Origin of the sequence: Variovorax sp. YR266 (assembly GCF_900107295.1) — a bacterium.
Lineage (GTDB): Bacteria > Pseudomonadota > Gammaproteobacteria > Burkholderiales > Burkholderiaceae_C > Variovorax.
Genome location: NZ_FNPM01000001.1, coordinates 1,015,980 through 1,129,329, shown reverse-complemented (window position 1 = coordinate 1,129,329; position 113,350 = coordinate 1,015,980). Strand labels below are relative to the sequence as shown.

106 protein-coding genes (2 of these 106 only partly in view) are annotated in these 113,350 nt (G+C 65.9%); 68 read left to right on the top strand and 38 right to left on the bottom strand.

Annotated elements, in window-relative coordinates; genetic code table 11:
* The 7 genes from BLW48_RS05240 to BLW48_RS05210 form a co-directional block, all read left to right on the top strand.
* Nucleotides 1-1,083, top strand: partial view of a cyanate transporter gene (locus BLW48_RS05240; protein ID WP_093173120.1) — the 3' portion only. 195 nt of this gene lie to the left of the window's left edge; only the last 1,083 of its 1,278 coding nucleotides appear in the window; its start codon lies off the left edge, out of view; the stop codon is at nt 1,081-1,083.
* Between the two features lie 5 nt (nt 1,084-1,088).
* Nucleotides 1,089-1,583 (top strand): nucleoside deaminase, encoded by a 495-nt coding sequence (locus BLW48_RS05235; protein ID WP_093173118.1) that lies wholly within the window; start codon nt 1,089-1,091, stop codon nt 1,581-1,583.
* Nucleotides 1,584-1,673: 90 nt separating this feature from the next.
* The gene (locus BLW48_RS05230) at nt 1,674-2,225 is read left to right on the top strand and encodes a hypothetical protein (RefSeq protein WP_093173116.1); all 552 of its coding nucleotides are present in this window, start codon (nt 1,674-1,676) and stop codon (nt 2,223-2,225) included.
* Nucleotides 2,226-2,233: 8 nt separating this feature from the next.
* Nucleotides 2,234-2,527 (top strand): hypothetical protein, encoded by a 294-nt coding sequence (locus BLW48_RS05225; protein ID WP_177142270.1) that lies wholly within the window; start codon nt 2,234-2,236, stop codon nt 2,525-2,527.
* A gap of 141 nt (nt 2,528-2,668) precedes the next feature.
* A complete protein-coding gene (locus BLW48_RS05220) occupies nt 2,669-2,923 on the top strand; it encodes a hypothetical protein (RefSeq protein WP_093173112.1) in 255 nt (84 codons plus the stop codon).
* Between the two features lie 188 nt (nt 2,924-3,111).
* Complete coding sequence (locus tag BLW48_RS05215) at nt 3,112-4,119, top strand: patatin-like phospholipase family protein (protein WP_093173110.1); 1,008 nt, start codon at nt 3,112-3,114, stop codon at nt 4,117-4,119.
* A gap of 54 nt (nt 4,120-4,173) precedes the next feature.
* On the top strand, nt 4,174-4,713 hold the full coding sequence (locus BLW48_RS05210) for a hypothetical protein (protein WP_093173108.1): 540 nt from the start codon (nt 4,174-4,176) through the stop codon (nt 4,711-4,713).
* A 22-nt stretch (nt 4,714-4,735) separates the two neighbouring features.
* Here the strand turns inward: BLW48_RS05210 and dkgB are convergent, their stop codons facing one another.
* Nucleotides 4,736-5,554, bottom strand: a complete 819-nt coding sequence (gene dkgB, locus BLW48_RS05205; RefSeq protein ID WP_093173106.1) for a 2,5-didehydrogluconate reductase DkgB — start codon at nt 5,552-5,554, stop codon at nt 4,736-4,738.
* 41 nt (nt 5,555-5,595) lie between these two features.
* Nucleotides 5,596-6,798, bottom strand: a complete 1,203-nt coding sequence (locus BLW48_RS05200; RefSeq protein WP_093173104.1) for an MFS transporter — start codon at nt 6,796-6,798, stop codon at nt 5,596-5,598.
* A 231-nt stretch (nt 6,799-7,029) separates the two neighbouring features.
* On the opposite strand from BLW48_RS05200, the gene BLW48_RS05195 reads away from it, so the two are divergent.
* The 4 genes from BLW48_RS05195 to BLW48_RS05180 all read left to right on the top strand — a co-directional run bounded on the left by BLW48_RS05195 (nt 7,030) and on the right by BLW48_RS05180 (nt 12,252).
* Entirely contained in the window at nt 7,030-10,122 is a 3,093-nt protein-coding gene (locus tag BLW48_RS05195; protein ID WP_177142269.1) for a metallophosphoesterase, read from the top strand.
* A gap of 338 nt (nt 10,123-10,460) precedes the next feature.
* Nucleotides 10,461-10,787 (top strand): hypothetical protein, encoded by a 327-nt coding sequence (locus BLW48_RS05190; RefSeq protein ID WP_093173102.1) that lies wholly within the window; start codon nt 10,461-10,463, stop codon nt 10,785-10,787.
* Between the two features lie 87 nt (nt 10,788-10,874).
* Complete coding sequence (locus BLW48_RS05185) at nt 10,875-11,810, top strand: AraC family transcriptional regulator (RefSeq protein WP_093173100.1); 936 nt, start codon at nt 10,875-10,877, stop codon at nt 11,808-11,810.
* 151 nt (nt 11,811-11,961) lie between these two features.
* Nucleotides 11,962-12,252 carry a putative quinol monooxygenase gene (locus BLW48_RS05180; RefSeq protein ID WP_093173098.1) on the top strand — a complete coding sequence of 97 codons (291 nt, stop codon included), beginning with the start codon at nt 11,962-11,964 and terminating at the stop codon, nt 12,250-12,252.
* A gap of 236 nt (nt 12,253-12,488) precedes the next feature.
* On the opposite strand, the gene BLW48_RS05175 is transcribed toward BLW48_RS05180, so the two are convergent.
* From BLW48_RS05175 to BLW48_RS05155, 5 genes are all read right to left on the bottom strand, one after another.
* Nucleotides 12,489-12,884: a hypothetical protein gene (locus BLW48_RS05175; RefSeq protein ID WP_143047723.1), complete on the bottom strand. Its 396-nt coding sequence runs from the start codon at nt 12,882-12,884 to the stop codon at nt 12,489-12,491.
* Between the two features lie 76 nt (nt 12,885-12,960).
* Entirely contained in the window at nt 12,961-13,425 is a 465-nt protein-coding gene (locus BLW48_RS05170; RefSeq protein WP_093173094.1) for a hypothetical protein, read from the bottom strand.
* Nucleotides 13,422-13,904, bottom strand: a complete 483-nt coding sequence (locus BLW48_RS05165; RefSeq protein ID WP_093173092.1) for an OmpA family protein — start codon at nt 13,902-13,904, stop codon at nt 13,422-13,424. Before BLW48_RS05165 ends, BLW48_RS05170 begins: the two co-directional genes overlap by 4 nt.
* Nucleotides 13,901-14,377 carry a hypothetical protein gene (locus tag BLW48_RS05160; protein ID WP_093173090.1) on the bottom strand — a complete coding sequence of 159 codons (477 nt, stop codon included), beginning with the start codon at nt 14,375-14,377 and terminating at the stop codon, nt 13,901-13,903. Before BLW48_RS05160 ends, BLW48_RS05165 begins: the two co-directional genes overlap by 4 nt.
* Nucleotides 14,374-15,393: a M35 family metalloendopeptidase gene (locus BLW48_RS05155; protein WP_093173088.1), complete on the bottom strand. Its 1,020-nt coding sequence runs from the start codon at nt 15,391-15,393 to the stop codon at nt 14,374-14,376. The genes BLW48_RS05160 and BLW48_RS05155 overlap by 4 nt, the downstream gene beginning before the upstream one ends.
* A 232-nt stretch (nt 15,394-15,625) precedes the next feature.
* Between BLW48_RS05155 and BLW48_RS05150 the strand changes: the two genes are divergently transcribed.
* The 4 genes from BLW48_RS05150 to BLW48_RS05135 all read left to right on the top strand — a co-directional run bounded on the left by BLW48_RS05150 (nt 15,626) and on the right by BLW48_RS05135 (nt 19,795).
* Nucleotides 15,626-16,195, top strand: coding sequence for a DUF3455 domain-containing protein (locus BLW48_RS05150; RefSeq protein WP_177142268.1), 570 nt, complete (start codon nt 15,626-15,628; stop codon nt 16,193-16,195).
* Between the two features lie 100 nt (nt 16,196-16,295).
* Entirely contained in the window at nt 16,296-16,820 is a 525-nt protein-coding gene (locus tag BLW48_RS05145) for a sigma-70 family RNA polymerase sigma factor (protein ID WP_371127539.1), read from the top strand.
* Nucleotides 16,817-17,533, top strand: a complete 717-nt coding sequence (locus BLW48_RS05140; RefSeq protein WP_093173082.1) for an anti-sigma factor — start codon at nt 16,817-16,819, stop codon at nt 17,531-17,533. The genes BLW48_RS05145 and BLW48_RS05140 overlap by 4 nt, the downstream gene beginning before the upstream one ends.
* 132 nt (nt 17,534-17,665) lie before the next feature.
* A complete protein-coding gene (locus BLW48_RS05135; protein ID WP_093173080.1) occupies nt 17,666-19,795 on the top strand; it encodes an alpha/beta hydrolase domain-containing protein in 2,130 nt (709 codons plus the stop codon).
* Here BLW48_RS05135 and BLW48_RS05130 read toward each other — a convergent pair.
* Nucleotides 19,758-20,696, bottom strand: coding sequence for a LysR family transcriptional regulator (locus BLW48_RS05130; RefSeq protein WP_093056315.1), 939 nt, complete (start codon nt 20,694-20,696; stop codon nt 19,758-19,760). The two genes, BLW48_RS05135 and BLW48_RS05130, sit on opposite strands and share 38 nt — an antisense overlap.
* A 27-nt stretch (nt 20,697-20,723) precedes the next feature.
* Nucleotides 20,724-21,923 carry an MFS transporter gene (locus tag BLW48_RS05125; RefSeq protein ID WP_093173078.1) on the bottom strand — a complete coding sequence of 400 codons (1,200 nt, stop codon included), beginning with the start codon at nt 21,921-21,923 and terminating at the stop codon, nt 20,724-20,726.
* A gap of 85 nt (nt 21,924-22,008) precedes the next feature.
* Between BLW48_RS05125 and BLW48_RS05120 the strand changes: the two genes are divergently transcribed.
* Together BLW48_RS05120 and BLW48_RS05115 are read left to right on the top strand one after the other, a co-directional pair.
* Entirely contained in the window at nt 22,009-22,638 is a 630-nt protein-coding gene (locus BLW48_RS05120) for a 2-hydroxychromene-2-carboxylate isomerase (protein WP_093173076.1), read from the top strand.
* 23 nt (nt 22,639-22,661) lie between these two features.
* The gene (locus BLW48_RS05115; RefSeq protein ID WP_093173074.1) at nt 22,662-23,003 is read left to right on the top strand and encodes a hypothetical protein; all 342 of its coding nucleotides are present in this window, start codon (nt 22,662-22,664) and stop codon (nt 23,001-23,003) included.
* Nucleotides 23,004-23,028: 25 nt separating this feature from the next.
* Here BLW48_RS05115 and BLW48_RS05110 read toward each other — a convergent pair whose 3' ends face one another.
* The gene (locus tag BLW48_RS05110; RefSeq protein ID WP_093078589.1) at nt 23,029-23,940 is read right to left on the bottom strand and encodes a LysR family transcriptional regulator; all 912 of its coding nucleotides are present in this window, start codon (nt 23,938-23,940) and stop codon (nt 23,029-23,031) included.
* A gap of 197 nt (nt 23,941-24,137) precedes the next feature.
* Between BLW48_RS05110 and BLW48_RS05105 the strand changes: the two genes are divergently transcribed.
* From BLW48_RS05105 to BLW48_RS05050, 12 genes are all read left to right on the top strand, one after another.
* Nucleotides 24,138-24,791: a hydrolase gene (locus BLW48_RS05105; protein WP_093056307.1), complete on the top strand. Its 654-nt coding sequence runs from the start codon at nt 24,138-24,140 to the stop codon at nt 24,789-24,791.
* A 26-nt stretch (nt 24,792-24,817) separates the two neighbouring features.
* Nucleotides 24,818-25,111 carry a DUF1427 family protein gene (locus BLW48_RS05100; RefSeq protein ID WP_093173276.1) on the top strand — a complete coding sequence of 98 codons (294 nt, stop codon included), beginning with the start codon at nt 24,818-24,820 and terminating at the stop codon, nt 25,109-25,111.
* Between the two features lie 95 nt (nt 25,112-25,206).
* On the top strand, nt 25,207-27,102 hold the full coding sequence (locus BLW48_RS05095) for an amidohydrolase (RefSeq protein ID WP_218137494.1): 1,896 nt from the start codon (nt 25,207-25,209) through the stop codon (nt 27,100-27,102).
* A 2-nt stretch (nt 27,103-27,104) separates the two neighbouring features.
* Entirely contained in the window at nt 27,105-27,503 is a 399-nt protein-coding gene (locus BLW48_RS05090) for a DoxX family protein (RefSeq protein WP_093056393.1), read from the top strand.
* Entirely contained in the window at nt 27,496-29,106 is a 1,611-nt protein-coding gene (locus tag BLW48_RS05085; RefSeq protein ID WP_093173069.1) for an MFS transporter, read from the top strand. Before BLW48_RS05090 ends, BLW48_RS05085 begins: the two co-directional genes overlap by 8 nt.
* 47 nt (nt 29,107-29,153) lie before the next feature.
* Nucleotides 29,154-29,975, top strand: coding sequence for an alpha/beta fold hydrolase (locus BLW48_RS05080; protein WP_093056301.1), 822 nt, complete (start codon nt 29,154-29,156; stop codon nt 29,973-29,975).
* Nucleotides 29,976-30,047: 72 nt separating this feature from the next.
* A complete protein-coding gene (gene dapF / locus BLW48_RS05075; protein WP_093173067.1) occupies nt 30,048-30,923 on the top strand; it encodes a diaminopimelate epimerase in 876 nt (291 codons plus the stop codon).
* Nucleotides 30,920-31,624 (top strand): DUF484 family protein, encoded by a 705-nt coding sequence (locus tag BLW48_RS05070; RefSeq protein WP_093056297.1) that lies wholly within the window; start codon nt 30,920-30,922, stop codon nt 31,622-31,624. The genes dapF and BLW48_RS05070 overlap by 4 nt, the downstream gene beginning before the upstream one ends.
* The gene (locus BLW48_RS05065) at nt 31,621-32,256 is read left to right on the top strand and encodes a YdcF family protein (protein WP_093173065.1); all 636 of its coding nucleotides are present in this window, start codon (nt 31,621-31,623) and stop codon (nt 32,254-32,256) included. The genes BLW48_RS05070 and BLW48_RS05065 overlap by 4 nt, the downstream gene beginning before the upstream one ends.
* Entirely contained in the window at nt 32,240-33,229 is a 990-nt protein-coding gene (locus tag BLW48_RS05060; protein ID WP_093173274.1) for a tyrosine recombinase XerC, read from the top strand. The genes BLW48_RS05065 and BLW48_RS05060 overlap by 17 nt, the downstream gene beginning before the upstream one ends.
* A 10-nt stretch (nt 33,230-33,239) precedes the next feature.
* On the top strand, nt 33,240-34,454 hold the full coding sequence (locus BLW48_RS05055) for a class I SAM-dependent rRNA methyltransferase (RefSeq protein ID WP_093173063.1): 1,215 nt from the start codon (nt 33,240-33,242) through the stop codon (nt 34,452-34,454).
* A 119-nt stretch (nt 34,455-34,573) separates the two neighbouring features.
* A complete protein-coding gene (locus BLW48_RS05050; protein ID WP_093056291.1) occupies nt 34,574-35,626 on the top strand; it encodes a CobW family GTP-binding protein in 1,053 nt (350 codons plus the stop codon).
* A gap of 77 nt (nt 35,627-35,703) precedes the next feature.
* Here the strand turns inward: BLW48_RS05050 and BLW48_RS05045 are convergent, their stop codons facing one another.
* Entirely contained in the window at nt 35,704-37,221 is a 1,518-nt protein-coding gene (locus tag BLW48_RS05045) for a YdgA family protein (RefSeq protein ID WP_256330699.1), read from the bottom strand.
* A gap of 383 nt (nt 37,222-37,604) precedes the next feature.
* On the opposite strand from BLW48_RS05045, the gene dksA reads away from it, so the two are divergent.
* The 22 genes from dksA (at nt 37,605) to BLW48_RS04935 (ending at nt 62,439) form a co-directional block, all read left to right on the top strand.
* On the top strand, nt 37,605-38,579 hold the full coding sequence (gene dksA / locus BLW48_RS35780) for an RNA polymerase-binding protein DksA (RefSeq protein ID WP_256216869.1): 975 nt from the start codon (nt 37,605-37,607) through the stop codon (nt 38,577-38,579).
* A gap of 49 nt (nt 38,580-38,628) precedes the next feature.
* Complete coding sequence (locus BLW48_RS05030) at nt 38,629-40,305, top strand: STAS domain-containing protein (RefSeq protein ID WP_093173059.1); 1,677 nt, start codon at nt 38,629-38,631, stop codon at nt 40,303-40,305.
* Nucleotides 40,306-40,361: 56 nt separating this feature from the next.
* Nucleotides 40,362-40,907: an ATP-dependent protease subunit HslV gene (gene hslV, locus BLW48_RS05025; RefSeq protein ID WP_042578379.1), complete on the top strand. Its 546-nt coding sequence runs from the start codon at nt 40,362-40,364 to the stop codon at nt 40,905-40,907.
* Between the two features lie 2 nt (nt 40,908-40,909).
* A complete protein-coding gene (gene hslU / locus BLW48_RS05020; RefSeq protein ID WP_093173057.1) occupies nt 40,910-42,232 on the top strand; it encodes an ATP-dependent protease ATPase subunit HslU in 1,323 nt (440 codons plus the stop codon).
* A 271-nt stretch (nt 42,233-42,503) separates the two neighbouring features.
* A complete protein-coding gene (gene mraZ, locus BLW48_RS05015; RefSeq protein WP_081270207.1) occupies nt 42,504-42,932 on the top strand; it encodes a division/cell wall cluster transcriptional repressor MraZ in 429 nt (142 codons plus the stop codon).
* Between the two features lie 8 nt (nt 42,933-42,940).
* Entirely contained in the window at nt 42,941-43,864 is a 924-nt protein-coding gene (gene rsmH / locus BLW48_RS05010) for a 16S rRNA (cytosine(1402)-N(4))-methyltransferase RsmH (RefSeq protein WP_093056281.1), read from the top strand.
* Between the two features lie 2 nt (nt 43,865-43,866).
* Complete coding sequence (gene ftsL / locus BLW48_RS05005; protein ID WP_093056279.1) at nt 43,867-44,223, top strand: cell division protein FtsL; 357 nt, start codon at nt 43,867-43,869, stop codon at nt 44,221-44,223.
* Nucleotides 44,220-45,974 carry a peptidoglycan D,D-transpeptidase FtsI family protein gene (locus BLW48_RS05000; RefSeq protein WP_093056277.1) on the top strand — a complete coding sequence of 585 codons (1,755 nt, stop codon included), beginning with the start codon at nt 44,220-44,222 and terminating at the stop codon, nt 45,972-45,974. Before ftsL ends, BLW48_RS05000 begins: the two co-directional genes overlap by 4 nt.
* Nucleotides 45,975-45,976: 2 nt before the next feature.
* Entirely contained in the window at nt 45,977-47,536 is a 1,560-nt protein-coding gene (locus tag BLW48_RS04995) for a UDP-N-acetylmuramoyl-L-alanyl-D-glutamate--2,6-diaminopimelate ligase (protein ID WP_093173056.1), read from the top strand.
* Nucleotides 47,533-48,969, top strand: a complete 1,437-nt coding sequence (gene murF, locus BLW48_RS04990) for a UDP-N-acetylmuramoyl-tripeptide--D-alanyl-D-alanine ligase (protein ID WP_093173054.1) — start codon at nt 47,533-47,535, stop codon at nt 48,967-48,969. Before BLW48_RS04995 ends, murF begins: the two co-directional genes overlap by 4 nt.
* Nucleotides 48,970-48,984: 15 nt before the next feature.
* Nucleotides 48,985-50,163 carry a phospho-N-acetylmuramoyl-pentapeptide-transferase gene (mraY, locus tag BLW48_RS04985; RefSeq protein ID WP_093056272.1) on the top strand — a complete coding sequence of 393 codons (1,179 nt, stop codon included), beginning with the start codon at nt 48,985-48,987 and terminating at the stop codon, nt 50,161-50,163.
* Nucleotides 50,164-50,170: 7 nt separating this feature from the next.
* The gene (murD, locus tag BLW48_RS04980; RefSeq protein ID WP_093173052.1) at nt 50,171-52,279 is read left to right on the top strand and encodes a UDP-N-acetylmuramoyl-L-alanine--D-glutamate ligase; all 2,109 of its coding nucleotides are present in this window, start codon (nt 50,171-50,173) and stop codon (nt 52,277-52,279) included.
* Nucleotides 52,276-53,574, top strand: a complete 1,299-nt coding sequence (gene ftsW, locus BLW48_RS04975; RefSeq protein ID WP_093056268.1) for a putative lipid II flippase FtsW — start codon at nt 52,276-52,278, stop codon at nt 53,572-53,574. Before murD ends, ftsW begins: the two co-directional genes overlap by 4 nt.
* Nucleotides 53,571-54,632, top strand: coding sequence for an undecaprenyldiphospho-muramoylpentapeptide beta-N-acetylglucosaminyltransferase (gene murG, locus BLW48_RS04970; protein WP_093056266.1), 1,062 nt, complete (start codon nt 53,571-53,573; stop codon nt 54,630-54,632). Before ftsW ends, murG begins: the two co-directional genes overlap by 4 nt.
* Nucleotides 54,629-56,107 (top strand): UDP-N-acetylmuramate--L-alanine ligase, encoded by a 1,479-nt coding sequence (murC, locus tag BLW48_RS04965; RefSeq protein ID WP_093056264.1) that lies wholly within the window; start codon nt 54,629-54,631, stop codon nt 56,105-56,107. The genes murG and murC overlap by 4 nt, the downstream gene beginning before the upstream one ends.
* A complete protein-coding gene (locus BLW48_RS04960) occupies nt 56,104-57,075 on the top strand; it encodes a D-alanine--D-alanine ligase (RefSeq protein WP_093056262.1) in 972 nt (323 codons plus the stop codon). Before murC ends, BLW48_RS04960 begins: the two co-directional genes overlap by 4 nt.
* A 2-nt stretch (nt 57,076-57,077) precedes the next feature.
* Nucleotides 57,078-57,866 carry a cell division protein FtsQ/DivIB gene (locus BLW48_RS04955; RefSeq protein WP_093078611.1) on the top strand — a complete coding sequence of 263 codons (789 nt, stop codon included), beginning with the start codon at nt 57,078-57,080 and terminating at the stop codon, nt 57,864-57,866.
* 30 nt (nt 57,867-57,896) lie between these two features.
* Nucleotides 57,897-59,126 carry a cell division protein FtsA gene (gene ftsA / locus BLW48_RS04950; protein WP_007832444.1) on the top strand — a complete coding sequence of 410 codons (1,230 nt, stop codon included), beginning with the start codon at nt 57,897-57,899 and terminating at the stop codon, nt 59,124-59,126.
* Nucleotides 59,127-59,296: 170 nt separating this feature from the next.
* Nucleotides 59,297-60,511 carry a cell division protein FtsZ gene (gene ftsZ / locus BLW48_RS04945; RefSeq protein WP_093056258.1) on the top strand — a complete coding sequence of 405 codons (1,215 nt, stop codon included), beginning with the start codon at nt 59,297-59,299 and terminating at the stop codon, nt 60,509-60,511.
* Between the two features lie 255 nt (nt 60,512-60,766).
* Complete coding sequence (gene lpxC, locus BLW48_RS04940; protein WP_176928810.1) at nt 60,767-61,690, top strand: UDP-3-O-acyl-N-acetylglucosamine deacetylase; 924 nt, start codon at nt 60,767-60,769, stop codon at nt 61,688-61,690.
* 23 nt (nt 61,691-61,713) lie between these two features.
* Nucleotides 61,714-61,890: a hypothetical protein gene (locus BLW48_RS35330; protein WP_164713437.1), complete on the top strand. Its 177-nt coding sequence runs from the start codon at nt 61,714-61,716 to the stop codon at nt 61,888-61,890.
* A gap of 69 nt (nt 61,891-61,959) precedes the next feature.
* Nucleotides 61,960-62,439 (top strand): hypothetical protein, encoded by a 480-nt coding sequence (locus BLW48_RS04935; protein ID WP_093173050.1) that lies wholly within the window; start codon nt 61,960-61,962, stop codon nt 62,437-62,439.
* 6 nt (nt 62,440-62,445) lie between these two features.
* On the opposite strand, the gene BLW48_RS04930 is transcribed toward BLW48_RS04935, so the two are convergent.
* Complete coding sequence (locus tag BLW48_RS04930) at nt 62,446-63,405, bottom strand: LysR family transcriptional regulator (protein ID WP_093056252.1); 960 nt, start codon at nt 63,403-63,405, stop codon at nt 62,446-62,448.
* 117 nt (nt 63,406-63,522) lie between these two features.
* On the opposite strand from BLW48_RS04930, the gene glyA reads away from it, so the two are divergent.
* Nucleotides 63,523-64,845 carry a serine hydroxymethyltransferase gene (gene glyA, locus BLW48_RS04925; protein WP_093173272.1) on the top strand — a complete coding sequence of 441 codons (1,323 nt, stop codon included), beginning with the start codon at nt 63,523-63,525 and terminating at the stop codon, nt 64,843-64,845.
* 1 nt (nt 64,846) lies between these two features.
* Here the strand turns inward: glyA and ruvC are convergent, their stop codons facing one another.
* Nucleotides 64,847-65,395: a crossover junction endodeoxyribonuclease RuvC gene (ruvC, locus tag BLW48_RS04920; protein ID WP_093056250.1), complete on the bottom strand. Its 549-nt coding sequence runs from the start codon at nt 65,393-65,395 to the stop codon at nt 64,847-64,849.
* Between the two features lie 150 nt (nt 65,396-65,545).
* Between ruvC and BLW48_RS04915 the strand changes: the two genes are divergently transcribed.
* The gene (locus tag BLW48_RS04915; RefSeq protein ID WP_093173048.1) at nt 65,546-67,609 is read left to right on the top strand and encodes a tetratricopeptide repeat protein; all 2,064 of its coding nucleotides are present in this window, start codon (nt 65,546-65,548) and stop codon (nt 67,607-67,609) included.
* A 6-nt stretch (nt 67,610-67,615) separates the two neighbouring features.
* Here the strand turns inward: BLW48_RS04915 and BLW48_RS04910 are convergent, their stop codons facing one another.
* Both BLW48_RS04910 and BLW48_RS04905 read right to left on the bottom strand, forming a co-directional pair.
* Nucleotides 67,616-68,605 carry a phosphatidate cytidylyltransferase gene (locus BLW48_RS04910; RefSeq protein WP_093078616.1) on the bottom strand — a complete coding sequence of 330 codons (990 nt, stop codon included), beginning with the start codon at nt 68,603-68,605 and terminating at the stop codon, nt 67,616-67,618.
* Nucleotides 68,606-68,609: 4 nt separating this feature from the next.
* Nucleotides 68,610-69,482 carry a lysophospholipid acyltransferase family protein gene (locus BLW48_RS04905; RefSeq protein WP_093173046.1) on the bottom strand — a complete coding sequence of 291 codons (873 nt, stop codon included), beginning with the start codon at nt 69,480-69,482 and terminating at the stop codon, nt 68,610-68,612.
* A 9-nt stretch (nt 69,483-69,491) separates the two neighbouring features.
* On the opposite strand from BLW48_RS04905, the gene BLW48_RS04900 reads away from it, so the two are divergent.
* Complete coding sequence (locus BLW48_RS04900; RefSeq protein ID WP_093056389.1) at nt 69,492-69,911, top strand: ribosomal maturation YjgA family protein; 420 nt, start codon at nt 69,492-69,494, stop codon at nt 69,909-69,911.
* Here BLW48_RS04900 and mtgA read toward each other — a convergent pair.
* The 5 genes from mtgA to BLW48_RS04875 are packed head-to-tail and all read right to left on the bottom strand — an operon-like array spanning nt 69,877 to nt 75,107.
* A complete protein-coding gene (gene mtgA / locus BLW48_RS04895; RefSeq protein ID WP_093173044.1) occupies nt 69,877-70,620 on the bottom strand; it encodes a monofunctional biosynthetic peptidoglycan transglycosylase in 744 nt (247 codons plus the stop codon). The two genes, BLW48_RS04900 and mtgA, sit on opposite strands and share 35 nt — an antisense overlap.
* A complete protein-coding gene (gene aroE / locus BLW48_RS04890; protein ID WP_093173042.1) occupies nt 70,617-71,465 on the bottom strand; it encodes a shikimate dehydrogenase in 849 nt (282 codons plus the stop codon). Before aroE ends, mtgA begins: the two co-directional genes overlap by 4 nt.
* Nucleotides 71,466-71,495: 30 nt before the next feature.
* Nucleotides 71,496-72,350: an energy transducer TonB gene (locus BLW48_RS04885; protein WP_093056238.1), complete on the bottom strand. Its 855-nt coding sequence runs from the start codon at nt 72,348-72,350 to the stop codon at nt 71,496-71,498.
* 49 nt (nt 72,351-72,399) lie between these two features.
* Nucleotides 72,400-74,466 carry a ribonuclease catalytic domain-containing protein gene (locus BLW48_RS04880; RefSeq protein ID WP_093173040.1) on the bottom strand — a complete coding sequence of 689 codons (2,067 nt, stop codon included), beginning with the start codon at nt 74,464-74,466 and terminating at the stop codon, nt 72,400-72,402.
* Nucleotides 74,467-74,513: 47 nt separating this feature from the next.
* Complete coding sequence (locus BLW48_RS04875; protein WP_093056235.1) at nt 74,514-75,107, bottom strand: YqiA/YcfP family alpha/beta fold hydrolase; 594 nt, start codon at nt 75,105-75,107, stop codon at nt 74,514-74,516.
* A 385-nt stretch (nt 75,108-75,492) separates the two neighbouring features.
* Between BLW48_RS04875 and BLW48_RS04870 the strand changes: the two genes are divergently transcribed.
* Nucleotides 75,493-76,239 (top strand): response regulator transcription factor, encoded by a 747-nt coding sequence (locus tag BLW48_RS04870; RefSeq protein WP_093056233.1) that lies wholly within the window; start codon nt 75,493-75,495, stop codon nt 76,237-76,239.
* Nucleotides 76,240-76,245: 6 nt separating this feature from the next.
* Entirely contained in the window at nt 76,246-78,096 is a 1,851-nt protein-coding gene (locus BLW48_RS04865) for a sensor histidine kinase (RefSeq protein WP_093173038.1), read from the top strand.
* A gap of 37 nt (nt 78,097-78,133) precedes the next feature.
* Here the strand turns inward: BLW48_RS04865 and BLW48_RS04860 are convergent, their stop codons facing one another.
* On the bottom strand, nt 78,134-80,215 hold the full coding sequence (locus BLW48_RS04860; protein ID WP_177142267.1) for a carboxypeptidase regulatory-like domain-containing protein: 2,082 nt from the start codon (nt 80,213-80,215) through the stop codon (nt 78,134-78,136).
* 129 nt (nt 80,216-80,344) lie between these two features.
* Here BLW48_RS04860 and rodA point away from each other — a divergent pair, with 129 nt between their 5' ends.
* The 4 genes from rodA (at nt 80,345) to BLW48_RS04840 (ending at nt 84,954) form a co-directional block, all read left to right on the top strand.
* Nucleotides 80,345-81,499 carry a rod shape-determining protein RodA gene (gene rodA, locus BLW48_RS04855; protein WP_093056229.1) on the top strand — a complete coding sequence of 385 codons (1,155 nt, stop codon included), beginning with the start codon at nt 80,345-80,347 and terminating at the stop codon, nt 81,497-81,499.
* 58 nt (nt 81,500-81,557) lie between these two features.
* Nucleotides 81,558-83,018 (top strand): metalloprotease TldD, encoded by a 1,461-nt coding sequence (gene tldD, locus BLW48_RS04850; protein WP_093173034.1) that lies wholly within the window; start codon nt 81,558-81,560, stop codon nt 83,016-83,018.
* Between the two features lie 42 nt (nt 83,019-83,060).
* Nucleotides 83,061-83,600 carry a hypothetical protein gene (locus tag BLW48_RS04845; RefSeq protein WP_093056225.1) on the top strand — a complete coding sequence of 180 codons (540 nt, stop codon included), beginning with the start codon at nt 83,061-83,063 and terminating at the stop codon, nt 83,598-83,600.
* Between the two features lie 235 nt (nt 83,601-83,835).
* The gene (locus BLW48_RS04840; RefSeq protein ID WP_093173032.1) at nt 83,836-84,954 is read left to right on the top strand and encodes a 3-deoxy-7-phosphoheptulonate synthase; all 1,119 of its coding nucleotides are present in this window, start codon (nt 83,836-83,838) and stop codon (nt 84,952-84,954) included.
* 8 nt (nt 84,955-84,962) lie between these two features.
* Here BLW48_RS04840 and BLW48_RS04835 read toward each other — a convergent pair whose 3' ends face one another.
* Together BLW48_RS04835 and mpl are read right to left on the bottom strand one after the other, a co-directional pair.
* Complete coding sequence (locus tag BLW48_RS04835) at nt 84,963-85,481, bottom strand: cupin domain-containing protein (protein ID WP_093173030.1); 519 nt, start codon at nt 85,479-85,481, stop codon at nt 84,963-84,965.
* A complete protein-coding gene (gene mpl, locus BLW48_RS04830; RefSeq protein ID WP_093173028.1) occupies nt 85,478-86,881 on the bottom strand; it encodes a UDP-N-acetylmuramate:L-alanyl-gamma-D-glutamyl-meso-diaminopimelate ligase in 1,404 nt (467 codons plus the stop codon). Before mpl ends, BLW48_RS04835 begins: the two co-directional genes overlap by 4 nt.
* 111 nt (nt 86,882-86,992) lie before the next feature.
* Between mpl and BLW48_RS04825 the strand changes: the two genes are divergently transcribed.
* From BLW48_RS04825 to BLW48_RS04795, 7 genes are all read left to right on the top strand, one after another.
* A complete protein-coding gene (locus tag BLW48_RS04825; RefSeq protein WP_093173026.1) occupies nt 86,993-87,589 on the top strand; it encodes a hypothetical protein in 597 nt (198 codons plus the stop codon).
* Nucleotides 87,590-88,138, top strand: a complete 549-nt coding sequence (locus BLW48_RS04820; RefSeq protein ID WP_093173024.1) for a TlpA family protein disulfide reductase — start codon at nt 87,590-87,592, stop codon at nt 88,136-88,138.
* Between the two features lie 100 nt (nt 88,139-88,238).
* On the top strand, nt 88,239-88,706 hold the full coding sequence (gene accB / locus BLW48_RS04815) for an acetyl-CoA carboxylase biotin carboxyl carrier protein (RefSeq protein WP_093056213.1): 468 nt from the start codon (nt 88,239-88,241) through the stop codon (nt 88,704-88,706).
* Nucleotides 88,707-88,708: 2 nt separating this feature from the next.
* Nucleotides 88,709-90,058 carry an acetyl-CoA carboxylase biotin carboxylase subunit gene (gene accC / locus BLW48_RS04810; RefSeq protein ID WP_081270245.1) on the top strand — a complete coding sequence of 450 codons (1,350 nt, stop codon included), beginning with the start codon at nt 88,709-88,711 and terminating at the stop codon, nt 90,056-90,058.
* A 14-nt stretch (nt 90,059-90,072) separates the two neighbouring features.
* Nucleotides 90,073-90,963: a 50S ribosomal protein L11 methyltransferase gene (gene prmA / locus BLW48_RS04805; RefSeq protein ID WP_093173022.1), complete on the top strand. Its 891-nt coding sequence runs from the start codon at nt 90,073-90,075 to the stop codon at nt 90,961-90,963.
* Nucleotides 90,964-91,015: 52 nt separating this feature from the next.
* Nucleotides 91,016-92,389, top strand: a complete 1,374-nt coding sequence (locus BLW48_RS04800; RefSeq protein ID WP_093173020.1) for a zinc-ribbon and DUF3426 domain-containing protein — start codon at nt 91,016-91,018, stop codon at nt 92,387-92,389.
* Nucleotides 92,390-92,452: 63 nt separating this feature from the next.
* Entirely contained in the window at nt 92,453-93,355 is a 903-nt protein-coding gene (locus BLW48_RS04795; RefSeq protein WP_093173018.1) for a carbohydrate kinase family protein, read from the top strand.
* Between the two features lie 81 nt (nt 93,356-93,436).
* On the opposite strand, the gene BLW48_RS04790 is transcribed toward BLW48_RS04795, so the two are convergent.
* The 8 genes from BLW48_RS04790 to BLW48_RS04755 form a co-directional block, all read right to left on the bottom strand.
* Complete coding sequence (locus BLW48_RS04790; RefSeq protein ID WP_019656794.1) at nt 93,437-93,946, bottom strand: histone H1-like DNA-binding protein; 510 nt, start codon at nt 93,944-93,946, stop codon at nt 93,437-93,439.
* A 196-nt stretch (nt 93,947-94,142) separates the two neighbouring features.
* Nucleotides 94,143-95,369, bottom strand: coding sequence for a ribonucleotide-diphosphate reductase subunit beta (locus BLW48_RS04785; protein WP_093173016.1), 1,227 nt, complete (start codon nt 95,367-95,369; stop codon nt 94,143-94,145).
* A 192-nt stretch (nt 95,370-95,561) separates the two neighbouring features.
* The gene (locus BLW48_RS04780; protein ID WP_093173014.1) at nt 95,562-98,477 is read right to left on the bottom strand and encodes a ribonucleoside-diphosphate reductase subunit alpha; all 2,916 of its coding nucleotides are present in this window, start codon (nt 98,475-98,477) and stop codon (nt 95,562-95,564) included.
* A 350-nt stretch (nt 98,478-98,827) separates the two neighbouring features.
* Entirely contained in the window at nt 98,828-99,427 is a 600-nt protein-coding gene (ampD, locus tag BLW48_RS04775) for a 1,6-anhydro-N-acetylmuramyl-L-alanine amidase AmpD (protein ID WP_093173012.1), read from the bottom strand.
* Nucleotides 99,414-100,970: a sigma-54-dependent transcriptional regulator gene (locus BLW48_RS04770; protein ID WP_093173010.1), complete on the bottom strand. Its 1,557-nt coding sequence runs from the start codon at nt 100,968-100,970 to the stop codon at nt 99,414-99,416. Before BLW48_RS04770 ends, ampD begins: the two co-directional genes overlap by 14 nt.
* Before the next feature lie 4 nt (nt 100,971-100,974).
* Nucleotides 100,975-102,672, bottom strand: a complete 1,698-nt coding sequence (locus BLW48_RS04765) for a two-component system sensor histidine kinase NtrB (RefSeq protein WP_093078639.1) — start codon at nt 102,670-102,672, stop codon at nt 100,975-100,977.
* Complete coding sequence (locus tag BLW48_RS04760; RefSeq protein ID WP_093173008.1) at nt 102,669-102,929, bottom strand: PP0621 family protein; 261 nt, start codon at nt 102,927-102,929, stop codon at nt 102,669-102,671. Before BLW48_RS04760 ends, BLW48_RS04765 begins: the two co-directional genes overlap by 4 nt.
* Before the next feature lies 1 nt (nt 102,930).
* Nucleotides 102,931-103,743 carry a cytochrome C assembly family protein gene (locus tag BLW48_RS04755; protein ID WP_093056195.1) on the bottom strand — a complete coding sequence of 271 codons (813 nt, stop codon included), beginning with the start codon at nt 103,741-103,743 and terminating at the stop codon, nt 102,931-102,933.
* Between the two features lie 214 nt (nt 103,744-103,957).
* Here BLW48_RS04755 and ffh point away from each other — a divergent pair, with 214 nt between their 5' ends.
* Complete coding sequence (gene ffh, locus BLW48_RS04750) at nt 103,958-105,346, top strand: signal recognition particle protein (protein WP_093056193.1); 1,389 nt, start codon at nt 103,958-103,960, stop codon at nt 105,344-105,346.
* A gap of 66 nt (nt 105,347-105,412) precedes the next feature.
* On the opposite strand, the gene BLW48_RS04745 is transcribed toward ffh, so the two are convergent.
* From BLW48_RS04745 to BLW48_RS04710, 7 genes are all read right to left on the bottom strand, one after another.
* Nucleotides 105,413-106,552, bottom strand: coding sequence for an AAA family ATPase (locus BLW48_RS04745; RefSeq protein WP_093173006.1), 1,140 nt, complete (start codon nt 106,550-106,552; stop codon nt 105,413-105,415).
* Nucleotides 106,549-107,448, bottom strand: a complete 900-nt coding sequence (locus BLW48_RS04740) for an RNA ligase family protein (protein WP_093173004.1) — start codon at nt 107,446-107,448, stop codon at nt 106,549-106,551. The genes BLW48_RS04745 and BLW48_RS04740 overlap by 4 nt, the downstream gene beginning before the upstream one ends.
* Before the next feature lie 277 nt (nt 107,449-107,725).
* Nucleotides 107,726-109,735 carry a glucans biosynthesis glucosyltransferase MdoH gene (gene mdoH / locus BLW48_RS04730; RefSeq protein WP_093172999.1) on the bottom strand — a complete coding sequence of 670 codons (2,010 nt, stop codon included), beginning with the start codon at nt 109,733-109,735 and terminating at the stop codon, nt 107,726-107,728.
* A gap of 5 nt (nt 109,736-109,740) precedes the next feature.
* Nucleotides 109,741-109,944 carry a hypothetical protein gene (locus tag BLW48_RS04725; protein ID WP_093056182.1) on the bottom strand — a complete coding sequence of 68 codons (204 nt, stop codon included), beginning with the start codon at nt 109,942-109,944 and terminating at the stop codon, nt 109,741-109,743.
* A gap of 193 nt (nt 109,945-110,137) precedes the next feature.
* Nucleotides 110,138-111,526, bottom strand: coding sequence for a sigma 54-interacting transcriptional regulator (locus tag BLW48_RS04720; RefSeq protein ID WP_093056180.1), 1,389 nt, complete (start codon nt 111,524-111,526; stop codon nt 110,138-110,140).
* Nucleotides 111,523-112,191, bottom strand: a complete 669-nt coding sequence (locus BLW48_RS04715; protein WP_093056178.1) for a hypothetical protein — start codon at nt 112,189-112,191, stop codon at nt 111,523-111,525. The genes BLW48_RS04720 and BLW48_RS04715 overlap by 4 nt, the downstream gene beginning before the upstream one ends.
* Before the next feature lie 58 nt (nt 112,192-112,249).
* Nucleotides 112,250-113,350 carry the 3' portion of a sensor histidine kinase gene (locus tag BLW48_RS04710; protein WP_093056176.1) on the bottom strand. 327 nt of this gene lie beyond the right edge of the window, so 1,101 of the gene's 1,428 nt are visible here — the last part of the coding sequence; its start codon lies beyond the right edge, outside the window — the gene reads right to left on this strand; the stop codon is at nt 112,250-112,252.

The following is a 113,350-nucleotide window of genomic DNA, read 5'->3' as shown; positions in this document are numbered from 1 at the left end:
TGCGGCGCGGCGGTGGGCCAACGCATCGGCGCGCGCGGCGGCGTCGCGCTCGGGCTCGTAGCAATTGCCTTCGCTTGTGCGAGCCGCTATGTGGCGGGCGGCGCGGCTGCGCTGCTGTGGAGCGCGGCGCTCGCGGGCGCGGGTGTTGGGCTGGTGCAGGCGCTGATGCCCGGCGTCGTCAAGCAGGCCTACCCGACGCGCATCGGCGTGATGACGGGGCTGTACTCCGCCGCGATCATGGGCGGCGGCGGGCTTGGCGCCATGGCCAGCCCGTGGGTGGCGCACGCATTCGGCGGCGCGCAGCCCGACTGGCATGCGGGCCTCGCGATATGGGCCCTGCTCGCAACCTTCGCGCTGCTGTACTGGCTCAACATGCGTCGCATGGAATTCACTGTCGCCGATGCGCCGCGCCAGAACCTCTCGTGGCTGCGCTGCTTCGCAAGCCGCCGCGCATGGCTGCTGGCGGCGTGCTTCGGCCTCATCAACGGCGGCTACACCAGCCTCGTCGCGTGGCTGCCGCACTTCTATGCCCAGCAGGGCTGGACCGCGCAACAGGGCGGCTCGGTGCTTGCGCTGATGACGGCTGCGCAGGTGGTCGCCGCGCTCGCCATGCCCGCCATTGCGCGCAGCCGGGGGCGCGACCTGCGGCCCTGGCTGTTGCTCACGCTGGTTGCGCAACTGGCGGGCTTCTGCGCGCTGACCTTCGATGCGCCTGTGCCGGCCGTCGCCATCGCCGTCGTGCTGGGCTTCGGCCTCGGCGGTGCGTTCTCGCTGTGCATGGTGCTGGCGCTCGATCACCTGCCAGACCCTGCACAGGCCGGCGCGCTCGCGGGCTTCATGCAGGGCGTAGGCTTCATGATCGCCGCGCTCGCGCCCTTCGTCACCGGCTGGGTGCGCGAGCACACTGGCGGCTTCACGCTCGCATGGGCTTACCTTGCCGTAGTCGTGGTGCTGCTGCTGCCGCTCATGCTGTGCTTCGATCCGCGGCGCTATGCCGCGGCAACGGCTGGGCTCTTCTCGCCGAAAACGCACCACGCCACGAACACGCTCACGGCGCTAGACAGCAGCGCCAGAAAGGCCTGAACACCATGTACCAACAGCAATTCATGCAACGCGCACTGGCCCTCTCGGCACAAGCGCTCCAGGAGCCAGGCACCGAGCCCTTCGGCGCAGTCGTCGTCAAAGACGGGGTGATCGTCGGCGAAGGCTTCAACCATTCCGTCGCGCATTCAGACCCGACTTCACACGGCGAAGTCGAAGCCATCCGCGACGCCTGCCGCAAGCTCGGCACCGTCAACCTGTCGGGCTGCGAGCTCTACACCTCGTGCGAGCCTTGTGCCATGTGCGTGGCGGCGATGCACATCGCGGGCATCACCAAGCTGTACTACGCCGCGTCGCTCGCGCAGTCGGGCGAGGCATTCAAGGGTGTGACTGTGGCGGCGCGGCACCCCATCGATGTCGATGCGCTTCGCGCCGAAGCTGGTGCCACGCTCACAGAGCGCAGCCTTCCTGCGGAGCAGAAGCTCGACCGTGAGGCTGTGCAGATTCTTTCGGACTGGGCTGCGACGCGTAGGGGTTCCTGAAGCGCCCGCGCAGCTGCCTGAGTGGCTGAAATATCCACCCCGTATGCTTCTCGAAAAAATCAGTTTCGAGATTTCAAAAGGGGAGGATCTATGACTACTACAGGCGCGAATTCCGTCGCACGGGCGCAGCACTCGGAGCCCACCGTTACCCTCTATGGGCGCATCGCCGCAGGTCTGGCTGGATACGTCAGCTGGCCCGATCCGCCCGATTTACATTTGTCCATCATCATCGACGACGCGTACAGCGGTATCACCGTGATCGATGGTCAACCGACGATGACCGAGGCAGGTTTCAAGAACATGGGCTTGATCAGGACCAACAAGTACGAGAACTCGCTCCCCGCCGGGGTGAAGGTGAGGATCCAACTCCAACCGCCCGAGGGCATGAGCCGGCAGGAGTTCGCACGCAGGTTGGTCGTCAACTCACAGAGCTTTTCGAGCTACGTAGCTCCGTACTCGGTGCCAAAGAACATCCGAGGATCGCGGATGCGCCCGGGCGAATACAACAGCAGTTCGTACGTCGCAGGTCTGCTCAAGAGCGTCATGGGCTACGTGCCACTGATCGCCACACCGGGCTTCCAGACGCCCGGATGGGAAAGCCCCATGTCCGGACACTTCTTCAAGGGCGAGGCGATCCGATGAGAGTCGCCTTGCGCCTCGTATTGAACGTGCTGGCCTGGGCCGTGTCTATCCCGGTCCTGAATGTCTGCCTGACGGCATTGGAGCGGCATCGAATCATGCCGCTGTCGGGGCCCGTCGCGGCAGTCGTGGCGGTCACACTGCTTCTCTGGGCGGCGCTGATCTACTGGCGCTGCGTTCCGAGCACGCCGAGTATCGTGACTCGCCTGAGCTATCTCGTGGTCTTCGTGGTCGCGATGGTTCTGGTGGGCTTTGGTGCAGTTTGGGTAGCGTTCTGGGCCTCGGTCGCGACCTTCGGGCTCTAGCGTTCTTCAAGAGTTCACCTGCGCTGGCTACTCGAGCGCCGCCAGCGCGCGATTCACGACGATGTTGTTACTCCCCACCGCAAGCCAGCGTGAATAGAGTTGCCTCATGGCGCGATACGAAGCGCGCTATGAGGAGTCGGCATGAGCAGCGTCAGGAACACCGCGACAACGCAACCCTCTGCACTGGTTGCACAGGCGATCGATATCTATCGAAGCATCGCCGCGTGCCACGCGCACATCGCAAACAACAGCAGCAATAACGCCAACGCACTCATCGCAGCGCTGATGTTGCCCTGTTACCAATCCAGCTTTCGCGAACTGGCACTTGCGCTGACCCTTGAAGAGGAGCGCGAACTTAGGTACGCGCTCGACGAATTTCGCAACTCAGCTGCATGAAGACGAGTACCTTCGCGCAGCTTTTGTCCCACTGTGGTGCGTTCCGAATCGTTGCGCGGCCTTCGGAATTACGCTGATGGATTGAACGGGATTTCACTCGTAGCGACAAACGCGACCAGCGCCCAGACTCCGCTTCCCCGGCCGGGAATTTATTTCATGGAAGTCATTTCTCTTGAAAGGAGTTGGCAATGGCGGAAAACACGAAATTCACCATCCTCTCGTTCGTTGGCGGTGGCATACGAGGGCTGATGTCGGTCACGATCCTGAACGAGCTGTACACGAAGTTCCCGAACATCCTCGAAAACACCGACCTCATCGCCGGGTGTTCGACGGGCTCGATCATCACGAGCGAGCTGCTGGCGGGAACGACGCCGCCGGAACTCATCACCTTCTTCACCACGCGCGAGGGCAGGGGCGAGATCGAGTTCTACGACAACATGAACACGAACCCGAAGGAGCCCGCGTACAAGATCACGGATGTCTACGACTCGCAGTTCGAACTGCACAAGGAAATGAAAGTCTCTGATGTCGACTGGCAGAAGGTGCTGTTCGTGTCCTTCAACGTCGGCGGGCTCGAGGTGAAGGACTCCTTGCAGACGCCGACACCGTGGAAGCCGTTGATGTACACGAACATGGACCCCGAACTCGGCGACGTGACCATCGCGAAGGCGGCCACTTCGAGCGGCGCGATGCCCGGACAGCTGGGCTCGTATGAAGGCAACGTAGACGGCGCCTTCTTCAATCACGACCCTACAGTCGCGGCGATTGCGCTGGCCGTGAAGGCCGGGCACAAGCTCGAGGACATCACGGCCATTACCTTCGGCACCGGCTACATGCCCGACTGGGTTGCCAGCGACACCCACAACTGGGGCGCCGACCAGTGGATGAACGGCGTTGCAAATCCGTTCAACAACACGCCGCCGTTCCTCATGAACCAGGCGAGGCCTTCGCCGATGCTCGACATGTGCCTCAACGGCACATCGACAGAGCTCATGCCGATGATCGCGAAGATGCTGCTGGGCGACCGCTACACGAACATCAACCCGACGCTGCCGTTCTTCATTCCGGAGAACACGACCTACCAGCAGGCCATCGACCTGCTGCAGGACAAGGGCAAGCATGCCGACATCGCGCATGCGGAAGTCCTCGTGGAGAAGTACTGGGTCAAACACGACCACGGCCCCGTGCTGCCCTGAGCGGCATCCACAAACAGCAGCAAGCAAACGCATTCCTGGAAAGGAGAAACGACGATGTCGACTATCGCAACAAAGGGGGCAGCAAAAGCACCCGGCACTTCCACGGGCGAACTGAACCTCGGGCCGTACTACATCCAATACCTGCCCGGCAACCACTATGTGCTGGACGTGTACGGGAACAGCGCCGCAAAGGACACCCAGGTCATCGGGTTCACCGTCAACCAGCCCGAGACCGTCAACCAGCAGTGGCTGTTCGTCCCCGCGGGGCCGCTGGCGCCGGGATGGTGGTACCTGCAGACGCTGATGGGCTCCGAGTACGTCATGACCCTGCAACCCCATGCCACCACCGGCTCGGGGCCGGTGGTGATGCAGCCCAAGGCGCTGGGCGACTCCGACACGCAGCTCTGGAGCCTGCTGTCCACCGAAGTGCCAGGCTACTGGTACATCCAGAGCAAATTCGGGGCGAGCAATGCGCAGGCGCCGGTGGTCATCGGACTCACCAGCAACACCTCCGGAGCGAGTGCCGTGGCCAACCCCATCAGCTTCACCGGGTTCGAAGCACAGGCCTGGGGGTTCAAGCCTGTGTATTGGTAGGAGGTATGAAACCGGCGGCCAATCAGTCCCAGGCCGGCGACAGACCGGCCGGATCGGTAAGGCGCTCATTGCGGTCGAGTGCCGCAATCTGCGCCATTTCCGCATCCGTCAGCTTCAGCTGCTGTGCGCGCAGATTGCCTTCAAGGTTCGCACGCTTGGTAGACGACGGAATCACCGCGTAGCCCAGCTGCATAGCCCACGCCAGCACCACCTGCGCCGTGGTCGCGCCGTGCGCCTTGGCAATCGCCTCGACAACCGGGTCGCCCAGCACCTTGCCGTAAGCCAGCGTCATGTAAGAAGTGATGTGAATGCCCTGGCTCTTCGCGAACTCAGCCACCTTGCGGTTCTGCAGATAGGGGTGCAGCTCGATCTGGTTGGTTGCGATCTGCTCCGCGCCCACGGCCGCAATGGCTTCCTTCATCAGCGCGATGTTGAAGTTCGACACGCCAATGCGCTTCGTGAGCCCCTGCGCCTTGGCCTCGGCCAGCGCGCCCATGAACTCGGCTACCGGCACCGCGTTGCCGGGCGAGGGCCAGTGGATCAGCGTCAGGTCGACATGATCTGTGCGCAGCTTGGCGAGGCTGTCTTTCAGGCTGGGCACCAGCTTGTCTTTGGCGTAGTTGTCGGTCCAGATCTTGGTGGTGATGAAGAGGCTGCTGCGGGCCACGCCGCTTTCGGCAATGGCCTGGCCCACCTCGGCTTCGTTGCCGTAGATCTGCGCCGTGTCGATGGTGCGGTAGCCCACGTCGAGGCCGTTCTTCACCGAGTCGATGACCACCTGGCCCTTCAGGCGGAAGGTGCCGAGGCCGAAGGCGGGAATGGTGTTGTTGTTCGTGTTCATGATGTGTGTTGTCCTTGCGTGTTGAAAAAAAGAGGGGAGGTTCAGTGACCGACCGGCACCGGCCCCGAAGCGCGAACCGGAATGCCTGCACGCCGATCAAGCGATCCGCTCCATTGCGTGAGAGCCAGAGAGACAAGCACCACCAGCGCGCCAATCCACGGCGTGTGCATCAGCCCGAGGTGCGTCACGATCAGCCCACCGGCCCAGGCTGCGCCGGCAATGCCCAGGTTGAAAGCCGCGATGTTCAGGCCCGAGGCCACGTCTACCGCCTGCGGCGTGAAGCGTTCGGCCTGCTTCACCACATACACCTGCAGCCCCGGCACGTTGCCGAAAGCCACCGCGCCCCACATCAGCACCGCCAGCAGAGCCAGCCACTTGTGCGGCGCCGCGAAGTTGAACACCAGCAGCACCGCGGCCAGCAGCGCGAAGATGATCTTCAGCGCCGGAATCGGGCCCATGCGGTCGGCCAGCTTGCCGCCCCAGATGTTGCCCACCGCCACCGAGATGCCGTACACCAGCATCACCCAGCCCACAGCGCCGGCGCTGAAGCCAGACACGTCAGTGAGGATCGGCGCGAGAAACGTGAACGGAATGAACGAGCCGCCATAGCCGATGGCCGTCTTCGCATACACCAGCAACAGGCGCGGCTCGGCCAGCACCTTGGCTTGCTGCGCCAACGAGGCCGGCGGCGTGTGGCGGATGTTGCTTGGCACGAAGATCCAGCTGCCGATGAAGGCGATAACGCCCAGCGCCGACACGGCCAGGAAAGTCTCGCGCCAGCCGAAGTGCTGGCCGATGAACGTGCCCAGCGGCACGCCCGTGACCAGCGCCACCGTGAGGCCCGTGAACATGATCGCGATGGCGCTCGCCGCCTTTTCCTTCGGCACCAGGCCGGTGGCAATCGTCGAGCCGATGGAGAAGAACACCCCGTGCGCCAGCCCCGTGAGCACGCGGGCGGCAATCAGCGATTCATAGCTCGGCGCCTTCCACGCCAGCAAGTTGCCGACCGTGAACAGCGCCATCAGCCCGAGCAGCAGCGCCTTGCGCGGCAGCTTGCCCGTGAGGGCCGTGAGCACCGGCGCGCCGATGGCGACGCCCAGCGCATAGAGGCTGACCAGCAGGCCGGCGGAGGGAAGGCCGATGCCGAGATCGGCGGCCACAGTGGGGATGAGGCCAACGATGACGAACTCGGTCGTCCCGATGGCGAAGGCGCTGAGGGTCAGCGCTAGTAAGGCGATTGGCATGAGGGCACTCCTTCTTGGACGGGAGGGAGTGTCTCGCAGTTATCTTTGCAAATATACGGACAAACAGGCAGAAGATAATTGACTTTAAGGCAAATATAGAAATGAGAAACCAATCTGAAAAGAACATCCGCTTGGCACGCGGTGAGACGACCTAATGGGGTTTCCCCATGGCGGAATTTCAGAGAATGTGGATACTAGTTTCTTTCAGAAACAAAAAATCCTGGAGGGATTGTGTTCAGAATTATTCATATATCAGATCTTCACTTTACCGAGGATCTTCATCAGTCAACGGTAATTTCTGCACTATGCCGGGATATTCGTTCTGTATGTGAATTGAATAAGCCCGCTGCTGTGGTTTTTTCCGGCGACATTGCGGCAAAAGGACAGACGAATAATGTCAATATTGAAAAAATCTTGAGTCACTTTGTCTCTGAAATAAGAAATACTGTCGGCAGTGATTTGCCTTTTCTAATTTGCCCTGGAAATCACGATGTTGATCTTGGTCGCAGGGCGAAATTTCTTTCTCCCATTTTTGAAAAAATAAAAACACCTGATGAGGCGAGCGAATTGGTGCGGCAAGCATTAGATCCCGCATCTGTCCCATTGTGGGAACATTTGGCCGGGTTTCGAAAGCTTGCAGTTGTAATTGATGAGGATGCATTCTCAAGGCATCCGATTTTTTACACAAAAGTTATATCAAATGGGGCGTCTAAGATTGGATTTGCTTGTCTTAATTCGGCTTGGATGACGCAAGGCGGCGGGAGAAATGACTATGGATCCTTATATGTTGGGGAATATGCGTTGGATCTTGCGAGAAAGGAGCTTGCTGATCCAGGAATTGATATGCGAATTGCGATATTTCATCATCCTTTAGAGTGGCTCGCTCCTGAGGAGCGTTCAAATATTCAAAGGTACCTAACTTTGAATTTTGATGGGTTTTTGTGCGGTCATAAACATGATAACAACGCCAATTCACTGCATTCGAATATTGGGAATTTGTTTACGAGTAATACAGGTTGTGTGTATCAAACGCGAGAGTATTTTAATGGTTACTCGATCATTGATATTGATCGAGAAGGTTTGCGCTGGCTGATTAATGCCCGAGAGTATTATTTGGAGCGAAATGAGTTTGATGATGCAAATAGATTTGCACCAATGGGTAAGTGGGAGACGCCATTTACAACACATCAACAGGGCACTAAGGTTGTAATTCACCGCGAAGTAATAAAAGCAGTTCATGAACGAGCTAACTCCATGCTGCTTTCTTATAATTCCTCGGAATTAGCTCCTAAATCTATGGGGGCAATTTTTGTTGAGCCACCACTTTCGGTTTTTTCTGAAAAAGAACTTGTTGCGAAAATGAAAGGGGCAGAACCGCCTCCGGGGTCATATACAGGCCTTGCCGCGCTGGCAGCCATGCAACGGACAATTTTGCTGGTAGGGAAGAGAGAGGCCGGTAAATCTCTATTGCTTCACCAAATTGCAGTTAATTACTATCAAGAATTCCACCCTATTGCCCGCATTGGGTTGGTGCTTGATGTAAATGCCCTCAAAAAAATGACATCAGCTGGACTGCTGGAACAGGCTGTTGAGTTTTGTGGAAGTGAAATTGCTAGAAGAGATCTGGTTAAGCTACTGGATGCTGGGGAGACATTGGTTTGCATCGATAACGTTCGCCCCCATGACGCAAAGGTGGTCGATGTAGTTCGAGGACTAATGATGCAATATCCGAAAGCCCGATACATTTTGGCCGCTTCGGAAGAAATTTTGGAAAGCGTAACGGGAAATGCGTCTTCTCATCTCGATTCAATTGCTCAAAAAGTTTATGTTCATACGTTTAGGCGAAAACACACCAAGGAGCTTGTCAAGAGATGGTTCGGCTCAGGAGATGCGGCTCTTGAGCAAAGAGTCGATGTCATCAATAAATTACTTTCTCGACTCCGAGTTCCAACTACGCCATTTTTAGTTTCCGTTCTATCATGGGTGCTGGAGCAGAGGCCGAATGCGAATGTCATAAATCAAGCTTCAGCAATTGAAGTTTTGATTGAAGGGCTTTTGGAAAAATTCAATGAATCTAAAGCTCGAAAAGAATTTGATTCAACCATACAGCAGCACTTCTTGGCAGAATTTGCGACATTACTTGATAGTCAAGATGCTGACTGGGTTCCGGTGGTGGATTTTGATTCCTTTATTGCTGAATATTTTAAAAAACGAGGCCTTTCGGTGTCAACTGATGGATTCTCTGCGGAATTGATCAGAAAGGGATTGATTTATTCATTTGATCACCGGGTGGGATTTAAGTTTGATTGCTTTAGAGCCTTTTTTCTTGCAAGAAAATTCGCAGAAACGCCTAGTATGTGGCGTGATGCATTAACCGCAAAAAATGTTCATCGTTACGTGACCGAGCTTGATCTTTTCACCGGACTGCATCGTGATCGTGCGGATGTCTTGAGGAAATCGGGAGAGCTTTGTAGCCAAATGGCAGAGGAGATTGACGTTGATTTTCCTTTGGATGAAATTGATCGGCTTGATGCGGCAATAGATCAAGACGTTTTGGAGGTAATTCAAAAGAAGATTCTCTCCAATGACTCGAAGCATTATAAAAAAGAGCTCGAAAACGAAAGGCCTAATGAATTGTCGGCCGATCATGAGCACACCAGAAAGAGAAAGCATCTCCCGGATATCGATCAGGTTTCTCGTTATATGGAAAGCCTGCGAGCCTTTTCGGTGATTCTTAGAAATTCTGAATTGGTAGATGATGTTGAATTAAAGCGAAGTAGCTTTGATTTGGCTTTGGAGATGTGGGCAAACGCATCAATTGCAGTGATACTTTCCCTGCCAGATCAGGCAAAAGAAGTTATTGAAGGTATTGCCGGGAAAGGTGAGGAAAGGAATTTTGGAAAAAGTGCTAGCTCGCTTGTGCGCGCAATAATTCCGCAAGTGATGGTGGCAATTATTGCTGAAGTTCTCGCCACTCCTAAGCTTCAACTTTTCATTCGTGAGCGCGCCGCAGACCCTCGAACTTTGGTTCGAGTGTTATCCGTTTTTCTTGCATTAGATTCAGATGATCTTGATGCAATGAAAATGATTGAAGATTTGCTGAGAGACTTTAAGAAAAATTCCTTCGTCGTTGAGATGGTGTTTTTCAAGTTATTAACTATCCATATGACCGGTGGTTCGATGGCGAATCATCGAAACTTTCGAGAATTGATGGGGAATTCTTTTGTTTTGCTTCGCGGTGCTCAAGGCCAAGAGGCTAATCTATTGAAGGGTAGATTTTTAAATCAATTGGATAAGAAGCTGGGTGTTTCTGAGAATTTTTAGAAATTTAATTAAATTTCGACCAATTTCGAGACTGATATAGCTGTCGCATGAAATCCTGAGCAGATGTTCGGCGGGTGGCTCCGATATACTCCCCGCTGTCGCGCAATGCGCGATCGGGTTTGGAAGCCCGTCGAACTCTCTGCGACGAAAGCCGCAGTCACCGCACATGGTCTGCGGCTTTTTCGTTCGCGTGCCTTTTTAGGTGGCTCGGATGGGAGGGCTCACGCCCTGCCGGCTTTCGCAAGAGGGTTCACGGTCTTCCAACCCGTTCGAGCTGCCGCCACCGTTTGGAAGCGGAGGTGTCGGCTGTAGCAATCCGAACCCAACTGGAGGCCTCCGTGGCTGAATCTGTACCCACCCGCGCACAGGATCGTGCTCGCTCCAATTGCTTTGAGCCGGCATCTTCGAATCTCGACGATCTCGCCCTGCAAGCCTGCGACGACGCCGACACCCTCCACGACGTGATGCGCGCCTACAGCGCACTCAAAAAGCTCGTCGACACCAGCGCCCTGAACGACAGCGAGGTGCTCACCCCCAGCCGCACCGAACTGAGCGCCTTGCTGGGCCTGCTCAACGACGCGCTGCTGGTGCGCATCGATATCGTCAATGGCGCCACCAGCGCAGTGCGCGAAGCGCTTCGGAAGAACGTCGGCGGCGCCCAATAGCAACAGCTGTGCGCCCTTGACAACGGGCACGCGCCAACCGGCAACGCTGCGCATCGCGCTTTTCTTCTTCTCCCCACAACAAAACCGATGCCAGCTTCGCCCGTCGCCGACAACAAGCCCGAGGCTATTCCCACCGCCGCCTGGGCCCGTCTGCGCGACATGGTCGCGGCGCGAACCCCTGCGGACGGCCGTACCGATGCGCTGTATCCGGGGCTGCGCTGCTATCGGTTCTCGCGCCCGGTGCGTTACGAGAAAACCCAGCGCCTCACGCCGGGCGTGGTGGTGGTCTTGCAGGGCCGCAAGACCGCGCACCTCGGCGACCGTCATTCGCTCGACTATGGCGCCACGCAGTGCCTGGTGCTCGGGGCCGAGGTCGCGTGCCTCGGCACGGTCGTCGGGGCGAGCGCCGAGCATCCGTACCTCGCGATTCATCTCGACCTGCCGCCCGACATGCTGGTGAAGTCTTTTGTCGCGCTGGCAGAAAGCGGCACGCTGGCCGAGCCCGCCCGTGTGACGGAGAACTTCACGGCTGCGGCGGGGCCGGAGGTGGTCGAGGCCTTTGCCCGCCTGCTGCTGGCGGCCGACGACCCGGTGGATCGCCGCACGCTCGCGCCGCTGGCGGTTGAAGAAATCGTGCTGCGGCTGCTGCGCTCCGAGGCCGCTGCCGCCATCCGCAGCGCGGGCGCCGTTACCAAGGCAGGCGCACGCATACAGACGGCCATCGCCTTCATGCGCCGCCATCTGGGCCGGCCACTGTCGGTGGCCGAGATTGCCAGCCACGTGCACATGAGCCCTTCGCACTTCGCGCACAGCTTTCGCGAGGTGGCTGGGGTCACGCCGATGCGCTGCATTCGCGACCTGCGTCTGGAAGAGGCGCGCATGCTGATGCTGGGCGCGGGGCTGCGGCCCGGCGATGCGGCTGCGAAGGTGGGCTTCGAGAGCGCGGCGCATTTCAATCGCGCGTTTCGCAGGCGCTTCGAGGCAACGCCTGCTGAGTACGTGCGGCGCGTTCAGTCGGGCTGACTGACCGACTGACTGACTCACCGACGTGGGGGCGGCTGCGTCTTTCGCAGCCATGGTCAATTTCTTCGCAGCTTCGTGCCTTGGCGTGGGGGAGGGCGCTGGCTAACCTGCCGTCTGCCTTTTTCTTAAAGCAAACGACAGAGAAATTTCCATGAATCCGATCAACGTCATCATCACTTTCGAAGCCAAGCCCGAGCGCGCATCCGCGTTTGCCCAACTCATGCAGCAGGTCAAGCAGTCGCTGCCATCGGCGGATGGATGCCGTGGTGTGCAGTTGTTCGGGCACGGCGACAACGACTGCGTGTTCACGCTGGTCGAGTCGTGGGAGTCACGGAGCAAGCATGAGGCGCATATCGCGGGCGTGGTGTCGTCCGGCGCTTGGGACACGATGGCGGCTGAGCTGGCTGGGGCGCCTGTCAGCAGCTATTGCAACGAGCTCTGATGCGGCACGCTGGGGCGGGAGCGATCGATCAGGCAGTCGGTGCGCCTGCCTCCCTCAGCAGCCATTGTTGGTGGCGCAGTTGATACGGGGGAAGGGGTGAGAGCGCGTTTCAAACAGCTCATGGGGCTTTGTCGGGGCGCGCTCACGCCGACGGCGTGCTCTGCTCCGCGAATGTCCCCCGTCCTTCGGACTCCTCCTTTATTTCGCTGCGCAGAGCACACCATCGACGTGATCGTTCAGCTCAGCCGTTGAACCTCCCACACAACGACCGCGCCCATGTGCGAATGGCACCTCGGTAGCTTCAGTCCCTCAACATCAGGATAGAGATGGAGCGCAGCGAAATCGTTGCTCTCTCCGAATGGACTCTCTGGAGAGCGGTATGCCCGGGAGTACGTCTCCACGGGAAGGTCGGTGCGCAGCAACACACGCAGCGCTCTTACCGTGTTGGCCGCACGCAGTTCAGCCAACGCCTTTGCCTCGCTGGGAACGGCGCCAGAAGCGCCGGTTTCTACCCCCGCGCCCGTGTACTTGGGAAAGGCTGCATAGGAACGGTTCAGCCACTCCGAGAGCTTGATGATCTGTGATCGATCCAGTTCCGCCGCGCCGCTTTCAAAGCTGATCTGAGTCGCCACGATGTAGCTGCATGCCGTTGCTTGCCCCGCAGCGAGGGCCGTGGCCAAAGCCCAGATGATTCGTCGGTGCATCGGCTTACTGCTGCCTGGGCGGCGCGGCAGGTCCTTCAGACCATTTGCAGCATGAGACTGTTTTGGCACACGCGGGTTGAACGGTTGCGTTCAGAACATCCAGACGCTCCGGGTGCCTTATCGCCTGGCTTTCGAACTCATCGACGTGCCCTTGCACTTCGACGGAGGCCGTGGTGCTCAAGGTTTTCAACAGATCGGCGATCTCGGCAAGTCGGAGGTTCGCCTTCTTCAGCGAAGCGGCATCGCCCTTGATGGCGCCGGCATAGATGTCGGCGCGGTAGATGCCGCCGGTCGCCCTTTTTGGGTTCTGCTGCTCGACAAACCAGTTCGTCAGCGAGAGGACCTGCGGCGATTCGAGATGCGTGCTTGCGGGGGCGAACTGAACGTCGTGTTCGAGGTCGCCAAAGGAACAGGCGATGGCCCATGCGGGAGTGAGGGCCCAGGTGAGGGCAAGGAGTCGGCCTTTCATTGCGTCGGCGCCTTCGGCTTGTAGAGCGGGTCCCCTAGCTGGCAAGAGCATTCATGTGGGCAAGCCGGTAAAAAACCGAGGTCCACTCTGACGCCTTGGCTCTTCTCCCGCTGCTTCAAATATGCGGAAACGGGCGCTTCGACGTAGCTTCGTTCCGGGAGCTCAATCTTCGCTGGAGCGATCTGCAGATTTTCCTGAAGCACGCGAGCAATGTTGCGTGCACGATCCATCCCCAGACGATTGGGGGCCTGCTCGCCGGGCTCCGTGGAAGCGCTGACATAGAAAGCTTGATGGTTCGGATACCGTTGGCGAAGATCGATCATCCAGTTCGCCAGCCTGGAAACTTGCGATGCGGGAACTGCCGAAGAGTCACGTTCGAAATACACCCCTCTGACCTTGATCGGGCTGCAGGCCAGCGCAGTCGGCAGCCCGGTGATCAGAATCAGTGAAAGCAGGCCGTTGAATCTGAGCTTCGTCATTGCGAAGCCTGTGGTTTGTAAAGAGGGTCGCCCTTTTGACATGGGCACTCGTGCGGGCAGGCCGGAAGAAACTCAATATCGACGCGTTTCACCAAGTCACTTCCCTTGGGAGCTGGCGCGGCGGCGATATACCCTTTGGTGGGGAGCTTGATTCGTTGCACATCGAACTGCAAATCCTCCGTGAGGACCTTTGCAACATTTCTGGTGCGCTCCAATCCCAGGTTGCTTGCATCGTTCTCGCCAAACGCTGCCTGCGTGGTCATGAAGATGGCTTCCCGGTTTGGATACCTCACGCGAAGCATGGAGGTCCAGTTTGCAAGCTTGAGAACCTCTTTGGCCGGAACTTCTGCAGAGTTCCAGTCGAACACGATACCAATACTCTTGATCGGGCTGCATGCCAACACTGCCGGTGTGAACAGCACGGCAAGAGATGCCGTGAAGTGCCGGAGAAAAGAGCGCCGGTTGTTCTTCATTTCGATGCATCCTTGTCAACGTTGAGAACATAGGCGGCAATGCTGTCCGCATTGACCCGAAGTGCGGCCAGATTCTCCGTGCTGACATGATCCCTTGAGTTTGTCGTACCGTACCAAGTGTCGTTCGAGCTGAAGGTATCGTCGAAGTGCGTCACTTCGTGGATCAGAGTCAAAAGCCTGGAGTCACCGTCTAAGACCTTGTTTGTTCCGAAGATGACCCTGTTGTCATACTGGAACTCGCAGAACGGCAATGCAATCGCAATGGTATGGGTTGCGGTATCCGGCTTGCATACCGCCGCGACAGTACCCACTCCGTCGTTCAGAACACAGGTCGCCAGCTTGCCGCCTGCCGTGAACCGAACAAAATTCTTCGCTTTCAGGCCCTGAAGTACGCGAACGCATTCAGTCAAGCCTTTGCGCAAGTGTTCACGCGTGCTCTGATCGGCAATGCCAAACCATGTCAACACGCGAGCCTGAGCCTCTTCATCCCAACGCTCCAATTCGGGTAGACGCTGTTTTGTGATGTAGTCGACTGCCATATCTCGCAATTTCATCATCAAGGTAGCGAAGGCCTTGTTGGTCATTTTTGGGCAGATGTTTTCTGTTTGTTCGGCCTCGGGTGGATGTGTGACGTTGTCGTCCACCGTCTTCTTGAAGGCAGCCATCTCGGGACTGGAGACCTTGGTCGTTGTCGAAGTCAACGGGGACAAGCCTGTTGCATGCGCGGCGTCATCGTCATAAACCGCCGATTGCTGCAGCATCGACAGCAGCGGTTGCGGCACCGGGCAGTGGCACACCACCACATCCCCCTCCAGCGCCACCTCCGATATGAACTGCGGGCGCCGTGGCCCTCCCGCCTTTGCGATGATGCCGACGCTGTTGCACCCTTCGCAGTAAGCCCTGCCGCCGATCAATGCGGCGCGGTGGCCGAACATATCGAGCATCGGACCGTCATAGGGCAGCACCCTCCCACCAGGAGCCGGCGGATCGCCGACCACAAGAACCTTTCGATCCATTCAATACACCCAGAGTTGATGACCCGGGAGGTGTACGTGGCCGAGCGAGTAAGCACTGTTGTCTATCGTTAAACGGCCGTTCGTATTTCACGGTACGACGCACATTCAATTCAGGGCTCGCTGCTCGTCCAAAAAATCTTTCGCTCCCCCTGCATCCAAACCCACTTCTGGCGTGTAGACCCTTCAGCAGCGAGGAGCTGCTGCCGCCCATCTACAACCCAGGAGTATTTCCATGCACACCTCCCGTTCCGCCCGTTCACTCGCCGTTCTCGGCGCCGTCTCCGCCGCTGCCGCCGTACTCACCGCCTGCGGCTCGATGTCTTCAGGCCCCGCCTTCAACCAGTCCAGCCTGCCGCCAACCATCCAGGTGCCGGCCGGTAACAAGGTCGCCATGGAAACCATCGGCAAGGGCGACATCACGTATGAATGCCGCGACAAGGCCAACACCCCCGGCCAGACCGAATGGGTGTTCGTCGGCCCCGACGCCAAGCTGTGGGACCGCGGCGGCAAGCAGGTCGGCAAGTACTACGGCCCGCCGGCCACCTGGGAGTCGAACGACGGCTCCAAGCTCACGGCCACGCAACTGGCCGTCGCGCCCTCGGGGCCGACCAGCCTGCCGTTCCAGCTCGTGAAGGCCAATCCGGCCGTGGGTTCGGGCGCGATGACGGGCGTTACCTATATCCAGCGCGTAGCGCTGCAGGGCGGTGTGGCTCCGGCTGCCGTTCCGTGTACTCCGGCCACCAAGGGCCAGAAGCAGGTCGTGCAGTACCAGGCCGACTACATCTTCTGGAAGGCGTCCTGATCGGCGGGTGATTCAGCGGTGGAGCCCTCGGCTCCACTACCATCGGCCGGTGCAAAACCCGCCGCTCACCGCTGCGCCCTTCGACTACGACGCCGCTCTCATGGCTTGCGCACGCGGCGATCGTCAGGCTTTGCAGCAGCTGTACGAGCGCGAGAGCCGCTACCTGATGGGCGTGGCGCTGCGCATCGTGCGCCAGCGCCAGCAGGCTGAAGACGTGCTGCACGATGCCTTCATCAGCATCTGGCAGCGCGCGGAGAGTTTCAATCCGGCGCGCGGCGAAGGCCGTGGGTGGGTCTACAGCGTGGTGCGCAATGCGGCGCTGAACATGGTGCGCAGCGGTGCGCGCCAGGTGGACGTGAGCGAAGACGCTGCCGAAGCCATCGACGACCAGGCCGCGCTGGTGGCATATGCCTCGGCTGGCGATCCGTTCGAATTGCGCGCCGATCTGGGCAGGCTCGACAACTGCCTGAAAGGGCTGGAGCCGGCGCGGCGCGATTGCATCCTCTATGCGTATGTCGAAGGCTGCTCACACGGCGAAATCGCCGAGCGGCTGCAAACGCCGTTGGGCACGGTGAAGGCCTGGATCCAGCGCGGCATGCGCGCGCTGCGGGAGTGCATGGCATGAGCGGCAGCAACAACCCGGCCGACGACGACATCGACGCAGTGGCGGGCGAGTACGTGCTGGGCACGCTGTCGGCCGGCGCGCGCGCGGCGGTCGAAGCGCGTATGCATGCCGAGCCGGCTTTGCGCGAAGCCGTGCAGGGTTGGGAGGCACGGCTGTTGCCACTGACCGCGCTTGCGCCGCCAGCGGACCCGTCGCCTGCGCTGTGGGCGCGCATCGAGCAGAGCCTTGGCAACGTAGCGAAGCCGAAGCCCGCGCGTCCGTCGGCGTTCCCAAGCTGGTGGAACAATCTTCAGCTCTGGCGTGGCCTGGCCGCTGGCGGGTTCGCCGCCGCCGCACTGATGGTTGCGGTGCTCGTCATGCGCCCGTTGCCTCAGCCGCAGTACATGGTGGTGCTGGTCGCCCCGCAGGACAAGTCGCCGGGCTGGGTGATCCAGACCACCTCGTCGCGCCAGCTGAGCCTGGTGCCGCTGGGCACGTTCGAGGTGCCGCCGCAGAAGGCGTTGCAGTTCTGGACCAAGGCCGATCAGTGGCGCGGGCCGGTGTCGCTGGGGCTGGTCAAGCAGGGGCAGACGCTGCGCATTCCCATCGACAAGCTGCCGCCGCTGGAGCCGAACCAGCTGTTCGAACTCACGCTGGAGCCCGAGAACGGCTCGCCCATCGACCGGCCGACGGGGCCGATCCAGTTCATCGGGCGTGCTGTCAAGGTGATGTAGCAGCGCTCGCTGCGCCTGTCCTTAACCATCGGTTAAGACCGGCTAAACAAGACGCGAATTGTCGGCGTGCCTCCGAATCGTGAGGATGCAAGGCGCCGACACGTTCGGAGCAGCATAAAAACAGGAGACAGCATGCACCCCAGAAACCTGAGCGGGCGCCGGTTACGCCTTCATTGGCTCGCGGCGGCCGTGGCGGCGATCGTGGCTGCCGCACCGGCCGAGGCTCGTGTCACCCGCATCGTGATCGACGATGTCTCGGCGCTCACGGGGCAGTCGATTCCGTACGAGCAGATCCGCGGTCGCGCCTTCGGCGAGCTCGACCCGAACGATCCGCACAACAGCATCGTTACCGACATCAAGCTGGGGGCAGATGCCGATGGCAAGGTGCGCTACGAGGCCTCGTTCAATCTGGTGAAGCCGGTCGACATGAACCGCGCGAGCGGCTTTCTCTGGCATGACGTACCCAATCGCGGCGGCGCCGGAACCATCGTCGTCGAAGAGCGCGAACTGGGCGACATTGGCCTGCGCAGCGGCTGGCAGGCGGACAACGCCGGCAACACGGGCGTTCCAGTCAACCGCGCCTCGGGCACCAATCATTGGGTGGCGGCGCCCATCGCGAAGGTGGGTGGCGTGGCCGTCACAGGCAATGTGCTCGCGCGAATCGTCAATCAGAGCGGCCCGGACTCCAAGCCGCTGATGGTGCAGACGAACCCTGTGCCATATCTCCCGGCCACGCTGGACACGACCAAGGCGACGCTGAAGACGCACACGAAGGAGACTGTCGACGGCGTTGTCACCGAGGGGCCTGACATCGCCCCGGGCGACTGGGCATTCGCGAAATGCGACGCCGGCAACCCGTTTCCCGGTACGCCGATCGACAACAACCCCGCCAACGCACCTGGCAACCTGCCGGTGCATATCTGTCTGCGCAACGGCTTCGATCCCAAGCTGCTGTACCAGGTGGTGTATCCGGCACAGAACGCTTACGTCCTGGGCGTGGGGATGGCGGCATTCCGCGACGTCGGCACCTTCTTCCGCTACGAAGCCGCCGACGACTCCGGCACGCGCAATCCGGTTGCAGGCTTCGTCAAGGGCACGGCCGTGCGGGGTGTGTCGCAGTCCGGAAACATGGTGCGGCAGTTCATCTTCATGGGCCTGAACCAGGACGAACGCAACCGCATGGTCTACGACGGAGCCTGGCCGATCATCGCGGGCCGCCGGGTGGCCGCGAACTCGCGCTGGGCCCAGCCGGACGGGGTGCTGGAGCTTTACCAGCAGGGCAGCGAAGGCCCGCAGTGGTGGGCGGACTGGCCAGACCCGGTGCGCAAGCAGCCCACCGGCAGCATCTTCTCGCGTTGCGACAAGAACAGCACCTGCCCGAAGGTGATCGAGCATTTCGGGTCGGCCGAGGTGTACGCGCTGAAGCTGACGCCGGAATGGATCGGCACGGCCGGCGACGCGGACATTCCGTTGCCCCGCAACGTTCGCCGCTACTACGTGCCGAGCAGCAGCCACGGCGGCGGATCCGGTGGCTTCGCGCACATGCCGCCGGAGACTGCCACCAGCCCCACCTGCCCCGGCAACAGCTTTGGCCGCGGCACGCTGGCGGCGAACCCGGTGCCGCACACGGAGATCACCAACGTGCTGCGCATGGCCATGCGCGACTGGGTGTTGAAGGGCACACCGCCGCCGCCGAGCCGATGGCCCACGCTGGCGGGCAAGACGCTGGTTGACGCGAACAGGGCGGCAATGGGCTTTCCGGGCGCCGTGCCCGGCATTCCGGACTCGATCTTCCAGCGGGAGAACTTTGCGTTTCCGGTGTTCGACTACGACTGGGGCCCGCAATTCGATCACGCGGAAGCTTCTGGCGTGCCTACCAGCGTGCCGCCGGTCATCAGGAAGGTCATCCCGATGAAGGTGCCGAAGGTCGATGCCGACGGCAACGAGATCGGGGGTGTGCCCACCGTGCTCGTGATGGCGCCGCTGGGCACCTACCTGGGCTTCAACATCACTGCCGGGGGTTTCCATCAGGGGCAGGTGTGCAACTACGTGGGCGGTTATGTGCCGTTCGCGCGAACGCGTGCCGAGCGCATCGCCCGCGGCGACCCGCGCCTGTCGCTCGAAGAGCGCTACGGCAGCCACGAGGGCTACGAGGCTGCGGTTCGCGCCGCAGCCGGCAAGGCGTTTGCCGAGGGCTTTCTTCTGCCTGCCGATCGTGACCGGCTCATCCGGCAGGCGTCCGAGAGCGCTGTGCTTCGCTGAACGCGGCCGTGCCTTCGATCATCTCCACGAGGGCGGCTGCCGGTGCGGACAGTTCCGAGCGGCTGCGCATGGCCAGCAGCAGCACGCGCTCCATCTCGATGCCTTCGAGGCCAACCTGCACGAGGCCGAGGGCCTGGGCATAGAGCGCGGCAGCGGCGCGCGGCAGGATCGCCAGACCCAGCCCCGATGCGACCATGCGGCACATCGAATCGAAGCTGCGTACCTGCACCCGGATGCGGGGCGTGCGCTGTACCGCGTCGGCCGCCGCCATTACCTTGCGCGTGAGCGACGCGCTTCGTGCCAGCGTGACGAGGTCGTGGTCGAACACGTCCTCGATGGAGGCGTTCTGCCGGCCCTCCAGCGCATGGCCTGCCGGCACGAGCAGGACCAGCTGGTCGATATTGCAGACGATGGTCTCCAGGCCTTCACGCGGAACGTTGTCGCCGATGACGGCAAGCTCCGCCGTGCCTTTAAGCACGGCGCGGATACCGTCCTCGCTCAATGCGTCTTCCATGTCGATCACGACATGGGGATAGCGGCGGGCATACGCTGCCAGCACGCTCGGCAGGAAGCCTCCGAAGGCTGAAGGATTGGCGCACAACCGCAGGTGGCCAGTGGCACCCGATTGAAGATCGTCGACGGCCTGCACGAGTTGCTCCAGCCGCGCGATCACCTCGATGGCGTGCCGGTGCAGGGTCTGTCCCTCCGGCGTGGCGGTCACGCCGCGCTGCCCCCGCTGGAGCAGGGCGACGCCGCAATGCCGTTCGAGGTCGGTGATGCGCTTGCTCACCGCCGGGAGCGAAACGCCGAATCGATCCGCGCCCGCCGTCAGGCTCCCTGCATCGACGACTGCGACGAAAAGGCGCAGGGAGATGAGATCGAAACGGTTCAGGTTGAGCATGGCGGTTGGATTTGACCACCGCTGCCATCAAGGCTCTGCAGCAGTGGCGCTCCTGCTGGCCACAACGGCGGCAACGATGCCGATGGCCCCCACCAGCAGGCACACCGAAAAGATCACTCCACGCGTCTGCGTCGCATCGGCAAACGCACCGACGATCAACCCCGCAAGCGGCTGCGTCAGGTTGTTCAGCAGCACGATCACGCCGGTGGTCTTGCCGTAGTCCTGCGCCGGAATGATGCGCTGCCGGTGGATGCGGATGTAGATGCTGAACATCTTGTCGAACCCGATCACCAGCAGGAAGCCGGCCGCATAGCCCCAGTGGCTGGTGCTTGCGGCCGTGAGCAGGCCGCCGGCCAGTATCAGCAGGTAGGCGGTGATGCCCATGTGCTTCAGCGCGATCGATCCCCGGATGATCGCCAGCAGGATCACGATGGTGGCCACGGCCCCCAGTGTCTGCAGCCACGCGTAGTAGGTGGCGGAGCGCTGGTGCAGCCCCGTGACCATCGCGGCGGAAGAGGCCAGCGTGGTGCCGAGCATCAGGTTCACGCCTGCTGTCAGCATGGTCAGCCGCAGCAGGCCCGGCAGGCGCAGCACATGGCCGAGTGCGGTGGCGATGGGTTTCAGCAGATGCTGCCCCGGCTCGCCCTGCGGCTCGTGCAACTCGACGGGGTTGCCGCGCCGCCACCAGGCAGTGGCTACGTCGGCCAGCAGGAACAGCGCCGCCGCAGCGCACACTGCCGCCTGCCACGGCCACACGGCAATCAGCGCAGCCGCCAGCAGGGGGCCGAGCACCATGCCGGTCTGGTCGGCGGTCTGCGCATAGGCCAGCACCTTGTCGAAGCCCAGGCCGCGGGTTCCACTGGCGATCTGCGGGAGCATCACCTCGCGGGCCATCATTCCCTGCGTGGTGAGCACGCCGCACACGGCCGACAGCCCCACGAGCCACCAGATGCCGCCCATGGCTTCGTTGGCCAGCACGCCGAGCACGCAGGCCAGTGCGCGAAAGATCTGGCTGCCGCGCAGCAGCTTCAGCGGCGACACCCGGTCGCACAGCGCGCCGCAAACGGGAAACGACAGAAAGCGCGGCAGCGTCTCGGCCGCGAAGGCGTAGCCCGACCAAGCCACGTCCTGCGTCACCTGGAACACCACGAGCGGCACCAGGAACAGCAGGATCTGGTCGGCCAGCCTGGAGAGAAACAGCGAGAAGAGAAAGGCGGGGAACTTCATCGCGCCGGCATGGCCTGCGCAAACCCCAAGGGGAGAAGGGTGGGGAGCGCGGTGGCGTCGGGCATGCGCTGAAGATAATCGAAACATGATCGCGCTCGACTGCTACTACAGCCTCTCCTCCCCCTGGGCCTACCTCGGCGGCCCGCAACTGCAAGACATCGTGCGCCGCCACCACGTGCGGCTCACGCTCAAACCGTACGACTTCCAGGCCGTGGTGCCGCAGACAGGCGGCATTCCGCTCAAGACCCGCCCCGAGCCGCGCCGCACCTACCACGCGCTGGAGCTCGCCCGCTGGAGCGACTACCTCGGCATGCCCATGAACCTGGTGCCCGCGCACTACCCCAAGGGCGCGCCGACCGACCCCAACTGGAACAAGTACCCGGGCTGGATGGTGATCGCCGCGCAGCTGCAGGGGCTCGACGCGCAGCCGCTGTCGCATGCGCTGCTGCGCGCGCTGTGGGCCGAGGAGCGCGACACCTCGCAGGCCGAGGTGCGCATCGCGGTGGCCGACGAGACCGGCTACGACGGTGCCTCGCTGCAGGCGCTGGAGCAGGCGGCCGAGACGCTGGCGGCTTACCGCGTCTACAGCGCTGAGGCGGTGGAGGCAGGCGTGTTCGGGGCGCCGACTTTCATATTGAACGGCGAGCGCTTCTGGGGGCAGGACCGGCTGGCGTTCCTCGACCGGGCGCTGGACAAGCTGCGCGCGGCCGGCTGAGCGCTCCTGCAAAGGCCGGCTCGATGATCGACCGCATCCTGTCGAAGCACGGAGAGGTCATCGCCGTCGTCGACTACAGGGCTGACGAAGACATCCCGTACTGTTTCTCCGCCCGGATTCTTGAGAACCGGTTTCCGCAGGAGTTGGTCGCGCTCATCGATGAGTACAACAGCCTCGTCGATGAAGGCGCGCTTTCGCTGCTCGATGAGGTCGAAGAACGGATCTACGCCTACGGGCTGAGGTTGACTGAGCGCGACGAGAAGCTGTTCTGCATCCGTCTGGATGACGAGGCTTCCATGTGGTTCTTCACGAGATATCCGACAGGCGGCGGTTTCGTGTCCGACTATCCGGGCACGGCCGGGTAGGTCCGCAAGGCGCTGCCGCGGCGGCTCAGAAGGCCGAGCGCGGCAGCAGCGCCGGCACCAGCGTGCGGTTCATCCGTTCGCGCCACCAGCGCAACGCTTGCCCTTGCGCGCCGGTCTTCCAGGCCAGCCAGAAGGCCTCGGGCGGGCGCGGTTCCTCGGTGGGCAACTCGACCAGCGTGCCGCGCTTCAGCTCGCCCACGATGCAGGCGCGCGGCAAAAAGCCGTGGCCCAGGCCGGCCACCTGGCAGGCGATCTTCGCGGGCATCGACGGCACGGTGATGCGCGGCTGGCCGGCCAGCAGGCCGACGGTGCGCTCCGACAGCGTGCGCGCGCTGTCGCCCACCACGATGGCGTTGCACTCCAGCAGGTCTCCGCGCTGCAGCGGCCGGCCGAGCCGCGTGAGCGGGTGCGAAGGCGCGACGCAGAAGGCGAAGTCGAGGCTGCCTACGGTCACCGCCTGGTAGCCGCCGCCGGCCGGGCCTTCGCCTGCGGCGATGACGATGTCGGCGCGGCCCTCGCGCAGCGCCTCCCAGCTGCCGGTGAGCGCCTCGCAGCCGATGCGCAGCCGCGTGCCGCAGCGCAGGTCTTCGAAGGCACGGATGTCGTCGATGAGCGCCTGCGTGGGAATCAGCGAGTCGTGCACGAGGCGCAGCTCCGACTCGTAGCCGGTGGCGATCAGCCGCATGCGCGATTCGAGATCGCTCGCGGCGCTGAGCAGCCAGCGGCCCTCCTTGAGCATTTCTTCACCGGCGGCGGTGAGGGTCACGCGCGGGCCGTTGCGCTCGAACAGCAGCATGCCCAGTTGCTCCTCCAGCTTGCCCACGGCGTACGAGATGGTGGAGGGCACCTTGTTCAGGCGAGTGGCGGCGGCGGCGAAGGAACCGTGGCGGGCGATGGCGTCGACGACCTCGATGGCTTCCAGGCTGAGTTTGAGCACGCTGCGGTTCCTTGAAGAGAAAAAGGAGTGAGAAAGGGGGTGAAAAAGGAATGATCGAAAACTTCGATCATTGCCTGTGAAAAGTTTCGTCGATGACAGTTGATGGGGACCCGATGATTCAGCCCATGCCAAGGAGATTCCCTCCGAAAGCAATTGTGAATTCAATCGAATATCCATTCAACCGCAAGGAGCTTCACATGTCCATCAAGGCCACCCCCACCGCCGGCGCCAAGCTGCTCACCCCCACCGACCACACGCTGGTCATGATCGACTTCCAGTCGCAGATGGCTTTTGCCACGCACTCGATCGACGCCGTGAACCTGCGCAACAACGCCGCGCTGGTGGCGCAGGCGGCCGCCGGCTTCGGCGTGTCGACCATTCTCACGACGGTGGCCGAGAAGAGCTTCTCGGGCCCGATGTTCAGCGAGATCACCGACGCCTTCCCCGGCCAGAAGATGCTCGACCGCACCTCGATGAACACCTGGGAAGACGCCGCCGTGATCGAGCGCGTGAACCAGATCGGCAAGCCGCGCATCGTGCTGGCGGGCCTGTGGACCAGCGTGTGCATCGTGGGGCCGGCACTGTCGGCGCTCGACCAGGGCTTCGAGGTGTATGTGATCGCCGACGCCTGCGGCGACGTGTCGGCCGAGGCGCACAACCGCGCGATGGAACGCATGGTGCAGGCCGGCGCACAGCCGATGACCTCGCTGCAATACCTGCTCGAGCTGCAGCGCGACTGGGCCCGCGGCGACACCTACGAGCTGACCACCGGCATCGCGAAGAAGGTGGGCGGCGCCTACGGCCTGGGCGTGACCTACGCCAAGACCATGTTCGGCGCACACGAAGGTTGATCGACAACGCCGAGGCGAACGAAATCATGAAGCCCTATGTCCTGTCGCTCGCGCTCGGCCTGCTGGTCGGCGTGATCTACGCACTGTTCCAGGTGCGCTCGCCGGCGCCGCCGGTCATCGCCCTGGTGGGGCTTCTCGGGATCCTGCTCGGCGAGCAGATCCCGCCGCTCATCAAGAGCGTGATCAAGCCCGATGCGGTGGCCACCTCGTGGCTGCACCACCAGGTCAAGCCGCACGTGTTCGGCGAACTGCCGAAGTGTGCGCAGCCGACGGCGGTGAACACCGCCGAAGCCCAGTCTTCCGGCAGGCGCGACGCATGAAGCCATCCGCAGACCCCAGCCGCCGGCGCCTCCTCGGAGCGCTCGGCGCCACCCTCGCAGCTCCCGGCCTTGCCGTCGCCTCCTTCTCCGACAACATGACCACCAACACCGAAACCCCAGACCTGATCCTGCACAACGGCCGTTTCACCACGCTGGACCGCGCCAACCCCGTAGCCGACGCCGTGGCCATCAGGGACGGTCGCTTCACCCGCGTCGGCCGCGCCGAAGAGGTGCTGCCGCTGGCTGGCAGCGCCACCCGCGTGATCGACCTGCACGGCAAGCGCGTGCTGCCGGGGCTGATCGACAACCACCTGCACATCATTCGCGGCGGCCTGAACTTCAACATGGAGCTGCGCTGGGACGGCGTGCGCAGCCTGGCCGACGCCATGGGCATGCTCAAGCGGCAGGTTGCGAACACGCCGGCGCCGCAATGGGTGCGCGTGGTGGGCGGCTTCACCGAACACCAGTTCGTGGAAAAGCGCCTGCCGACCATCGAGGAGCTGAACGCCGTTGCGCCCGACACGCCGGTCTTCATCCTGCACCTGTACGACCGCGCATTGCTCAACTGCGCTGCGCTGCGCGCGGTGGGCTACACGAAGGACACGCCCGCGCCGCCCGGCGGCGAGATCGTGCGCGACAGCGCCGGCAACCCCACGGGCCTGCTGCTGGCCAAGCCCAACGCGGCCATCCTCTACGCCACGCTGGCCAAGGGGCCGAAGCTGCCCTTCGACTACCAGCTCAATTCCACGCGCCACTTCATGCGCGAGCTCAACCGGCTGGGCGTGACCGGTGCCATCGACGCGGGCGGCGGCAACCAGAACTACCCCGACGACTATGCGGTGATCCAGAAGCTGGCCGACGACGGGCAGCTGACGATCCGCCTGGCCTACAACCTGTTCACGCAGAAGCCCAAGCAGGAGAAGCAGGACTTCCTGAACTGGACCGCGACATCCAGATACAAGCAGGGCGACGACTACTTCCGCCACAACGGTGCCGGCGAGATGCTCGTGTTTTCCGCCGCCGACTTCGAGGACTTCCGCCAGCCGCGCCCCGACATGGCGCCCGAGATGGAAGGCGAGCTGGAGGAAGTGATCCGCGTGCTGGTGCAGAACCGCTGGCCCTGGCGCATGCACGCCACCTACGACGAGACCATCAGCCGCTCGCTCGACGTGTTCGAGCGCGTCAACCAGGACACGCCGCTGGCCGGCCTGAACTGGTTCTTCGACCACGCCGAGACCATCTCCGACCAGTCGATCGACCGCATCGCGGCGCTGGGCGGCGGCATCGCGGTGCAGCACCGCATGGCCTACCAGGGCGAGTATTTCGTCGAGCGCTACGGCCCGGGCGCGGCCGAGGCGACGCCGCCGGTGAAGCGCATGCTCGAAAAGGGCGTGAAGGTGTCGGCCGGCACCGACGCGACGCGCGTGGCCTCGTACAACCCGTGGGTGTCGCTGTCGTGGCTGGTCACGGGCAAGACGGTGGGCGGCCTGCAGATCACGCCGCAGCGCAACCTGATCGACCGCGAACAGGCGCTGCGCATGTGGACCGAGAACGTCACGTGGTTTTCGAACGAGGAGGGCAAGAAGGGCCGTATCCAGGCCGGCCAGCTCGCCGACCTCGTGGTGCCCGACCGCGACTTTTTCGCCTGCGCCGAATCGGAGATTGCCGACACCACCGCGCTGCTCACGATGGTGGGCGGCAAGGTGGTCTACGGCGCCGGCGCCTTCGCCGCGCACGACGAAGGCGCGCCACCGCCGGCCATGCCAGACTGGTCGCCCGCGCGCACCTTCGGCGGCTATGCCGGCTGGGCCGACACCGCCGAGGGCGCGCCGATGCAGAAGGTTCTGCGCAATGCCGCCGCGGCCTGCGCCTGCGCCAACAACTGCAACGTGCACGGCCACCAGCACGCCACGGCCTGGAGCAGCAAGCTGCCCATTGCCGACCTGAAGAGCTTCTGGGGCGCGCTCGGCTGCGCCTGCTGGGCGGTGTGACGATGCGCTGGACCACTTCGCCTGCGATTCGCTGGATCGCCTTGCTGCTGCTGTGCGCCGCCTATCTTCAGGGCGGGCTGAACAAGGCGATGGATTTCAACTCGGCCCTCGCGGAGATGAACCACTTCGGCCTGTCGCCCGCCGGCCCGCTGGCCGTGGCGGTCATCGTGCTGGAGCTCGGGGCCTCGGCGCTGATCCTCGCCGGTCGCTTGCGCTGGTTGGGTGCGCTGGCGCTTGCGGGCTTCACGCTGATGGCGACTTTCGTGGCGCTGCGCTTCTGGCAGATGCCGATCGGGCAGGAGCGCTTCATGGCGGCAAACTCCTTCTTCGAACATCTCGGGCTGGTCGGCGGCTTTCTGCTCGTCGCCTGGCATGACCTGAAGGAGCGCGCCCATGTCTGAACCTTCGCACAGTGCGGTCGCACCGGCACCGCAACCCGGCGCCTTCGCGCCGCTGCGCCAGCCGGTGTTTGCGGTGCTCTGGGCTGCCACCGTGCTCGGCAACATCGGCAACATCGGCAGCTTCATGCGCGACGTGGCCAGCTCGTGGCTGGTGACGGACCTGTCCGCCAACCCGACGGCAGTGGCGCTCATCCAGACGGCGGCCACGCTGCCGATCTTCCTGCTTGCGATTCCGGCGGGCGTGCTGTCGGACATCCTCGACCGGCGGCGCTTCCTGATCTTCGTGCAGGTGGTGCTCGCGGCCGTGAGCGGTGCGCTGCTGGTGCTCTCGCACACCGGCTCGCTCACGGTCGAGTACCTGATCGCGCTGACTTTCGTGGGCGGCATCGGCGCGGCGCTGATGGGGCCGACCTGGCAATCGATCGTGCCGGAGCTGGTGCCGCGCAGCGATCTGAAGAGCGCGGTGGCGCTGAACTCGCTGGGCATCAACATCGCACGCTCCATCGGCCCGGCTGCGGGCGGGCTGATTCTTGCGAGCTTCGGCGCGGCCGCCACCTATGGCGTCGACGTGCTGAGCTACGTGTTCGTGATCGCGGCGCTGCTGTGGTGGAAGCGCCCCGCGCCGGTCGACAGCGGGTTGTCGGAAAACTTCTTCGGCGCCTTCCGCGCCGGCCTGCGCTACACGCGCGCCAGCAAGGAGCTGCACGTGGTGCTGTTGCGCGCGGCGGTGTTCTTCCTGTTCGCCAGCTCGGTGTGGGCGCTGCTGCCGCTGGTGGCGCGGCAGATGCTCGGCGGCAGCGCGGGCTTCTATGGCGTGCTGCTCGGCGCCGTGGGCGCGGGCGCCATTGGCGGCGCGCTGGTGCTGCCGCGCCTGCGCGCCCGGCTCGACGCGGACGGCATGCTGCTGCTGGCCGCGCTGCTCACCGCGGCCGTGATGGGCAGCCTGGTCTTCGCGCCGCCGAAGTGGCTGGCGGTGCTGCTGCTGTTGCTGCTGGGCCTGGGCTGGATCGTTGCGCTGACCACGCTCAACGGCGTGGCGCAGTCGATCCTGCCGAACTGGGTGCGAGGGCGAGGGCTGGCCGTGTACCTCACGGTGTTCAACGGCGCGATGGCTGCGGGCAGCCTGGGCTGGGGCCTGGTGGCGCAGCAGATCGGCGTGCCGGCCACACTGGTGGCGGGGGCTGTGGGGCTCGTGGTGGCCGGGCTGGTCTTCCATCGCGTGCGGCTGCCGGCCGGCGAGGCTGACCTGCAGGCATCGAACCACTGGCCCGAGCCGCTGCTCGCCGAACCGGTGGCGAACGACCGCGGGCCGGTGATGATCCAGGTCGAGTACCGCATCCGCAAGGAAGACCGCCCTGCGTTTCTCGATGCGATGAAGCGCCTGTCTCTGGAACGCCGCCGCGACGGCGCCTATGCCTGGGGCGTGCACGAGCACACGGCCGACCCCGAGCGGGTGATGGAGTGGTTCCTCGTCGAATCGTGGGCGGAGCATCTGCGCCAGCACCATCGCGTGTCGAAGGCCGATGCCGACCTGCAGGGCGAGGCGCTGCGCTTTCACATCGGGCCGGGCAAGCCCGAGGTGCATCACTTTCTTGCGATCTGATTTTTCCTTCCCTTCCTTTTTTCTTTTTTTCACTCCACTGGAAAACCATGACCACACTCACACTGCGCGACGGCACCGAGCTCTATTACAAGGACTGGGGCTCGGGCCAGCCCATTCTCTTCAGCCACGGCTGGCCGCTCAGCGCCGACATGTGGGACGCCCAGATGCTGTTCTTCGCGGAGCGTGGCTACCGCACCATCGCGTTCGACCGCCGTGGCTTCGGCCGATCGAGCCAGCCCTGGACCGGCTACGACTACGACACCTTCGCCGACGACATCGCCGAGCTGATCGAAAAGCTCGATCTGAAGGACGTGATCCTCGCGGGCTTCTCGATGGGCGGCGGCGACGTGACGCGCTACATCGCGCGCAAGGGCAGCGCTCGCGTGGCCAAGCTCGCGCTCATCAGCGCCGTGACGCCGCTGTTCATGAAGACGGCCGACCACCCCGTGGGCCCCGACGCCTCGCTGTTCGCCGGTATCCGCGCCGGCCTGGCCGCCGACCGCCCGCAGTTCCTCGACGACTTCAGCACGCTCTTCTACGGCACCAATCGCCCCGGCGCCAAGGTGTCGCAAGGCGTCTTCAAGCAGACGCTGCAGATCGCGCTGCAGGCCTCGATCAAGGCCACCATCGACTGCGTGACCGCGTTCTCGGAAACCGACTTCCGCCCCGACATGGCGAAGATCGACGTGCCCACGCTCGTGATCCACGGCGACGACGACCAGGTCGTGCCCTTCGAGGCCACCGGCAAGCTTGCGGCCGGGATGATCAAGGGCAGCCAGCTCAAGGTCTACGCAGGTGCGCCGCACGCCACCTGCACCACCCACAAGGACCAGGTGAACGCCGATCTGCTGGCGTTCATCCAGGCCTGATCGTTCCGTCTTCGTGGCCACGGGCTTGGGCCCGTGGTCGCCAAGGGTAGTGCCGGTGGCGATAATCCCGGGATGCGAATCCGCTTTACCAAGATGCAGGGAGCCGGCAACGATTTCGTCGTGCTGGACGAAACACGCGGCACGCTGGGCCTCAGTGCCGCGCAATACCGCTTTCTGGCCGACCGCCACTTCGGCGTCGGCGCCGACCAGATCCTGACCGTGCGGCCTTCGCCCGCGGCAGGCGTCGACTTTCAATACGTCATCCACAACTCCGACGGCGGCGAAGTGGAGCAGTGCGGGAACGGCGCGCGCTGCTTCATGCGCTTCGTCAACGAACACCACCTGACCGACAAGACGCAAGTGCGCGTGCAGACGCTGTCCGGCGTGATCGAGCCGCGCATGGGCGCCGACGGCCGCGTGACGGTCGACATGGGCGCCCCCGTCTTCGAAACCGAGCGCGTGCCTTTCGACATCGCCGGGCTCGACCCGCAGCCCGAAGGCGCCTGGCACAAGTGGCACCTTGCCCTTGGCACGCGCGCGGGCACCGCTATCGTTTCGGTAGCGGTTCTGTCGATGGGCAACCCACACGCCGTGCAGGTGGTCGACAACGTCGACACCGCCCCGGTGGCCGAGCAGGGCCCGCAGATCGAGCACCATCCGCGCTTTCCGCAGCGGGTGAATGCGGGCTTCATGCAGGTGGTCGACCGCTCGCACATCAAGCTGCGGGTGTTCGAGCGCGGCGCTGGCGAAACGCTGGCCTGCGGCACGGGTGCCTGCGCGGCGGTGGTGGCGGGCATTCGCCTTGGCCTGCTGGAGCGCCGGGTCGACGTGCAGACACACGGCGGCATTCTCACGATCGAGTGGCAGGGAGAAGGGCAGCCGGTGCTGATGACCGGGCCGGCCACCACAGTCTTCGAAGGCGACATCGAGGTGCCGGAGCTGCCATGACGACCAACTTCACGAACAACAACGACGCCAACGCCATGAACCCGATCACCGAAGACGACATCGCCAACTACCTGGCGAACACGCCCGACTTCTTCGAGCGCCATGCCCAGTTGCTGGCGCAGGTGCAGCTCACCAGCCCGCACGGCAACCGTGCCGTGAGCCTGCAGGAGCGCCAGGCCGAGATGCTGCGCGAAAAGATCAAGGCGCTGGAGCACCGCCTGATGGACATGGTGCGCCACGGCACCGAGAACGTCGTCATTGCCGACCGCCTGCAGCGCTGGACCAAGGGCCTCTTGACCACGCGCGACCCGCGCAGCCTGCCGTACCGCATCGCGGTCGACCTGCAGTCGCTGTTCCTGGTGCCGCAGACCGCCATCAAGGTGTGGGACTGCGGCAGCGAATACCTGAACGAAGCCTATGCCCAGTGGGTGAGCGACGACGTGAAGGCGCTGGCCACCTCGCTGACCTCGCCGTACTGCGGGCTCAATTCGGGCTTCGAGGCGGCCAACTGGCTGCCCGAGCCGCAGGCCGCGATGTCGATCGCGCTGATTCCGCTGCGCCCGGACGCCGAGTCGCCGGCCTTCGGCATGCTGGTGCTGGCGTCGCCCGATGCGCAGCGCTTCAACGCCGAGATGGGCACCGACTTTCTCGAGCGCATCGCCGAGCTGGCCTCGGGCGGACTTTCGCGGCTGCGTCCTTGAAGCGCCCGCGCTGGTTGCGGCGGCCGTGGCAGGTCGTGCTGGCCGGCGGGGTGCTGGCTGTTGCGGTGGTGTATGCGGCCATCGGAGCCTTCCTCTGGTGGCATGCCGAAGAGCTGCTAGCGCATCCGCCGCAGCGCCCGGCCGATGCGGCGCTGGTGCTCGGCAGCCGCGCGTACCTCGACGGCAAGCCGCATCCGTGCCTCACGGGGCGGGTCGACGTGGCCCTGGCAATGGCGAAAGCCGGCCTGGTCAGGCAGCTGGCTTTTTCGGGTGGCGTTGATTCCGAGGACAGCCGCATCGAGGCCATCACGATGGGGGAACACGCAGTGGCCTCGGGCTTTGCGGGGCCGATGGTGCTCGAGCCTGCATCGACCTCCACGCGGCTGAATCTGTCGCTGTCGCGTCCGCTGCTGCTGGCAGCCGGCGTGCGCAGCGTGGTCATCGTGTCGGAGCCCTTCCATCTGTGGCGCATCGAGCGGCTCGTGAAGAAGAGCGGCTTCGACCAGAGCTTCGACGTGCAGTACGCGGCGGCGCCCACGTCGTGCTGGCGGGCGCTGGGGCCGTTGTCCAAGGGCGCATTGCGCGAGCCGGCAGCCATCATCAACAATGCCGGCCATGGCTATCTCTTCTGAGCCGGTCGCATCCACTCCCCCGGACTGGATCGAAAAATACCTGGAGCATGTGCGCGTCGAGCGCCGGCTCGCGGCGCGCACGGTCGAGCTCTATGCCTTTCACCTGCAGGCCCTGCGCGAGCGTGCCGCCGAGGCAAAGCTGCCGCTGGACCGCGTGCAGACCGCCCACATCCGCCGCTGGATGGCGCAATTGCACAGCGCCGGGCGCGAGCCGCGCGGCATTGCGCTGGTGCTGTCGTGCTGGCGCAGCTTCTACCGCTGGCTGGGCAATGAAGGGCTGATCGGCTTCAACCCCGTGCAGGACGTGCACGCACCCAAGGCCGGCCGGCCGCTGCCCAAGGCACTGGGCGTGGACGACGCGGTGCGCCTCGCCGAGCTGTACGACCCCGAGGCCGACCCATGGACCGAGGCGCGCGACGGCGCCATCGTCGAGGTGCTCTACGGCTGCGGCCTGCGCGTGAGCGAGCTCACGGGGCTCGATGCGCAGGCGAGCAACACGGCGCGGGGCTGGGTCGATCTGGATGCGATGGAGGCCAGCGTGCTCGGCAAGGGCAGCAAGCGCCGCATCGTGCCGATGGGCAGCAAGGCGGCTGAGGCGGTGCGCGACTGGCTCGTGGTGCGCGGCGATTGCGCCGGGCTGACCTCCGCCCGGCTGCGCGACCCGCAAGCGGCGGCCGCGCTTTTCATCAGCGCCAAGGGCATGCGGATGTCGTCGCAGGCGGTGTGGAAGCTGCTGCGCGAGCGCAGCCTCAAGGCCGGCCTCGCTGCGCCGGTGCATCCGCACATGCTGCGCCATTCGTTCGCGAGCCACGTGCTGCAATCGAGCAGCGACCTGCGCGCGGTGCAGGAGCTGCTGGGGCACGCGAACATTGCGACAACGCAGGTCTATACGCGGCTGGATTTCCAGCACCTGGCCAAGGTCTACGACGCGGCACACCCACGTGCGAAAGCCAAGCCAGAGAACGACAAGTAAGCAAAGAACAATGAAAACACTTCGCCTCAAACCCGGCAAAGAGCGCTCGATGCAGCGCCGCCACCCGTGGGTCTTCGAATCGGCCATCGCGCGCGGTGGCGCCGACTCCGGCGAGACCGTGCGCGTCGAGTCGCATGAGGGCGCCTTCCTCGCGTGGGCGGCCTTCAGCCCCGTTTCAAAGATCCGCGCGCGCGCCTGGAGCTTCGTCGAAACGCAGCGCATTGACGCTGCCTTCTTCGCCTCGGTGTGCGCGCGCGCCGTGGCCGCCCGCGGCCTGTTCGACCTGCAGAGCGACGGCGTGCGGCTGGTGCACGGCGAGGCCGACGGCCTGCCGGGGCTGATCGTCGACCGCTATGGCGACACGCTGGTGGCGCAGTTTCTCTCGGCCGGCGTCGAGCGCTGGAAAGATGTTCTGGCCGACGCGCTGCTCAAGGCCACGGGCCTGGGCAAGCTCTACGAACGCTCCGACGCCAGCGGCCGCGAGCGCGAAGGCCTGAAGCCCGTCACGGGCTGGCTGCGCGGCGATGGCCCCACCGAAATCACCATTCGCGAGCACGGCTGGAAGCTCTCGCTCGACATCGCGACCGGCCACAAGACCGGCTTCTATCTCGACCAGCGCGACAGCCGCCAGCGCTTTGCCGAGCTGGCGCAGCACCGGCGCTTCCGGCGCGTGCTGAACTGCTTCTGCTACACGGGCGGCTTCACCGTTGCGGCGCTGGCGGGGCTGAAGGCTGCGGGCGCGCTCGAAGGCGTGGAGCTGGTGTCGGTCGATTCGTCGCTGCCCGCGCTGGAGCGGGCGCGTGGCCACCTCGCGCTCAATGGTTTCGAGGGGCAGGGCATACAGACCGAGTTTCTCGATGCCAACGTCAACACCGTGCTGCGCGAGTTCATCGACCAGGGCCGCACCTTCGACGCCATCGTGCTCGATCCGCCCAAGTTCGCGCCCACGGTGGCGCATGCCGAACGCGCTGCGCGGGCCTACAAGGACATCAACCGCCTGGCGCTGAAGCTGCTGGAGCCGGGCGGCGTGCTGCTGACCTTCTCGTGCTCGGGCGGCATCAGCGCCGACCTGTTCCACAAGATCGTGGCCTCGGCGGGGCTCGATGCGGGCGTGGACGGCTACATCGCCGAGCGCCTGGGCGCCGCGCCCGACCATCCGATGACCATCGAGTTTCCCGAGGGCGAGTACCTGAAGGGCCTGGTGGTGGTCAGAAAGCCCGCCTGACGCCGTCTTGACCCTGCCGCCAACGCAACTCAGTGGCATTGGCTAAACTGCCGGGCCACGCCTTTTCGTCCCATTTCCCGCCCCCATCTCCTGTTTTCCGCTTCCGGAGCACTATCCCCATGGCCCTCATTCCCGCGACCATCCTCACCGGCTTTCTCGGCTCGGGCAAGACCACGCTGCTCAAACGCATCCTGACCGAGGCCCACGGCCAGAAGATCGCGGTCATCGAGAACGAGTTCGGCGAAGAGAACATCGACAGCGACATCCTCGTGACCGAATCGAAGGAGCAGATCGTGCAGATGAGCAACGGCTGCGTCTGCTGCACCATCCGCGAAGACCTGCGCGAAGCGCTGCAAATGCTGGCCGCCAAGAAGCGCCAGGGCCTGCTCGATTTCGACCGCGTGGTGATCGAGACCACGGGCCTGGCCGACCCCGGCCCCGTGGCCCAGACCTTCTTCATGGACGACGAGATCGCCGAGAGCTACCTGCTCGACTCGATCCTCACGCTGGTCGACGCCAAGCACGCGCCTCAGCAGCTCAACGACCGCCAGGAAGCGCGCCGCCAGGTGGGCTTTGCCGACCAGATCTTCATCAGCAAGAGCGAGCTGGTGTCGGCCGAAGAGACCGATGCGCTCATTCACCGCCTGAAGCACATGAATCCGCGCGCGCCGCAGCAGAAGGCGCATTTCGGCGACGTGCCGCTGAAGGACATCTTCGACCTGCGCGGCTTCAACCTGAACGCCAAGCTCGACATCGACCCCGACTTCCTGAAGGAAGACGACCACGACCATCACGACCATGACCACGCGCATGGCGAGGCGTGCGACCACCCCTCGCACAAGCACGAGGGCCACGGCCACCATCACCACACGGACGACGACGTCAAGAGCTTCGTCTACAAGGCCGACCGCGCCTTCGACCCGGCCAAGCTGGAAGACTTCCTGGGCGCGATCGTCAACATCTACGGCCCGCGCATGCTGCGCTACAAGGGCGTGCTGAACATGAAGGGCACCGAGCGCAAGGTGATCTTCCAGGGCGTGCACCAGCTGATGGGCAGCGACCTGGGCCCCGAGTGGGGCAAGGACGAGGCGCGCCAGAGCCGCATGGTGTTCATCGGCATCGAGCTGCCGCGCGAAATTCTCGAGCAGGGGCTGGAGCAGTGCCTGGTCTGAGCTGAAGGCTTGCTGAAATAGAAAACGGCGCTGGCCTCAAAAGGCCAGCGCCGTTTTTCATTCGGGCCGGGGCCGGCTTACTTGCCGGTTGCGCCCATTCCGCCCAGCGGCTTGCCATTGACCTTCAGGCTGCCTTCGCTGTACTCGACCTGGGCGGTGACGTCGTCGCCGTCACGCTTCACGAACCCGCTCTGCTCGCCTTGCTCGACCAGGCCGGCCACCATTTCGGGCGGAGGCGTCTGGCCGCTCTCTGCACCGGTTTCGGCCAGCTTCTCGATCCACTTCATGGGCAGTCGCGCGTGGGCCTTGAGCACGCCGCGCTTCATGAGCAGCGCGGTGCCGGGCATCTGCAGGTCTTCGTCGGTCACGCCGGCCATGCTGACCGTGTAGCCGATTTCGGCACGCTTGCCGTCGATTTCGACCAGCATCTTGTCGAGGCCGGCTTCGGGGCCGTACTTCGCCATGGCCTTGAGGTCGGGGGCGAGCTGCTCGGCCAGCGCCTGCATGGCTGCCTGCGATGCCTTGCTGCCGCCCTTGCCGCAGCCGCTGGCGGCGCTGGACTGCATCCAGGCGTCGGCCAGCTTCTTGTAGCCGGCGGCATGGATGCGGCGCGCGCCGCTGGTCAGTTCGAACTTGTCGATCTTCGTCTCGCCGATCTTGCCGGTGCCCCTGAACGTGCCGCTCGACGCATAGAGGCCGTCCTTGGTGCTGGCTTCGCCGACCAGTTCGATGTTCTGGAGCACGACTGCCGGCAGCGCCTTTGGTGGTTCTGCCGGTGCGGCGCCGTCCTCGGCAGCCTTCTTCTTGACGGCGAACTCGAGGGTGTCGAGCCGGCCTTCGGTCTTGCCGGTGGCCAGGAACCAGCCGGCGCTCATGTCCATGTCGGCCTTGGCGGCGAGCTTGCCCATCTTCATGGTCACGCCGCTGCGCGCTTCGCTGAAGTCCAGGCCGGGCACGGTCAGGTCGTAGCGCGCCTGGGTGCGCGCGGCGTTGACTTCCAGGCGGGCCTGCACGCCTTGCCAGTCGAGGCGGCCCTTGCCTTCTTCGACCAGCTTGGCGGGCGCGACGGTCAGGTCGGTCGTGAAGGCGCCACTGAAGCCGACCTTGGTGCGCGCGCTCAGGGGCTTGGCGTCGCCGAACAGCTTTTTCGCCGCGGCCTGCGTCTTCTCGTCGAGCACCAGTTCGCTGTCGATGGTGGCCGCTGCCAGCGTGCCGCCGGCCAGCGGGCCGTGATGGATGGTGTCGCGGATGGTCAGGCGCAGCTGCTTGGGCGGTTTGATGCCGCCTGCGTCTTCCTCTTCGTCTGCTTCGGCTTCCTCGCCCTCGGCGGGCTTGTCGGCGGCGGCGGGTGCTGCTGCTGCCGGGGCGGCGGCATCGGCTGCGCAGCCGATTTCCAGCGTCACGGTGCTGACGGCACCGAAGAAGCCGCGTTCATATTTGCGCTCGGTCACGCGCACCAGCGCGGTCTGCTTCGGCAATTCGTCGAAGGCGATGTCGTAGCGCGACTTGATTTGCGTGCCGGCCCACCAGGTGCTGCCGCCGTAGGCGACGGCGATAGCCGCGGCCAGGACTCCCAAAACTACTTTCTTGTTCAAGACTTGCTTTCTTTTTGCGAATGAACGGATAGGCCCCCTGCGCCATATGGACAAAGGCCCGGGGCCGCGCTGCTCCCACAGACAGCGCCGCGTGATGCTAACGGAGTTGGCCGGCACGCCGAGACATCGCCCGCGCCTGCGAGTTCTCTATACAATCGCGCGCCTGTTCCGGCAGCCATGTCCAGTTCTCGTGGACAAGATGTGACTTCCGGCACGGGGCGCCGCACGTTCCTGGTGGGCTTTCGGGGGTATAACCCCGGGGTTCGCCACTGGCGAGCACCCCGACAACGGGGAGCCTGCGTGGTCTGAAAGCCGCAAGTGGCTCCCATGGGAGGAGACACCCAGTGAAAGCGCGTTCCAGTTCGACCAAGGAGCCAGTCACCGTGAAGAAACCCGCCGCCAAGGCCACGCCAGCACCCAAGCCCGCCACAAAGAAGGCGCCGGCTGCGAAGCAGGCTGTACCTGCGGCCAAAAAGGTTTCCGCCACCGCACATGGCCCCGCAGCGAAGGAGAAAAGCGCGCCGTCCAAAAAGCCCGCAGCACCACCGGCCAAGGCCGCGACCGCTGCGACCAAGAAGTCCGCCAAGCCTGCAACTGCCGCCACCAAGACCGCAGGCGCGGGCTCATCGTCATCCAAACCCGTCGGCCGCCCTGCTGCCGTTCCTTCTGCCCCCTCGATCCCCATGAAAAAAACGGCTGCCGCCTCCACTTCCGCCCCGGCGACACCCTCGATGCCCGTTCAAACCCCCACGCCCGCACCCGCCGCGCGTGGTGGCCGCGTGTCCCGGCTGTCGCAACTTACCGTGCCCTCGATGCCGCAATCTGTCGCATCGACCGCCGCCAAGTCCAGCTTCTCGCAGGCGCCTTCCACCGCGCTGGTGCCGCCGCCGCCCCTGGCCGTGAAGAAAGACCCGAAGCTGGCCAACAACTGGAAGACCAAGACTCCTTCCGAGCTGAGCGACGCTGAAGTCATCGCCATGCCCGACGACGAGTACATGAACGAAAAGCAGATGGCGTTCTTCCGTCTGAAGCTCGAAGAACTCAAGCGCGGCATTCTCGAGAACGCCGGCGAGACCACCGAGCATCTGCGTGAAGACACGGTGGTCGTGCCCGATCCGGCCGACCGCGCCACCATCGAGGAAGAACACGCCCTCGAACTGCGCACCCGCGACCGCGAGCGCAAGCTGCTCAAGAAGATCGAGCAGTCGATCCAGCGCATCGACGCCGGCGACTACGGCTACTGCGACGAAACCGGCGAACCCATCGGTGTCGGCCGCCTGCTGGCCCGCCCGACTGCCACGCTGTCGCTCGAAGCGCAACAGCGCCGCGAACTCAAGCAAAAGATGTTCGGGGATTGAAACAGGGTCAAGGTAGATAGAACCCAGCGACTTCGATAGCCTTCGCCGAATGCCTAAGGAAGAATCGGGCCGCCTTTTTTCCAAGGTGGCCAAATTTGTCCGCAATCCCCTGAAGGATTGGTCGGAGCTGGATGCCTCCGCCTCGACCTCGGACTCTTCGCTGCCCGCCCAGCAGACCTACAGCCGCGAGATGCTGAAGGAGATGATCGAGCGGCGCCAGCGCAACGATTTCGTGCGCCGGCGCGAGTTCGACATGCTGCGCAAGCTGCGCCAGCGCGAGGCCGCCGCCCACGCCTTCGAGGCGACGGTCACGCCGTCTTCCTTCAACATCAACAGCACCTCCGAGAAATCGGAAGGCCGCGCGCTCACGCTCAAGAAGATCGACGAGATCGAGCAGCAGATGTCGCAGCAGTGGTGGAAGGGGCGGGGCCCGAACGGCGAAACGCTGGTCAACCCGCCGCCTGACGCCGGCGCCGAGACGCTGCCGCCGGTGCATACCGACGATCTGCTGTCCGAGCCCGCCGTGTTGCCCATCATCCCGCCAGCGGCTGCAGCCGAGGCTGGTGACGATGCCCCGGCGGTGGCCGCCAGCGTGCCGTTGCTGTCGTCGCGCCTTGCGCACGACGGCGCGCTGGAAGAGGCGGTGATCCGTTTCGCGCACGGCGACGACACCGGTGCCGAAGCCATCCTGCTGCAGGCCCTGGCCTCCACCGAAGGCACGACGCCCACCGAGGGCGGGCACGACGCCGCGGCCGAACGCGACGACAACCGCTGGCGCGCCCTGTTCGATCTGTACCGCGCAACCGGTGACGCCGCCAAGTTCGCAGCCGCCCGCATGCGCTATGCGCAGCGCATGCGGCGCATGGGCCCCGACTGGGTTTCGCTCGATGAGCTGGCCCGCAGCGTCAAGGCCGTCACTGCCAGCGAAGAGGCGGCCGGGGCCGCTGCCGAAGGCAGCAGCGCCCATGCCGACTGGACCTGTCCCACGCGCCTGGCGCGCGAAGGCCTGATGGAGCTCACCCGTGCGCTGTCGAAGGCCGGCTCGGTGTGGACGCTGGACTGGCGCGGGCTGCACGCCGTCGAGCCTGAGGCTGCCGCGCCGCTGCGCGTGCTGTTCACCCACTGGGCCGACTCGCCGGTGCAGCTGCGCTTCATGGGCTCGGCGCAACTGCTGGCCGTGCTGTCCGAGGCCGCACCCAACAACGAGCGTGGCACCGACGACATCTGGTGGCAGCTGCACCTTGCGGCGCTTCGCCTGATGCACCTGCCCGACGACTTTGAGCTGGTGGCGCTCAACTACTGCATCACCTACGAGGTGTCGCCGCCCTCCTGGCAAGACCCGAAGGGCGAATGCACCACGCTGGCCGCGCCGCCCGCGAGCCGGCCCAGCTCGGTGTGGTCGCTGCTGTCGGTCGGTGGCGATTCGGAGAGCTTTCCGTCCACCGACAGCGGTTTTGCCGCGCTGGCGGGCGATCTGCGGGGCGAGTCGCTGTCGAGCTGGCAACGGCTGGACAACGACCTGCGCCACACCACGGCCCCGGTCATTTCGTGTGCCGCGCTGCTGCGTATGGACCTGGCCGCCGTGGGCACGCTGCTGAGCTGGGTGCGCGCACGCGATGCCAATGGCGAGCGCGTGCAGTTCGTCGATGCGCACCGGTTGATTGCTGCGCTGTTCAACCTGGTAGGCATTGCCGATCATTCGACAGTGACGGTTAGGAAAAACTAAAACCTGCGCCGCCCTATGGCGGTTGCATTGCCGCGGCGCACCCCCAGATGGCTGCGATGGAACAGTTTCACGGCACCACCATCGTGAGCGTGCGCCGCAAGACCCCCCAAGGCGACCAGGTCGCCATTGGCGGGGACGGGCAGGTCACTCTCGGCAATATCGTCATCAAGGGCACGGCGCGCAAAGTGCGCCGCCTCTATCACGGCAAGGTGCTCGCCGGCTTTGCCGGCGCCACGGCCGACGCCTTCACGCTCTTCGAGCGCTTCGAGGCCAAGCTCGAAAAGCACCAGGGGCACCTGACCCGCGCGGCAGTCGAACTCACCAAGGACTGGCGCACCGACCGCGTGCTGCGCAAGCTCGAGGCCATGCTCGCCGTGGCCGACGCCACCACCTCGCTCATCATCACCGGCAATGGCGACGTGCTGGAGCCCGAAGACGGCGTGATCGCCATCGGATCAGGCGGCGCCTATGCCCAGTCGGCGGCCAAGGCGCTGATCGACAACACCGACCTCTCGGCCGAGCAGATCGTGCGCAAATCGCTGGCGATCGCCGGAGAAATCTGCATTTACACGAACATGAACCACACGGTGGAAGCGCTCTGACCATGTCCATGACTCCCCAGGAAATCGTCTCCGAGCTCGACAACCACATCGTCGGCCAGCCGGCTGCCAAGCGCGCCGTGGCCATCGCCCTGCGCAACCGCTGGCGCCGCCAGCAGGTCGAAGACAAGCTGCGCCACGAGATCACCCCGAAGAACATCCTCATGATCGGCCCCACGGGCGTGGGCAAGACCGAAATCGCCCGCCGCCTCGCGCGCCTGGCCGACGCGCCCTTCATCAAGGTCGAGGCCACCAAGTTCACCGAGGTCGGCTACGTGGGCAAGGACGTCGATTCGATCATTCGCGACCTCGCCGAAATCGCCGTCAAGCAGACCCGCGAATCGGAAAGCATCAAGGTGCGCGCGCGTGCCGAAGACGCCGCCGAAGACCGCATCCTCGACGTGCTGTTGCCCCCCGCACGCGGTGCCGATGGCGCGGTGGCCGACACGGGCAACGCCACCCGCCAGGCCTTCCGCAAGAAACTGCGCGAGCACCAGCTGGACGACAAGGAGATCGAACTCGACCTTGCCGAGACCCGCACACCGCTGGAAATCATGGGCCCGGCCGGCATGGAGGAAATGACCGAGCAGTTGCGCGGCATGTTCGGCCAGATCGGCGGCGGCAAGCGCAAGACGCGCAAACTCAAGATCGCCGAGGCGCTGCGCCTGCTGATCGACGAGGAGGCGGCCAAGCTGGTGAACGAGGACGAGATCCGCACGCAGGCGATCACCAATGCCGAGCAGAACGGCATCGTCTTCATCGACGAGATCGACAAGGTCGCCACGCGCAGCGAAGCGCAGGGCTCCGACGTGTCGCGTCAGGGCGTGCAGCGCGACCTGCTGCCGCTGGTGGAGGGTACGGCCGTCACCACCAAATACGGCGTGGTGCGCACCGATCACATGCTGTTCATCGCGAGCGGCGCCTTCCACCTGAGCAAGCCGAGCGACCTGATCCCCGAGCTGCAGGGGCGCTTTCCGATCCGCGTGGAGCTGCAGTCGCTCTCGGTGGCGGACTTCGAAAGCATCCTCACGCAGACCCGCGCGTCGCTGGTGAAGCAGTACCAGGCGCTGCTCGCCACCGAGGGCGTGACGCTCGAATTCACGCCCGAAGGCGTGAACCGGCTGGCCACCATCGCCTTCGAGGTGAACGAGCGCACCGAGAACATCGGTGCACGCCGTTTGTCGACCGTGATGGAACGCCTGCTGGATGAGGTAAGCTTCGACGCGACCCGCCTCGAAGGGCAATCGATCCGCATCGATGCCGCTTATGTCGACCAGCGCCTTGCGGCACTAAGTCACGACGAAGACCTTTCGCGCTTCATTCTCTGAAGCCGCTTCTCCTTCCCCCTGTAACGGGGGAATCCTTCACGCATCACATTCATTGCGTGAGCTAAGTACTTCATTTTCAACGAAATTCGCCGATTCCATGGTTTTGGAATCGGCGCTAAGTCGTTGATTCCATTACAAAAAATAGCCCAAACGGCCAGTTGCTTCCGAAGTGTTTCCTGCTACAGTGCAAAAAAGTGCAGTTAAGTGGGAAAAAGTGCGGGTAGTGCCCCTTTCGGGTGCCGCAGCACTCCCAACACAGGGGTTCGTGGTCGTGTTTCAAGGCGCTTCATCGCTCAGTCTGGATGCCAAGGGGCGGCTCTCCGTGCCGACCCGGCATCGTGACGTCCTGAGCGCGACGGCAGGCGGCCAGCTCACGATCACCAAGCATCCGCACGGATGCCTGATGGTGTTCCCCCGTCCCGAATGGGAAAAATTCCGCGAGCGCATCGCCGCGCTGCCGATGTCGGCGCAGTGGTGGAAGCGCGTCTTCCTGGGCAACGCGATGGACGTCGAGATGGACGGCACCGGCCGCATCCTGGTGTCGCCCGAACTGCGCGCGGCCACCGGCATCACGCGAGAGACGCTGCTGCTGGGCATGGGTAACCACTTCGAACTCTGGGACAAGGCCACGTACGAGGCCAAGGAGGCCGAGGCCACCCAGGGCGAGATGCCGGATGTGTTTCAGGACTTTGCGTTCTGAGGACTCAAGTGAACACCCCATGGACCCATACGACCGTCTTGCTGAACGAAGCGGTGGAAGCCCTTCTTTCCGGCAGCACGGCGGCAACCGGCACCTACGTGGACGCCACTTTCGGGCGGGGAGGGCATGCGCGTGCAATCCTCTCCAGGCTGGCGCCGGAAGGCAGGCTGATCGCATTCGACAAGGATGCGGAAGCAGTGGCCGAAGCAGCGCGCATCTCCGATGCGCGTTTTTCTATCCGCCACCAGGGATTCCGCTCGCTGGGCGAATTGCCCGACGCGAGCGTCGACGGCCTGCTGATGGACCTGGGCGTGAGCTCGCCGCAGATCGACAACCCGGTGCGCGGTTTCAGTTTTCGTTTCGACGGCCCGCTCGACATGCGCATGGACACCACGCGCGGCGAGAGCGTGGCCGAATGGCTGGCAACGGCCGAACTTCAGCAGATTGCAGAGGTGATCCGTGACTATGGCGAAGAACGGTTTGCTGTTCAGATTGCAAAGGCGATTGTTGCTCGCCGACAAGAACGGGGCCCAATTTCAACCACCACCGAACTGGCCGAGCTCGTGGCTGGCACGGTCAAAACCCGCGAGCAGGGCCAGAACCCTGCAACGCGCACATTTCAGGCTTTTCGGATTTTCATCAACGCCGAGCTTGAAGAGCTGCAACAGGCGCTAGAAGCGAGTCTGTCCGTGCTCAAACCCCAGGGGCGGCTCGCGGTGATCAGCTTCCACTCGCTGGAAGACCGCATCGTGAAGCAGTTCATCGCCAAGCACTCGAAGGAGGTCTACGACCGCCGCGCGCCGTTTGCCGCCCCGAAGGTCATGAAACTGCGCGCGCTGGAGCGCATCAAGCCGTCCGACGCCGAGGTGGGCGGCAACCCGCGCTCGCGCAGCGCCATTCTTCGCGTCGCAGAACGCACCGGGGCCAACTGATCATGGCCCGCCTCAACATCCTGCTGCTGCTGGCCGTCATTGCGACGGCTTTGTACCTCGTGCACACGCAGTACATGTCGCGTCAGCTCTATACCGAGCTCGACCGCGTGCAGCAGGAAGCCCGTCGCCTGGAGACCGACCGCGATCGCCTGCAGGTCGAGAAGCGCGCACAGGCCACGCCGCTGCGCGTCGAGAAGCTCGCCAAGGAGCAGCTGCAGATGCGCACCACCTCGCCGGCGATCACGCAGTACGTGCGCCCTGACGGCACGGTGATCCCCGCGGTCGCGCCGGTGGCGCCTGCGCCGACCACGCCCAAGCCGGCGGCCAAGCCGGTCACCGCAGCGAGGGCCGCACGATGAACCGGGGCAACCGCAGCGTGCGCTACACCACCAGCCCCTTGCTCGCGAGCAAGACGCCGGTGTGGCGCAGCAAGTTCATCGTCGCGGGCATTGCGCTCGGCTTCGTCATGCTGGCGGGCCGGGCGGCCTACGTGCAGGTGCTCAACAACAGCTTCTTCCAGCGGCAGGGCGAAGTGCGCTTTGCGCGCACGCTCGAGCTGCCGGCCAACCGCGGCCGCATCCTCGACCGCAACGGGCTCATCCTGGCCTCCAGCGTGGTGGCGCCCAGCATCTGGGCCATTCCGGAAGACATCGAGCGCGACGACCCCGAGGTGCGCGCCAAGCTCAAGCAGGTCGCCAAGCTGCTGGAGATGTCGCAGAAGGATTTCGACAAGAAGCTCGAAGACGAGGACAAGACCTTCGTCTGGATCAAGCGCCAGGTCGACGAGCCCATCGCCAAGCAGATCGCGGCCATGAACCTCAAGGGCATTTACCAGCGCAAGGAATACAAGCGCCAGTACCCCGAGGGCGAGGCTGCCGCGCACGTGGTGGGCTTTACCAACGTGGAAGACAACGGCCAGGAAGGCATCGAGCTCGCGTTCAACAAGGAGCTGGCCGGCAAGGCGGGTTCGCGCCGGGTCATCAAGGACCGACTGGGCCGCGTGGTCGAGGGCGTTGGCGAAACCGTGCCGCCGCTCGACGGCAAGGACATCCAGCTCAGCGTCGACAGCAAGGTGCAGTTCTTCGCCTACCAGAAGCTGCGCGATGCCGTGACCGCGCGCAAGGCCAAGGCCGGCAGCGTGGTGGTGCTCGACTCCGTCACCGGCGAAGTGCTGGCGCTGGCCAACTACCCGAGCTACGTGCCTGACAAGCGCCAGAACCTCACCGGCGAGCAGCTGCGCAACCGCGCGCTCACCGACACCTTCGAGCCCGGCTCGACCATGAAGCCGATCACGGTGGGCATGGCACTCGAAGCCGGCCGCGTGAAGCCCTCGACCCTGATCGAAACCGGCCCCGGCCGATTCCAGATCGGCGGCTTCACCATCAGCGACACCCACAACTACGGCACGCTGACGGTCGAAGGCGTGATCCAGAAGTCGAGCAACGTCGGCGCGCTCAAGATCGCCCAGAAGATGACCCCGCACGAGATGTGGGACACCTACACCGCGCTCGGTTACGGCCAGAAGCCGCAGATCCAGTTCCCCGGCGCCGTGACGGGCCGGCTGCGCCCGTGGAAGACCTGGAAGCCGGTCGAGCAGGCCACCATGGCTTACGGCTACGGCCTGTCGGCGTCGCTGTTCCAGATGGCGCATTCGTACACCTCGTTCGCGCACGACGGCTCGATCATTCCGGTCACCATCCTGAAGAATTCCGAGCCGCCGGTCGGCGTGCGCGTGTTCTCGCCGTCGAACGCGCTGGCGGTGCGCAAGATGCTGCAGATGGCCGCCGGCCCCGGCGGCACCGGCACGCGCGCGCAGACGGTCGGCTACTCGGTCGGCGGCAAGTCGGGCACGGCCCACAAGCAGGTCGGCAAGGGTTACGCGAGTAACAAATATCGCGCCTGGTTCACCGGCATGGCGCCCATCGACAAGCCGCGCATCATCGTCGCCGTGATGATCGACGAGCCCAGCGACGGCCAGTATTTCGGCGGCGTCGCCGCGGCGCCCGTGTTCAGCGAAGTCGTGCAGCAGACCTTGCGCATGATGAACGTACCGCCCGATCTGGCGGTCAAACCGCTTGTGATGACGCAGGGCGTCGACGAGAGTTTCTGAACATGCTGAGCTTCACTTCACCTCAACTCGCCGCGGCCTGGCTCAAGGAGCGCGTGCCGCAGGCCGCGCTGCACGCCGACAGTCGTGCCGTGGGCGCGGGCGACGTCTTCATCGCCTGGCCTGGCGCCGCCACCGACGGACGCAAGCACGTGGCGGCCGCGCTGGCGCAGGGCGCGGCGGTCTGCCTGGTGGAACACGAGGGCGTCGAGGCCTTCGGCTTCGAAGGCGACGACCGCATCGTCAGCTACCCTGGCCTGAAGGCCGCCACCGGCCCGATCGCCTCGGCCTTCTACGACAACCCCTCGGCCCTGCTCGACGTGCTGGCCGTGACCGGCACCAACGGCAAGACATCCACCGCCTGGTGGCTGGCCGAATCGCTCTCCACGCTGCGCGCGGCGGGTGGCGTGCGCGCGATGCGGCCAGACGGCACCATGCAGCGCGATGCGCCGTCGCCCTGCGCGGTGATGGGCACGCTTGGCATCGGCGTGCCGCCCGAGCTGACCTACACCGGCCTCACCACGCCCGACCCGGTGATGATGCAGCGCGAGTTGCGCTCGCTGGTCACGCGCGGCTTCGGTGCCTGCGCCATCGAGGCATCGTCCATCGGCATCGCCGAGCGCCGCCTCGACGGCGCGCAGATCGCCGTGGCCGTGTTCACCAACTTCACGCAGGACCACCTCGACTACCACGGCAGCATGGACGCCTACTGGCAGGCCAAGGCCGAGCTGTTCCGCTGGCCCGGCCTGCGCGCGGCGGTGATCAACATCGACGACACGCACGGCGCCAGCCTGTGCGCGAACCTGATCGACGCCGGCATCGGCGCGCTCGACGTCTGGACCGTCTCGGCCGGCGGCAAGCCGGCCCGCCTCGTGGCGCGCGACATCGGCTACGACGCGCAGGGCCTGCAGTTCTCGGTGGCCGAGCACGGCACCGCCGCGGTGGAGCGCCTGTCGACCGGCCTGATCGGCCAGTACAACGTGGCCAACCTGCTGGGCGTGCTCGGCACGCTGCGCGCGCTGGGCCTCACGCTCGCCCAGGCCGTGGCCGCTTGCGCCAACCTCACCAGCGTGCCGGGCCGCATGGACCGCGCAGGCACCGGCGAAGGCGCACCGCTCGCCGTGGTCGACTATGCCCACACGCCTGATGCGCTCGACAAGGCCCTGATCGGCCTGCGCCCGCTGGCAAAGCAGCGCGGCGGCGCTCTCTGGTGCCTGTTCGGCTGCGGCGGCGACCGCGACCCGATCAAGCGCCCGATGATGGCCGCCGTCGCCGAGCGCCAGGCCGACCGCGTTGTCGTCACCAGCGACAACCCGCGCAGCGAAAAGCCCGACGCGATCATCAGCCAGGTGCTGCGCGGCTTCTCGCGCCCCGAGGCCGCCCAGGTGCAGCCCGATCGCGCCGCCGCCATCGCCGACGCCATCGCGCAGGCCGCCCCGCAAGACGTGGTGCTGATCGCCGGCAAGGGCCACGAGGCCTGGCAGGAAATCGCCGGCCAGCGCATCGAATTTTCAGACAAGACCCATGCGCTGCAGGCGCTGGCAAAGAGGGGGGCCGCGGCATGACCGACACGACGCCTCTCAACATCACGCTGGCCCAGGTGCAGCAATGGATTCCGGGATCGCGCCTGGTGGGTGACGCTTCGACCGTCATCGCCCGCGTGCACACCGACACGCGCACGCTCGCGCAGGGCGACCTGTTCGTCGCGCTCAAGGGCGAGCGCTTCGACGCCAACGACTTCCTGGCGGACGCCAAGAAGCGCGGCGCCGTGGCCGCCATTGCGCATCACGGCCTCGAGGCCGCCGGCCTCAGCGGCCTCGAAGTGCCCGACTCGCTGGTCGCGCTCGGCGCGCTCGGCGCGGGCTGGCGCGCGCAGTTCGAGCTGCCGCTGATCGCCGTGACCGGCAGCAACGGCAAGACCACGGTCACGCAGATGATCGCGGCCGTGCTGTTCGCCTTCCGCGCCGAACGCGCGCTGGCCACCGCCGGCAACTTCAACAACGAGATCGGCGTGCCGCTCACGCTGCTGCGCCTGCGCGCGCAGCACCAGCGCGCGGTGCTCGAACTGGGCATGAACCATCCGGGCGAGATCGCGCGGCTGGCCGCCATCTCGCGCCCGACCATCGCACTCGTCAACAACGCCCAGCGCGAGCACCAGGAGTTCATGGCCACCGTCGAGGCGGTGGCCGTCGAGAACGCCGCCGTGTTCGCGGTGCTGCCCGAAGGCGGCACCGCCGTGTTCCCCTATGGCGACGCCTTCACTTCTCTGTGGACCGACATGGCGCACGCCGGCGGCTCGCGCCGCTGCATGACCTTCGGCGAATCGGAAGATGCCGACATCTCGCTCGACAGCGCCGAATGGAAGCAGGGTGCCTGGGCCGTGCGCATCCGCACGCCGATCGGCGCCTTCGATGCGCGCCTGCACATCGCGGGCCGGCACAACGTCGTCAATGCGCTGGCTGCCACGGCCTGCGCACTCGCGGCCGGCGTGTCGGTCGAGACCATTGCAGCGGGCCTGTCGGCCTTCGAGCCGGTCAAGGGCCGTTCGCGCGCCAACGAAATCGTGCTGGCCGGCGGCCATGCGCTCACGCTGGTCGACGACAGCTACAACGCCAACCCCGATTCCGTGATCGCCGCCATCGACGTGCTCGCCGCCCTGCCGGGCCCGCGCCTGCTGGTGCTCGGCGACATGGGCGAGGTGGGCGACCGCTCGCCCGAGTTCCACGCCGAAGTCGGCGAGCGGGCGCGCCAGTGCGGCATCGAGTCCGTCTACACGCTGGGCGCTGCGACGGCGCACACCACCGCTGCTTTCGGCGGTGCCGACGGACGTCATTTCGAAGAGTTCGACGCGCTCGGCGCGGCCGTGCTCGCGCGCCTGCCGCAACTCGGCAGCGTGCTCGTCAAGGGATCGCGCTTCATGAAGATGGAGCGCGTGGTGCAGGTCGTCGAGGCGCAAGCACAACCACAACAACAAAAGGAGGCCGGTCATGACGCATGAGCCGCGCGAAACCACATGCTGATGACCCTGGCCCAATGGCTGCAGACGCTCTCGCCCGAGTTCGGGTTCTTGCGCGTTTTTCAATACCTCACCTTCCGCGCGCTGATGGCTGCGCTGACCGCGCTCGTGGTCGGCCTGGTGGCCGGCCCGTACGTGATCCGCCGCCTGGCCGCGCTCAAGATCGGCCAGCCGATTCGCGGCTACGGCATGGAAACGCACCTCACCAAGAGCGGCACACCCACCATGGGCGGTGTGCTGGTGCTGTTCGCCATCGCCTTCGCCACGCTGCTGTGGTTCGATATTTCGAACCGGTTCGTGTGGATCGTGCTGTGGGTCACGATGGGCTTCGGCGCCATCGGCTGGGTCGATGACTGGCGCAAGGTGGTGCGCAAGGACCCGGAAGGCATGCGCTCGCGCGAGAAGTATTTCTGGCAGTCGGTGGTCGGCCTGATTGCGGCCTTCTACCTGCTCTTCAGCATCTCGGAGAGCTCCAACTGGCGCGTGGTGCAGCTGTTCTTCGCGTGGGTGCAGTCGGGCTTCGACCTCGACTTTCCGCCCAAGATCAACCTGCTGGTGCCGTTCTTCAAGGAAGTGAGCTACCCGCTGGGCGGTATCGGCTTCGTGATCCTCACGTACCTCGTGATCGTGGGCGCGAGCAATGCGGTGAACCTGACCGACGGCCTCGATGGCCTGGCGATCATGCCGGTGGTGATGGTGGGCTCGGCGCTGGGCGTGTTCGCCTATGTCACGGGCAGCGCGGTGTACTCCAAGTACCTGCTGTTCCCCAACATCCCGGGCTCGGGCGAGTTGCTGGTGTTCTGCTCGGCAATGGCCGGCGCGGGGCTCGCGTTCCTCTGGTTCAACACGCACCCGGCACAGGTCTTCATGGGCGACGTGGGCGCGCTGGCGCTGGGCGGCGCGCTGGGCACCATCGCGGTCATCGTGCGCCAGGAGATCGTGTTCTTCATCATGGGCGGCATCTTCGTGGTCGAGGCGATCTCGGTGATGGCACAGGTCATGTACTTCAAGTACACGAAGAAGCGCTACGGCGAAGGCCGCCGCGTGCTCAAGATGGCGCCGCTGCACCATCACTTCGAGAAGAGCGGCTGGCGCGAAACGCAGGTCGTGGTGCGCTTCTGGATCATCACGATGCTGCTGTGCCTCGTGGGTCTTTCGACGCTGAAGCTGCGGTAACGGAACCATGCGGCATCTGAAAGACCTCCCCGTTCTCATCCTCGGCCTCGGTGCGTCCGGGCTGGCGATGACGCGCTGGTGCGCGCGCCACGGCGCCGTCGTGACCGTGGCCGACACGCGCGAGGCGCCGGCATTGCTCGCGACGCTGCAGGCGGAGCTGCCCGGGGTGACGTTCGTCGGCGGGCCGTTCACGGCTGCACTGGTCGAAGGCACGCCGATCCGCGCGGTGTATCGCTCGCCGGGGCTGTCGCCCGCGACCATTGCGCCGGTGGTGGAAGCGGCGCGTGCTGTCGGGCTGCCGGTCGGTGGCGAGCTGGATCTGTTCGCGCGTGCGTTGCTGGACCTGCGGACGGTGGAAGTGCCGGTGGTCGAGGCCGAGCCGGAACCCGAGGCGGAAGCTCCCATCGAGCCGGTGGCAGAAGCGCCCGTGGAAACCGCCGAGCCGGAGGCGCAGGCGCAACTGCCGCTGGACGAGCCCGCGCACGTCGAGCAGGCTGAAGCCGTGGCCGAGCCAGTACAACAGCCACAGCCGCCCGAGCCTGTCGAAGCCGAAGCGCCCGAACTCGCCGCAGAAGCCGCGTCCGAGCCGACCGTGCCCGCGCAGGCTGAAGCAATGCCGCGCGATCCGTCGATGAGCGTCGCCGTGCCGCTGCCGCCCGAGGCCGCAGAAGTCGTCGAGTCGGCAGACGAGCCCGCGCCGGAAGTGCCCGCCGTTGTCCCCGAGTCCTCCGAGGCTTCGGCTCCTGCACCCGCCACCGCTTCCCGCCTGCCCGTCACCGGCAAGCCCTACGTCCCGACCGCCGCCAGGGAAGCCGCGGAGTTCGTCGCCAAGATCGCCGAAATCTCCGCCACCAACCCGGCCTCGGCCGCCGTCGAAGAAGAATCGCCGCAGCTCGAGCTGGCGCCCATCGTCGAGCCCGAAGCCCCCAAGGGCTATGCGCCCGCGGTGCTCGCCATTACCGGCACCAACGGCAAGACCACCGTCACCTCGCTCACCGGCCAGCTGGTCGAGCGTGCGGGCAAGACCGTGGCCGTGGCCGGCAACATCGGCCCGACGCTGCTCGACACGCTCTCGGCGCACATGGATGCCGACACGCTGCCCGACGTGTGGGTGCTGGAGCTGTCCAGCTTCCAGCTCGACGGCGTGCAGGGCTTCGAGCCCACGGCCGCCACCGTGCTCAACCTCACGCAGGACCACCTCGACTGGCATGGCGACATGCCGGCCTACGCGGCGGCCAAGGCGCGCATCTTCGGCGCGCATGGGCTGATGATCCTCAACCGCGACGATGCCGGCGTGATGGCGATGTTGCCCGCGCCCGTCAGGGTCAAGCTGCAGCGCCCGCAGATCCGCACGCACGTCACCTTCGGCGCGGCCATGCCGCTGCGCCCGGGTGACTACGGCATCGAGCGCGTCAACGGCATGGCCTGGCTGGTGCGCGCGCTGGAAGCTGACGAAACGCAGAAGCGCAAGCGCGGCGCCGTGGTGGAAGAAGAAATCTTCCTGCAGCGCCTGATGCCCGCCGACGCGCTGCGCATCCGCGGCCGCCACAACGCCATGAACGCACTGGCCGCACTCGCGCTGGCCAGCGCCGCCGACTGCCCGCTGGGCCCCATGCTCTACGGCCTGCGCGAATACCACGGCGAGCCGCACCGCGTGGAGCCGATCGCCATCGTGGACGAGGTCGAGTACTTCGACGACAGCAAGGGCACCAACGTCGGCGCCACCGTGGCCGCGTTGATCGGCCTGGGCGAAGAGCGCCGCGTGGTCGTCATCCTCGGCGGCGATGGCAAGGGACAAGACTTCGAACCGCTGGCCGAGCCCGTGCGCCAGTACGCGCGCGCCGTGGTGCTCATCGGCCGCGACGCACCGCTCATCGAAGCCGCGCTGGCATCGACCGGCGTCTCTCTGCTGCATGCCGCCTCGATGGACGAGGCCGTGAAGCTCGCGTCCGCGCGCGCCAACCCCGGCGACGCCGTGCTGCTGTCACCGGCCTGTGCGAGCTTCGACATGTTCAAGGACTACGCGCACCGCGCCGAGGTGTTCCGCGAGGCCGTGCAGGCCTACGAGGACAGCCCGCGCGGCATGGGCGATTCGACGACGGAGGACACGGTTTGAACTCTGCCGCCTCAGGCGCCACGCCCAACGCATCCACCAGTCGCTTCGGCGGCTGGTTCAGGCGCGCCCGCAGCGGGATCGACTCGCTGCCGGTGCACCTGCCCGTGCGGCTGGGCGGCGCCGGCATCGCGCAGACAAAAGCCACGCCGATGCGCGTGCTGGGTTTCGACCAGGCGCTGGTCTGGGTCACGGTCGCGCTGCTGACCTGGGGCCTGATCATGGTGTATTCGGCCTCCATCGCGCTGCCCGACAACCCGCGCTTCGCACGCGCGGGCTACAGCGCCTCGTACTTCCTCACGCGGCACGCGGCCTCGGTGATCTTCGCGTTCATCGCCGCGCTGCTGGCCTTCCAGATCCCGATGAAGACCTGGGAGCGCGCCGCGCCCTGGCTCTTCGTGGCCTCGCTGCTGCTGCTGGTGGCCGTGCTCATTCCGCACATCGGCATCAACGTGAACGGCGCGCGCCGCTGGCTGCCGATGGGCTTCATGCGCTTCCAGCCCTCGGAGCTGGCCAAGCTCGCGATGGTGCTCTACGCCGCCAGCTACATGGTGCGCAAGATGGAGATCAAGGAGCGCTTCTTCCGCGCCGTGCTGCCGATGGGCATCGCGGTGGTGGTGGTCGGCATGCTGGTGATGGCCGAACCCGACATGGGCGCGTTCATGGTGATCGCCGTGATCGCCATGGGCATCCTGTTCCTGGGCGGCGTGAACGCGCGCATGTTCTTCGTGATTGCCGCGCTGGTGGTGGTGGCCTTCGGCACCATCGTCGCGAGCAGCCCGTGGCGCCGTGAGCGCATCTTTGCGTACCTCGATCCGTGGAGCGAAGAGCACGCGCTGGGCAAGGGCTACCAGCTGTCGCACTCGCTGATTGCCATCGGGCGCGGCGAGATCTTCGGCGTGGGCCTGGGCGGCAGCGTCGAGAAGCTGCACTGGCTGCCCGAGGCACACACCGACTTCCTGCTGGCCGTGATCGGCGAAGAGTTCGGCCTGGTCGGCGTGCTGCTGATCATCGGCCTGTTCCTCTGGCTCACGCGCCGCATCATGCACATCGGCCGCCAGGCGATTGCGCTGGACCGCGTGTTCTCGGGCCTCGTGGCCCAGGGCGTGGGCGTGTGGCTCGGCTTCCAGACCTTCATCAACATGGGTGTGAACCTGGGCGCGCTGCCGACCAAGGGCCTGACCTTGCCGCTGATGAGCTTCGGCGGTTCGGCCATCCTGATGAACCTCGTGGCGCTGGCCATCGTGCTGCGCATCGACTACGAAAACCGCGTGCTGATGCGGGGAGGTCGCGTATGACGCGCACCGCACTCGTCATGGCAGGCGGCACAGGCGGCCATATCTTCCCGGGTCTCGCGGTGGCCGAGGCCCTGCGCGAGCGCGGCTGGCAGGTTCACTGGCTGGGCGCGCCCGGCAGCATGGAAGAAAAACTCGTGCCGCCGCGCGGCTTCGCCTTCGAGCCCGTGCAGTTCGGCGGCGTGCGCGGCAAAGGCCCGCTCACGCTGTTCCTGCTGCCGCTGAAGCTGCTGCGCGCCTTCTGGCAGAGCCTGCGCGTGGTGCGCCGCGTGAAGCCCGACGTGCTGGTGGGCCTTGGCGGCTACATCACTTTTCCGGGCGGAATGATGGGCGTGCTGCTCAACAAGCCGCTGGTGCTGCACGAGCAGAACTCGGTCGCCGGCCTCGCCAACAAGGTGCTGGCGGGCGTGGCCGATCGCGTGTTCACGGCTTTCCCCAATGTGCTGAAGAAGGCGCAGTGGGTGGGCAACCCATTGCGCGCGGCCTTCACTTCGCAGCCCGATCCGGCCACGCGTTTCGCGGGCCGTACCGGTCCGCTGAAATTGCTGGTGGTGGGCGGCAGCCTCGGCGCACGCGGCCTCAACACTGTTGTGCCGCAGGCGCTGGCGCGCATCGAGCCGGCCACGCGCCCGCAGGTGCTGCACCAGAGCGGCTCCAAGCAAATCGATGAGCTGCGCGCCAACTACACGGCGGCCGGCGTCGAAGGCGAACTCACGCCCTTCATCGAAGACACCGCGCAGGCGTACGCCGACGCCGACATCATCGTCGCGCGCGCCGGCGCCAGCACCGTCACAGAAATCGCGGCCGTCGGCGCAGCAGCGCTGTTCGTGCCTTTCCCCTCGGCGGTCGACGACCACCAGACCACCAACGCGCGCTTCCTCGTGGACGCGGGCGGCGGATGGCTCGTGCAGCAGGCCGACCTCACTCCTGAATTGCTGGCTGACTTGCTACAGAAAACCGAGCGCACCGCGCTGATCGACAAGGCCGTCAAGGCCAAGACCATGCAGAAGACCGAAGCCGTCGAGGCGGTCGTCCGCGCTTGCGAGGAGCTTGCCAAATGAAGCACGCTATTCGTCACATCCATTTCGTGGGCATCGGTGGTTCCGGCATGAGCGGCATCGCCGAAGTGCTGCTGAACCTGGGCTACAAGATCACCGGATCCGACCTGTCCGACAGCGTCACGCTGCGACGGCTCGCGGGCCTGGGCATCGGCACCTTCGTGGGCCACGCCGCCGCGCACATCGACGGCGCGGACGCGGTCGTCACCTCCACCGCCGTGCAGTCGGACAACCCCGAAGTGCTGGCCGCGCGCGAGAAGCGCATTCCGGTGGTGCCGCGCGCGTTGATGCTGGCCGAGCTGATGCGCCTGAAGCAGGGCATTGCAATTGCCGGCACGCACGGCAAGACCACTACCACCAGCCTGGTGGCGAGCGTGCTCGACGCCGCCGGGCTCGACCCGACCTTCGTGATTGGCGGGCGCCTCAACAGCGCGGGCGCCAACGCGCAGCTCGGCAGCGGCGACTACATCGTGGTCGAGGCCGACGAGTCGGACGCCTCGTTCCTGAACCTGCTGCCGGTGATGGCAGTGGTCACGAACATCGACGCCGACCACATGGAGACCTACGGGCACGACTTCGCGAAGCTCAAGAAGGCTTTCGTCGACTTCCTGCACCGCATGCCTTTCTACGGCGTGGCCATTCTCTGCACCGACGATCCGGCGGTGCGCGAGATCGTGGCCGACGTGACCTGCCCGGTCACCAGCTACGGCTTCGGCGAGGACGCCCAGGTGCGCGCCATCGACGTGCGCGCCGTCGGCGGCCAGATGCACTTCACCGCGCAGCGCCGCAATGGCGTGACGCTGCCGGACCTGCCCATCGTGCTGAACCTGCCGGGCGAGCACAACGTGCGCAATGCGCTGTCGGTGATCGCGGTGGCTGTGGAACTCGGCATTCCCGACGAAGCCGTGCAGCGCGGCCTTGCAGGCTTCAAGGGCGTGGGCCGACGCTTCCAGAGCTACGGCGATGTGGCTGTGCAAGGCGGCCATAACGAAGGTGGGGCCGGCACCTTCACCGTGATCGACGACTACGGTCATCACCCTGTCGAGATGGCGGCCACCATCGCCGCCGCACGCGGCGCGTTCCCGGGCCGCCGGCTGGTGCTGGCCTTCCAGCCGCACCGCTATACCCGTACGCGCGACTGCTTCGAAGACTTCGTGAAGGTCATCGGCACGGCCGACTCCGTGTTGCTCGGCGAGGTCTACGCCGCGGGCGAGGCGCCCATCGTGGCGGCCGATGGCCGCACGCTGGCGCGCGCGCTGCGCGTGGCCGGCAAGGTCGAGCCGGTGTTCGTCGACGACATCGCCGCCATGCCCCAAGCCATTCTCGACAACGCCCGCGCGGGCGACGTGGTGCTTTCCATGGGCGCCGGCTCCATCGGCGCGGTACCGGGCAAGGTCGTCGAACTCGGCGCAGCGGCTGTCACCGCCGTCGCACCTTCAACATCGCAGCGCGATTCGCGCAAAGGGAGGGCCTCATGAGCCTTCAGGACCCCAAACTCTTCGGCAAGGTTGCCGTGCTGTTCGGCGGCAGTTCCGCCGAACGCGAAATCTCGTTGATGTCGGGCACCGGTGTACTCGAAGCCCTGCGCTCGCGCGGTGTTGATGCGCACGCCTTCGACCCCTCGCAGCGCGATCTGGCCGACCTGAAGCGCGAAGGCTTCGCGCGCTGCTTCGTCGCGCTGCACGGCCGTCATGGCGAGGACGGCACGGTGCAGGGTGCGCTCGAACTGCTCGGCATTCCCTACACCGGCTCGGGCGTGATGGCTTCCAGCGTGGCCATGGACAAGGTCATGACCAAGCGCATCTGGCAGGCCGATGGCCTGCCGACGCCCAAGTACGTGCGCCTGGCCTTCGACCAGCAAAGCCGCGAGCAGATCATGGCCGTGCCCGACGTGCTCGGCCTGCCGCTGATCGTGAAGCCGCCGCGCGAGGGCTCCTCTATCGGCGTGACCAAGGTCGAGGGCTACTCGCAGATGCAGGACGCGATCACGCTGTCGGCCAAGTACGACGCCGACGTGCTTTGCGAGGAATTCATCGAAGGCGAGGAAGTGACCTGCGCCGTGCTCGGCCACGGGCTCGACGCGCGCGCGCTGCCGGTGGTGCGCATCTCCGCACCCGAAGGCGCCTACGACTACCAGAACAAGTACTTCACCGACGACGTGAAGTACCAGTGCCCGAGCGGCCTGCCCGAAGCGGAAGAGCACGAGATCCAGCGCATCACGCTGGCTGCGTATCGCACGCTCGGCTGCCGCGGCTGGGGCCGCGCCGACGTGATGATCCGCGCCAGCGATCGCAAGCCCTTCCTGCTGGAGATGAACACCTCGCCCGGCATGACCAGCCATTCGCTGGTGCCGATGTCGGCCCGCGCCGCGGGCATCGCGTACGAAGACCTGTGCCTGCGGGTGCTGGCCTCGGCCGCGCTCGACGCAACGGGAGGCTCGCTATAGCCATGGCCGACAGCATCCCCGCTCCCTTCGACGTCAAGCTCATGAACATCGTCGCGAACATTGCCTTCGCGATGGTGGCGCTCATGCTGCTGGCGGCGGGTGCGTGGTGGGTGCTGCGGCAGCCTTTCTTCCCCATCGGCGGCATCAAGGTGGACGGCGAAGTCACGCACAACAACGCGGTCACACTGCGCGCCAATGTGGCGCCGCAGCTCACGGGCAACTTCTTCACCATCGACCTGGGGCGCGCACGCGCCGCCTTCGAGTCGGTGCCGTGGGTGCGCAGCGCGGTGGTGCGGCGCGAGTTCCCGAACAAGCTGCGCGTGACGCTGACCGAGCAGGTGCCGGTTGCCAACTGGGGCGACGACGCGGGCTCGAAGCTGATCAACGGCTTCGGCGACGTGTTCGAGGCCAACGTGGCGGAGGTGGACGACAACCTGCCGCGCCTGGACGGCCCGATCGAACAGGCCGGCCAGGTGCTGGGGATGTACCGCGTGCTGCAGCCGCAGTTCCAGCCTTACGACATGAGCATCGACGAGCTCACGCTGTCGAGCCGGGGAAGCTGGAAGGTGGTGCTCGACAGCGGTGCCGAGATAGAGCTCGGCCGCGGCCAGAGCGAGGAGGTGACGGCACGACTGCAGCGGTTCCTGAAGACCGTGACCCAGGTCGCGGGCCAGTACCGCCGCACGATGGCCGACGTCGAGGGCGCCGACCTGCGACACAACGACGCGTATGCATTGCGGCTGCGCGGCGTCACCACGGTCTCGCCAGAGGCCCCAAGAAAAATCAAGTAGCGCTCATCGAGAAATCGAGGACATATCTCAATGCCTAAAGAATACAAAGACCTGGTCGTAGGACTCGACATCGGCACCGCCAAGGTGATGGTGGTCGTGGCCGAAGTGCTGCCCGGAGGCGAGCTCAAGCTGGCCGGCCTCGGCATTGCGCCGAGCAACGGCTTGAAGCGCGGCGTGGTGGTGAACATCGACGCCACCGTGCAGAGCATCCAGCAGGCCCTGAAAGAGGCCGAGCTGATGGCCGACTGCAAGATCAGCCGCGTCTACACCGGCATCACCGGCAGCCACATCCGCGGCATCAATTCGAGCGGCATGGTGGCGGTGAAGGACAAGGAAGTGACGCCCGCCGACGTGGCCCGCGTGGTGGAGACGGCGCGCGCCATCAACATCTCCAGCGACCAGCGCCTGCTGCTGGTGGAGCCGCAGGAGTTCGTGATCGACGGCCAGGACGTGAAGGAGCCGATCGGCATGAGCGGCATGCGGCTCGAGGCCAAGGTGCACATCGTGACCGGTGCGCAGAGCGCGGCCGAGAACATCATCAAGTGCGTGCGCCGCTGCGGCCTCGAGGTCGACCAGCTGATGCTGAACCCGCTGGCCTCGAGCCAGGCGGTGCTGACCGAAGACGAACGCGAGCTCGGCGTGGTGCTCGTCGACATCGGCGCGGGCACGACCGACGTGGCGATCTTCACCAACGGCGCGATTCGCCACACGGCCGTGATCCCGATCGCGGGCGACCTCATCACGAGCGACATCGCCATGGCGCTGCGCACGCCGACGAAGGACGCGGAAGACATCAAGGTCGAGAACGGCTATGCCAAGCAACTGCTGGCCGACCCCGATACGCAGGTCGAAGTGCCGGGCCTCGGCGACCGCGGCCCGCGCATGCTGAGCAAGCAGGCGCTGGCCGGCGTGATCGAGCCGCGCATCGAAGAGATCTTCTCGCTGGTGCAGCAGGTGGTGCGCGAGTCGGGCTACGAAGAGGTGCTGTCGTCGGGCGTGGTGCTCACGGGCGGCAGCGCGGTGATGCCCGGCATGGTCGAGCTAGGCGAAGACATCTTCCTGAAGCCCGTGCGCCGCGGCATCCCGAAGTATTCGAGCGCGCTGTCGGACATGGTTGCGCAGCCTCGCGCAGCGACGGTGATGGGCCTGCTCGAAGAAGCACGGTTCGCGCGCATGCGTGGCTTCAAGGTCGCGCAGAAGAATGGGTCGGTAAAGACTGCATTCGGACGTTTCAAAGACTTCATCGTGGGGAATTTCTAGCCATGATCAAGTCTCCACTCTGGCTCGCGCGTGGCAGCCCCCCATTGCATTTCAACGAGCGATGGCGACGAACAGGTCCACCATCGTGACGGACGCATCGTTGATCTCGTCACGGCACAAGAATTATTCATAGACACACAACGGCAACTGCAAGATTCAAGGAGTTAAAAATGACCATCGAAATGATCGAAGTCGAAGAGTTCAATCAGGGCACGCAGATCAAGGTGATCGGTGTTGGCGGTGGCGGCGGCAATGCGGTCGCCCACATGATGGAGCGCGGTGTGCAGGGCGTTCAGTTCGTCTGCGCGAACACCGACGCACAGGCACTGCAGCGCAGCAGCGCGCACAAGATCATCCAGCTCGGCACCAGCGGCCTGGGTGCGGGCAGCAAGCCCGACAAGGGCCGTGAAGCGGCCGAGCTCGCGGTGGACGACATCCGCGCGGCCATCGACGGCGCGCACATGCTGTTCATCACGGCCGGCATGGGTGGCGGCACCGGCACCGGCGCTGCTCCGGTCATCGCGCGCGTCGCGAAGGAAATGGGCATCCTCACCGTGGGCGTGGTGACCAAGCCCTTCGACTGGGAAGGCGGTCGCCGCATGACCAACGCCGACGCCGGCCTGGCCGAGCTCGAAGCCAACGTCGACTCGCTGATCGTGGTGCTCAACGAGAAGCTGCTCGACGTGCTGGGCGAAGACGTCACGCAGGACGAAGCCTTTGCGCAAGCCAACGACGTGCTGAAGAACGCCGTGGGCGGCATCTCGGAAATCATCAACGAGTACGGCGGCGTGAACGTCGACTTCGAAGACGTGCGCACCGTGATGGGCGAACCCGGCAAGGCCATGATGGGCACCGCTGCCGCAGCTGGCCCGGACCGCGCGCGCATCGCAGCCGAACAGGCCGTGGCCTGCCCGCTGCTCGAAGGCATCGACCTCTCGGGCGCCAAGGGCGTGCTGGTGCTGGTGACGGCGTCGAAGGGCTCGCTGAAGCTGAACGAATCGAAGCTCGCGATGAACACCATCCGCGCCTACGCTTCGCCGGATGCGCACGTGATCTACGGCGCTGCATACGACGACAGCCTCGGCGACGAGATGCGCGTGACGGTGGTGGCCACCGGCCTGTCGCGTGCCGATGCCCGCCGCCAGGCACCTACGCTGGAAGTGATCCGCACCGGCACCGACAACATCCCGTTCAACGTGCCGACGCTCGGTGGTACGGGGCACGCCAGTGGTGGCGGCCACAGCCAGCCCAACTACGACGGCATGGCCGTTCCCAGCGTGTGGCGCACCAACCGCACGATGGCTGCAGCGAAGGTGGACGCGCTGTCTTCGGGCGGCATGGACGACTTCGAGATCCCGGCCTTCCTGCGCCGCCAGGCTGATTAAGAGGACACCCCATTCGATGGTCTCGCTGGAGGCCATCGCGGGGTGAACTCGACCAAACGCAGAGGGCACGAGGGTTCGCAAGGGGCACAGGGACGACCTGAAAGGGACGTCTGCTGGCTCTAGGCGCTGCGCTCACCTCGTGCCCTTTGCGTCCATTTCGCGCCAATTTGGCGGGATTGCATAGAACCCATGTCTATCGGTGCCATAGCGAGGGGCATAGGGCGCCATGCCCGTCGCGCGCCTAAAATCCCGGCCGTGCTGCAACAACGAACCCTCAAGTCGATCAGCCGCGCCGTGGGCGTGGGGCTCCATAGCGGCCAACGCGTGGAGCTGACCCTGCGACCGGCTCCCGCCGACACGGGCATCGTGTTCCGCCGCGTCGACCTGCCCGAGCCGGCAGAGATCCGCATGACCGCCGAGGCGGTCACCGACACGCGCCTTGCATCCACCGTTTCCACCGGCGGCGCAAAGGTGCAGACCGTCGAACACCTGATGTCTGCCTGCGCTGGGCTGGGCATCGACAACCTCTACATCGACATCACGGCCGACGAAGTGCCGATCCTCGACGGATCGGCTTCGTCCTTCGTGTTCCTGCTGCAAAGCGCGGGCATCGCGCTGCAGAAGGCGCCGCGCCGCTTCATCCGCGTGACTCGCAAGGTCGAAGTGCGCGAAGGCGAGGGCGCCAACGAGAAGTGGGCGAGCCTGGAGCCGTACCACGGCTACAAGCTGAGCTTCGAGATCGACTTTGACCACCGCGTGGTCAATTCCACCGGCCAGCGCGTGGAGTTCGACCTGGGCACCGACTCGTACAGCCGCGACATCGCACGCGCGCGCACCTTCGGCTTCACCAAGGAAGTCGAGTACATGCGCAGCAAGGGCCTTGCGCTTGGTGGCGGCCTCGACAACGCCATCGTGATGGACGACACCAAGGTGCTCAATGCGGGCGGCCTGCGCTACGACGACGAGTTCGTGAAGCACAAGATCCTCGACGCCATGGGCGACCTGTACATCATCGGCAAGCCGCTGCTGGCGGCCTACACCGCGTTCCGCTCGGGCCATGCGCTCAACAACAAGCTGCTGCGCGAACTGCTTTCGCACAGCGACGCCTACGAAGTCGTGACCTTCGAGGACGAGAAGCGCGCACCGCGCGGTTTCGGCGAAGTCGCCCGGGCCTGGTAGGCCACGTCCGCTTTTAGTCCCACATGCTTCTTTTCCGCTGGGCCATCCTGCTGCTTCTGCTGGTGGCAGGCGTGTGCTTTGCGTTCTATGCCGGCACGGGGCAGGCCAAGTACCGGCGCATCGGGTGGATCGTGTTGAAGTGGACGCTGCTGGCGGCGTTTGGCTTCTTCGCGGTGCTGATCGCCGAGCGGGTGGCGTAGCCTTCGCGTCCTCGTTCGCATGTCCGGAAACGGCATGCGTGGCAGCGCACTCCGGCGCACGATGGCGCCATGAACACCAACACATCCCCCAGCCGGAATCCATTCGGCGTTGAAGATGCGCCCGACCCGGAGGGCGCAGATATCGAAGCGTTTGCCGAGAGCATCGAACTGCACGGCGGGCCCGATGACCCGAACGCGCCTGCGTGGGGCACACCGGTGAACGACGCGCCGTCCTCAATCGTCGGCGCATGGTCCAGCCGCTGGAATGGCGGCGCCGATCCGACGATCCCCGGTGACTCCGAAGCTGCGTGGAAGCAGGGCAAGGCCACCGTGCGGGTGGCCGGCAGCCGGTTCTATTTGCTGTTCGATTGGGATGGCGGTGCCCGGCAGGCCCTGCTCGATGTTCGCTATGTCGATCCCGACACACTCGTGGGCCGCTACATCAACCTGAGCAATCCGGCCATCACGCAGCCCTGGGTGGGCCTGATCGTCGACAACCGCCGGATCGACGGCCGCTGGCCCAACGGGCGATTGGATTTCCGGCGATAGGGCTGCTCAGGCTGCGGCGAGTGCCTGCAGGGCCTGCACTTGCTGTGCGAGCAGCGGCCCCTTGCGGTGCGCAGGCACCAGCAGCATGACCGTGTCTCCCACCGCCTTCGGCCGTCCCCAAGGCGCATGCAGCTTGCCTTGCGCAAGCAATGGCGCAACGAGCCGCTCACGGCCCATCAACACTCCTTCGCCATCGAGCGCGGCCTGCAGCGCGAGGCTGTAGAGCGAGAAGTCCGGCCCGGCAGCCATCGCTTCGGCTTCGACTGCCGTGAAGCCGGGGCGAACAGCCTGCAGCCAACGCGGCCAATCGTCGCGCCACACGGTGTCGTGCAAACCGCCACAGCGCGCGAGCAGATCCGCCAGGTCATCGAGCGAGCGAGGACGCCCGCTGGGCAACGGCTGCTGCAGGCGCGGGCTGCACACCGGCAGCAGCCGGTCGCGCACGAGCGGAATCGCCTGCGCACCGACGGCAGCCTCGATGTGCTCACCGGCCCGCGCATAGAACAACCCGAGATCGAAAGGCTCGCGGCGGAAGTTCGGCGGCTGCTCCAACGCGGTGACGGACACCTGCACGCCGGGCAGCGCGGCCTTCAGCTTCGAGAGCCGAGGCGACAGCCACAGCTGCGCCACGGCCGGCAGGGCGGCCACCTGCAGCGTGCTGCGGCGCGCTGCGGTCTGCGTCTCGTGGCGCAGCGCCTGTACTGCGAGGCCGAGCTGGTCGACGGCAGCGCTGAGCGCCGGCAGCGCGCGCCGCCCGTGCGCGCTGAGGCGAATACCCTGGCTGTGCCGCTCGAACAGCGCGCCGCCGGCCCATGTCTCCAGCGTCTTGATCTGCTGTGCGACGGCGGCCGGCGTGACGAAGAGTTCTTCGGCTGCGCGCGCGAAGCTGCCGTGGCGCGCAGCTGCCTCGAAGGCGCGCACGGCCGTGTGCGGCGGCAGGCGGGGGCGGGGCGGTGCGAGCGGCATCGGAGCAATCCTTCAGGCCAAGTTTTTCTAGGGCCCAGGCCCAGATTATCCGGTTTGCCCGACCGGCGGCGGCAGGCGACGATGCGGCCATTCACCACTTCCAGCGAGATCCACCGCATGCCAGCCGCCCTGCAACGCCGCCCCTGGGTTCCCGCCGCCAGCGAAGACCACGTGCTCTCCATTGCCGCCGATGCCGCTGCACGCGATGCGGCGGGCGTCGCCGCCGAGATCGAACGGCTGGTGGCCGACAACCACCGCATCCACGATGTCGAGGGACTGAACCTCAACCCCGCCACCAACGTGATGAACCCGGCCGCCGAAGCGCTGTTGTCGCGCGGGCTCGGTTCGCGCCCGTCGCTCGGCTATCCGGGCGACAAGTACGAGATGGGGCTGGAAGCCATCGAGCGCATCGAGGTCGTCGCGACCGAGCTTGCAGCCGAGGTGTTCGGCGCGAAGTTCGCCGAAGTGCGCGTGAGCTCCGGCGCGCTGTCGAATCTCTACGTGTTCATGGCGACCTGCCAGCCCGGCGACACGATCATCGTGCCGCCGCCCAGCATCGGTGGCCACGTCACGCACCATGCGGCGGGCGCGGCCGGGCTCTATGGCCTGAAGCCTGTCTCCGCGCCGGTGGATGCCGACGGCTACACGGTCGATGTGGTTGCGCTGGCAAAGCTGGCGCGCGAGGTGAAGCCGAAGCTCATCACCATCGGCGGCAGCCTGAACCTGTTCCCGCACCCGGTGCCCGCGATCCGCGAGATCTCCGACAGCGTGGGCGCGAAGCTGTTGTTCGATGCCGCTCACCTCTCGGGCATGGTGGCCGGCAAGGCGTGGCCGCAGCCGCTCGAGCAGGGCGCGCATGCAATCACCATGAGCACCTACAAGAGCCTGGGCGGCCCGGCGGGCGGGCTGATTGTGTCGAACGACGCGGCGCTGATGGAGCGCATCGATGCCATCGCCTACCCCGGCCTCACGGCCAACTCGGATGCAGGCCGCACCGCCGCGCTGGCTCGCGGGCTGCTCGACTGGAAGGTGCATGGCGTTGCCTATGCGGCCGCGATGCGCGAGACCGCGCAGGCCCTGGCGCGTGCGCTCGATGCGCAAGGCCTGCCCGTGTTCGCGAAGGCACGCGGCTTCACCCAGTCGCACCAGCTCGCGGTCGAAGCGGCGCGCTGGGGTGGCGGGCAGCGTGCGGCGAAGAAGCTCGCGCAGGGCGGCCTGCTGGCCTGCGGCATCGGCCTGCCGATCGCACCCGTGGACGGCGACATCAACGGCCTGCGGCTCGGCGTGCCGGAGATCGTGCGACTGGGCTTCACGCCCGACGACATGCCACAGCTGGCCGATTGGATCGCGCGGGCTCTGGCAGGCGATGCGGCCATCGTCGCCGCTGAAGTGCGAGAGCGCCGCAAGCGCCTCGGCGAACTGCGCTACATCGTGCGCTGAGTCAGCGCGAGCGCCCTTGCCGGTAGGTGCCGGCATGCGTCTTCGACAGCTCGGCCGCTTCCGCGAGCCGCGCCATCGACCGCCCCACCTGCGCATGCGTGATGGCAATGCCCAGCGCGTCCGCCGCGTCGGCGCCCGGCAAGCCTGGCAACTCGAGCAGCCGCCGCACCATCTCCTGCACCTGCGCCTTGGCGGCCTGGCCGTGGCCGGCCACCGCCTTCTTCATCTGCAGTGCGGTGTACTCGGCCACGGAAAGGTTGTTGCTCACCAGCGCGGTCACGCAGGCGCCGCGCGCCTGTCCCAGCAGCAGCGTCGACTGCGGGTTGACGTTGACGAAGATGATTTCGACCGCCGACGCATCGGGCTGGTAGCGCGCGGTGATCTCCGCGATGCCGTCGAACAGCACCTTCAGGCGCGCCGGCAGGTTGCCGGTGCCCAGGTGCCGGGTACTGATGGTGCCGCTGGCCACGTAGCGCAGCGCATGGCCGTCCGCGTCGACCACGCCGAAGCCGGTGGTCTGCAAGCCGGGGTCGATGCCAAGAATGCGCATGAAAGGAAGCGAAAAGGCTTACGCCAGTGCAAAGAGGAGAGAGAAGGGACCGAACTATCGCTCGAAAGCAGCGCTATCGCGGGCAGAATCCGTGCCGATTCGTACAGTCTGCCCCGCTTTCCGCAGGGCGCGCCACACAAGGAAGCGAATGTGAATGTAGTCGAGTCCTCCGCGCAGCGGCAACTGGACGAGGCGCAAGCCTTGATCGAACGCCTGCAGCAGCACCCCGCCGAACGCGCGGCCGCGAGCTTCCGTCGCATCGAACTGCTCAACGACCTGGGCCGCCGCAACGAGGCACTGGCCGCCTGTACCCGTCTGCTCGACGAGTACGCAGCCAGGCCCGACGTCGGCGTGGTCGTGCCCTGCTGCCAGGCGCTGCGCCTGCTGGCGCACATGCTGCGCCAGATGCATCGCCCCGCCGACGCGCTCGCCACCCTCGACCGCCTGATCGCCGCGCACGGCCAGCGCAGCGAGCCCGCGATCCGCGAGCACATCGCCCATGCGCTGTATCAGCGCACCTGGTGGATCGACGAGCCAGAGGCGCGCTGCGAAGCCTGCGATGCCATGAGCGATCTGCTCGACAGCCAGCCCGATGCCGCGCTCGACGCGTGGCGCGTGGAGGCCCGGCTGCTGAAGGCCGAGATCGAACATCACCGCGGCCTGCCGCAGGATGCGCTGGCCACGCTGGAAGCAGCGATCGAGCGCTTCGACGGCAGCACCGACCCCGGCGTGGTGCTGCGCGTGGCGCGTGCGCGCCTGGCCTCGGTGCTGAACCTGCGCGAACTGGCGCAGCACGCGCAGGCCCAGGTGATGTGCCTGGCCGTGGCCGACCAGATCGAGGCCGGCCTCGCCGACGCGGCGCCCGAGCTGCGCATCGAAGGCGTGCGGGCGCTGACACTGTTCTTCGACGGCTTCGGCATCGACGAGCACGCGAACCGCGCCGAGCTGGTCGGCTGGCTGCTCGACCGCTACGGCCGCGACGAGTCGTCGCAGGTGCGCCGCATGGCCGTGCGCCGTGCCTACGACTGGTCGGTGGGGTTGCGCGAGCAGGACGACGGAGAGGTCGCGCTGGCCGCCTGCGAGCGGCTGCTCGCCACCTTCGGCGCCGACACCGACGCCGGCGTGCAGCGCACCGTGGCGAGCGCACTGCTCAACAAGGGCTTCGTGCTGCTCGAACGGCTCAACCGGCCCGAGGATGCGCTCGCGGTGTACGAGCAACTCGCGAAGCAGCTGAAGGACACGCCCACGTCCGAGCTGCAGGACACCCTGTCCAAGGCCAACGCTGGCCGCCAGGCTTGCCTGAAGCGACTGCGCAAGGCCGATACGGAGCTGCCGCCCGAGCTGCGCGACGAGGTGCGCGACAAGGTCAAACAGGGCCGCAAGCACGGCGATGCGGGCGAGTCGCGCGAGGCGATCGCACTGTTCGACGAAGTGCTGGCCGCGTATTCCGCATCGCCCCATCCCGAGCTGCGCCGCCAGTGCGCGCGGGCGCTCGTCCACAAGGCCTTCTGCCTAGTCGCGCTGGACCGCTTTGCCGAAGTGATAGCCGCAGCCGATGCGATGGACGCGCGCTACGGCGCCGACCCGTCGACGGAGATGCAGGAGACAGTCGCGCTGTGCCTGCAGTACAAGAGCACCGCGCTCGACCGCCTCGGCCTGCACGACGACGAGATGCGGGTGCACGACGAGATCGTCGCGCGCTGGGGCAACTCCGAGCTGCCGGACCTGCGCGGGCGCGTGGTCGGCGCGCTGTTTCGCAAGGGCGCCACGCTGCGCCAGACCGGCCAGCTCAAGGCGGCCGTGGCCTGCTACGACGAAGCCGTCGCGCGCACCACCGGCGCGAGGGAAGGCACGCTGCAGCTGTGGGCCGCCAAGTCGATGATCAACAAGGCCAAGGCGCTCGACAAGCTCGGCGATCCCGTGGGGCAGGCCAAGGCGTATCGCGCGCTCATTGCGCGCTTCGGCGATACAGGCGATGCCGCGCTGCGCGAACGCGTCGCCAATGCCTGCGAATGGCTGGCCGAGGCCGAGGGCCGGCAAGGTCGTGTGGAGGCGCAGCGCGCGGCGCTCGAAGCTGCGCTGGGCCGTTTCGGCACGGCGTTGTCGGCCGAGCAGCGCACGCGGCTGACGCGCGAGCTGCAGGCGCTGAAGGCCAAGGCCTTCGGACGCGCGGCGAAGCAGGCCTTCGACCGCGTGGTGCGCCGCAAGGCTTGATGAGGTTCAGGCGTTGAAGTACCAGCGGATGGAGTGAAAGAAGATTGGGGCGGCGAAGCACAGGGCATCGACGCGGTCCAGCAGGCCGTTGGCCCCCGTCACGCCAACGCCCTTCTGCCCCCAGTTCGGAATGCCCCGGTCGCGCTTGAGCGCCTTCATCACCAGGTGCCCCATCGACCCCGCGATGCAGGCAATGACCGACACCGCGAGCGCCTGCCCGAACTTGAATGGCGTGATGAACGAGAACAGCGCTCCCACCAGGCTCGCCACCACGATGCCGATGCCCCAGCTGGTCCAGTTGAAGCTGCGGCTCACGTTGGGCGCGAAGGGCGCGCGCTGTGTGCGGCGCGATATCAGGTGCTGCACCAGCACCGAGGTCTGCACCACGAACACCAGGAAGAACACGAGGAAGGCGCTCTTGCCCTCGTAGCCCGGAAAGCTCAGCAGCAGCAGCGCCGGCACGTGGCTCATGCCGTAGACGCAGACCATGATGCCCCACTGCAGCTTGGCGTTGCGCTCCAGGAAGTGGCTCGGGTCGTTGGCCAGCGCGCTCGCCACCGGTATCGCGAGGAACACGTAGACCGGGATGAACACGGTGAACAGGTCGAAGCGCGCCGTGGCCACCAGCCAGAACTGGATCGGCAGCACCACGAAGAAGGCGAGGATCAGGCTGCGGTGGTCGCCGCGCCGCGTGGGCGAGAGCGTGATGAACTCGCGCAGCGCGAAGAAGGAGATCAGCGCGAACAGCACGGTGGCCACGGTTTCGCCCAGTGCCCAGCCGATCCAGAAAATGATGACCATGAACCAGGTGGTGCCCAGCAGCGCGCGGAAGTGCGCGAGCTCGGCCTGCCAGGTGGCGTCGTGCACGGGGTTGCGCTTTTCCCTGAAGCTCAGGAAGAAGGCGGTGGTGCTCACGATCACGAGCACGCCGAAGATGATGAGGAAGAGCGCCGCGACTTGCTGGGTCGGGGTGAGGTTGCGCAGGAACTGGTTCATGTCGTCAGACGTCGCGCAAGGCGATCACCGCGGCGCGCGCCCGGTCGAGGAAGGGCCGGCGTTCTTCGTCTTCTTCGACGCGGATCGGCGCGCCGAAGGTGACGGAGCAGAGGATGGGCACCGGCACGATCTCGCCCTTGGGCATCACGCGCTGCACGTTGTCGATCCATGCAGGCACCAGCACCACGTCGGGGAACATGGTGGCGAGCGTGTAGAGGCCCGACTTGAACTTCTGCGGCTCGCCCGTGTGGCCGCGCGTGCCTTCGGGGAAGATGATGATGGAGTCGCCGCTTCGCAGCGCTTCGACGAGGGGGGCGAGTGGATCGACGGCTGGGGCCGGTGCAGCGACCGGGACTTCTTCGGGCGCCGCGGGCGGTGGCGGCTCTGGAGGAGGCGGTGGAGCGGGCGGCTCGGGAAGGTCGAGCCGGCCCTGTGCTTCGGGCGCGGTCTCTGCGGGTGGTGCCGGCGGCGTCAAGGGCAGCAGAGGTTCCATCGAGGGCTCGATGCGCTCGGCAGGCATCGGCGGGCGTTGCGGTGGCAGGGCTTCGGCCACCACAGGTGCGGGTACGGGAGGTGCCGCCGCTGCAGCAGGCGCCGACGCCTGTCGCTCAACGTACACCGCGTTGAACACCTCCGTCGTGATCCAGCGCTTGACCGGCGTGTTGGCCCAGTAGTCACGCGCCGCGATGGGCCGCGTGATGCTGCGCAACTCTTCGGGCAGCGCCGCCCAGATCATCACGAGGTCGGCGTGGCTCTGGTGATTGGCGAAATAGATGCGCTGCTCGGCTTTCGGCGGACAGCCATACCAGCGCGCCTGCGCGCCAGTGAGCAACCGGACGATTCCCAACAACAACCAACCCGTGAGCTTTGCCAGCATATGGGCGCGATGATACGGGCCATGCGATGGCGTTTCGATCCTCTTTCACTCGTGTGGGCGGTGGCCCTGTTTCTCGTTCTCGTGCTGCTGGCCACCGTCGGCGCGCGCTGGGGCTGGCTGCGCAGCTTCTTCGGCGACGTGCTGGCCGTGGTGTGGGTCTACTTCGTCTTCAGGACGGTGATCGGCGCGCGGGTGCTGCCGTTGGCGTTGGCTGCGCTGGGCGTGGGCCTTGCGGTCGAGCTCGGGCAGTACCTTGCGGCGGCGTGGCACTTGCACATTCCGAACCGCGCCTTGCGCATCGTGCTCGGCAGCACGGCCGACTGGTGGGACGTGCTGGCCTACGTGATCGGCTTTGCTGCCGTGCTGGCCATCGAGGGCCTGCGCGATGCGGTCGTCAGGGCAGCTCGGCCGCAGGCATCCGCGCCATGACCGTCGACGCCCGCCCGCTCAGGTAGGGCGAGCCGATCCGGCGCTCGAAGAACTTGGGGCTCGGCAGCATCACTGCCAGGCGCGCGGCCTCGTTGGTGCTCAGGCGCGAGGCCGGCTTGCGGAAGTAGTACTGCGAGGCGGCCTCGGCACCGAACACGCCTTCGCCCCACTCGACGTTGTTGAGATAGATCTCGAGGATGCGCCGCTTGTCGAGCAGCACTTCGAGCAGCGTGGCGAGCACCAGCTCCTGGCCCTTGCGCAGCAAGGTGCGCTCGCCCGACAGCAGCAGGTTCTTCGCAAGCTGCTGCGTGATGGTTGAGCCGCCGCGCAGGCGCACCGGCTGTACCGGCTTGCCACGCGCCACCGCGCGCGCTGCGCGCTTGGCGGCGAGTTCTTCGGCCCTGGCGTTGCGTTGGCGGGCGCGCTCTATGGCTTCCCACTCCACGCCGTTGTGGTCGACGAAGCCGGCGTCTTCGCTCGCGATGACGGCGCGCTTGAGCGTGTCGTTGATCTGCGCGTAGGGCACCCACTCCTGCCGCCAGCCGGCTCCGCTGCCTTGGTGGATGGCGATCTGAAAAGCCTCGGAGCGCTGGAACGCGGTGCTCTGCGGATCGAGCGCCGCCATCGTTGCGATGCGCACCACGAAGAACAGCTCGAGTGCCACGCCCGCCACCACGAGGCAGGCGATCAGGCGCAGCACTGCCTTCATTTCAGCTCGGCTCGAATTTCAGCCAGCACTTGCGCGGAAGGAGGCCGCACGCCGCGCCAGATCTCGAAGGACTCGGCTGCCTGCTCGACCAGCATGCCGAGTCCGTCGCGCGCGACCGCGCCATGCGCCTCGGCCCAGGCCATGAAGCCCGCTGCCGCAGGGCCGTACATCATGTCGACCGCGAGTCCGCCGGCGCGCAGCACGCTGGCCTTCACAGGCACTGCATCACCCGCGAGACTGGAGGCGGTGGCGTTGACCACCACGTCGAAGGCGCCCGGCACTTCGTCGAGCGTCCAGGCTTCGAGCGACGCGCCGTGGCGCAGCGCAATGGCCGCATGGCGGCGAACCAGCTCGACGGCCTTGCCCACGGTGCGATTGGCCACCACGACGCGCGAAGCGCCCGCGTCGAGCAGCGGGCCGAGCACGCCGGCCGCCGCACCGCCCGCGCCGATCAGCAGCAGCGCCTTGCCTTGTAGCGGCACGGCCGCGTTGCGAACGATGTCGTTGACCAGGCCGATGCCGTCGGTGTTGTCCGCATGGATGCTGCCGTCGGCGTCGAAGCGCAGCGTGTTGACCGCCTGCGCGAGCAGGGCGCGTTCGCTGGTGTGCTGCGCGAGCGCAGCGGCTTCGAACTTGAAGGGTACGGTGATGTTGCAGCCGCGCGCTGTGTCGCCGCGTTCGGCGGCTTCGCTGCGAAAGGCCGCGATGCCTTCGGCAAACGCGCCGAGCGGAATCAGCCGCCGGCCGTAGTCCATCTGCTGGCCGCAGAGCTCGGCAAAACGCGCGTGGATGCGGGGCGAGCGGCTGTGCTCGACGGGGTTGCCCATGACGCAGTACAGGTCCATGGCGTCTGCCTTCTCTTGTTGCGTCTGTTTCTACTGCGAGGAGAGTTCGACCGACCCGTCGTGCGCGAACCGGAAGTGCGGCCGGATCACGATCTGGTCGGCGTGCTCCTTGCGCATCGCGTCGGTGAAGGTGCCGAAGTTGCCGACGCTGGCAACGATGGCCTGGGCGCGCTTGTCCAGCAACGCAATGCCCGAGCTTTCATCGACCACCGTCGAGAGCAGGCGACCGTCGAAGTTGACCGTGATGGTCATCGTCAGCTCGCCGTAGAGCTTCTTGCCGGCGAGCGTCGGAAAGTTGGCAGTGCCCTGCGCTTCCACCCGGCGGCGCAGCGAATCGACGTAGGTGGCGAAGGCCGCTTCGCGCGTGAAGGGGCTCAGGAAGCGCTTCTTCGGGCGTGCGTTTTCTTCGTTCACGCGCCGCTCGATCTCGGCCAGCAGATTGATCATCTGGCGGCGCTTTTCTTCCTGCGCGGTGGCCTCGGTCGGGTCCCCGGGGTTGCGCGGGTCGGGCGCGGGCATCGCTGCCAAGTCGCGCTTGAGCTGGGTGAGCATCTGCATCTGCTCGGTCTGCATCGCGTCGACCTTGCGCTGCGCATCTTCGAACGAATCACCGACGGTGGTGAAGCTCGACGGTGGCAGCGGGCTGGTTGCGCGGCCCTTGTCGAGGTCGCCGCCGCCTGCAAGCGAGGTCTGGGCCCGCAGCCGGGCGCTGGGGTCGGGCTTGTCGTTGGTCTTGCTGTTGACCAGGATCACTTCGAGCGGTGTGTCGCTGAAGACCTTGTTGAACGATTCGGGATCGACGAAGCGCACCGCGAGCAGTGCGGCATGCGCAATGACCGACACGCCCAGTGCAATCTGCAGCGTGCTGAGGTCCTTGAAGTTCATTCTCGAAACTCCTCCAGGGGCCGCATTTCTTCGGACGATCCGCCGAAATTCATGCGGGTGTGTTTTCGGGCGCAGCAGCCTCGCTGTCGCTCAGGTCGACGGCAATGGCGATCGGGCCTGCGACCACTTCTTCTTCGTCGCCCTCATCGCTTTCGTCTGCGAGGGCCGCATCGGCCTTCGGCGTGTCGAGGCGTTCGAGCACCGTGCCGCTCACGTCAAGGGCGATCTCATCGATCTCGCCGAGCTTCACGCGCAGGCGGGCGCCGCGTTCCTGCTGGCCGGCCACGGGGAACACCAGCGGCAGCGTTTCGGCCCGCACCAGCGCGCCGTTCGGCAGGTCTTTGATGACGGTGGCTTCGAGCTCGGTGATGCCCTGCTGCTGCAGGTACTTCAGCGTCCAGAAGCGTTCCATGCCGCCCTGGTAGGCGTTGTACGTGGCATAGGCCGCGTCGAAGCCAGAGAGGATGGAGAACAGGTCGGCGTCCTTCGGCTTGAAGGGCGCGGCCAGTGCCGCGGTCTTGCCGTGGCGCGCGGCCGCGATGATCTGCCACTGGTTCACGAGGTCGGTGTAGCGGCGCAGCGGCGAGGTGCTCCAGGCGTAGCTCTTCACGCCAAGGCCCGCGTGCGGCAGTGCGCGCGTGCCCATGCGCACCTTGATGCCGGGCGCGAGGCTGGCCTGGCTGCGGTAGAGCCCGGGCACGCCCAGCTCGCCGAGCCAGCCGCCCCAGCTGCTGTTGGCCAGGATCATCGCTTCGGACACGATCAGGTCGAGCGGCGCGCCGCGCTGGCGCGTGCTGATCTGCACCTGCTCGCTGCCGGTGGGCTCGCCCTCGTTGCCGACGAGGCGGAAGTTGTAGTCGGGCCGGTTGAAGTTCTCGGGCTTGCCGCGCACCACTTCGCGCTGCGCCTTCAGCTGCTTGGCAAGGCGGAACAGGAAGGAGAGCGGGGCGCGCAGTTTTGCGGCGGCTTCCGGAGTGTTGTCGCTCTGGAAGGACGCGTCTTCGAGCCATGGCTGCGTGACGACGGTGTCGAGCTGGTCGTGGCGCAGGTTGGCCACGATGGGCACGCGCTCCAGCTTCGTTTCGGTGCCTTGCAGCTCCAGCGTGGCTTCGTCGAAGCGTGCGTACAGCGACACGGCCGGGCGGTCGCCGCCTTCGAGCAGCGTGTAGGTGTTGACCACCTCGTCGGGCAGCATCGTGATCTTGTAGCCCGGCATGTAGACCGTCGACATGCGCGCACGCGCCACGTTGTCGATGGCGCTGCCCGGCGTGAGCGCCAGGGCTGGTGCGGCGATGTGGATGCCGACGGTGACGGTGCCGGTGCCGAGGCCCTGCACGGAGAGGGCGTCGTCGATCTCGGTGGTCTGCGAATCGTCGATCGAGAAGGCCTGCACCTCGGCGGCCACGGGCAGGTCGTCCACGATGGCGGGCGCCGCGAGCGCGGGGAAGCCCGTGCCCTTGGGGAAGTTCTCGAACAGGAAGCGCCGCCAGTGGAACTGGTAGGGCGAATCGATGGCGCCGGCGCGCTCCAGCAGGTCGAGCGGCGGACGCTGCGTGGCGCGCGCGGCGTCGACCACGGCCTTGTATTCGGGGGCGTTCTTGTCGGGGCGGAACAGGATCTTGTAGAGCTGCTCGCGCACGGGCGCGGGGCAAATGCCCTCGGCCAGCTGCGCGGCCCACTCGGCGATCTGCGCCTGGATGACCTTCTTCTTCTCGATGGCGGCCAGCGCCTGCTGCACGATCTCGGCCGGCGCCTTCTTGAAGCGCCCCTTGCCCGCGCGGCGGAAGTAGTGCGGCGCCTCGAACAGCGCGAACAGGGCGGCCGCCTGCTGGGCGAGCGAGGGCTTTTCGCTGAAATATTCGGCGGCCAGCTCGGCAAAGGCGAATTCGCCCTCGGGCGCGAACTCCCAGGCGAGGTCGAGATCGAGGGCGGCAGCGAGCGAGCGCGCCTCGGCGATCAGATCGGCGGGCGACGGCTTCTCGAAACGCAGCACGATGTTGGCGCCCTTGACCTTGACGCGCTTGCCGGTTTCGAGCTCGACTTGTGCCGATGCTTCGGCCTCCGACAGCACGCGGCCGCCGAGGTACTTGCCGGCTTCTTCAAACAATACAAACATGGCGCGGATTGTCCCATGCAGGATGGGCCCGCTCGGCCCGGCTGTGCTCAGACCGGGTTGATGAAGGCCATCACGTCGTCCAGATGGGCCTTTTCGAAATCCGACAGGGCGTGGTCGCTGCCCTCGAGCAGCTTGATGTTGCTGTCGGGGTAGCGCGCGGACATTTCGTGCCAGTCGAGCGCCTCGTCACCCTTGGCGATGATCGCGAACACGCGTTCGGGCCGCGTGAGCGGGCCGACTTCCATCGCACGAAGCTCGTGGATGTATTCGGGACGAAAGTAGAAATGCTCGGCGGGGTCGTGCCAGACGGTCTGGTCGCCGATGTAGCGGGTGAGGTCGCGCGCGGGATGCACGGCCGGGTTGAGCAGCACCGCGCGGCAACGCGTCATGCCGGCCACGTAGGTGGCGTAGTAGCCGCCGAGCGACGAGCCCACCACCGCCATCGACTTGCGCGGCCAGTGCGCGATGCCCTTCATCACCATGTCGATGGCATCGTGCGGCGACGGCGGCAATTGCGGGCACCACCACTGCAGATTCGGATGCTGCCGCGCCACGCGCTCCGCGACGATCCGGGCCTTGGTCGAACGAGGCGAAGAACGGAAACCGTGCAGGTAAAGCAGGTGTGTGGTTTGCGGATCCATGCGAGGAAAAGACGGGAGGTGCGGGCGTCGCACCTCGCTTGCCGGGAACGGGTAATTCTGCATGAGGTCTGTTCTCGCGAGGCCGCTTCCAACATACAAAAAACCCGCCGGACGAGGTTCTTCGGTAAGGCCATAGCTTACTGAGAGCCCGAGGCGCGCCGGCATTTCGCGTGCCCCGGTTCGGGGTGTGCCGTGCGTCGGGAATTCAAAAGTACTAAGGCCTTGACCACTGCGGCATGAATGGCCTACGTTCGGGTTACTTCATTTGCATGGGAAGGGGGATATGCCCTGCAAAAAAGCGGCGAAAGTTTCGCGGCGATGCTTCATCGTGGGCATCCCATGAACGGGGGAGGCGTGTATGGATTCCCGGTGCGCGCCGGGGCTTATGCTCATGCCCATGAACACTGAGGCTCAGGACGACGCGACGCTACGCCGCTGGGGTGTGCTGGTCGTCGAAGACGATAGCCGCGCGCGTGCCTTTTTCGAGGCCAGCGTGCAGCGCAGCCCGCGCCTCTTCTGGCTCGGCAGTGCGGGTACGGTGCAGGAAGCGCTGGGTTGGCTGTCCCGCACCACCACCATTCCCGACGTGCTTCTGGTCGATCTCGGCATGCCCGACGGCACCGGGCTCGACGTGATCCGCGACGCCGTGGCGCGCTTTCCAGGCTGCGAGCCGCTGGTAGTGTCTGTTTTCGGCGACGAAGAGAACGTGCTCGCCAGCATCGAGGCGGGTGCCGTGGGCTACATCCACAAGGACGCCGCGCCGGAGGACATCGCGCAGACCATCGTGGAGATGAAGGCAGGCGCTTCGCCGATCTCGCCCATGATCGCGCGGCGCGTGCTCGCGAAGTACCGCAGCCTGCAATCGGCGGCCGTTCCCGGCGCGCCGCCGGGTGCTGCGCCCGAAGCAGCCGCGGACGAATCCGACCGCGGCCTGCTGTCGGCTCGCGAACACGAGGTGCTGACGCTGATCGCGCGTGGCTTCTCGTACGCGGAGATCGCGCGGCTCAAGGGCCTGAGCGTGCACACCGTGCAGACCCACATCAAGAATCTCTACGGAAAGCTCGCCGTGCATTCCAAGAGCGAGGCCGTTTTCGAAGCGACGCGGCTCGGCCTGTTGTCTCATCCGGGCTGAGCACAGATGCGACCAAAATGGGCGTCGCTGCTGATGCTATGGCTGGCGATGCTCCTCGCGGGTATTGCCGGAGTCTCCAGCGCGGCCACGGCCGCGTCCGAGGCGCCGATCGAACTGCGCCAGGGCACCGTGACGACCACGGTCGACGGCGTCACGCGCACCGAGCCGGTCGAGCTGTCCTACCACTGGGACCGCCAGCACAACGGCCGCCCGGGCATGGCGAGCTTCGACCTGCCGTTCACGCTCGAGGCCGAGGCCGAGACGCCGTGGGGCATTTTCATTCCGCGCGTCGGCAACGTCTTCGAGGTGCAGTTGAACGACGCGCTGCTGCAGGTCTACGGCGACCTGGACCGCAGCAACGACGCCGACTACGCCAAGGCGCCCATCTACGTGCCGGTGCCCGGGCGCCTGTTGCGAAAGGGTGACAACCTCCTGCAGATCCGTCTGCACGCCGACACCGCCCGGCGCGCGGGGCTGTCTCAAGTGGTCATCGGGCCGGCCGCGCCGGTTCGCACCGAACTCTTCGAGAGCGCCTATGCATGGCGCTTCACCGGCTCGGTGCTGCTGATGGCCTTCAGCCTGATCGTCGGCGGCATCGCGCTGGCGCTGTGGCTGACGCAGGTCGATGCCGATGCCAAGGGCGCCCAGCGGCGCGACGGCATCTACTTCTGGGCCGCGCTGGCGGAGTTCTGCTGGGCGGTGCGGGTGGCCGACGGCGTGATCGCCGAGCCTCCCCTGTCCTGGGGGGCCTGGGGCGTGCTGATGGCCGCCTGCTATGCGGGCTGGGCTGCCTCTTCCATGATGTTCGTCTACCACCTCGCGGGGTGGGGGCGCGACCGCCGCTACCAGTGGGTGCGCTGGCCTATTGCCGGCATCGTGGTCGCTACGGTGCTGTTCAGCGCGCTGTCGCTGCAGCGCGAGGAGCCGATGTGGCTCACCGGCTGGCTTGCCGTCCAGATCGTGTTCGTCCTGGCCTTCGTCAGCGCCTTCGCCGTCGACACCCTGCGCAAACCGAGCGCCGAGCGTTTGCTGGTGGCCGGCGCCGCGCTGGTGACAGTGATGTTCGGCGTGCGCGACTGGCTGGTGATCCGCCTCAGCGATGCCTATGGCGAGACCACCTGGGTGCGCTATTCGTCGGTGTTCTTCGGCGTGGCGCTGCTGCTGATCGTGCTGCGGCGCTTTCGTGCGGCGAGCGTGCTGGCGCGCGGATCGGTCGCGGCCCTGGCCGAGCGGGTGGCCCAGCGCGAACGCGAGCTGGCGGCCACGTATGCCGAACTCGAGGCCGCGGCGCGTGACCAGGCGCGCACCCACGAGCGCGAACGCATCCTGCGCGAAATGCACGACGGCATGGGCTCGCACATCACTTCGGCGATCCGGCAGCTGCAGTCGGGCCAGACCAGCTCGGGCGACCTGCTGCGCACGCTGCGCGATTCGCTGGACCAGCTCAAGCTGCAGATCGATTCGATCCACCTGCCGCCGGGCGACGTGGGTGCGCTGCTCGCAGCGGCGCGCTACCGGCTGGAACCCCGCCTGGCGTCTTCGGGCATTGAGTTCGAATGGGCGGTGGACGAGGTGGAGCCGGTAGAGCGGCTCGGCGCGCAAGGCATGCGGCAGTTGCAGTTCCTGCTGTTCGAGGCGATCTCCAACGTGCTGCAGCACGCCCAGGCCACCGTGCTGCGATTCGAGGCCGGGATGCAGGGCACGACGGTGCAACTGCGGGTGATCGACAACGGCAAGGGCTTCGACGCCGTGAAGCATCGGCCGCGGTCGCTGGCGGAGCGTTCGGGGGCCATCGGGGCTCGGCTGACGGTTGAAAGCCGACCTGGGCGCACGGTCGTTCAACTCGAATTCGATTGAGAACCCCGCGCCCGATACGGGGCCCTCGGATGTTCATTCAGAACTGCTTGTAGAACAGCACGTAGCGCGTGATGCCGAGGCTGCGCGCGTTGTAGGCCTCGAACGCCAGGTAATGCACCCGCGTGCCTTCGGCGTACTGCTTGCCAGCAGCGCTGTCGCAATGCGTGTCGCCGGCCGTCTCGGCGGAGCAGTCGATCACCGCCTTGCGCGCCGTGGAGGACAGCGCGATGTTGTCGTTGAAACGGGTGCCTGACTTGGCGAAGCCGTAGGCCGTCAGCACGGCGGGGGCCAGCGCGCCGCTCGGCACGACCCACGCATCCTGGTTGCCAGTGACGCTGATGTCCAGGATGTTCGGCTGACCCGCACTGTTCGCGGGGTAGACCAGGCCAGCGTTGGCATTGGTGCGGGCGACCAGCTGGGTGCGCATGGGCGGCGCCAGGTCGAACAGCGGCTGCTGGCGGATCTCGCCGATCGTTGCTGCGCGAGAGAGAGTGCGCTCGTACTGGATCACGTTGGGTACGCCCGGCTTCGCGTGCACGAACTCGAATTTCCACACGCTTTGGTCCTGCAACTGGCTGATCTGCGTGTCGGTGTATTGGGGGTCGAGCAACCCGATGCCGGGCTCCCGGCTCGCCAGGCTGCCGGGCGTCGACGGGTTCTCGTAGATGCCGCGCAGATTGATGCCGTTGTTGAGCTCCGGCGTGCCGTCGGGCCTGGTCACCACGAGGAACGACAGGCCGGGTTGCGGGATGAAGGTCAGGACCTTGTTCAGCGGCGAAGTCACGATGACCTTGCTGAAGACTGCCGCGCCGCCTTCCTGCCGATTCCGGATCGGGATGCCGTAACCCGTGGTGTACGAGTTGAATGCGGGGGAGTTGATCATGTCGCGGTAAGCGAACACCGGACGCACGTTGGAGGCGTAGACATGGCCGTCCCCGGCGAGTTTGAGCGTGCTGCCCACCTTGCGCACGGTGACGGTGCCGAAGGTGACGTTGTCTCCCACGTCGGTTGCGCGGTAGCTGAGTGCCAGGTCGCCGTTCGGGCGGAAGAACTCGAAGTTGGCGCGGTCCCAGGTGCGGCCCGTGTTTTCTGGGCGGAAGAGGCTGGTGAAGCCGCCCTGGTTGTTGGCGTCGCGGCCCACGCCGAAGCCGCTGTGGAGGTAGCCGGCAGGGTCGTCGCCGACGAAGAGTTCGCGGCAGGCGGGTGCGATCACATCAGTCGGCCCGCCGGTCACTGCCGTTGTGTCGTTCGGCGCGGTGACGCGCTGCGACAGCGGCAGCCGATAGCACGCGTTCAGGCGGTCGACCAGGTCGGCCAGCAAGGGCGGCGGGGGAAGGCCGGCCAGTTGGTCCGGCGTGATGCCCGGCGGCAGAGCCGGAACGGAGGCGTCGCTGCTACGGAAGATGATGGAGGCCGGCGCAGCGCTGTCGCCCGCCGGCAGACCCTTCACCGTGATCTCGATGTTGGCGGCGCCGCTGTCGGGGCGCACGCTGACCAGCAGCGCGTCGAGTACCTTGTCGTGCCCGGTGCCGTCGGCGCTGAACTGGCCGGTGATCGGATCGAAGGTGGCCTGCCCGAGGGCGTCCAGCACCGGCTTCAGCGCGGCAACGAGCGCGGCTGTCTGCTGTTGCAGGCGCGCGTCGGTCACGGTGCCGGCGTCGGCCTGGATGGCCGCCGCCAGATTGGCGGGGCGACCATCCGGCGAGAGCCGAGAGACGATGACCGTGGTCAGCGGCGTGATGTTGGCGGTGCCGCCGTTGTTGGCGAGCGTGCTGTAAAGCGACTGGTCGTCGCGCACCGCGGTGATTACGAGGGGAGCCTTGGTGGCTGCGGACAGCGCGCAGCGGTAGGTGCCTTGCCCGTCGGTCTGGGTGGTGCAGACCGTCGCGCCGCTTTGATCCTGGACCGTGACGGCGGCGCCACCGAAGGCCGCGCCGGTGGCGGCCGTGCCGCTCAGGGTGGGCGAGGTCGAAGCAGAGGAATTCGGGGTGGACGAGTTACCCGAGCCGGCCAGTCCGAAGGGCAGCCCTGAGCTCCCTCCGCCGCCACCGCCGCCGCACGCGACGACCGAAATGCAAAGACCTGTCACGAGCGACAAGCGCAGACGTTGAGACGCCATCCGATCCTCCCTTTTTTATGAATCCCCGAATGTAAGAGCAAGGGGCGAACGACCCGTGACAGTCGGGGATGGGGATTTCCACGGGGGGACACGCGCCGGGGATTCGTATAAGCCGGATAATCCGCCCTCATGTCTGCCGTGTTCAATCAGCCCTCCCTGGCGCGTCGCATTGCGCCCATCTTCCAGGGCTTCGACGGCTTTCTGGCCTTCGCCGTGCTGCTGCTCGCGTTTGCCGGGCTGCTGACCATGTATTCCTCGGGCTACGACCATGGCTCGCGCTTCGTCGACCATGGCCGCAACATGCTGCTGGCCGGCTTCATCATGTTCGTGGTGGCGCAGGTGCCGCCGCAGCGGCTGATGCTGGCTGCCGTGCCGCTCTACACGATGGGCGTGGCGCTGCTGGTGGCGGTGGCGCTGTTCGGCATCACCAAGAAGGGCGCCCAGCGCTGGATCAACGTGGGCGTGGTGATCCAGCCCAGCGAAATCCTGAAGATCGCGATGCCGCTGATGCTGGCCTGGTGGTTCCAGCGACGAGAAGGCCAGTTGCGGCCGCTCGACTTCGTGGTGGCAACGGTGCTGCTGGCGGTGCCGGTCGGGCTCATCATGAAACAGCCCGACTTGGGCACCTCGCTGCTGGTTCTGGCCGCCGGGCTGGCGGTGATCTTCTTTGCCGGGCTGCCGTGGAAGCTGATCGTGCCGCCGGTGCTGATCGGCGCGGTGGCCGTGACGCTGATCGTGGGTTTCGAGTCGAGGCTGTGCGCCGACGGGGTCGACTGGCGCGTGCTGCACGACTACCAGAAGCAGCGCGTGTGCACGCTGCTCGACCCGAGCAAGGACCCGCTGGGCAAGGGCTTCCACATCATCCAGGGGATGATCGCCATCGGTTCGGGCGGGGTGGGCGGCAAGGGCTTCATGCAGGGTACGCAGACGCACCTCGAATTCATTCCCGAGCGGACCACCGACTTCATCTTTGCCGCCTATTCCGAGGAATTCGGGCTGATGGGCAACCTGGCGCTGATTTCGGCCTTCATCCTGCTGATCTTCCGGGGGCTGGTGATCGCGACCAATGCGGCAACCTTGTTCTCGCGCCTGCTGGCGGGGGCGGTCACCATGATTTTCTTCACCTATGCCTTCGTGAACATGGGCATGGTGAGCGGCATCCTGCCGGTGGTGGGGGTGCCGCTGCCGTTCATCAGCTATGGCGGCACGGCCATGGTGACGCTGGGGCTGGGGCTGGGGATCCTGATGTCGATCGCCCGGGCAAGGAAGCTGGCGCAAAACTAGTAGCGCCCGAGTGCCCTTTGGGGCAGCGCGGAAGAGGGCGGCTGCCTAGAATGTCGCGATGATCTCTCGCGAACCCACCATCGAGCGCCTCGCCACGGCGCAACAGCTCCTTCTCACGCCGTTCGGCCTCGACGAATCGCATCTGAGCAAGGCCTTGGCCGAGATCACCGCGCACCGGGTGGACGACGCCGACCTCTACTTCCAGTACACGCGCAGCGAGGGCTGGAGCCTCGAAGAGGGCATCGTCAAGACCGGCAGCTTCAGCATCGACCAGGGCGTCGGCGTGCGCGCGGTCAGTGGCGAGAAAACCGCTTTTGCCTATTCGGACGACATTTCCGAGGCCTCGCTGCTCGACGCGGCGCGCACGGTGCGCTCCATTTCCTCCGCCGGCCGCACGGGCCGTGTGAAGACGCCGGCCCGCAAGATCGCATCGAGCCGCTCGCTCTACGACGGTATCGACCCCATTTCCACGCTCGACAGCACCACCAAGGTGAAGTTGCTCGAGAAGGTCGAAAAGCTGGCCCGCTCGCGCGATCCGCGCGTGGCGCAGGTCATGGCGGGCCTGGCGAGCGAGTACGACGTGGTGCTCGTGGCCCGTGCCGACGGCACGCTGGCCGCCGACGTTCGCCCGCTGGTGCGCCTGTCGGTCACGGTGATCGCAGAGCAGAACGGCCGTCGCGAAATCGGCTCCGGCGGTGGTGGCGGGCGTTTCGGCCTGGCCTATTTCACCGACGAACAGATCGCCGAGTACGTCGACCATGCCGTGAAGGCCGCCCTGACCAACCTCGACGCACGCCCGGCACCCGCCGGCGAAATGACCGTGGTGCTCGGCTCCGGCTGGCCCGGCATCCTGCTGCACGAAGCCATCGGCCACGGGCTCGAGGGCGACTTCAACCGCAAGGGCTCGAGCGCGTTCTCGGGCCGCATCGGCCAGCGCGTGGCGGCCAAGGGCGTCACGGTGCTCGATGACGGCACGATCGCCGACCGTCGCGGCTCGCTCAACGTCGACGACGAGGGCAACGCCAGCCAGCGCAACGTGCTGATCGAGGACGGCATCCTCAAGGGCTACATCCAGGACTCGCTCAACGCGCGCCTCATGAAGGTCAAGCCCACCGGCAACGGCCGGCGCGAAAGCTACGCACACGTGCCGATGCCGCGCATGACCAACACCTACATGCTCAGCGGCGACAAGGATCCGAAGGAAATCGTCGCGAGCATCAAGAAGGGCCTCTACGCCACCAACTTCGGCGGCGGGCAGGTCGACATCACGAGCGGCAAGTTCGTGTTTTCGGCCAGCGAGGCCTACTGGGTCGAGAACGGCAAGATCCAGTACCCGGTGAAGGGCGCGACCATCGTGGGCAACGGCCCCGACGCACTCACCCGCGTGACCATGATCGGCAACGACATGGCGCTCGACTCGGGCGTCGGCACCTGCGGCAAGGAAGGCCAGAGCGTGCCCGTGGGCGTCGGCCAGCCGACGTTGCGCATCGATGGTTTGACCGTAGGCGGTACGGCCTGAGGGCTTGTTAAGCTGCGCTCCTTTCACAACAAGGAGCGTTCGATGAGGATCAGGATCAATTCGTCCGCGGCTCTGTGGGCCGTGACTGCCGTGGTGGTGCTGGCAAGCGCAGGTTGCGCGTCGCGCGGCGGTTCCGGGGGCAGCCAGCCTGCGGCTGCGCCGGCACCTGCAGCCGCCCCCGCGGCACCGGCGCGCGGCGGCGCGAAGGCCGGCATGGATGCCCAGGGCAACGTGGTCGACTCGTCGAAGGTCGAAGCCGGCAGCGGCCGCACCGTCAAGGGCCTCAACGGCTACGAAGGCGAAATCACCGGCAACCCGGCGCGAAACAGCAAGTTTGCGCGCCTGCAGATCGGCATGAGCGCCAGGCAGGTCACCGACCTCGCGGGGCCGCCGACCGATCAGGGCGCGTACGTGACGGGCAAGGCCTTCATTCCGTTCTATTTCGGCAGCGACCGCCACCGTTTCGAAATGACCTACAAGGGTCAGGGCCGCCTCATCTTCGCGGGTGGCGGCATGGGCGAATACACCAGCGGCAACCTGATCTGGATCATCCACAACGCCAACGAGTCGGGCTACCGGTAAACAACGCCGCGCCCGGCCGCTTGATCGGGTTTTTGCTTTCCGTGCTACATTTCGCGCACATGTCCGCCCTCCGCGCTTATTTCTTTGCCTACTTTTGGTTCCCGGTTTCCGGCGGACGAGAGGCGAGCGCGTAAAGCAAACGAACACCCTCCCAAAACCGCCGGTGCCCTGAGCCCCGGCGGTTTTTTTTTGCCCCTGCGATATCCACTCAAACCCGACAGACAAGGAAGCAACCATGAGCACGAACACTGCCCCCGCCAGCGACAGCTGGTATGCGAGCGTCGAAAAAACCAGCAAGACCGACGACGAACGCATCAAGGACATCAACGTGCTGCCCCCTCCCGAACATCTGATCCGCTTTTTCCCGATCCGCGGCACGCCCGTTGAAACCCTGATCGAAGGCACCCGCCGCAATATCCACAACATCATGGCCGGCAAGGACGACCGGCTGCTGGTGATCATGGGTCCCTGCTCGATCCACGACCCGGCTGCCGCGCTCGAATATGCCCGCCGCCTCAAGGTCGAGCGCGAGAAATACGCCGGCACGCTGGAAATCGTGATGCGCGTGTACTTCGAGAAGCCGCGCACGACTGTCGGCTGGAAGGGGCTCATCAACGACCCGTACCTCGACGAAAGCTTCCGCATCGACGAAGGCCTGCGCATCGCGCGCCAGCTGCTGATCGACATCAACCGCATCGGCCTGCCGGCGGGCAGCGAGTTCCTCGACGTGATCTCGCCGCAGTACATCGGCGACCTGATCTCCTGGGGCGCCATCGGTGCACGCACCACCGAAAGCCAGGTGCATCGCGAACTGGCCTCGGGGCTCTCGGCGCCCATCGGCTTCAAGAACGGCACCGACGGCAACATCCGCATCGCCACCGATGCCATCCAGGCGGCGGCGCGCGGCCATCACTTCCTGTCGGTGCACAAGAACGGCCAGGTCGCGATCGTGCAGACCAACGGCAATCGCGACTGTCACGTGATCCTGCGCGGCGGCAAGGCGCCGAACTACGACGCCGCCAGCGTCGAAGCCGCCTGCAAGGACCTCGAGGCCGCCAAGCTGCCGCCCACGCTGATGGTCGATTGCAGCCATGCCAACAGCTCCAAGCAGCACCAGAAGCAGATCGAGGTGGCGAAGGACATCGCCGCGCAGATCGCCGGCGGCTCGAACCGGGTCTTCGGCGTGATGGTCGAAAGCCACCTGCAACCGGGCGCCCAGAAGTTCACGCCGGGCAAGGACCAGCTGTCGGGCCTCGAATACGGCAAGAGCATCACCGACGCCTGCCTGGGATGGGACGATTCGGTACAGGTGCTCGACACGCTCTCGAAGGCGGTCAAGCAGCGCCGGGGCTGAAGCCCGGGTTAGAGCATCCTGGCCAGGTCAGGCCAATGGTGCCGCATCGACGCAGCTTCGTCGCTGTCGGGCGGCACCATCGAAAAGTCGGCGAAATCGAAGCCCGGCCCGACCATGCAGGCGACCAGTGTGTAGTCGCCTGAACTGTGGCCCTGGATCGGCCGGGCCGCTTGCCATTGGCCGGCGGGCACCACATGCTGGGGACGCGTGCCGTGCGCATCGACCGGGCCCAGCCGCACATGGGCCGGCGCCGTGCGCATTGCGGCGTCGCAGGTCCACAGCGTGAGCGGTACGCCTTCCAGATGCACCCAGACTTCGTCGGACAGCACCCGGTGCCAGCGCGAATGCTGGCTCGCTTCGAGCAAAAAGTAGATGCTGGTCAGCGCGCTGCGCGGCGCGCGACCGTCGGTGGGCGTGACGCTCGATGCTGAGCGGAACACCTCGCCGTACCAGCCGCCCTCGGGGTGGGGCTGCAGCTTCAGGGTCTCGATCAGTTCGTGGGCGCGTGTGAGCGGCATGGCGGTCATGATGCCGTCGCCGTGCGCAGCGCCGCAAGCAGTTTGTCGTGCACGCCGCCGAAGCCACCGTTGCTCATGCAGACGATGTGATCGCCCGGGCGGGCCGCGGCCACGATCTGCTTCACCAGCGGCTCGATGGCTCCGACCACCTGTGCGCGGTCGCCCATCGGCGCGAGCGCTGCTGCGGCATCCCAGTCGAGGCCGGCCGTGTGGCAGAACGACAGGTCGGCCGCCTCCAGGCTCCAGGGCAGCTGCGCCGCCATGACGCCCAGCTTCATCGTGTTGCTGCGCGGCTCGAAGGCCGCGAGGATGCGCTCACTTTGCTTGCCAGCAGCATCCAGCTTCTTGCGCAGGCCGTCGAGTGTGGTGCGGATGGCTGTCGGGTGGTGGGCGAAGTCGTCGTAGACCGTGACTGCGCCGCCGCCTTGCTCGACCGTGCCGCGCAGCTCCATGCGCCGGCGCACGTTGCGGAAGCTGCCCAGCGCACGGGCTGCCTCGGCCGGCGCCACGCCCACATGTTCGGCCGCGGCGATGGCGGCCAGCGCGTTCATCTGGTTGTGCAGGCCCGAGAGCTCCCATTCGACTCGGCCTACCAACTCGCCCCGCTGCAGCACGTCGAAGGCGTCGTGCGTGCCGCGCGCCTGCCATTCACCATTCGTGCCGAAGCGCGCGAGTTCGCTCCAGCAGCCTTGGGTCAGCACACGCTGCAGGCTTTCTTCGGTGGCATTCACTACCAGCCGCCCCGTGCTCGGCACGGTGCGAACGAGGTGATGAAACTGTCGTTCGATGGCTGCAAGATCATCGAAGATGTCCGCGTGATCGAACTCGAGGTTGTTCAGCACGGCGGTGCGCGGCCGGTAGTGCACGAACTTGCTGCGCTTGTCGAAGAAGGCCGTGTCGTACTCGTCGGCCTCGATCACGAAGGCCGGGCCGTCGCCCAGCCGGGCCGAGACGCCGAAGTCCAGCGGCACGCCGCCCACCAGGAAGCCGGGCGCCTTGCCGCCCTTTTCCAGCACCCAGGCCAGCATCGACGTGGTCGTCGTCTTGCCGTGCGTGCCGGCCACGGCCAGCACGTGGCGGCCGAGCAGCACATGCTCGGCCAGCCACTGCGGACCGCTGGTGTAGGGCTTGCCGGCGTCGAGGATGGCTTCCATCAGCGGGAACTTGGGGCTTCCGTCGGGCAGCCGCGCGCGGGACACCACGTTGCCGACCACGAACATGTCGGGCGCCAGGGAAAGCTGGTCGGCGCCGAAGCCCTCGATCAGGTCGATGCCGAGGGCGCGCAGCTGGTCGCTCATCGGGGGGTACACGCCGGCGTCGCAGCCCGTGACCCGGTGGCCTGCCTCGCGCGCCAGGGCGGCCACGCCACCCATGAACGTGCCGCAGATACCCAGAATATGAATGTGCATCGGTCGATTCTAGGGAAGCGATGTGCCGCGCCCGTGCTTGGGCCATGTGTTTGTCCCGCGCTTCGTACTGATGTTGATGTGTGGGGCGCGTACTGCGGGCAAAATGCCCCGATGGACACGTCCAAGCGTGAAATTGCCGCCACTGCAGCCCGCCTTGTCGTCGAGGAGGGACTGGAATATGGTCCGGCCAAGCGCCGGGCCCTGCGTGACCTGGGCCTTTCGGCGCGCACCGCGCTGCCCAACAACGACGAGGTCGAGGCCGAGGTGCGCGAGTACATCGAGCTTTTCTGCGCCGATACCCAGCCGCAGGAATTGCATGCATTGCGGCTGCTTGCGCTCGAATGGATGGAGCGCATGGCCGTCTTCCGCCCCCACGTGGGCGGCGCTGTGTGGCACGGAACGGCCACCCGGTTGTCAGACATTTATATTCAGTTGTTTTGCGATGATTCCAAATCGGCCGAAATCGCCCTGATCGATCACCACGTGGACTACGAGCCGCGCATGGTGACCGGCTTTCATGGCGAGCAGGTCGAGGCCCTGAGCGTGCACGCCCCGAGCCGTGCACTCGGCGAGGAAATCGGCGTGCACCTGCTGGTCTACGACCTCGACGACCTGCGCGGGGCCTTGAAGCCCGACGCCCAGGGGCGCGTGCCGCGTGGCGATCTGCCCGCATTGCGCCGACTGATTGAACGAGAAAAGGACAAGTGAATGACTTCTTCGCCCACCCGACGCGGCATGCTCTATGCCGGCGTGGCGGCAGCGGCTGCGGCCGCCGGGCTCGGCGGCGCATGGTGGAAGGAGCGCAGCAGTGGCGCAGCGGGCGGGGAGATGCTCGACGCGGCCTTCTGGGCCCAGAGCTTCGAGCGCCCGGAGGGTGGTGACCTCGTCCTGTCGAGCCTGCGCGGCAAGCCGCTGCTGCTCAACTTCTGGGCGACGTGGTGCCCGCCCTGCGTTGAAGAAATGCCGATGATCGACGCTTTCTTCCGTGCAAATGGCGCCAACGGCTGGCAAGTGGTTGGATTGGCCATCGATCAACCCAGCGCCGTGCGCAAGTTCCTGCAACGCACGCCCGTCACCTACCCAACCGGCCTGGCCGGCCTTCAGGGTACGGAGCTGGTCAAGAATCTGGGCAATACGGGTGGCGGTTTGCCCTTCACGCTGGTCCTGAATGCGAACGGCTCCGTGGCCGCCCGTAAAATGGGCAAGCTCGAGACCACCGACCTGGACACTTGGCGACGCGAACTGGTTCATGGTTAGAATCAGTTCCTTACGCTGGCGTTAGACGCCGAACGCCGAAAATCACCGATTTTCGAACAAGTTATGTCCTGAAGACCGGCTCAGCCGGCACTGGAGTCCCATGGATCTGCGCAAACTCAAGACACTGATCGATCTGGTGTCCGAATCGAATATTTCCGAGCTGGAAATCACCGAAACCGAAGGCAAGGTTCGCATCGTGAAGGGCGGCGGCGCCGCTCCGGTGCAGTATGTGCAAACCCTGGCGGCGCCTCAGGCGGCTGCCGCACCGGCCGCAGCCGGCGCTCCCGCGGCACCCGCCGTGGCCAGCGCACCGGCGGCCGAAGCCGCTCCGGCCGGCCATGCCGTGAAGTCGCCCATGGTCGGCACCTTCTACCGTTCGTCCAGCCCGGGTGCTGCTGCGTTCGTCGAGGTTGGCAGCAAGGTCAACGAAGGCGATACCATCTGCATCATCGAAGCGATGAAGATCCTCAATGAAATCGAGGCCGACAAGTCCGGCACGATCACCCAGATCCTCGGCGAAAACGGCCAGGCGGTCGAATACGGACAGCCGCTGTTCATCATCGAGTGACCATGTTCAAGAAGATCCTGGTTGCAAACCGGGGGGAGATTGCCCTCCGGATTCAGCGTGCCTGCAGCGAGCTCGGCATCAAGGCCGTGATGGTGTATTCCGAAGCCGACCGCGACGCGAAGTACATCAAGCTGGCCGAAGAAGCCGTGTGCATCGGCCCGGCCCCCTCGGCGCAGAGCTATCTCAACATGCCGGCGATCATTTCGGCGGCCGAAGTGACCGATGCCGAAGCGATTCACCCCGGCTACGGCTTCCTGAGCGAGAACGCGAACTTCGCCGAACGCGTGGAGCAGAGCGGTTTCCAGTTCATCGGCCCGACGCCTGACAACATCCGTACGATGGGCGACAAGGTGTCGGCCAAGCAGGCCATGATCAAGGCCGGCGTGCCTTGCGTGCCCGGCTCCGAGGGTGAACTCTCGGACGACGCCGCCACCAACAAGCGCATCGCGCGTGCCATCGGCTACCCGGTCATCATCAAGGCGGCGGGCGGCGGCGGTGGTCGCGGCATGCGCGTGGTGCACACCGAGGCTGCTCTGGTCAACGCGATCCAGATGACCAAGGCGGAAGCCGGCGCGGCCTTCAACAATCCGGCCGTGTACATGGAGAAGTTTCTCCAGAACCCGCGCCACATCGAAATCCAGATCCTCGCGGACAAGCACAAGAACGCGGTTTACCTGGGCGAGCGCGACTGCTCCATGCAGCGCCGCCACCAGAAGGTGATCGAGGAATCGCCCGCGCCGGGCATTCCGCGCAAGCTGATCGAGAAGATCGGCGAGCGCTGTGCGGCCGCCTGCAAGAAGATCAACTACCGCGGTGCCGGCACCTTCGAGTTTCTCTACGAGAACGGCGAGTTCTATTTCATTGAAATGAACACGCGCGTGCAGGTGGAGCACCCGGTGACCGAGTTCACCACCGGCATCGACATCGTCAAGACGCAGATCATGGTCGCGGCCGGCGAAAAGCTGCCGTTCACACAGCGCCAGATCCAGATGCACGGCCACGCCATCGAATGCCGCATCAATGCCGAAGACGCGTGGAAGTTCACGCCGTCGCCGGGTCGCATCACGATGTGGCACCCGCCGGGCGGCCCAGGCGTTCGCGTCGACTCGCACGCGTACACCAACTACTTCGTGCCGCCGAACTACGACTCCATGATCGGCAAGATCATCGTCTACGGCGACACGCGCGAGCAGGCCATGGCCCGCATGCGCACGGCGCTCAACGAAACCGTGATCGAAGGCATCCAGACCAATATCCCGCTGCACCGCGAGCTGATGGTCGATTCCAAGTTCATGACCGGCGGCACCAACATCCACTACCTCGAAGAGTGGCTGGCTGCGCACAAGCGCTGACCCGGGACGCCGCGATGTTCGAACTCCGCCTGATGGCGCCGGAAGACCGGGTCGAAACGCTCGGTGAAGCGCTCGATGCACTCGATGCATTGAGCGTGTCGGTGGAAGACGCCGACGCGCAGACCGACGCAGAGCAGGCGCTTTTCGGCGAGCCGGGCATGCCGCCGCCGAAGGAGGGCTGGCAGCGTTCGCGCGTGATCGCGCTGTTCCCCGACGAGGCGCTCGCCAAAGAGGCTGCGTCGGTGCTCGCGCTGCAAGACTTCTTCGAAGGCTGCGAGGTGCTCGGCATTGCGCCGGTGCCCGAGCAGGACTGGGTGCGCCTGACGCAATCGCAGTTCGCTCCCGTCGAGATCACGCCCGAGTTCTGGATCGTGCCGACGTGGCACGAGCCGCCCGAGCAGGCAAAGGAGGTGATTCGGCTCGATCCGGGCCTGGCCTTCGGCACCGGCACGCATCCCACCACGCGCATGTGCCTGCGGTGGATTGCGACGCAGGGCGACGGCGTGCTGGCCAACCAACGCGTGCTCGACTACGGCTGCGGCTCCGGCATTCTTGCGATCGGTGCGGCGAAGTTCGGCGCAACCGACATCGACGCTGTCGACATCGACGAAGCCGCGGTCTCGTCGACCCGGCTCAATGCCGAGGCCAACGGCGTCCGGCTGAACGCGGGCTTGCCCGAAGCGGCTAAGGGCCACTACGACACCGTGCTCGCCAACATCCTGGCCACGCCGCTCAAGGTGCTCGCGCCGTTGCTGCGCAACCATGTGAAGGCGGGCGGATCGCTGGTGATGGCCGGCATCCTCGAGCGCCAGGCCGATGAATTGAAAGAGGCCTACGCGCCGTACGCAACGCTCGAAGTCAGCGACACCGAGGACGGCTGGATCCTCATGACCGCGCGCTGCTGAGCCGCCTTGCGCCCCTCCCGTGGCGGGGGCTCGACCCTACAATCGCCCGGTCATGAGTCTCGTCACGCGCTGCCCCGCCTGCACCACCACCTTCAAGGTGGTGCGCGACCAGCTTCGCATCTCTGATGGCTGGGTGCGTTGCGGCCGATGCAGCCATGTGTTCGACGCCACGCTCGATCTGCACGAGGCGCCCGATGGTGCAGCGCCGCCGGTGCAGGGCGGTGGCTACATGCCGGGGCTGGTCGAGTCCGCCTCGGAGCCCAAGGTCGCGCCCGAACTTCCTGCGCCACCGCCGCCGCTCGAGTTGGAGCCCTCGTCGCCTGCCGAAGATGCGGACTTCTTCGACGACGAGCCCGAGCAGCAACCTCGGCATGCGCTACCCCCGGAGGCTCCAGCGCCTGCACCGACGCCGGCGTCGCCACCACCACCTCCAGCAGCGCTTGAGTTCTCGCTGTCATTGCCCGAACACGGCATCGTCGCCGACGAGCCATGGTCCGACCTCGACGTCAGCGAACCCGCGTGGAAGCCTCCACCGAGCACGCTGCCGCCGTTCCCGAACATCGACCTGAATCTCGCGTCGCCGCCGCCCGCGCCGCCACCCCCGGCGCCGCCGTTGCCCGTCGCCCCGCGCATCAAGGCAATGCGCGGGCTGATGATCGAGCGAGCGAGCGACGACGGCGCTGAAGGGGAGCGCGAGCAGGAAGAAAAAGACCACGACCAGGTGCAGATGCAGAAGGCGCTGCGCCGCGCCCGCATCAAGTCGGCCAAGATCGCGAGCGCCAAGGCGCGTGAGGAGCGTGCGGCTGCGAAGGCTTCGCCTGTTGTGGTGCAGGCTGAAAGCGAGTCCGACCTTGCGCTCTCCCCGGATTTCGAACTGCCAATAGGGCATCCCTTCGCGGACGACGACGAGTCCTTCGAGAGGGCAACCGGCTTCTGGCAGCGCAAGGGCGTGCGCATCGTGCTGGTCCTGCTGGCGGTGATTGCCGTGCTGCTGCTCATCCTGCAGGTCATCCGCCACGAGCGCGACGGCATTGCCGCGCGCCAGCCCAATCTGCGGCCCGCCTTGGCGGCACTGTGCCAATACACGGGCTGCGAACTCGCGGCCCTGCGCCAGATCGGCGACATCGTGATCGAAGGCGCGGCCTTCGCGCGCGAGAAGAGCGGGGGCAACGACTACCGCCTGAGCTTCACCCTGCGCAATGGCGCCACCGTGCCGCTCGCGATGCCTGCCGTCGAACTCTCGCTGCTCGACACGCAGGAGCGCGCCGTCGTGCGCCGCGTGTTGTTGCCGGCGGACTACGGTGCGCCGACGGTGCTGCAGGCCCGCGCCGACCGCGCAGCCTCGCTGCCACTGACCTTGTCCGCTTCTGAGGCCGCAGCGCTACCGCCGATCGCGGGTTACCGCGTCGAAGCTTTCTATCCCTGAGCGGGGCGCTTGCCTGCACGCGTCCTTTTCTCTTCCATCCACCATTCAACCAACGGCTCAACCATGGCAGCAGTGATTTGCGGGTCCCTCGCGTTCGACACCATCATGACTTTCGAGGGCCGGTTCGCCGACCAGATTCTTCCGGACCAGCTGCACATCCTCAATGTGTCGTTCCTGGTCCCGACGCTACGGCGCGACTTCGGCGGCTGTGCCGGCAACATCGCCTACAGCCTCAATGCACTGGGCGGCACTGCGCTACCGATGGCCACGCTCGGCAGCGACGGCGCCTCGTACCTCGAGCGCATGCGCTCGCTGGGCATCGACACCGAGTTCGTGCGCCAGCTCGACGACACCTTCACTGCGCAGGCGATGATCATGAGCGACATCGACAACAACCAGATCACCGCCTTCCACCCCGGCGCGATGCAGCAGGCGCACATCACGAAGGTGGCTGCGCGCGACGACATCAAGCTCGGCATCATCGCGCCCGATGGCCGCGACGCGATGCTGCAGCACGCGGAGCAGTTCGCTGCCGCCGGCATTCCGTTCGTGTTCGATCCGGGCCAGGGTTTGCCGATGTTCGACGGCGAGGCGCTGCGTCATTTCGTCGATCTCGCGAGCTGGGTGGTGGTGAACGACTACGAAGGAAAGATGCTGTCGCAGCGCACCGGCTGGAGCCTGGCCGAGATCTCGAAGCGCGTGCGCGGACTGGTGGTCACGCTGGCGGCCGAGGGCTGCGAGATCTGGACTGACGGCGAGCGCGAGCACGTGCCGGGCGTGGTGGCCACCGAAGTGGTCGAGCCCACGGGCTGCGGCGACGCATGGCGTGGCGCGCTGCTGTTCGGTCTGGAAAAGGGTTGGCCGCTGGCGCAGTGCGCAGCGCTGGGCAACAAGGTCGGCGCGATCAAGATCGCGCAGCGTGGCCCGCAGAACTACGAGATCGATCGCAAGGCCCTGGGTCTCTGATCTTCTTCCCGCAGAAGCGCCAATAAAAAAGCCCGACACCGCGAGGTGTCGGGCTTTGCGCCTTCAAGGCCGCTGAGAAACTCAGGGCTTGCTGGCCGTGGGGAACGGCCAGGCTGCCTGGGGATTCAGCGTCGTTTGCGCCGCAGGGGCAGGCGCTACGGCTGCAGCCTTGGCGGGCGCAGCGGCCTTGGGAGCCTTCTTCGCAGCAGGCTTTTTGGCAGCAGGCTTTTTCGCGGCTTTCTTGGCCGCAGCCTTTTTCGCAGGCGCCTTCTTGGCAGCAGCCTTCTTCGCAGGCGCCTTCTTGGCGGCGGCCTTCTTTGCCGGGGCCTTCTTGGCAGCAGCCTTCTTCGCAGGCGCCTTCTTCGCTACGGCCTTCTTCGCCGGAGCCTTCTTGGCAGCGGCCTTCTTGGCCGGTGCTGCCTTCTTGGCGGCTACCTTCTTCGCAGGAGCCTTCTTGGCAGCGACCTTCTTGGCCGGTGCCTTCTTGGCGGCTACCTTCTTTGCCGGAGCCTTCTTAGCGGCCACAGCCTTCTTTGCCGGAGCCTTCTTTGCAGCGGCTTTCTTAGCCGGCGCTTTCTTTGCAGTTGCCATTTCTATTTCTCCTTGATCAAGTTGAAAAAATCAACCTATTGAAGCACTCCACGCACGTTGGGTAGCGTGAAGCGATTCATGGCGTTGAGATCTGAGCCCCAGCACCATGAACACCTGAGCCCCAGTCCATGCCGCGCTCTTTGGCGCGATCGGTGGCAAGGGCAATTCTTGAATTCATTAATTCTTGTCGAAAGATTCAATCCCAGGAGAGCGCACCACCCGACTGGTACTCGATCACGCGGGTTTCGAAAAAGTTGCGCTCTTTCTTCAGGTCAATCATTTCGCTCATCCAGGGGAACGGATTTTCTTCGTTCGGGAAGAGCGTTTCGAGGCCGATCTGCTGTGCACGCCGGTTGGCGATGTAGCGCAGGTAGCCCTTGAACATGGAGGCGTTCATGCCGAGCACGCCACGTGGCATGGTGTCTTCGGCGTATTTGTATTCGAGCTCGACGGCGCGCATGAAGAGCGCCTTGATCTCGGCCTTGAACTCGGAGGTCCAGAGGCCGGGGTTTTCGAGCTTGAGCTGGTTGATCAGGTCGATGCCGAAGTTGCAGTGCATCGACTCGTCACGCAGGATGTACTGGTACTGCTCGGCAGCGCCGGTCATCTTGTTCTGGCGGCCCAGCGCGAGGATCTGCGTGAAGCCGACGTAGAAGAACAGGCCTTCCATCAGGCAGGCGAACACGATGAGCGACTTGAGCAGCGTCTGGTCGGTCTCGTGGGTGCCGGTCTTGAAGTTCGGGTCGCTGATGGCGTCGATGAACGGGATCAGGAACTGGTCCTTCTCGCGGATCGACGGCACTTCGTTGTAGGCGTTGAAGATCTCGCTCTCGTCCAGGCCGAGCGACTCGACGATGTACTGGTACGCGTGCGTGTGGATCGCTTCCTCGAAGGCCTGGCGCAGCAGGAACTGGCGGCATTCGGGGGCCGTGATGTGGCGATAGGTGCCCAGCACGATGTTGTTGGCGGCCAGCGAGTCGGCGGTCACGAAGAAGCCGAGGTTGCGCTTGACGATGCGGCGCTCGTCTTCGGTCAGGCCGTTCGGGTCTTTCCAGAGCGCGATGTCGCGCGTCATGTTCACTTCCTGCGGCATCCAGTGGTTGGCGCAGGTGGCGAGGTACTTTTCCCACGCCCACTTGTACTTGAACGGCACCAACTGGTTGACGTCGGTCTGGCCGTTGATGATGCGCTTGTCGGAAGCCTTGACGCGTTGGGTGGCAGCAGGCGTTGCTACTGCGGCGGCAACTGGACGCACGACCGCGCCGTCATCGAGCGCGCGGAGCGCGGGTTGCGCAATCGACGAAGTCGGAGCGTCCACCGAACGGCCTGCGGGCAAGCCGCTGGTCGATGCGTTGTGGTGCTGCAATCCTTGTTGCATATCCTTTGGTAAGGAGGGCTTGACTTCTTCGTCCCAGGTCAACATAGAAAAATCCAATGCTCAAATTATCGGAGTAACGATGTGAGTTGCAAAGTGCTCGTTCACATCGCACGCCATTTATGTGGTTGTTATGTTGCTCGCATGCATCGCGCGATGTCAGTCAATGCCTTCATTGAGTGAACGTCGCGCGATTTTTTGCATGCACCTCACTGACTCACTGTCGCGAGCATCGACGCGTTATTGGCACGCTTCACAGGTCGGATCGTCCACACCGCAGAACGCGATGTCGGTGGCGGGCATTGCGCTCATCTGTGCCTTCGCTGCAGCAGCGGCGGCTTCGAGTGCGCTCATGCCCGAGGGTGCGTCGTTGCCCGACGACACCGCGTTGAGACGGCCCGATTGCACCGTCGACTTCTCGGCGTGCGTCGCGCTCTGCGTACGCAGGTAGTACGTGGTCTTCAGGCCGCGCAGCCACGCGAGCTTGTAGGTGTCGTCGAGCTTCTTGCCCGATGCACCGGCCATGTAGATGTTCAGCGACTGCGCCTGGTCGATCCACTTCTGGCGACGCGCAGCGGCTTCGACCAGCCACGTGGTTTCGACTTCGAACGCGGTGGCGTAGAGCGCCTTCACATCCTGCGGCACGCGGTCGATAGGACGCAGCGAACCGTCGAAGTGCTTCAGGTCCATCACCATCACGTCGTCCCACAGGCCCAGGCGCTTCAGGTCGCGCACCAGGTAGTGGTTGATCACGGTGAATTCGCCCGACAGGTTCGACTTGACCGACAGGTTGCCGAAGCAGGGTTCGATCGAAGCGTCCACGCCGATGATGTTCGAGATGGTCGCCGTCGGTGCGATGGCCACGCAGTTCGAATTGCGCATGCCGTCGGCCTTGATCTTCGAGCGCAGCGCGTCCCAGTCGAGGGTAGCCGAGCGGTCGACTTCGACGTAGCCGCCGCGTGCCTTTTCCAGCAGGTCGAGCGAGTCGATCGGCAGGATGCCCTTGTCCCACAGCGAGCCCTTGTAGCTCGAGTACTTGCCGCGTTCACGCGCCAGGTCGGTCGAGGCCCAGTAGGCGTGGTAGCAGATGGCTTCCATCGACTCGTCGGCGAACTGCACGGCTTCTTGTGATGCGTACGGAATGCGCAGTTCGTACAGCGCGTCCTGGAAGCCCATCAGGCCCAGGCCGACCGGACGGTGGCGCAGGTTCGAGTCGCGCGCCTTCTTCACGGCGTAGTAGTTGATGTCGATCACGTTGTCGAGCATGCGCATCGCCGTGGAGATCGTCTTCTTCAGCTTTTCCTGGTCGACCTTGCCGTCCTTCAGGTGCTGCAGCAGGTTCACGGAACCCAGGTTGCAGACGGCGGTTTCGGTGTCGCTGGTGTTCAGCGTGATCTCGGTGCAGAGGTTCGACGAGTGCACCACGCCTGCGTGCTGCTGCGGCGAGCGCACGTTGCAGGCGTCCTTGAACGTGATCCAGGGGTGGCCGGTCTCGAACAGCATCGTGAGCATCTTGCGCCACAGGTCGGTCGCCTGGATGGTGCGCGCGGGCTTGATGTCGCCGCGGGCAGCCTTCTCTTCGTAGGCCACGTAGGCCTTCTCGAAGTCGGCGCCGAACAGGTCGTGCAGGTCGGGCACGTTGGAGGGCGAGAACAGCGTCCAGGTGCCCTTTTCCATCACGCGGCGCATGAACAGGTCGGGGATCCAGTTGGCGGTGTTCATGTCGTGCGTGCGGCGGCGGTCGTCGCCGGTGTTCTTGCGCAGCTCCAGGAACTCCTCGATGTCGAGGTGCCAGGTTTCGAGGTACGTGCAGACAGCGCCCTTGCGCTTGCCGCCCTGGTTCACGGCCACTGCCGTGTCGTTCACCACCTTCAGGAACGGCACCACGCCCTGCGATTCGCCGTTCGTGCCCTTGATGTGGCTGCCGAGCGCGCGCACGCGGGTCCAGTCGTTGCCCAGGCCGCCGGCGAACTTCGACAGCAGCGCGTTTTCCTTGATCGACTCGTAGATGCCGTCGAGGTCGTCGGGCACCGTGGTCAGGTAGCAGCTCGACAGCTGCGAGCGCAGCGTGCCGGCGTTGAACAGCGTGGGCGTGCTCGACATGAAGTCGAACGACGACAGCACTTCGTAGAACTCGATGGCGCGGGCTTCGCGGTCGATTTCGTTCAGCGACAGGCCCATGGCCACGCGCATGAAGAAGGCCTGCGGCAGCTCGATGCGGGTCTTGCGCACGTGCAGGAAGTAGCGGTCGTACAGGGTCTGCAGGCCGAGGTAGTCGAACTGGTTGTCACGCTCGGCCTTCAGCGCCGCGCCCAGGCGGGGCAGGTCGTACTGCAGCAGCTTTTCGTCGAGCAGGTCGTTGTCCACGCCCTTCTTGATGAACTGCGGGAAGTAGTCGGCGTAGGCGGTGGCGCGGTCGACCGGCATCACTTCGCGGCCGATGATCTCCTTGAAGATCGTGTGCAGCAGCAGGCGCGCGGTGGCGAAGGTGTAGTCGGGGTCTTTCTCGATCAGCGTGCGGGCCGCCAGGATCGAAGCCTTGTAGACCTCGTCGAGCGGCACGCCGTCGTACAGGTTGCGCATCGTCTCGGCGACGATGGGGGCGGACGTGATGCTGTCGCCCAGGTTTTCGCAGGCCGACTCGATCAGGCCCTTGAGTTCGTTCAGGTCAAGGGTGACGAGCTCGCCGTTGTCCAGCACGTGCAGTGCGGGCGCGGCCGGCACGTCTTGCTCGCCCTGCTTCGAGCGCTCCTGCGTGCGGCGTTCGCGGTACAGCACGTAGGCGCGGGCAATTTCATGGTGGCCGCCGCGCATCAGGCCGAGTTCGACCTGGTCTTGCACGTCTTCGATGTGGAAGGTGCCGCCGCCCGGACGCGAGCGCACCAGCGCGCGGATCACGCCCTGCGTGAGCACGTCGACCGTTTCGCGCACGCTGGCCGAAGCCGCGCCCTGAGTGCCGTGCACGGCCAGGAAGGCTTTCATCATCGCGATGGCGATCTTGTTCGGCTCGAAGGGCACGACAGCGCCGTTGCGGCGGATGATCTGGTAGTGGGCCAGGTTCTGGCCGGTGGGGGAGCCAGCAGTGTCTCGCTGCTGTTGCGGTGGCGTCGAGGGAACGGCACGCGGGGTCGATTGGGGGTTCAGGGCAGTTTGCATTCGCTTCCTCTCGGTTGGCAATTCTTGTTGGATGGCGGCGCCTGGGCCGGGCGCTGCGCCGGTGTGGATGACCGGACAGGGGACACTATATCTAGGGTGCGGGGGGTGTACAACCCACTAGATGTAGCGTTTTCCTATGGATACAAGGATTGCCGGTATTACTTCCGCCATAGGACACGGCCAGCGATGCCGCTTGAATACTGGCCTATGGTCTCTCAACCCGCATGGGGCTTGGCTTGCAAGCCGATTTGGGCCTGCAGGCCGCATGGTTGCTGAATCGCGCGGTTGCTATTTTCGCATTGCTGCGCTGCAAGAGCGACGCATCACGAGGTGCCGCACGATTGAAAAAATTAGCGCTGCACCACCTGCGGCGGAAACATCTGTGGATTCCAGCCGAGCTGTTCGCGCAGCAGGCGCCAGTCGAAGCCCGCGCCCGGATCCTGTTTGCGGCCCGGCGCGATGTGCTCGTGGCCGGCGATGTGCGCGATCGCGTAGTGCTGCGCGATCGCGGCACACAGGCTCGCGAGCGTCTCGTATTGCGGCTCTTCGAAGGGCTGGCCTTCGAGGCCTTCGAGCTCGATGCCGACGGAGTCGTCGTTGCAGTTGCCGCGGCCGCGCCACGACGACACGCCGGCATGCCAGGCACGGTCGTCGCAGCTCACGAACTGCCAGAGTTCGCCGTTGCGGCGCACGAAGAAATGCGAGGACACCTCGAGGCCGCGGATCGACTGGAAGTAGGGGTGTGCGTCCCAGTCGAGCTGGTTGGTGAACAGTTGCTGCACCGCGTCGCCGCCATATTCGCCGGGCGGCAGGCTGATTGAATGCAGCACGATGAGGTCGGTCTGCGCGCCCGCGGGACGGGGCCCGAAATTCGGCGAGCGCAGCGCCTTCGCGAAGCGGTACCAGCCGGCTTGCCAGAGCCCGCTGTCGTTGGCTTCAGTCGTCGACATGGCTGCTCGCGCCATCGTCGCCGTTGGGCGTGGTGATGCCCAGTCGCGCGATGCGGTAGCGGATCTGGCGCAGGCTCATGCCGAGCCGCGCGGCGGCCGCGGTGCGGTTGAAGCCGCTCTCGTGCAGCGCACGCACGAGGATCTCGCGCTCCTGCTGATCGAGATAAGCCTGCAGGTCGGAGGGCAGCGGCGGCGGCGCGACCTTGGGCGGCGCCACCGGCACGCTCGGAAGCGGAGCCAGCGCGACAGGCGCGTCGGCGACGGGCGATAGCGGCGCTGGCGCGGACGCCGCGGCTTCGGCCGCAGCAGTGAAGCCGCCCATCAGGTCGAGATGAAGTTCGTCGCCGTCGTTCAGCGCCACTGCGCGGTGCAACAGGTTTTCGAGCTCGCGCACGTTGCCGTTCAGCGGATGCTGCGCGAGGCGGCGCAGCAGTTCGTTCGACAGATGCGGCACGGGCAGGCCGCCGTCCTGTGCGATGCGCGAGAGCAGCGCGGCGCACAGCGCGGGCAGGTCCTCACGGCGGTCGCGCAGCGCGGGCACGGCGATCTCGATCACGTTGAGGCGGTAGAAAAGATCCTGGCGGAAGCGGCCGGCTTGCACTTCGGCGTGCAGGTCTTTATGAGTGGCACTGACGATGCGCACGTCGACAGCTTCTTCCTGCGTCGAGCCGATCGAGCGCACGCTGCGCTCCTGGATCGCGCGCAGCAGCTTCGACTGCATGGCTAGCGGCAGGTCGCCGATCTCGTCGAGAAACAGCGTGCCGCCGCGCGCGGCCTGGAAGTAGCCGTCACGGTCTTGCGAGGAGCCGGTGTACGAGCCCTTGCGCGCGCCGAAGAATTCGGCCTCGAGCAGGTTCTCGGGAATCGCGCCGCAGTTCACCGCGACGAATGGGCCTTCGCTGCGCTGGCTGCAGGCATGCACCGCGCGCGCAACCAGCTCCTTGCCGGTGCCCGATTCGCCGCGCACCAGCACCGGCGCCATGCCGCGCGCCACCTTGGCGATGCGCGACTTGACGAGGCGCATAGGCTCCGATTCGCCCACGAGACGGTCGAGCGCGGCGATGCCGGTGCCGGAGGTGACCACCGTTGCGTCGGCGCTGTTGTTGCTCGCGGGTACCGCTTGCACGGGCTTGGCCACCGGCTGCGGCGCCAGCCGCGCCTGCACGGCGGAAGCCACGACGGCGCGGAACTGCTTCAGGTCGACCGGCTTCGTGAGGTAGTCGAAGGCGCCGGCCTTCAGCGCTTCCACCGCGTTCTCGGCCGAGCCGTATGCCGTCATCACCACGCAGCGCTCGCTGCGCTGGGCCTTCTGGATGCGGTGGATGATCTCCATGCCCTGCCCGTCGGGCAGCCGCATGTCGGTGATCACGGCGTCGAAGCGGCCGGCCTCCAGGTGCTGCCAGGCTTCTGACACGCTGCCCGCGGCCTCGACGCGATAGCCCTCGCGCAGCAGCGTCAATTCATAGAGCGTGCGCAGGTCGGGTTCGTCGTCGATGACCAGGATCTGCGCCGGTCGCTGGGTGGAAGGGGGGGGGGTGCTCACGGCGCTATTGTGTCAGCCGGTTTTCGCTGGGGGCGAAGCTGACGAAGAATTCGTTGCCCTCGGGCCCGCCCGGCACCAGCGCGCGCCGCTCGTAGCCGATGGTGGCACCATGCCGCCGGCACAGCTCGCGGCACAGGAACAGGCCGAGCCCGCTGGAGCGGCTCTCGGAAGAAAAGAAAGGCTCGAACAGGTGCCGCTGCACCGCCGGCTCCAGCGGCGCGCCGTCGCTCCACACCATCAGGCTGGGGCGGTTGGTGCCGCTGCGCTGCAGCGCGGTCAGCACCTGGATCGAGTCTTCGCGCTTGCCGGCGTAGCGCGAGGCGTTGTCCAGCAGGTTCACGATCAGGCGGCGCAGGTGCTCGGCGTCGAAGCGCACCTCGCTGCTGGGCGCATCGAGCGACACCAGCACGCCCTTGCGCTGGGTCTGGCGCACCCATTCCTCGGCCAGCACCTGCACCGCAGGGTCGAGCACGACCTGCTCGCCGAGCGACAGCACGCGCTGCTGGCGGGCGCGCGAGACGTCGAGCACGTCGTCCACGATGCGCGCGAGCCGCTGCGCGTTGTGCTGCACCATGCTCGTGAGCTTGCGGTGCGCCGGGTCTGTCAGGTCTTCGTTGAGCAGCGCGCTGGCCTGGGTGATGGCGGCCAGCGGGTTGCGGATTTCATGCGCCACGGCCGCCGACATGCGGCCCATTGCGGCCAGCTTCTCGGTGCGGATGCGGGCTTCGAGCTCGCGCAGGTCCTGCAGGAACATCACGCACAGGCTGTCGATGCGCTTCTCGCTGGTGGGCGTGAGCCGCGTGCGCACGCGCACCTCGCGCGCCGCGCCGCGCACCTGCGCCACCGGGATTTCTTCCGTCTGCGGCGCCCGCCGCGCGAAGGTCTGGCGCGCCAGCGCGGCCAGTGCATGCCATGCGGGCTGGGCATGCAGCGGGAACGGCAGCGTTAGCTTCGCCAGGCCCTGGCCAAGGATGGCATCGGCTGCTGGGTTGGCCGCATGTACCAGGCCTTCGGCGTCGATCACCAGCACGCCTTCGCTCAGCGTCTCGATCACCAGGTCGTTGACCTGCGCCTGCATCTGCGCGCTGCTGCGGCTGCGCTGCGCCACGGCTTCCTCGCGCGCCAGCCGGCGGGCCATTTCGTGCGCGAGCAGCGCCACCACGAAGAGACCCGTGCCGGTGAGCGCCGCCTGCACGAAGCGCGGCGAAGAATCGCCCGGCTGCTGCAGCCAGTGCCAGCCCGCGTCGGCCAGCAACAGCAGCGTGACCGTGGCGGTGGTGCCCAGGCTCACGATCATGGTGCCCAGCACCGCGCTCATGAGCACCGGCAGCGCGAACAGCGGCGTGTAGTTGACGTTGCCGCCCTGCAGCACCTGCAAGGCGGTGAAGGCGGCCAGATCGATGCCGATGGTCAGCAGCCAGAGCGCGGCAAAACCGCGGATCGGCGGCTGCACGCGCGTGTAGCGCATGCCCAGCCAGGTCGCGGCGAGGTAGAGCGCCGAGATGGTGATGGCCACCGGCTGCATCGTCTGCCCGATGACAAAGGCCACGCCCTGCAGCAGCATCAGCACCAGCGCGATGAAGCAGCGCGCGGCCATGAAGCCACGCCAGAGCCGGATCAGCGCCGAGCTTTCGCCAGTGCCCTGGTCGAGCACGTCCCAGTCGGTGACCGGCTCGCCGCGCGACCAGAGGGGGGCGCTCATTGGGGCGTTGCGGCTTCGCGGTGCGCGGTGCTGCAATAGACCGCGCCGCCGGGGCCGGCGATGGCATCGGTCGCCGGCAGGTGCAGGCCGCAATGGGCGCAGCGCACCATGGCCTGCGGCGGGCCGGCTGGTGCGGGGGGGCGCTGCTGCGCCTTGGCCGCGCGCTCGCGCATGGCGTCGCGCATTTCTTCGCGGCGATTCTTGCGCCAGAGCCAGATCGCGACCCAGAGCACCGCGAGGACGAGGAGGTATTTCATTTCAGACGGGAGGACGCGCAAGCACCACTTCGAGCACGAAGCGTGAACCCACGTAGGCCAGCAGCAACAGGGCCGAGCCGGCGTACAGCACGCGGCGCGCAGTGCGGCCGCGCCAGCCGAAGCGGGCCCGGCCGATCAAAAGGATCGCGAAGGTGATCCAGGCGAGCACCGAGAAGATGGTCTTGTGGTCCCACTTCCAGACGCGGCCGGCGGCACCGTACAGCTGCTCGCTGAACAGCAGGCCGGCCAGCAGCGTGGCCGACAGCAGCACGAAGCCTGCGGTGACGAAGCGAAAGGTGAGCCGTTCGAGCGTGAGCAGCGGCACGCCGCCCTGCGGCTCGGCGGTGGCCAGGCGGATCTGCTTTTCGGCACGGGTGATCAGCCAGGCGTGCACGACAGCGGCACCGAACAGGCCGTACGAGGCGATGCCCAGCGCCAGATGCAGCGGCAGCCACGGCGAAGCCGTGACGTGCAGCGGCGTACCGGGAAACAGGATGGCCAGCAGCACCGCGGCCGCGCCCAGCCAGGCGAGCGCGCGCCGCACCTTCAATTGGGGATACATGCGGCTTTCGACCGCGTAGACGGTGAGCACCAGCCACGCGGTGACCGACAGGGCGGGTGCGAAACCGAAGCGCGGCTCGCTGCCGATGAGGCCGTGGGCCAGCACGGCGGCATGCAGAATCCACGCAATTCCGAGGGCCCACTGGGTCGATTGACGGCTCAGTTTGGCACCGGCACCGGCAACGAAACCGTAGGCAACCGCAGTGGCGATGCCCAGCGCCACGCCGAGCGGGGAGGGGATCGCTAAAATCATCGGCCGGAGTGTACCGGCTGAATTAAGACCTCCCCCAGGCTTCGCGCACTTCGTGTCGCTTCGCCAACCCCCTCACCGGGGGCAACACCAGCGGCCCGGCGAAGCCGGTTCCGCGGTGTTCCACCAGGGCGGGGCGGCGATACTGGCTTCAGATTTTTCGTTTCCTGCGATTTTCCATTTGTCCCGCCCCAGCGGGCAGCAAGGCTTCCTCTTCATGGCCACCGCCCTCACAGAAAAGTTCTCCCGCCTCGTCAAGACGATGAGCGGCCAGGCCCGCATCACCGAAAGCAACGTGCAGGACATGCTGCGCGAAGTGCGCATGGCGCTGCTGGAGGCCGACGTGGCGCTGCCCGTGGTGCGCGACTTCGTCGCCCGCGTGAAAGAGAAGTCGCTCGGCCAGGAAGTGCTGGGCTCGCTCAAGCCGGGCCAGGCGCTGGTCGGCATCGTCAATCGGGAACTCGCCGCAACCATGGGCGAGGGCGTGTCCGACATCAACCTCGCGGCCCAGCCGCCGGCGGTGATCCTGATGGCCGGCCTGCAAGGTGCCGGCAAGACCACCACCACCGCCAAGCTCGCCAAGCACCTGATCGAAAAGCGCAAGAAGAAGGTGCTCACCGTGTCGGGCGACGTGTATCGCCCAGCCGCCATCGAGCAGCTCAAGACCGTTACCAAGCAGGCCGGCGCCGAGTGGTTCCCGAGCACGCCCGACCAGAAGCCGCTCGACATCGCACGCGCCGCGCTCGACCACGCCAAGCGCCACTACTTCGACGTGCTGCTGGTCGACACGGCCGGCCGCCTTGCCATCGACGAAGTGCTGATGACCGAAATCAAGCAGCTGCATGCGGCGCTCGACCCGGTCGAAACCCTGTTCGTGGTCGATGCCATGCAGGGCCAGGACGCGATCAACACCGCCAAGGCCTTCAAGGAAGCGCTGCCGCTCACCGGCATCATCCTGACCAAGACCGATGGCGACTCGCGCGGCGGTGCGGCGCTGTCGGTGCGCCAGGTCACGGGCGTGCCGATCAAGTTCGCGGGCACCAGCGAGAAGATCGACGGCCTGGAGGTGTTCGACGCCGAGCGCCATGCGGGCCGCATCCTGGGCATGGGCGACATCGTCGCGCTGGTCGAGCAGGTCACGGCCGGTGTCGACGTGGCGGCGGCGCAGAAGCTCGCCGCCAAGGTCAAGAGCGGCGCGGGCTTCGACCTCAACGACTTCCTCGGCCAGTTGCAGCAGATGAAGCAGATGGGCGGCCTCTCCAGCCTGATGGACAAGCTGCCCGCGCAGATGGCCGCCAAGGCCACCGAAGCCGACATGACCCGCGCCGAGCGCGACATCCGCCGCAAGGAAGGCATCATCAACAGCATGACGCCGCTGGAGCGCCGCAAGCCCGAACTGCTGAAGGCCACGCGCAAGCGCCGCATCGCGGCCGGTGCCGGCGTGCAGGTTCAGGAAGTGAACCGCCTGCTCAACGAGTTCGAGCAGATGCAGGGGATGATGAAGAAGATGAAGGGCGCCGGCCTCATGAAGATGATGAAGAAGATGGGCGGCATGAAGGGCATGGGCGGAATGGGTGGGCCCGGCGGTCCCAAGCTGCCGTTCTAGGCGAACGCTTCGCCCCTCCATATATATAAGAAGGCCCGCCGGTTCGCACTGGCGGGCCTTCTGTCTTCAGGTCTGCACTTCGTAGACCGTCTCGTGCGCTTCAACGGGCGCGGGCAACTCCCAGCGATGCAGCATCCGCTCGATGCCCGCGTTCGACAGCGTCGTGTCGCGCTCGCGGTTGCGGCGCATCAGCTCTGCGTGTGGCGCTTCCAGGTACACCAGTTCGATCTGCGCGTGGTAGGCCCACAGCAGGTCGAGCGTCTTGGTGCGCATCTGCTGGCTCAGGTGCGTGGCGTTCCAGACGAAGCGCTCCTGCTTGCGCAGCAACGCCTTCGCCTGGTCGACCGCGTGATGCGCCGCGAGCCCGTCGTTCTCGCCGTGCTTCAGGCCTAGTTCGGCGCGTGCATCGTCGAAGGACACAACCGGCCAGCCCTTGCGGTGCCGTGCTGCCCAGTGGTTCTTGCCGCTGGCCGGCAGGCCGCACATCACCGTTACCCGTGAGCCCGGCGTCTGGAACAGCGGGTAGTCGGGGCTGGTGTCGGCTCCGCGGAAGTAGGCCAGGCGCGTGTGGGCATCGACCATTTTTCGCGGGCCTTCCCAGCAGCCTTCTTCCTGCGCCAGCTCCTCGAAGAGCGCGATGTCGGCCATGCTGTCCGCGCGCTTCTCGTAGTGGCGGCCGAGCATGTCGCAGCGCGCCACGCAACACAGGTCGGGCAGGCTCAACTCCCAGGAGAGCTTGTGCACCAGCCACTCCGGCCGCACGCCCTTGCGCGAGGCGAAGGCATGGAACGGCACCTGGTGCACGGCGATGATCCGGCATACGGCCTCGCGCAGCGCGAAAGGCACGCGGGCCTTCCACATCAGCACCCGCACGTCGACCGCGCCGCGGCGCGAGTGGCCGGGCTGGCCGATGCGGCCGCTGGCTTCGTCGATCACCGTGGTGTCGGGCTTGGCGATGTCGTGCAGCAGGCAGGCCATGAACAGCACGAAGCGGCCGTCGGCATCGGCGCGCTGGTAGTGCGCGTCCTGCATCAGCGCGTCGAGCACCATGCGCGTATGGATGCCGACGTTGCCTTCGGCGTGGTAGTACGGATCTTGCGGCGTCTCTTCGAGGCGCAGCAAGGCCGGCAGCAGGTCGCAGCATTGCGCCCAGTCGGTGCCTTTGTCGGGCGTGGGCACCAGGGCGCGCAGATCGTCGTATGTCATCGCGGCCTCCCTTGGGTTGCGAGTTCGGCGGGGTCGCGCAAGGTGCGCAGCCCCAGGTCTTGCCAGGTGACCGGCGGCGTCGGTGCGTAGAGATCTACGCCCGGCGCGAGCTGGTTGGGCAGCACCGGCCGGCGGCTGTGGTGCGAGCCCGAGTCGAGGATGGTCTGGACGAAGTCCGGGCGCACCCACTTGTAGCGGCCCGTCACCTGCCCATCCGATTCGGTCTTGAGGTACAGGCCCTCGGCCAGATCGGACAGGTCGGTCTGCTGGCGCACGAGATCGAGCGGCTGGCCTTCGTGCGCCACCGCGTCCTCGAAGGCCGTCTTCCAGTCCGCGCTGCGCGCCAGCGAAGGCCGCACGAGGGCACGCAGTGCTTTGGCATGGCGCGGCATCTCGCCTTCGTAGAGCACGGGCACCGGCAGCACGGGGCTGCCCACGAGCAACGCATGCCGCGCCGGTGTCGAGAGAAAGCGCTGCGCCTGCCGGTCGTAGATGTCGAACTCCAGGAAGAAGGCCGGCAGCCGGTCGTACCAGCAGCTGTGCTTGGCAAAGCACCATTCGCCGTACATCACGTAGCGGTCTTCGAGGCGCTCCAGCAGCGCTGCTTCATGGGCGGCGGCCCAGTGCTTGAACAGGTTGAACTGCCGCTCGTCGGCGCCGCCTGCGAGGTAGTGACCGCGCGATTGCAGCAGCAGTTCGCCCGCCGAAGTGAACGACACGGCCGCATTGGCGCCATCGAGTTTTTCCTCGATGACCACGTGCTGGCCATGCAGCGCCGACAGCGGCGTCTGGCCGTCGTCGCTGTCGCCGGCCTGCAGGCGCGAGCCTTCCAGATGCGCAGTACGCGGGTACTTGAGCAGCGGAATCGATGAAAGAGAAGAAGAGAGAGGGAACACGTTGTTCTCCAGATGGAAATCAGGAAGAACCGACAACGTGCGGGAGCGAAGCTGGAAAAGAGTGCGGTCAGCGGAAAGCGCAGCCAGGCGCCCGACTTGACCAGCAATGAAGTGGCGTTGTCGGCGTCAGAGGGTGATGACGGCGAATCGGGGCACTTGGCGCTCCAGGGGATCGAGGGATCCGTGGGTTGAAAAAAGGAAGGCGCGATTCTAGCCACGCGCCATGAAAAAAGCCGACCCTGAGGCCGGCTTTTCGAGGTGCTGTGTCTTCAGCGCATCAGACGGTTGCCAGTGCGGGGCGCGCCAGGCGCACTGCATGCATCCATGCGCGGCGCAGCACGGCCGGCGAGCGCGATTCCTCGGGAATCAGCAGGTAGCCGCGGTCACGCAGCGTGGTGCCCAGCGCGATCTGGCTGGTCAGCACGGTCAGCGGGATCGCCAGCAGCAGCGGCAGGCCAACGGGCATGAGCCAGATCAGTGCGCTCGGGTCGATCATCGCGACGCCGACGGCCAGCATGGCGATCACCAGCGTCATGGGCGCCAGCTGCGAGGCAGCGACCTTCCACGGCACGGCAGCGGCTTCACGCGGGGGCGACTTCCAGTCGAGCTTGATGCCGGTGAGGGCGACCAGCACGAACAGCGAATGGGCCAGCATGCGGACCGGGGCTTGCACGATGGCAAGGCCGCTTTCCATCACCGAGCTCTTCACCAGGCCCCACGCACCGCCGTACTGGCGTTGCTCACCGCGCATCAGCACGGCAGCGATGCCCAGCACGCGCGGCAGGAACAGCAGGCACAGGGTCCAGACCCACAGGCCGGCCAGTTCGGCGGGCAGCACGCTCCAGCTCGACACGAGGCTCGAGCCGCTCAGCCACAGGGCGGTGCCCAGCGTCAGGAACGCGAGCCACAGCGGAGCCGAGACATAGGCCATGGTGCCGGTCACGAACATCGCGCGGTGCACCGGGTGGATGCCGGGCTCGGCCATCAGGCGGGCGTTCTGCAGGTTGCCCTGGCACCAGCGGCGGTCACGCTGCAGTTCGGCCAGCAGGTCCGGCGGTTGCTGTTCGTAGCTGCCGACCAGGTCGGACACCAGCCACACGTTGTAGCCGGCACGGCGCATCAGCGCAGCTTCGACGAAGTCGTGCGACATGATGCCGCCCGACATGCCACCGGTGCCCTTGATCGGGGCCAGTGCGCAATGCTTCATGAAGGGTTCGACGCGGATGATGGCGTTGTGGCCCCAGTAGTGCGATTCGCCCAGTTGCCAGAACTGCATGCCCAGCGTGAACAGGCGGCCCGTCACGCGGGAAGCGAATTGCTGTGCGCGGGCGTGCAGCGTGACGTGGCCGATGGCTTGCGTCGCGGTCTGGATGATGCCGGCGGTAGGGTTGGCTTCCATCAGCTTGACCATCGAGGTCAGGCAGTCGCCGCTCATCACCGAGTCGGCGTCGAGCACGACCATGTAGCGGTAGTCCTTGCCCCAGCGGCGGCAGAAGTCGGCCACGTTGCCGGCCTTGCGGTGCGTGCGGCGGGTGCGCAGGCGGTAGTACACCTCGACCTGCGGCTGGTTCGGGCTCTCGGCCAGGGCGGCGCGCAGGTCTTCCCAGGCGGCGCGCTCGGCGGCGGCGGTCTCGGGGTTGTAGCTGTCGGACAGCACGAACACGTCGAACTGCTTGGCGTGGCCGGTGGCCGCGACCGATTCGCAGGTGGCGCGCAGGCCGGCGAACACCGTGGCCACGTCCTCGTTGCAGATCGGCATGATGATCGCGGTGCGTGCCTCGGGATTCATCGGGTGGTTGACCACCTGTTTCGCCGAGAGGGCGTGCTTGTCACCGCGCACGGAAACGTAGAAGCCCATGAGCGCGGTCACGAAGCCGGTCACGACCCAGCCCGAAAGCAGGCCGTAGAGACCGATCTGGCCGTATTCGAGCCAGAGGTTGTCGTAGTCGGGTTGCACGCTGGCGAACAGCGACGACGCGATCACGGTGCTCAGCAGCGTGAGCATCATGAAGGCGAAGCGGCGCTGGGCGGCGGCGCGCTGCCAGGGTTGCTTCGCCTGCCGGGCGTCGTGGACGCCGGCTTCGGCATCACGGCCCGCGCCGAGCTTGACCAGCGCGGCGGTGCCGAGGCTGTTCCAGAAACCGCGCCAGGGGCGGGGTGCCATGGAACCGCGGTTGACGGGGGGAGCGGTGACCGAGTTGGGATGGCGTTCTTCGCGAACCGGGCTGCGGTGCGAAAAATCGGTATCGGCCAGCACATTCAGTTGGGAGAAGTCGTTCGGCTTCATGTGATTTACCAACGTTGCTTGTCGAGGGAAGGGGTGTCGCCAATGGCAGGAAAGCGCTTGATCACGCAATCCGGCTCAGCGCCGCCAGCGCTTGCGAGCGCGGCCAGCGAATGACCCGCGGCACGGGGCCGCGAGGGGGAAAACTGCTTTTGACGCAGGCCGTCGCGCTGCTGACGCAGTGCGAAAGATGGGCTGGTGAGTGCTGTCATGCCTGTACAGGGGCAAACCCTGTGCCAGGCTGGAAAAACGCTTTCAGATCAACGACTTGGAGCGATCTGACGGTGTTTTTCGCGGGAAGAGGCTGCTGGAAGGCCCCAAAACCCCTGTTTTTGTCGCCGAATCCCGACAAGCCTTCTGGGCTGGTGGGGATAGGCCATATAAATCAACGACTTAGGTGCGTCGCTACTCGGCGACAGGGTCCCCGCCCGGAGCGACAGCATCGGCCTTGAAGTGGCCCGGCGTGAGTTCGTGCTTCTGCAAAAGCCGGTAGAACTCCGTGCGGTTGCGGTCGGCCAGGCGGGCCGCGTCGGCCACGTTGCCGTCCGTCAGTTTCAGCAGGCCGACGAGGTAATCGCGCTCGAAACGCTGCTTGGCTTCGGCGTAGGTCTGGACCTCGACCGTCGGCACACGCAGCGCCCGCTGCACCAGCGCCAGCGGAATCAGCGGCGAGCTCGACAGCGCACAGACCTGCTCGACCACGTTGAACAGCTGGCGCACATTGCCCGGCCAGGCTGCCGTTGTCAGCGCCTTCAGCGCCTCGGGCGCAAAGCCCGACAGCCGCTTGCCGTACTTGGTCGACAGGCGCTGCAGGAAGTGATTGGCCAAGAGCGGAATGTCTTCGCGCCGTGCCGACAGCGGCGGCAGCGTGAGCGTCACCACGTTCAGGCGGTAATACAGGTCTTCGCGGAACTGGCCGGCTTCCATTGCGGCGTCGAGGTCGCGGTGGGTGGCCGAGACGATGCGCACGTCGACCTCGATCGACTGGCTCGCGCCCAGTGGCCGCACCGCGCGCTCCTGCAGCACGCGCAGCAGCTTGACCTGCAGGGCGGGCGGCATGTCCCCGATTTCGTCGAGCAGCAGCGTGCCGCCGTCGGCCTGCTGGAACAGGCCCTTGTGATTCGCGTGGGCGTCGGTGAAGGCGCCCTTCATGTGGCCGAACAGTTCCGACTCGAGCAGCGCTTCCGGAATGGCGCCGCAGTTCACGGCCACGAAGGGCTTGTCGGCGCGCGCGCTGGCCTTGTGGATGGCGCGCGCCAGCAGCTCCTTGCCGGCGCCGGAGTCGCCGCGCAGCAGCACGGAAGCATCTGACTTGGCGACCATGCGCGCCTCGGCCAGCAGCTCGGCCATGCGGTTGCTGCGGCTCACGATCTCGGCGCGCCAGCTGTCGTCGCCGGCCTTGCTCGGCGTGGTGGCGGGGGCGCCGAGCGCCAGTGCCTGCGCGATCTTGTCGAGCAGCTCGCGGCCGTCGTAGGGCTTGGTGAGGTAGGTGAACACGCCCCGCGCCGTAGCCTCGACCGCGTCGGGAATGGTGCCGTGCGCGGTGAGCAGAATCACCGGCAGCGAAGGGTGGCGCTTGCGGATCTCGTCGAACAGCTGGAGGCCGTCGCGCCCGGGCAGGCGCACGTCGCTCAGCACGAGTTGCGGATGTTCGATCTCGAGCTGCGTGAGCGCCGTCTCTGCAGAGGTGACGGCCGTGACCTGGTAGCCCGCCGAGCTCAGCCGCATCGAGAGCAGCCGCAGCATGTCCGGGTCGTCGTCGACCACGAGAAGACGGGCGCCAGAGGTGCTCATTGGTTCGGTTTGCTTCCGGTAGGCGGCGCCGCAGGGGTGGCTGCGGCCGGGGTGGTGTTGGGCCGCGCAAAGCTGCGCTCGATGGCGCGCAGGGCTTCGATGCGGTCGTTCAGCTGGTCTATGCGGCGCTGGCTGTCGCGCAGCTGCTGCACCTGCCTGTCACGGTCGTCTTCCACGCGGCGCTGCTCTACATAGCGCGCGGCCAGGGCGCGTGCCAGCGGATGCAGGGCCTGCGCCTCGGGCGCGGGGTTGGCGATCACGCGTTGCAGCAGGCCCAGCGCGCGCGCCAGGTCGGCCGGCACGCGGGTTTGAGAGAGCAGCAGCGCCAGTTGCATCTGCGCCGTGGGCGCATCGCCGGGGTCGCCGATGCGTGCGATTTCCGTGTTCAGGTCGGCGCCGTTCAGCGGGCGCACCCTGTCGGCATACGACAGCATGGCCGCCTGCGGCCCCTGCGTCATCAACGTGAAGAGCGACGAGGCCGGCTGCGTGGCCGGGGCCTTGGGCTCGGCCTCGACCGGCATCACGCGCGGCACGACCGGGGGCGGCGGCAGCGCATCGGCCTCCGCGGGCGGCTTGGGCTGCGTGGCGCAGGCGGCCAGCAGCAGGACGAAAGGCACGGTCATCGCCCCGGCGAAGGAGGAACGGCGGACGAACGAAAAAGACATGGGTCGAAGAAAGGACGCGAGGCGGTCAGGCAGTGTTGGAGAGGGGAAGCCGGGGAGGTCAGGCCGTGCGCGGCAGTTCGATGCGAAAGCGAGCACCGGGACCGCCGGGCTGCAGAGTGATGCGGCCCCCGTGGGCTGCAATGTACTCCTGCACGATGGAAAGTCCGATGCCCGTGCCTTTCACAGTGTGCTCGGGCTGGCGCTCGCCGCGGAAGAAGGGTTCGAAGATCCGGTCGCGGTCGCCCTCGGCAATGCCGGGGCCGGCGTCGTTCACGTCGATGTGCACCGCCTCGGGCGTCCCCGACACCGCCAGGGTGATGACACCGCCCGTTACCGAAAAGCGAATGGCGTTGCTCAACAGATTGGCGATTGCGGTGCCGAGCTTGGTGCGGTCGACCGTCATTGCAATGGGCTCGCCCTCGGCGCGCACGCGCAGTCCGTGCGACTGCCACTGCAGGCGCTGCGCCTCGATCTGTTCCTCGATCAGCGGCAGCAGCTCGGTGCGTTCGCGGCGCAATTCGCGCGCCTCGAAGGCGGCGGCGTTGAAGCGCAGCAGCGCCTCGATCTGGCCCTGCAGCGCCACGGTGTTCTGCTGCAGGATCTGCGCGACTTCGAGCTGCGCCGGGTTCAGCGGCCCGGTCACGCCGTCTTCGAGCAGCGAGACGCCCTCGCGCAGCGCGGCCAGCGGCGTCTTCAGCTCGTGCGATACGTGGCGCAGGAAGCGCGCCTTGTCGGCGTCGAGCTCGGTCAGGCGCAGCCGCAGCCATTCGAGCTGCTGCGACACGCGCCGCACGTCGGCCGGGCCGCGGATGTCGATGGGCTCGTCGAGCCGGTTCTGACCGAGGCCGACGATGGCGTGCTCCAGCCGCTTGAACGGCCGCGCCAGCCAGATGCCGAAGGCCAGCGCCAGCGACACGGCCAGCACGCTGGCGGCGACCACTTCGCGCATCAACCGGCGGCGCGCGTTCTCGATGCGCTTGGCCAGCGCGTCGTTCTGCGTTTCGATCAAAAACTGCGCCTGCTGCGCGAGGTTGGTGTTGAGCGCGTCGAGCTCGCGGAACTGCATGGCCATCGTGCTTTCGCGGGCGAGGGCGCTGTCGGCGTTGCCGCTCATCAGGCCCTCGATCACGCCGAGCTGGGTGCGCCACATCTCGATGCC

Bases quoted from the DNA above. Each gene is read 5' to 3' on its own strand.
- BLW48_RS04905 (WP_093173046.1), bottom strand. From the start codon at position 69,482: ATGCTGGCAAAGCTCACGGGTTGGTTGTTGTTGGGAATCGTCCGGTTG.
- murD (WP_093173052.1), top strand. From the start codon at position 50,171: ATGCGGCATCTGAAAGACCTCCCCGTTCTCATCCTCGGCCTCGGTGCG.
- BLW48_RS04845 (WP_093056225.1), top strand. From the start codon at position 83,061: ATGAGGATCAGGATCAATTCGTCCGCGGCTCTGTGGGCCGTGACTGCC.
- BLW48_RS04865 (WP_093173038.1), top strand. From the start codon at position 76,246: ATGCGACCAAAATGGGCGTCGCTGCTGATGCTATGGCTGGCGATGCTC.
- BLW48_RS05090 (WP_093056393.1), top strand. From the start codon at position 27,105: ATGCGCTGGACCACTTCGCCTGCGATTCGCTGGATCGCCTTGCTGCTG.
- ampD (WP_093173012.1), bottom strand. From the start codon at position 99,427: ATGTCGACGACTGAAGCCAACGACAGCGGGCTCTGGCAAGCCGGCTGG.
- BLW48_RS05055 (WP_093173063.1), top strand. From the start codon at position 33,240: ATGAAAACACTTCGCCTCAAACCCGGCAAAGAGCGCTCGATGCAGCGC.
- BLW48_RS04870 (WP_093056233.1), top strand. From the start codon at position 75,493: ATGCTCATGCCCATGAACACTGAGGCTCAGGACGACGCGACGCTACGC.
- BLW48_RS04745 (WP_093173006.1), bottom strand. From the start codon at position 106,552: ATGACATACGACGATCTGCGCGCCCTGGTGCCCACGCCCGACAAAGGC.
- BLW48_RS05125 (WP_093173078.1), bottom strand. From the start codon at position 21,923: ATGAAGTTCCCCGCCTTTCTCTTCTCGCTGTTTCTCTCCAGGCTGGCC.
- mtgA (WP_093173044.1), bottom strand. From the start codon at position 70,620: ATGAAGGCAGTGCTGCGCCTGATCGCCTGCCTCGTGGTGGCGGGCGTG.
- BLW48_RS04880 (WP_093173040.1), bottom strand. From the start codon at position 74,466: ATGTTTGTATTGTTTGAAGAAGCCGGCAAGTACCTCGGCGGCCGCGTG.
- BLW48_RS05185 (WP_093173100.1), top strand. From the start codon at position 10,875: ATGCCAGCTTCGCCCGTCGCCGACAACAAGCCCGAGGCTATTCCCACC.
- BLW48_RS05070 (WP_093056297.1), top strand. From the start codon at position 30,920: ATGACGACCAACTTCACGAACAACAACGACGCCAACGCCATGAACCCG.
- BLW48_RS05200 (WP_093173104.1), bottom strand. From the start codon at position 6,798: ATGCCAATCGCCTTACTAGCGCTGACCCTCAGCGCCTTCGCCATCGGG.
- mraY (WP_093056272.1), top strand. From the start codon at position 48,985: ATGCTGATGACCCTGGCCCAATGGCTGCAGACGCTCTCGCCCGAGTTC.
- BLW48_RS05235 (WP_093173118.1), top strand. From the start codon at position 1,089: ATGTACCAACAGCAATTCATGCAACGCGCACTGGCCCTCTCGGCACAA.
- BLW48_RS05215 (WP_093173110.1), top strand. From the start codon at position 3,112: ATGGCGGAAAACACGAAATTCACCATCCTCTCGTTCGTTGGCGGTGGC.
- ruvC (WP_093056250.1), bottom strand. From the start codon at position 65,395: ATGCGCATTCTTGGCATCGACCCCGGCTTGCAGACCACCGGCTTCGGC.
- BLW48_RS05160 (WP_093173090.1), bottom strand. From the start codon at position 14,377: ATGAAGAACAACCGGCGCTCTTTTCTCCGGCACTTCACGGCATCTCTT.
- BLW48_RS05145 (WP_371127539.1), top strand. From the start codon at position 16,296: ATGGCTTGCGCACGCGGCGATCGTCAGGCTTTGCAGCAGCTGTACGAG.
- murC (WP_093056264.1), top strand. From the start codon at position 54,629: ATGAAGCACGCTATTCGTCACATCCATTTCGTGGGCATCGGTGGTTCC.
- mdoH (WP_093172999.1), bottom strand. From the start codon at position 109,735: ATGAAGCCGAACGACTTCTCCCAACTGAATGTGCTGGCCGATACCGAT.
- ftsL (WP_093056279.1), top strand. From the start codon at position 43,867: ATGGCCCGCCTCAACATCCTGCTGCTGCTGGCCGTCATTGCGACGGCT.
- BLW48_RS05140 (WP_093173082.1), top strand. From the start codon at position 16,817: ATGAGCGGCAGCAACAACCCGGCCGACGACGACATCGACGCAGTGGCG.
- ftsZ (WP_093056258.1), top strand. From the start codon at position 59,297: ATGACCATCGAAATGATCGAAGTCGAAGAGTTCAATCAGGGCACGCAG.
- BLW48_RS04860 (WP_177142267.1), bottom strand. From the start codon at position 80,215: ATGGCGTCTCAACGTCTGCGCTTGTCGCTCGTGACAGGTCTTTGCATT.
- BLW48_RS04995 (WP_093173056.1), top strand. From the start codon at position 45,977: ATGCTGAGCTTCACTTCACCTCAACTCGCCGCGGCCTGGCTCAAGGAG.
- murF (WP_093173054.1), top strand. From the start codon at position 47,533: ATGACCGACACGACGCCTCTCAACATCACGCTGGCCCAGGTGCAGCAA.
- BLW48_RS04910 (WP_093078616.1), bottom strand. From the start codon at position 68,605: ATGAACCAGTTCCTGCGCAACCTCACCCCGACCCAGCAAGTCGCGGCG.
- BLW48_RS04825 (WP_093173026.1), top strand. From the start codon at position 86,993: ATGGACACGTCCAAGCGTGAAATTGCCGCCACTGCAGCCCGCCTTGTC.
- tldD (WP_093173034.1), top strand. From the start codon at position 81,558: ATGATCTCTCGCGAACCCACCATCGAGCGCCTCGCCACGGCGCAACAG.
- BLW48_RS05155 (WP_093173088.1), bottom strand. From the start codon at position 15,393: ATGGATCGAAAGGTTCTTGTGGTCGGCGATCCGCCGGCTCCTGGTGGG.
- BLW48_RS05115 (WP_093173074.1), top strand. From the start codon at position 22,662: ATGATCGACCGCATCCTGTCGAAGCACGGAGAGGTCATCGCCGTCGTC.
- BLW48_RS05135 (WP_093173080.1), top strand. From the start codon at position 17,666: ATGCACCCCAGAAACCTGAGCGGGCGCCGGTTACGCCTTCATTGGCTC.
- BLW48_RS05170 (WP_093173094.1), bottom strand. From the start codon at position 13,425: ATGAAAGGCCGACTCCTTGCCCTCACCTGGGCCCTCACTCCCGCATGG.
- BLW48_RS04835 (WP_093173030.1), bottom strand. From the start codon at position 85,481: ATGACCGCCATGCCGCTCACACGCGCCCACGAACTGATCGAGACCCTG.
- BLW48_RS04795 (WP_093173018.1), top strand. From the start codon at position 92,453: ATGGCAGCAGTGATTTGCGGGTCCCTCGCGTTCGACACCATCATGACT.
- BLW48_RS05000 (WP_093056277.1), top strand. From the start codon at position 44,220: ATGAACCGGGGCAACCGCAGCGTGCGCTACACCACCAGCCCCTTGCTC.
- BLW48_RS04780 (WP_093173014.1), bottom strand. From the start codon at position 98,477: ATGCAAACTGCCCTGAACCCCCAATCGACCCCGCGTGCCGTTCCCTCG.
- BLW48_RS05080 (WP_093056301.1), top strand. From the start codon at position 29,154: ATGACCACACTCACACTGCGCGACGGCACCGAGCTCTATTACAAGGAC.
- dkgB (WP_093173106.1), bottom strand. From the start codon at position 5,554: ATGAACACGAACAACAACACCATTCCCGCCTTCGGCCTCGGCACCTTC.
- BLW48_RS04765 (WP_093078639.1), bottom strand. From the start codon at position 102,672: ATGAGCGCCCCCCTCTGGTCGCGCGGCGAGCCGGTCACCGACTGGGAC.
- BLW48_RS05130 (WP_093056315.1), bottom strand. From the start codon at position 20,696: ATGCTCAACCTGAACCGTTTCGATCTCATCTCCCTGCGCCTTTTCGTC.
- BLW48_RS04840 (WP_093173032.1), top strand. From the start codon at position 83,836: ATGAGCACGAACACTGCCCCCGCCAGCGACAGCTGGTATGCGAGCGTC.
- BLW48_RS05105 (WP_093056307.1), top strand. From the start codon at position 24,138: ATGTCCATCAAGGCCACCCCCACCGCCGGCGCCAAGCTGCTCACCCCC.
- BLW48_RS05095 (WP_218137494.1), top strand. From the start codon at position 25,207: ATGACCACCAACACCGAAACCCCAGACCTGATCCTGCACAACGGCCGT.
- aroE (WP_093173042.1), bottom strand. From the start codon at position 71,465: ATGGACCTGTACTGCGTCATGGGCAACCCCGTCGAGCACAGCCGCTCG.
- BLW48_RS05060 (WP_093173274.1), top strand. From the start codon at position 32,240: ATGGCTATCTCTTCTGAGCCGGTCGCATCCACTCCCCCGGACTGGATC.
- BLW48_RS04885 (WP_093056238.1), bottom strand. From the start codon at position 72,350: ATGAACTTCAAGGACCTCAGCACGCTGCAGATTGCACTGGGCGTGTCG.
- rodA (WP_093056229.1), top strand. From the start codon at position 80,345: ATGTCTGCCGTGTTCAATCAGCCCTCCCTGGCGCGTCGCATTGCGCCC.
- BLW48_RS05165 (WP_093173092.1), bottom strand. From the start codon at position 13,904: ATGACGAAGCTCAGATTCAACGGCCTGCTTTCACTGATTCTGATCACC.
- BLW48_RS04755 (WP_093056195.1), bottom strand. From the start codon at position 103,743: ATGATTTTAGCGATCCCCTCCCCGCTCGGCGTGGCGCTGGGCATCGCC.
- BLW48_RS35330 (WP_164713437.1), top strand. From the start codon at position 61,714: ATGCTTCTTTTCCGCTGGGCCATCCTGCTGCTTCTGCTGGTGGCAGGC.
- BLW48_RS05050 (WP_093056291.1), top strand. From the start codon at position 34,574: ATGGCCCTCATTCCCGCGACCATCCTCACCGGCTTTCTCGGCTCGGGC.
- prmA (WP_093173022.1), top strand. From the start codon at position 90,073: ATGTTCGAACTCCGCCTGATGGCGCCGGAAGACCGGGTCGAAACGCTC.
- ffh (WP_093056193.1), top strand. From the start codon at position 103,958: ATGGCCACCGCCCTCACAGAAAAGTTCTCCCGCCTCGTCAAGACGATG.
- BLW48_RS05085 (WP_093173069.1), top strand. From the start codon at position 27,496: ATGTCTGAACCTTCGCACAGTGCGGTCGCACCGGCACCGCAACCCGGC.
- BLW48_RS04930 (WP_093056252.1), bottom strand. From the start codon at position 63,405: ATGCCGCTCGCACCGCCCCGCCCCCGCCTGCCGCCGCACACGGCCGTG.
- BLW48_RS04960 (WP_093056262.1), top strand. From the start codon at position 56,104: ATGAGCCTTCAGGACCCCAAACTCTTCGGCAAGGTTGCCGTGCTGTTC.
- BLW48_RS04725 (WP_093056182.1), bottom strand. From the start codon at position 109,944: ATGACAGCACTCACCAGCCCATCTTTCGCACTGCGTCAGCAGCGCGAC.
- BLW48_RS04800 (WP_093173020.1), top strand. From the start codon at position 91,016: ATGAGTCTCGTCACGCGCTGCCCCGCCTGCACCACCACCTTCAAGGTG.
- BLW48_RS05030 (WP_093173059.1), top strand. From the start codon at position 38,629: ATGCCTAAGGAAGAATCGGGCCGCCTTTTTTCCAAGGTGGCCAAATTT.
- mpl (WP_093173028.1), bottom strand. From the start codon at position 86,881: ATGCACATTCATATTCTGGGTATCTGCGGCACGTTCATGGGTGGCGTG.
- BLW48_RS04715 (WP_093056178.1), bottom strand. From the start codon at position 112,191: ATGTCTTTTTCGTTCGTCCGCCGTTCCTCCTTCGCCGGGGCGATGACC.
- BLW48_RS05180 (WP_093173098.1), top strand. From the start codon at position 11,962: ATGAATCCGATCAACGTCATCATCACTTTCGAAGCCAAGCCCGAGCGC.
- BLW48_RS04900 (WP_093056389.1), top strand. From the start codon at position 69,492: ATGATACGGGCCATGCGATGGCGTTTCGATCCTCTTTCACTCGTGTGG.
- ftsA (WP_007832444.1), top strand. From the start codon at position 57,897: ATGCCTAAAGAATACAAAGACCTGGTCGTAGGACTCGACATCGGCACC.
- BLW48_RS05100 (WP_093173276.1), top strand. From the start codon at position 24,818: ATGAAGCCCTATGTCCTGTCGCTCGCGCTCGGCCTGCTGGTCGGCGTG.
- BLW48_RS05210 (WP_093173108.1), top strand. From the start codon at position 4,174: ATGTCGACTATCGCAACAAAGGGGGCAGCAAAAGCACCCGGCACTTCC.
- BLW48_RS04760 (WP_093173008.1), bottom strand. From the start codon at position 102,929: ATGAAATACCTCCTCGTCCTCGCGGTGCTCTGGGTCGCGATCTGGCTC.
- accC (WP_081270245.1), top strand. From the start codon at position 88,709: ATGTTCAAGAAGATCCTGGTTGCAAACCGGGGGGAGATTGCCCTCCGG.
- hslV (WP_042578379.1), top strand. From the start codon at position 40,362: ATGGAACAGTTTCACGGCACCACCATCGTGAGCGTGCGCCGCAAGACC.
- BLW48_RS05120 (WP_093173076.1), top strand. From the start codon at position 22,009: ATGATCGCGCTCGACTGCTACTACAGCCTCTCCTCCCCCTGGGCCTAC.
- BLW48_RS04955 (WP_093078611.1), top strand. From the start codon at position 57,078: ATGGCCGACAGCATCCCCGCTCCCTTCGACGTCAAGCTCATGAACATC.
- murG (WP_093056266.1), top strand. From the start codon at position 53,571: ATGACGCGCACCGCACTCGTCATGGCAGGCGGCACAGGCGGCCATATC.
- hslU (WP_093173057.1), top strand. From the start codon at position 40,910: ATGTCCATGACTCCCCAGGAAATCGTCTCCGAGCTCGACAACCACATC.
- BLW48_RS04790 (WP_019656794.1), bottom strand. From the start codon at position 93,946: ATGGCAACTGCAAAGAAAGCGCCGGCTAAGAAAGCCGCTGCAAAGAAG.
- BLW48_RS04820 (WP_093173024.1), top strand. From the start codon at position 87,590: ATGACTTCTTCGCCCACCCGACGCGGCATGCTCTATGCCGGCGTGGCG.
- BLW48_RS05220 (WP_093173112.1), top strand. From the start codon at position 2,669: ATGAGCAGCGTCAGGAACACCGCGACAACGCAACCCTCTGCACTGGTT.
- glyA (WP_093173272.1), top strand. From the start codon at position 63,523: ATGCCAGCCGCCCTGCAACGCCGCCCCTGGGTTCCCGCCGCCAGCGAA.
- BLW48_RS05230 (WP_093173116.1), top strand. From the start codon at position 1,674: ATGACTACTACAGGCGCGAATTCCGTCGCACGGGCGCAGCACTCGGAG.
- accB (WP_093056213.1), top strand. From the start codon at position 88,239: ATGGATCTGCGCAAACTCAAGACACTGATCGATCTGGTGTCCGAATCG.
- BLW48_RS04935 (WP_093173050.1), top strand. From the start codon at position 61,960: ATGAACACCAACACATCCCCCAGCCGGAATCCATTCGGCGTTGAAGAT.
- BLW48_RS05150 (WP_177142268.1), top strand. From the start codon at position 15,626: ATGCACACCTCCCGTTCCGCCCGTTCACTCGCCGTTCTCGGCGCCGTC.
- dapF (WP_093173067.1), top strand. From the start codon at position 30,048: ATGCGAATCCGCTTTACCAAGATGCAGGGAGCCGGCAACGATTTCGTC.
- BLW48_RS04875 (WP_093056235.1), bottom strand. From the start codon at position 75,107: ATGGATCCGCAAACCACACACCTGCTTTACCTGCACGGTTTCCGTTCT.
- BLW48_RS04785 (WP_093173016.1), bottom strand. From the start codon at position 95,369: ATGTTGACCTGGGACGAAGAAGTCAAGCCCTCCTTACCAAAGGATATG.
- BLW48_RS04720 (WP_093056180.1), bottom strand. From the start codon at position 111,526: ATGAGCACCTCTGGCGCCCGTCTTCTCGTGGTCGACGACGACCCGGAC.